The sequence below is a fragment of the Erwinia artemisiae genome (genome assembly GCF_051400835.1).
Classification (GTDB): Bacteria; Pseudomonadota; Gammaproteobacteria; order Enterobacterales; family Enterobacteriaceae; genus Erwinia; species Erwinia aeris.
The window spans coordinates 334,775-448,316 of sequence record NZ_JBLFFM010000003.1 but is presented as its reverse complement, the minus strand read 5'-3'; the positions used below and the strand labels follow the sequence as shown (position 1 = coordinate 448,316).

At 56.7% G+C, this 113,542-nt stretch carries 103 protein-coding genes, 3 pseudogenes and 1 riboswitch (2 of these 107 cut by a window edge); of the genes and pseudogenes, 60 read left to right on the top strand and 46 right to left on the bottom strand.

Annotated elements, in window-relative coordinates; translation table 11 throughout:
• Window positions 1-380, top strand: the 3' portion of a protein-coding gene (locus ACMGEE_RS09905; protein ID WP_436829979.1) for a hypothetical protein. It extends 112 nt beyond the left edge of the window; 380 of the gene's 492 nt are visible here — the last part of the coding sequence; its start codon lies beyond the left edge, outside the window; its stop codon occupies window positions 378-380.
• Window positions 377-1,588: a DNA phosphorothioation-associated DGQHR protein 1 gene (locus ACMGEE_RS09900; RefSeq protein WP_436829978.1), complete on the top strand. Its 1,212-nt coding sequence runs from the start codon at window positions 377-379 to the stop codon at window positions 1,586-1,588. The genes ACMGEE_RS09905 and ACMGEE_RS09900 overlap by 4 nt, the downstream gene beginning before the upstream one ends.
• 58 nt (window positions 1,589-1,646) lie before the next feature.
• Here ACMGEE_RS09900 and dndE read toward each other — a convergent pair whose 3' ends face one another.
• The 5 genes and pseudogenes from dndE to ACMGEE_RS09875 form a co-directional block, all read right to left on the bottom strand.
• The gene (gene dndE, locus ACMGEE_RS09895) at window positions 1,647-2,000 is read right to left on the bottom strand and encodes a DNA sulfur modification protein DndE (protein WP_436829977.1); all 354 of its coding nucleotides are present in this window, start codon (window positions 1,998-2,000) and stop codon (window positions 1,647-1,649) included.
• Window positions 2,000-4,000, bottom strand: coding sequence for a DNA sulfur modification protein DndD (gene dndD / locus ACMGEE_RS09890; protein ID WP_436829976.1), 2,001 nt, complete (start codon window positions 3,998-4,000; stop codon window positions 2,000-2,002). Before dndD ends, dndE begins: the two co-directional genes overlap by 1 nt.
• Complete coding sequence (gene dndC / locus ACMGEE_RS09885) at window positions 3,990-5,624, bottom strand: DNA phosphorothioation system sulfurtransferase DndC (protein WP_436829975.1); 1,635 nt, start codon at window positions 5,622-5,624, stop codon at window positions 3,990-3,992. Before dndC ends, dndD begins: the two co-directional genes overlap by 11 nt.
• Window positions 5,621-6,706 (bottom strand): DNA sulfur modification protein DndB, encoded by a 1,086-nt coding sequence (dndB, locus tag ACMGEE_RS09880; protein ID WP_436829974.1) that lies wholly within the window; start codon window positions 6,704-6,706, stop codon window positions 5,621-5,623. Before dndB ends, dndC begins: the two co-directional genes overlap by 4 nt.
• A gap of 349 nt (window positions 6,707-7,055) precedes the next feature.
• A pseudogene (locus tag ACMGEE_RS09875) lies at window positions 7,056-7,315 on the bottom strand (class II fructose-bisphosphate aldolase); the annotation flags it as partial.
• Window positions 7,316-7,577: 262 nt separating this feature from the next.
• Here ACMGEE_RS09875 and ACMGEE_RS09870 point away from each other — a divergent pair.
• The 4 genes and pseudogenes from ACMGEE_RS09870 to ACMGEE_RS09855 form a co-directional block, all read left to right on the top strand.
• A pseudogene (locus ACMGEE_RS09870) lies at window positions 7,578-8,042 on the top strand (DDE-type integrase/transposase/recombinase); the annotation flags it as partial.
• Window positions 8,043-8,050: 8 nt separating this feature from the next.
• Window positions 8,051-8,331 (top strand): annotated as a pseudogene (locus ACMGEE_RS09865) (helix-turn-helix domain-containing protein).
• A gap of 294 nt (window positions 8,332-8,625) precedes the next feature.
• On the top strand, window positions 8,626-8,958 hold the full coding sequence (symE, locus tag ACMGEE_RS09860) for an endoribonuclease SymE (RefSeq protein WP_436829973.1): 333 nt from the start codon (window positions 8,626-8,628) through the stop codon (window positions 8,956-8,958).
• A 316-nt stretch (window positions 8,959-9,274) separates the two neighbouring features.
• Window positions 9,275-10,996 (top strand): DUF4153 domain-containing protein, encoded by a 1,722-nt coding sequence (locus tag ACMGEE_RS09855; RefSeq protein WP_436829972.1) that lies wholly within the window; start codon window positions 9,275-9,277, stop codon window positions 10,994-10,996.
• Window positions 10,997-11,068: 72 nt separating this feature from the next.
• Here the strand turns inward: ACMGEE_RS09855 and rtcR are convergent, their stop codons facing one another.
• A complete protein-coding gene (gene rtcR / locus ACMGEE_RS09850; RefSeq protein WP_436829971.1) occupies window positions 11,069-12,649 on the bottom strand; it encodes an RNA repair transcriptional activator RtcR in 1,581 nt (526 codons plus the stop codon).
• A 182-nt stretch (window positions 12,650-12,831) separates the two neighbouring features.
• On the opposite strand from rtcR, the gene ACMGEE_RS09845 reads away from it, so the two are divergent.
• From ACMGEE_RS09845 to ACMGEE_RS09770, 16 genes are all read left to right on the top strand, one after another.
• Window positions 12,832-14,058, top strand: coding sequence for an RtcB family protein (locus tag ACMGEE_RS09845; protein ID WP_436830008.1), 1,227 nt, complete (start codon window positions 12,832-12,834; stop codon window positions 14,056-14,058).
• A 4-nt stretch (window positions 14,059-14,062) separates the two neighbouring features.
• The gene (locus ACMGEE_RS09840; RefSeq protein ID WP_436829970.1) at window positions 14,063-14,857 is read left to right on the top strand and encodes a nucleotidyltransferase domain-containing protein; all 795 of its coding nucleotides are present in this window, start codon (window positions 14,063-14,065) and stop codon (window positions 14,855-14,857) included.
• Between the two features lie 286 nt (window positions 14,858-15,143).
• Window positions 15,144-16,199, top strand: coding sequence for a DUF1176 domain-containing protein (locus ACMGEE_RS09835; protein ID WP_436829969.1), 1,056 nt, complete (start codon window positions 15,144-15,146; stop codon window positions 16,197-16,199).
• 11 nt (window positions 16,200-16,210) lie between these two features.
• Window positions 16,211-17,233 carry a DUF1176 domain-containing protein gene (locus tag ACMGEE_RS09830; RefSeq protein WP_436830007.1) on the top strand — a complete coding sequence of 341 codons (1,023 nt, stop codon included), beginning with the start codon at window positions 16,211-16,213 and terminating at the stop codon, window positions 17,231-17,233.
• Between the two features lie 211 nt (window positions 17,234-17,444).
• Window positions 17,445-18,530, top strand: a complete 1,086-nt coding sequence (locus tag ACMGEE_RS09825; protein WP_436829968.1) for a 1-propanol dehydrogenase PduQ — start codon at window positions 17,445-17,447, stop codon at window positions 18,528-18,530.
• Window positions 18,531-18,547: 17 nt separating this feature from the next.
• The gene (gene pduL / locus ACMGEE_RS09820; RefSeq protein WP_369896283.1) at window positions 18,548-19,216 is read left to right on the top strand and encodes a phosphate propanoyltransferase; all 669 of its coding nucleotides are present in this window, start codon (window positions 18,548-18,550) and stop codon (window positions 19,214-19,216) included.
• Window positions 19,217-19,218: 2 nt separating this feature from the next.
• Window positions 19,219-19,887 (top strand): HFCD family protein, encoded by a 669-nt coding sequence (locus ACMGEE_RS09815; protein ID WP_436829967.1) that lies wholly within the window; start codon window positions 19,219-19,221, stop codon window positions 19,885-19,887.
• A 2-nt stretch (window positions 19,888-19,889) separates the two neighbouring features.
• Window positions 19,890-20,156 carry a EutN/CcmL family microcompartment protein gene (locus ACMGEE_RS09810; RefSeq protein ID WP_301729986.1) on the top strand — a complete coding sequence of 89 codons (267 nt, stop codon included), beginning with the start codon at window positions 19,890-19,892 and terminating at the stop codon, window positions 20,154-20,156.
• Between the two features lie 17 nt (window positions 20,157-20,173).
• A complete protein-coding gene (locus ACMGEE_RS09805) occupies window positions 20,174-20,665 on the top strand; it encodes a GlcG/HbpS family heme-binding protein (protein WP_436829966.1) in 492 nt (163 codons plus the stop codon).
• A gap of 20 nt (window positions 20,666-20,685) precedes the next feature.
• Window positions 20,686-21,885, top strand: a complete 1,200-nt coding sequence (gene tdcD, locus ACMGEE_RS09800) for a propionate kinase (RefSeq protein ID WP_436829965.1) — start codon at window positions 20,686-20,688, stop codon at window positions 21,883-21,885.
• A 114-nt stretch (window positions 21,886-21,999) separates the two neighbouring features.
• Complete coding sequence (grpH, locus tag ACMGEE_RS09795) at window positions 22,000-22,281, top strand: propanediol utilization system shell hexameric protein GrpH (protein ID WP_253458125.1); 282 nt, start codon at window positions 22,000-22,002, stop codon at window positions 22,279-22,281.
• Between the two features lie 17 nt (window positions 22,282-22,298).
• Window positions 22,299-23,054: a propanediol utilization microcompartment protein PduB gene (gene pduB, locus ACMGEE_RS09790; RefSeq protein WP_436829964.1), complete on the top strand. Its 756-nt coding sequence runs from the start codon at window positions 22,299-22,301 to the stop codon at window positions 23,052-23,054.
• A 22-nt stretch (window positions 23,055-23,076) separates the two neighbouring features.
• On the top strand, window positions 23,077-24,570 hold the full coding sequence (locus ACMGEE_RS09785; RefSeq protein WP_436829963.1) for an aldehyde dehydrogenase family protein: 1,494 nt from the start codon (window positions 23,077-23,079) through the stop codon (window positions 24,568-24,570).
• Complete coding sequence (locus ACMGEE_RS09780) at window positions 24,570-24,866, top strand: hypothetical protein (protein WP_253458133.1); 297 nt, start codon at window positions 24,570-24,572, stop codon at window positions 24,864-24,866. The genes ACMGEE_RS09785 and ACMGEE_RS09780 overlap by 1 nt, the downstream gene beginning before the upstream one ends.
• Before the next feature lie 43 nt (window positions 24,867-24,909).
• Window positions 24,910-27,432: a glycyl radical diol dehydratase GrpM gene (gene grpM, locus ACMGEE_RS09775; RefSeq protein WP_436829962.1), complete on the top strand. Its 2,523-nt coding sequence runs from the start codon at window positions 24,910-24,912 to the stop codon at window positions 27,430-27,432.
• 36 nt (window positions 27,433-27,468) lie between these two features.
• Entirely contained in the window at window positions 27,469-28,377 is a 909-nt protein-coding gene (locus tag ACMGEE_RS09770; RefSeq protein WP_370734606.1) for a glycyl-radical enzyme activating protein, read from the top strand.
• 356 nt (window positions 28,378-28,733) lie between these two features.
• On the opposite strand, the gene ACMGEE_RS09765 is transcribed toward ACMGEE_RS09770, so the two are convergent.
• The 5 genes from ACMGEE_RS09765 to fucO all read right to left on the bottom strand — a co-directional run bounded on the left by ACMGEE_RS09765 (window position 28,734) and on the right by fucO (window position 34,809).
• On the bottom strand, window positions 28,734-29,300 hold the full coding sequence (locus tag ACMGEE_RS09765; protein WP_436829961.1) for a BMC domain-containing protein: 567 nt from the start codon (window positions 29,298-29,300) through the stop codon (window positions 28,734-28,736).
• 71 nt (window positions 29,301-29,371) lie between these two features.
• Window positions 29,372-30,424 (bottom strand): helix-turn-helix domain-containing protein, encoded by a 1,053-nt coding sequence (locus ACMGEE_RS09760; RefSeq protein ID WP_436829960.1) that lies wholly within the window; start codon window positions 30,422-30,424, stop codon window positions 29,372-29,374.
• A 14-nt stretch (window positions 30,425-30,438) separates the two neighbouring features.
• Window positions 30,439-31,668, bottom strand: coding sequence for a sensor histidine kinase (locus ACMGEE_RS09755; RefSeq protein ID WP_253458146.1), 1,230 nt, complete (start codon window positions 31,666-31,668; stop codon window positions 30,439-30,441).
• Between the two features lie 472 nt (window positions 31,669-32,140).
• Window positions 32,141-33,448 carry an NAD(P)/FAD-dependent oxidoreductase gene (locus ACMGEE_RS09750; protein WP_394148375.1) on the bottom strand — a complete coding sequence of 436 codons (1,308 nt, stop codon included), beginning with the start codon at window positions 33,446-33,448 and terminating at the stop codon, window positions 32,141-32,143.
• A gap of 209 nt (window positions 33,449-33,657) precedes the next feature.
• Complete coding sequence (gene fucO / locus ACMGEE_RS09745; protein ID WP_436830006.1) at window positions 33,658-34,809, bottom strand: lactaldehyde reductase; 1,152 nt, start codon at window positions 34,807-34,809, stop codon at window positions 33,658-33,660.
• Window positions 34,810-35,009: 200 nt separating this feature from the next.
• On the opposite strand from fucO, the gene ACMGEE_RS09740 reads away from it, so the two are divergent.
• Complete coding sequence (locus ACMGEE_RS09740; RefSeq protein WP_369896274.1) at window positions 35,010-35,705, top strand: tetratricopeptide repeat protein; 696 nt, start codon at window positions 35,010-35,012, stop codon at window positions 35,703-35,705.
• A gap of 740 nt (window positions 35,706-36,445) precedes the next feature.
• On the opposite strand, the gene ampH is transcribed toward ACMGEE_RS09740, so the two are convergent.
• The 3 genes from ampH to opgB all read right to left on the bottom strand — a co-directional run bounded on the left by ampH (window position 36,446) and on the right by opgB (window position 41,766).
• Window positions 36,446-37,633: a D-alanyl-D-alanine-carboxypeptidase/endopeptidase AmpH gene (gene ampH, locus ACMGEE_RS09735; RefSeq protein WP_253458157.1), complete on the bottom strand. Its 1,188-nt coding sequence runs from the start codon at window positions 37,631-37,633 to the stop codon at window positions 36,446-36,448.
• 89 nt (window positions 37,634-37,722) lie between these two features.
• Window positions 37,723-39,285, bottom strand: coding sequence for a methyl-accepting chemotaxis protein (locus tag ACMGEE_RS09730; protein ID WP_301250653.1), 1,563 nt, complete (start codon window positions 39,283-39,285; stop codon window positions 37,723-37,725).
• 183 nt (window positions 39,286-39,468) lie between these two features.
• Window positions 39,469-41,766, bottom strand: coding sequence for a phosphatidylglycerol--membrane-oligosaccharide glycerophosphotransferase (gene opgB / locus ACMGEE_RS09725; protein WP_253458163.1), 2,298 nt, complete (start codon window positions 41,764-41,766; stop codon window positions 39,469-39,471).
• Window positions 41,767-42,277: 511 nt separating this feature from the next.
• Here opgB and ACMGEE_RS09720 point away from each other — a divergent pair.
• Window positions 42,278-43,429 carry a porin gene (locus ACMGEE_RS09720; protein WP_253458166.1) on the top strand — a complete coding sequence of 384 codons (1,152 nt, stop codon included), beginning with the start codon at window positions 42,278-42,280 and terminating at the stop codon, window positions 43,427-43,429.
• 48 nt (window positions 43,430-43,477) lie between these two features.
• On the opposite strand, the gene ACMGEE_RS09715 is transcribed toward ACMGEE_RS09720, so the two are convergent.
• Window positions 43,478-43,867: a tautomerase family protein gene (locus ACMGEE_RS09715; RefSeq protein WP_253458169.1), complete on the bottom strand. Its 390-nt coding sequence runs from the start codon at window positions 43,865-43,867 to the stop codon at window positions 43,478-43,480.
• Window positions 43,868-43,987: 120 nt separating this feature from the next.
• On the opposite strand from ACMGEE_RS09715, the gene ACMGEE_RS09710 reads away from it, so the two are divergent.
• The 4 genes from ACMGEE_RS09710 (at window position 43,988) to ACMGEE_RS09695 (ending at window position 46,521) form a co-directional block, all read left to right on the top strand.
• Complete coding sequence (locus tag ACMGEE_RS09710) at window positions 43,988-44,926, top strand: LysR substrate-binding domain-containing protein (protein ID WP_253458172.1); 939 nt, start codon at window positions 43,988-43,990, stop codon at window positions 44,924-44,926.
• 138 nt (window positions 44,927-45,064) lie between these two features.
• Window positions 45,065-45,583 carry a G/U mismatch-specific DNA glycosylase gene (gene mug, locus ACMGEE_RS09705; RefSeq protein WP_253458175.1) on the top strand — a complete coding sequence of 173 codons (519 nt, stop codon included), beginning with the start codon at window positions 45,065-45,067 and terminating at the stop codon, window positions 45,581-45,583.
• Between the two features lie 244 nt (window positions 45,584-45,827).
• On the top strand, window positions 45,828-45,980 hold the full coding sequence (locus ACMGEE_RS09700; RefSeq protein ID WP_253458180.1) for a Hok/Gef family protein: 153 nt from the start codon (window positions 45,828-45,830) through the stop codon (window positions 45,978-45,980).
• Between the two features lie 388 nt (window positions 45,981-46,368).
• Window positions 46,369-46,521: a Hok/Gef family protein gene (locus tag ACMGEE_RS09695; RefSeq protein ID WP_253458180.1), complete on the top strand. Its 153-nt coding sequence runs from the start codon at window positions 46,369-46,371 to the stop codon at window positions 46,519-46,521.
• A gap of 119 nt (window positions 46,522-46,640) precedes the next feature.
• Here ACMGEE_RS09695 and rpoD read toward each other — a convergent pair whose 3' ends face one another.
• From rpoD to rpsU, 3 genes are all read right to left on the bottom strand, one after another.
• Window positions 46,641-48,485 carry an RNA polymerase sigma factor RpoD gene (rpoD, locus tag ACMGEE_RS09690; RefSeq protein ID WP_125287187.1) on the bottom strand — a complete coding sequence of 615 codons (1,845 nt, stop codon included), beginning with the start codon at window positions 48,483-48,485 and terminating at the stop codon, window positions 46,641-46,643.
• Window positions 48,486-48,746: 261 nt separating this feature from the next.
• Window positions 48,747-50,492, bottom strand: a complete 1,746-nt coding sequence (gene dnaG, locus ACMGEE_RS09685; protein WP_253458182.1) for a DNA primase — start codon at window positions 50,490-50,492, stop codon at window positions 48,747-48,749.
• Window positions 50,493-50,597: 105 nt separating this feature from the next.
• Window positions 50,598-50,813: a 30S ribosomal protein S21 gene (gene rpsU / locus ACMGEE_RS09680; protein ID WP_001144069.1), complete on the bottom strand. Its 216-nt coding sequence runs from the start codon at window positions 50,811-50,813 to the stop codon at window positions 50,598-50,600.
• Between the two features lie 303 nt (window positions 50,814-51,116).
• On the opposite strand from rpsU, the gene tsaD reads away from it, so the two are divergent.
• Entirely contained in the window at window positions 51,117-52,139 is a 1,023-nt protein-coding gene (tsaD, locus tag ACMGEE_RS09675) for a tRNA (adenosine(37)-N6)-threonylcarbamoyltransferase complex transferase subunit TsaD (RefSeq protein WP_301250647.1), read from the top strand.
• A gap of 45 nt (window positions 52,140-52,184) precedes the next feature.
• Here the strand turns inward: tsaD and ACMGEE_RS09670 are convergent, their stop codons facing one another.
• Together ACMGEE_RS09670 and plsY are read right to left on the bottom strand one after the other, a co-directional pair.
• Window positions 52,185-52,472, bottom strand: a complete 288-nt coding sequence (locus ACMGEE_RS09670) for a hypothetical protein (RefSeq protein ID WP_253458186.1) — start codon at window positions 52,470-52,472, stop codon at window positions 52,185-52,187.
• 117 nt (window positions 52,473-52,589) lie between these two features.
• A complete protein-coding gene (plsY, locus tag ACMGEE_RS09665; protein ID WP_253458189.1) occupies window positions 52,590-53,186 on the bottom strand; it encodes a glycerol-3-phosphate 1-O-acyltransferase PlsY in 597 nt (198 codons plus the stop codon).
• A gap of 107 nt (window positions 53,187-53,293) precedes the next feature.
• On the opposite strand from plsY, the gene folB reads away from it, so the two are divergent.
• Window positions 53,294-53,653 (top strand): bifunctional dihydroneopterin aldolase/7,8-dihydroneopterin epimerase, encoded by a 360-nt coding sequence (gene folB / locus ACMGEE_RS09660; RefSeq protein ID WP_253458192.1) that lies wholly within the window; start codon window positions 53,294-53,296, stop codon window positions 53,651-53,653.
• Between the two features lie 144 nt (window positions 53,654-53,797).
• Entirely contained in the window at window positions 53,798-54,616 is an 819-nt protein-coding gene (gene bacA, locus ACMGEE_RS09655; protein ID WP_125287192.1) for an undecaprenyl-diphosphate phosphatase, read from the top strand.
• A 33-nt stretch (window positions 54,617-54,649) separates the two neighbouring features.
• Here the strand turns inward: bacA and ACMGEE_RS09650 are convergent, their stop codons facing one another.
• A complete protein-coding gene (locus ACMGEE_RS09650; protein ID WP_253458195.1) occupies window positions 54,650-55,876 on the bottom strand; it encodes a multifunctional CCA addition/repair protein in 1,227 nt (408 codons plus the stop codon).
• A 125-nt stretch (window positions 55,877-56,001) separates the two neighbouring features.
• The gene (locus ACMGEE_RS09645; RefSeq protein ID WP_253458197.1) at window positions 56,002-56,622 is read right to left on the bottom strand and encodes a TIGR04211 family SH3 domain-containing protein; all 621 of its coding nucleotides are present in this window, start codon (window positions 56,620-56,622) and stop codon (window positions 56,002-56,004) included.
• A 268-nt stretch (window positions 56,623-56,890) separates the two neighbouring features.
• On the opposite strand from ACMGEE_RS09645, the gene ACMGEE_RS09640 reads away from it, so the two are divergent.
• The 3 genes from ACMGEE_RS09640 (at window position 56,891) to hldE (ending at window position 62,549) form a co-directional block, all read left to right on the top strand.
• The gene (locus tag ACMGEE_RS09640) at window positions 56,891-58,192 is read left to right on the top strand and encodes a CYTH domain-containing protein (RefSeq protein ID WP_369896270.1); all 1,302 of its coding nucleotides are present in this window, start codon (window positions 56,891-56,893) and stop codon (window positions 58,190-58,192) included.
• Window positions 58,193-58,220: 28 nt separating this feature from the next.
• Window positions 58,221-61,037 (top strand): bifunctional [glutamate--ammonia ligase]-adenylyl-L-tyrosine phosphorylase/[glutamate--ammonia-ligase] adenylyltransferase, encoded by a 2,817-nt coding sequence (gene glnE, locus ACMGEE_RS09635; protein ID WP_253458201.1) that lies wholly within the window; start codon window positions 58,221-58,223, stop codon window positions 61,035-61,037.
• Between the two features lie 84 nt (window positions 61,038-61,121).
• Entirely contained in the window at window positions 61,122-62,549 is a 1,428-nt protein-coding gene (gene hldE, locus ACMGEE_RS09630; protein WP_253458203.1) for a bifunctional D-glycero-beta-D-manno-heptose-7-phosphate kinase/D-glycero-beta-D-manno-heptose 1-phosphate adenylyltransferase HldE, read from the top strand.
• Window positions 62,550-62,639: 90 nt separating this feature from the next.
• Here the strand turns inward: hldE and ubiK are convergent, their stop codons facing one another.
• A complete protein-coding gene (ubiK, locus tag ACMGEE_RS09625; protein WP_253458205.1) occupies window positions 62,640-62,939 on the bottom strand; it encodes a ubiquinone biosynthesis accessory factor UbiK in 300 nt (99 codons plus the stop codon).
• Between the two features lie 147 nt (window positions 62,940-63,086).
• Window positions 63,087-63,239: riboswitch (FMN riboswitch) on the top strand.
• Window positions 63,240-63,346: 107 nt separating this feature from the next.
• Between ubiK and ribB the strand changes: the two genes are divergently transcribed.
• A complete protein-coding gene (gene ribB / locus ACMGEE_RS09620) occupies window positions 63,347-64,003 on the top strand; it encodes a 3,4-dihydroxy-2-butanone-4-phosphate synthase (protein WP_253458206.1) in 657 nt (218 codons plus the stop codon).
• Between the two features lie 205 nt (window positions 64,004-64,208).
• Here ribB and zupT read toward each other — a convergent pair whose 3' ends face one another.
• Entirely contained in the window at window positions 64,209-64,973 is a 765-nt protein-coding gene (zupT, locus tag ACMGEE_RS09615; RefSeq protein WP_253458209.1) for a zinc transporter ZupT, read from the bottom strand.
• Between the two features lie 191 nt (window positions 64,974-65,164).
• On the opposite strand from zupT, the gene ygiD reads away from it, so the two are divergent.
• Window positions 65,165-65,947 carry a 4,5-DOPA-extradiol-dioxygenase gene (ygiD, locus tag ACMGEE_RS09610; RefSeq protein ID WP_253458212.1) on the top strand — a complete coding sequence of 261 codons (783 nt, stop codon included), beginning with the start codon at window positions 65,165-65,167 and terminating at the stop codon, window positions 65,945-65,947.
• Between the two features lie 13 nt (window positions 65,948-65,960).
• Here the strand turns inward: ygiD and ACMGEE_RS09605 are convergent, their stop codons facing one another.
• The 3 genes from ACMGEE_RS09605 to tolC all read right to left on the bottom strand — a co-directional run bounded on the left by ACMGEE_RS09605 (window position 65,961) and on the right by tolC (window position 69,417).
• Complete coding sequence (locus ACMGEE_RS09605; RefSeq protein WP_436829959.1) at window positions 65,961-67,121, bottom strand: glutathionylspermidine synthase family protein; 1,161 nt, start codon at window positions 67,119-67,121, stop codon at window positions 65,961-65,963.
• Between the two features lie 2 nt (window positions 67,122-67,123).
• A complete protein-coding gene (locus ACMGEE_RS09600) occupies window positions 67,124-67,792 on the bottom strand; it encodes a DUF1190 family protein (protein ID WP_253458220.1) in 669 nt (222 codons plus the stop codon).
• Between the two features lie 143 nt (window positions 67,793-67,935).
• The gene (gene tolC, locus ACMGEE_RS09595) at window positions 67,936-69,417 is read right to left on the bottom strand and encodes an outer membrane channel protein TolC (protein WP_253458223.1); all 1,482 of its coding nucleotides are present in this window, start codon (window positions 69,415-69,417) and stop codon (window positions 67,936-67,938) included.
• A gap of 214 nt (window positions 69,418-69,631) precedes the next feature.
• Between tolC and nudF the strand changes: the two genes are divergently transcribed.
• From nudF to parE, 5 genes are read left to right on the top strand one after another with little or no spacing between them, the layout of a single operon-like run.
• A complete protein-coding gene (gene nudF, locus ACMGEE_RS09590; protein WP_253458226.1) occupies window positions 69,632-70,267 on the top strand; it encodes an ADP-ribose diphosphatase in 636 nt (211 codons plus the stop codon).
• Window positions 70,264-70,689 carry a DUF1249 family protein gene (locus tag ACMGEE_RS09585; protein WP_253458229.1) on the top strand — a complete coding sequence of 142 codons (426 nt, stop codon included), beginning with the start codon at window positions 70,264-70,266 and terminating at the stop codon, window positions 70,687-70,689. The genes nudF and ACMGEE_RS09585 overlap by 4 nt, the downstream gene beginning before the upstream one ends.
• 37 nt (window positions 70,690-70,726) lie before the next feature.
• Window positions 70,727-71,551 (top strand): 3',5'-cyclic-AMP phosphodiesterase, encoded by an 825-nt coding sequence (cpdA, locus tag ACMGEE_RS09580; RefSeq protein ID WP_253458233.1) that lies wholly within the window; start codon window positions 70,727-70,729, stop codon window positions 71,549-71,551.
• Window position 71,552: 1 nt separating this feature from the next.
• Window positions 71,553-72,131 carry an esterase YqiA gene (gene yqiA / locus ACMGEE_RS09575; RefSeq protein ID WP_125287208.1) on the top strand — a complete coding sequence of 193 codons (579 nt, stop codon included), beginning with the start codon at window positions 71,553-71,555 and terminating at the stop codon, window positions 72,129-72,131.
• Window positions 72,132-72,177: 46 nt separating this feature from the next.
• Window positions 72,178-74,073, top strand: a complete 1,896-nt coding sequence (parE, locus tag ACMGEE_RS09570; RefSeq protein ID WP_253458236.1) for a DNA topoisomerase IV subunit B — start codon at window positions 72,178-72,180, stop codon at window positions 74,071-74,073.
• A 46-nt stretch (window positions 74,074-74,119) separates the two neighbouring features.
• Here parE and ACMGEE_RS09565 read toward each other — a convergent pair whose 3' ends face one another.
• From ACMGEE_RS09565 to ACMGEE_RS09550, 4 genes are read right to left on the bottom strand one after another with little or no spacing between them, the layout of a single operon-like run.
• The gene (locus ACMGEE_RS09565; protein WP_253458239.1) at window positions 74,120-75,127 is read right to left on the bottom strand and encodes a transketolase family protein; all 1,008 of its coding nucleotides are present in this window, start codon (window positions 75,125-75,127) and stop codon (window positions 74,120-74,122) included.
• Between the two features lies 1 nt (window position 75,128).
• Window positions 75,129-75,962: a transketolase gene (locus ACMGEE_RS09560; protein WP_253458242.1), complete on the bottom strand. Its 834-nt coding sequence runs from the start codon at window positions 75,960-75,962 to the stop codon at window positions 75,129-75,131.
• A 12-nt stretch (window positions 75,963-75,974) separates the two neighbouring features.
• Entirely contained in the window at window positions 75,975-77,273 is a 1,299-nt protein-coding gene (locus ACMGEE_RS09555) for an MFS transporter (protein WP_253458245.1), read from the bottom strand.
• A gap of 44 nt (window positions 77,274-77,317) precedes the next feature.
• The gene (locus tag ACMGEE_RS09550) at window positions 77,318-78,067 is read right to left on the bottom strand and encodes an SDR family NAD(P)-dependent oxidoreductase (protein WP_253458248.1); all 750 of its coding nucleotides are present in this window, start codon (window positions 78,065-78,067) and stop codon (window positions 77,318-77,320) included.
• Between the two features lie 195 nt (window positions 78,068-78,262).
• Here ACMGEE_RS09550 and ACMGEE_RS09545 point away from each other — a divergent pair, with 195 nt between their 5' ends.
• Entirely contained in the window at window positions 78,263-79,171 is a 909-nt protein-coding gene (locus tag ACMGEE_RS09545) for a LysR substrate-binding domain-containing protein (protein WP_436829958.1), read from the top strand.
• A 368-nt stretch (window positions 79,172-79,539) separates the two neighbouring features.
• On the opposite strand, the gene ACMGEE_RS09540 is transcribed toward ACMGEE_RS09545, so the two are convergent.
• Window positions 79,540-79,845: a putative quinol monooxygenase gene (locus ACMGEE_RS09540; RefSeq protein WP_253458253.1), complete on the bottom strand. Its 306-nt coding sequence runs from the start codon at window positions 79,843-79,845 to the stop codon at window positions 79,540-79,542.
• Window positions 79,846-79,877: 32 nt separating this feature from the next.
• A complete protein-coding gene (locus tag ACMGEE_RS09535; protein WP_125287216.1) occupies window positions 79,878-80,456 on the bottom strand; it encodes an NAD(P)H-dependent oxidoreductase in 579 nt (192 codons plus the stop codon).
• A gap of 228 nt (window positions 80,457-80,684) precedes the next feature.
• Between ACMGEE_RS09535 and parC the strand changes: the two genes are divergently transcribed.
• The 3 genes from parC (at window position 80,685) to ftsP (ending at window position 85,335) form a co-directional block, all read left to right on the top strand.
• Window positions 80,685-82,958 (top strand): DNA topoisomerase IV subunit A, encoded by a 2,274-nt coding sequence (gene parC, locus ACMGEE_RS09530; RefSeq protein WP_253458256.1) that lies wholly within the window; start codon window positions 80,685-80,687, stop codon window positions 82,956-82,958.
• A 135-nt stretch (window positions 82,959-83,093) separates the two neighbouring features.
• The gene (locus ACMGEE_RS09525) at window positions 83,094-83,831 is read left to right on the top strand and encodes a 1-acylglycerol-3-phosphate O-acyltransferase (protein WP_253458259.1); all 738 of its coding nucleotides are present in this window, start codon (window positions 83,094-83,096) and stop codon (window positions 83,829-83,831) included.
• Between the two features lie 88 nt (window positions 83,832-83,919).
• Window positions 83,920-85,335: a cell division protein FtsP gene (gene ftsP / locus ACMGEE_RS09520; RefSeq protein ID WP_253458262.1), complete on the top strand. Its 1,416-nt coding sequence runs from the start codon at window positions 83,920-83,922 to the stop codon at window positions 85,333-85,335.
• A 123-nt stretch (window positions 85,336-85,458) separates the two neighbouring features.
• Here the strand turns inward: ftsP and ACMGEE_RS09515 are convergent, their stop codons facing one another.
• Both ACMGEE_RS09515 and dkgA read right to left on the bottom strand, forming a co-directional pair.
• Window positions 85,459-85,728 (bottom strand): YdgH/BhsA/McbA-like domain containing protein, encoded by a 270-nt coding sequence (locus ACMGEE_RS09515; protein ID WP_253458266.1) that lies wholly within the window; start codon window positions 85,726-85,728, stop codon window positions 85,459-85,461.
• 408 nt (window positions 85,729-86,136) lie between these two features.
• A complete protein-coding gene (gene dkgA, locus ACMGEE_RS09510; RefSeq protein WP_125287221.1) occupies window positions 86,137-86,961 on the bottom strand; it encodes a 2,5-didehydrogluconate reductase DkgA in 825 nt (274 codons plus the stop codon).
• A gap of 264 nt (window positions 86,962-87,225) precedes the next feature.
• Between dkgA and ACMGEE_RS09505 the strand changes: the two genes are divergently transcribed.
• Entirely contained in the window at window positions 87,226-88,119 is an 894-nt protein-coding gene (locus tag ACMGEE_RS09505) for an AraC family transcriptional regulator (protein ID WP_125287222.1), read from the top strand.
• Between the two features lie 35 nt (window positions 88,120-88,154).
• Here ACMGEE_RS09505 and ACMGEE_RS09500 read toward each other — a convergent pair whose 3' ends face one another.
• The gene (locus ACMGEE_RS09500) at window positions 88,155-88,811 is read right to left on the bottom strand and encodes a DedA family protein (RefSeq protein WP_253458269.1); all 657 of its coding nucleotides are present in this window, start codon (window positions 88,809-88,811) and stop codon (window positions 88,155-88,157) included.
• A 90-nt stretch (window positions 88,812-88,901) separates the two neighbouring features.
• The gene (metC, locus tag ACMGEE_RS09495) at window positions 88,902-90,104 is read right to left on the bottom strand and encodes a cystathionine beta-lyase (protein ID WP_436829957.1); all 1,203 of its coding nucleotides are present in this window, start codon (window positions 90,102-90,104) and stop codon (window positions 88,902-88,904) included.
• 243 nt (window positions 90,105-90,347) lie between these two features.
• Between metC and exbB the strand changes: the two genes are divergently transcribed.
• Window positions 90,348-91,073, top strand: a complete 726-nt coding sequence (gene exbB, locus ACMGEE_RS09490) for a tol-pal system-associated acyl-CoA thioesterase (RefSeq protein WP_253458276.1) — start codon at window positions 90,348-90,350, stop codon at window positions 91,071-91,073.
• 5 nt (window positions 91,074-91,078) lie between these two features.
• The gene (gene exbD, locus ACMGEE_RS09485) at window positions 91,079-91,501 is read left to right on the top strand and encodes a TonB system transport protein ExbD (protein WP_301250630.1); all 423 of its coding nucleotides are present in this window, start codon (window positions 91,079-91,081) and stop codon (window positions 91,499-91,501) included.
• An 87-nt stretch (window positions 91,502-91,588) separates the two neighbouring features.
• Here exbD and ACMGEE_RS09480 read toward each other — a convergent pair whose 3' ends face one another.
• The 8 genes from ACMGEE_RS09480 to ACMGEE_RS09445 form a co-directional block, all read right to left on the bottom strand.
• Window positions 91,589-92,101, bottom strand: a complete 513-nt coding sequence (locus ACMGEE_RS09480; RefSeq protein ID WP_369896263.1) for a hypothetical protein — start codon at window positions 92,099-92,101, stop codon at window positions 91,589-91,591.
• Entirely contained in the window at window positions 92,064-92,267 is a 204-nt protein-coding gene (locus ACMGEE_RS09475; RefSeq protein ID WP_369896262.1) for a hypothetical protein, read from the bottom strand. The genes ACMGEE_RS09480 and ACMGEE_RS09475 overlap by 38 nt, the downstream gene beginning before the upstream one ends.
• A gap of 145 nt (window positions 92,268-92,412) precedes the next feature.
• Window positions 92,413-93,732, bottom strand: coding sequence for an MFS transporter (locus tag ACMGEE_RS09470; protein ID WP_436829956.1), 1,320 nt, complete (start codon window positions 93,730-93,732; stop codon window positions 92,413-92,415).
• Window positions 93,733-93,871: 139 nt separating this feature from the next.
• Entirely contained in the window at window positions 93,872-94,870 is a 999-nt protein-coding gene (locus ACMGEE_RS09465) for a Csu type fimbrial protein (protein ID WP_301730006.1), read from the bottom strand.
• Entirely contained in the window at window positions 94,867-97,263 is a 2,397-nt protein-coding gene (locus ACMGEE_RS09460) for a fimbria/pilus outer membrane usher protein (protein WP_436829955.1), read from the bottom strand. The genes ACMGEE_RS09465 and ACMGEE_RS09460 overlap by 4 nt, the downstream gene beginning before the upstream one ends.
• A gap of 3 nt (window positions 97,264-97,266) precedes the next feature.
• On the bottom strand, window positions 97,267-97,983 hold the full coding sequence (locus ACMGEE_RS09455; RefSeq protein WP_436829954.1) for a fimbrial biogenesis chaperone: 717 nt from the start codon (window positions 97,981-97,983) through the stop codon (window positions 97,267-97,269).
• Window positions 97,984-98,001: 18 nt separating this feature from the next.
• The gene (locus ACMGEE_RS09450) at window positions 98,002-98,481 is read right to left on the bottom strand and encodes a Csu type fimbrial protein (protein WP_253461218.1); all 480 of its coding nucleotides are present in this window, start codon (window positions 98,479-98,481) and stop codon (window positions 98,002-98,004) included.
• A 74-nt stretch (window positions 98,482-98,555) separates the two neighbouring features.
• Complete coding sequence (locus ACMGEE_RS09445; RefSeq protein WP_125287232.1) at window positions 98,556-99,122, bottom strand: spore coat protein U domain-containing protein; 567 nt, start codon at window positions 99,120-99,122, stop codon at window positions 98,556-98,558.
• A 538-nt stretch (window positions 99,123-99,660) separates the two neighbouring features.
• Between ACMGEE_RS09445 and ACMGEE_RS09440 the strand changes: the two genes are divergently transcribed.
• Together ACMGEE_RS09440 and ACMGEE_RS09435 are read left to right on the top strand one after the other, a co-directional pair.
• Window positions 99,661-101,793: a putative bifunctional diguanylate cyclase/phosphodiesterase gene (locus ACMGEE_RS09440; protein WP_370734620.1), complete on the top strand. Its 2,133-nt coding sequence runs from the start codon at window positions 99,661-99,663 to the stop codon at window positions 101,791-101,793.
• A 57-nt stretch (window positions 101,794-101,850) separates the two neighbouring features.
• Window positions 101,851-103,278 carry an aminotransferase-like domain-containing protein gene (locus ACMGEE_RS09435; RefSeq protein WP_301250626.1) on the top strand — a complete coding sequence of 476 codons (1,428 nt, stop codon included), beginning with the start codon at window positions 101,851-101,853 and terminating at the stop codon, window positions 103,276-103,278.
• Window positions 103,279-103,282: 4 nt separating this feature from the next.
• On the opposite strand, the gene ACMGEE_RS09430 is transcribed toward ACMGEE_RS09435, so the two are convergent.
• Window positions 103,283-103,765, bottom strand: coding sequence for a YlaC family protein (locus tag ACMGEE_RS09430; protein ID WP_125287235.1), 483 nt, complete (start codon window positions 103,763-103,765; stop codon window positions 103,283-103,285).
• A gap of 644 nt (window positions 103,766-104,409) precedes the next feature.
• Between ACMGEE_RS09430 and ACMGEE_RS09425 the strand changes: the two genes are divergently transcribed.
• From ACMGEE_RS09425 to mdcH, 10 genes are all read left to right on the top strand, one after another.
• Entirely contained in the window at window positions 104,410-105,312 is a 903-nt protein-coding gene (locus tag ACMGEE_RS09425; RefSeq protein ID WP_301730009.1) for a hypothetical protein, read from the top strand.
• A 678-nt stretch (window positions 105,313-105,990) separates the two neighbouring features.
• Window positions 105,991-106,575: a cupin domain-containing protein gene (locus tag ACMGEE_RS09420; RefSeq protein WP_301250624.1), complete on the top strand. Its 585-nt coding sequence runs from the start codon at window positions 105,991-105,993 to the stop codon at window positions 106,573-106,575.
• A 353-nt stretch (window positions 106,576-106,928) separates the two neighbouring features.
• On the top strand, window positions 106,929-108,584 hold the full coding sequence (gene mdcA / locus ACMGEE_RS09415) for a malonate decarboxylase subunit alpha (RefSeq protein WP_253458301.1): 1,656 nt from the start codon (window positions 106,929-106,931) through the stop codon (window positions 108,582-108,584).
• Window positions 108,584-109,441: a triphosphoribosyl-dephospho-CoA synthase gene (locus tag ACMGEE_RS09410; protein WP_436829953.1), complete on the top strand. Its 858-nt coding sequence runs from the start codon at window positions 108,584-108,586 to the stop codon at window positions 109,439-109,441. Before mdcA ends, ACMGEE_RS09410 begins: the two co-directional genes overlap by 1 nt.
• A gap of 9 nt (window positions 109,442-109,450) precedes the next feature.
• A complete protein-coding gene (mdcC, locus tag ACMGEE_RS09405) occupies window positions 109,451-109,750 on the top strand; it encodes a malonate decarboxylase acyl carrier protein (protein ID WP_253458307.1) in 300 nt (99 codons plus the stop codon).
• On the top strand, window positions 109,743-110,579 hold the full coding sequence (locus ACMGEE_RS09400) for a biotin-independent malonate decarboxylase subunit beta (RefSeq protein WP_253458311.1): 837 nt from the start codon (window positions 109,743-109,745) through the stop codon (window positions 110,577-110,579). The genes mdcC and ACMGEE_RS09400 overlap by 8 nt, the downstream gene beginning before the upstream one ends.
• The gene (gene mdcE / locus ACMGEE_RS09395) at window positions 110,576-111,367 is read left to right on the top strand and encodes a biotin-independent malonate decarboxylase subunit gamma (RefSeq protein WP_253458315.1); all 792 of its coding nucleotides are present in this window, start codon (window positions 110,576-110,578) and stop codon (window positions 111,365-111,367) included. The genes ACMGEE_RS09400 and mdcE overlap by 4 nt, the downstream gene beginning before the upstream one ends.
• Before the next feature lie 57 nt (window positions 111,368-111,424).
• Complete coding sequence (locus ACMGEE_RS09390; protein WP_253458318.1) at window positions 111,425-112,381, top strand: AEC family transporter; 957 nt, start codon at window positions 111,425-111,427, stop codon at window positions 112,379-112,381.
• 2 nt (window positions 112,382-112,383) lie between these two features.
• Entirely contained in the window at window positions 112,384-112,986 is a 603-nt protein-coding gene (locus ACMGEE_RS09385) for a malonate decarboxylase holo-ACP synthase (protein WP_253458320.1), read from the top strand.
• Window positions 112,983-113,542, top strand: partial view of a malonate decarboxylase subunit epsilon gene (gene mdcH / locus ACMGEE_RS09380; protein ID WP_301250621.1) — the 5' portion only. The gene runs 346 nt beyond the window's last position; 560 of the gene's 906 nt are visible here — the first part of the coding sequence; it begins with the start codon at window positions 112,983-112,985; its stop codon lies off the right edge, out of view. The genes ACMGEE_RS09385 and mdcH overlap by 4 nt, the downstream gene beginning before the upstream one ends.

Sequence of the window (113,542 nt, the reverse complement as noted above, 5' to 3'; positions counted from 1 at the left end):
ATTTTATCCTGGGAAGTATGGGGCTATGGCTTCCTCCTTTTTTAGGGGCTTCTGGCGCGAATGCAGTTTTTGATCCAATGAATGTTTTAACATTTGGTCTTGTGACATTGTTTATAATATTAGAAGCAAGGCTTTTTATGGATAAAAATGATGATGCTAAATCTCCTGGAGTAACTAAATTAATAGTTTTGCTAGGTGTGATATTCTTGTGCATCGGATATGTTAAAGGTGTTGTTACAAATGGGACTCCATTATTCTGGGGGATGGGTTGGGTTCATATCTCTTTGTTTTTTACAATGTTAGTTTGGCTGCTTAACCATGTTAATACATCAAGATATGATCCAAAAGGCATTAATGAGATGCTTGGGGGGAGCGTATGAGTAATGAAATCAGACTTCCAGCAATTAAAATAGAGCAACCAATTGGATCATTTTATGCAGTTTCTATGCGTTCGGATCTATTATCAAAGGTTGCTTTTAGCTCTAGAGCTGAATATAAAAAATCCGATCTTCAAGAAGGTATCTTTTCGCTTTTAAAAGGTAACCAGCGTGAGTTGGATTTAAAACGTAGCAAACAAATAGGCCAATATATTGACAGTGTTGAGTCAACATTCCCAAATTCTATAATTCTTGGTGCCAATTTTGATAAGGACGGGAATTTGATCGAGGATTATGATATTAGATGGCGAGTGGAAAAGAATGGGGGTTTATATACCTTAGTTATACCTTCGGAAAAAAATGTTGTAGCAACAATAATTGATGGGCAACATCGATTATCAGGGTTTGGGTATTCAGAACGTGAAAATATGGAACTTTTATGTTCTGTATTTATTGATCTTCCTGCGCCATATCAGGCATATATTTTCGCTACCATCAATTTTAATCAAAAAAATGTTAATAAAAGCCTTGCATATGATTTATATGGATTTAGAGTTGAAGAAGAAGATAAGAAAGAATGGTCACCAGAGAAATTAGCTGTATTTATAGCTAGAAGATTAAATAAGTATTGTGAACCTTTGAAAGATAAAATAAAGCTAGGGGCGCCTTCCGACATTGATGATACTAATTCCTCTATGAAATTAATTTCTCTATCAACTATTGTTGATGGTGTGATGAAATTGATAACTAATAATCCCAAGAAGGATAGAGATGAACTTCTTAACTTCAAAAATAAAAATGGCCGAAGTGCTCTATCAAGAAAAATGATTTCCCAACCGTTAAGAGATTTATATATTGAATATAAAGACGATGAAATTGAAGGTACAATAAGAAAATTTTTTACTAAAATCAATGAAATATTATGGATTCATCAGTCAGATAACAGCTATTTATTAAAAACAATCGGTTTTCAAACGCAGTTTGAAATTCTTAGGCAATATTTACTGTCGACATCTGATTATGAGCTTAATGGTATTGATGAAAAATTAGAACTGCTTGTGGATATTGATTTTTCTGATATTTTCTTTACTGCATCAGGAATTGGTGCAACACGAATGAAGAACATATCATTGATTAGATTAAAATTGAAATCTCTTACTGATTTAGTTGAGCACAAAGATTATAACGACTATGTGAGGTTACTCAAATAGGATGATATATTTCGCAAGGCCTGATATGAAAAATAACATGCTCAGACCTTGCGAGTTTTTATAGTACTTGAACCAAATCCTTTAAACTCCGATAATTCCTCAACGCAGCTATCCCATCCTCAACATGCGCAGCCCATGCCTTAATCATCGCCTTGTGCTCCAATTGTGGATAAAGCATCTTTAACACCAGTTCTGTAGCTTGCAGTGTTTCCCCAAGCCACGTAATTTTATCCAGCACTAGAAACCCATCCAGTTTTTTATTATCCTGCTCCGGGGAAAAGCGAAACTCACTTTCCACCGAGCGGAAAAATGCCAGTCGAGCCGCGATATTGGGCGTAATTCCAGTAAACCCCTTTAACTTTTTAAGCTGTTCTTCAGTCTGGCGACTGAGCTGCATTCTGTTAGGGAGCATCAGATTGCCTCCTTAGTTAATTCCCAGAAATATCCCGGTTTTAAAGTTGATGACTTAGTGTTCGCATTAAAAACGATTTCATAAGCATGAGAGATGTCATCTCGCAATTGATCGACAAAATATCGCTCATCTACTTCTGTATCTGTTGATAGCAGCACTACCTGATGACTAGCAAACGGGAAGTAATGATTAATCAATTTATCTCTATGCTGAGAATCTAAACGGCCCAGTGGCGTATCTATAATCACTGGCAAATCGCGACCAGATGTTTTCGCCAGAGCTTCAAGTATTGCTATTGCATAGATTTGTTTTTCACCAGCGGAAAGAAGCTTACGATTTATTACTGTGCCTTTTTCATCGATCAATTCCACATCAAACGTTTCAGGATTGATATGTGCATTGAGCTGTAAATCCTCTTTACGAGCTAATTTACGATAAGCATCGCCAAAATTGACTGACAGCGTTTTCACCCTGGCTTTTGTTAAAAGTTCACTATATCGTTCAAGCAGGTTGATCGTTTCCTGCGCATTATTAAATGCACTATCGGAGTTATGCTGATTACGAGCCAGATCATGAGTTTTTTGTATCTGGCGAGCACATTCAAGCTGCTGTTGTTTAGTTTGCTTTGCTTCTTCCAGAAGCAGGCGATACTCCTGGCGTTTACTCTCGCGTTGCCGGTCAAGCTCTCGAAGTTTTTCAAATATATCTATGAGCTGATCATCTTCGGGTGCACGAGCGATGTTTGCTGCCGCTTGCTCAAGTTGCTCTTCAACTTCTGCTAATTGGGTACGATAGAGATCAAAACGTTCCCAGGATTTCTTACTGTCTTGCTCGATGGACTGTTCAATCATCCCAGCTTCCCGTTCCGAGATGTCAAACAATAATTCCCCTTTAGGTTTACCAGCCAGGAAATCTTTTAGATTATCTTCAATCGCTTCGGCAGCAATAAGACCTGTAGTACCTGAACGGAATGAGATATCATTTTTTAGCTGTACGAGGAATTGATTCAATTCTTTTTCAAAACTGCTCGCTTGCTTGATTTGCATCTCTTTATTAATTTGCTCCAGCAAACGGCCTAAAGTTTTAGGTGCTAAAGCATATGGCAATGAGCCATCGCACTCATGGCGCAAGGCTTTTTCAAGGCGCTCTTTTTCTTTTAAAAGCGTATCAACTTTCTGTTTTTCTTGTGTTTTAGTCTGGGCAAAAGCACCACCCTCTGCATTGAGAAGGGATTCATATCGCATGATTTCTTTCGTCAGCAAATCGATGCGCATTTTTGTAAAATCAGCTTTTTCTAAAATCTGCTCCGCCAGGAAAGAAAACTTTTTAGCCTGTTCTTCAAGATCAGAAAGCTTTTGCTGTTTTGAAACCTCTAACTGGCTTGATTGTTGACGCTTGACAAATATCATCAAATCATTTCGAAGTTTCGAAATGAGATCTAAACCTAACAAGCGTCTTACCGCTGTGCGTAGAATATTTCCTGAATCGTCTTCAGCAAGTTCTGCAATTTTTTCGCCGTCGAAGAAGAACAAATCTGCAATTCCATGTGGAATTAATTCATTCAGGAATCCCTGGCACTGATCATAATCCAGCTCATTCAGAGGTTGGCCATCTTGCTGAAGCGAGAGCTGATCTTTTTTACCTTTTTTCCAAGTACGTATAACGGTGAATTCAGCTTCATAACCACCTTTGTTATAAGTAAAGCTGAGCTCGATAGATGCTTCACTCGGATCTTCTCCAGAAGTGGAGCCGTTATGAATTAATGCACTAAGTTCTTCAACATATTCTTGCTGTTGGGTTGAGGAACCAAACGCAAGTCTGCCGTATAAGGCAATTCGGATAGCCGATAGAATGGATGTTTTCCCAGCCCCGTTTAGTCCACCAAATAAAACTATCGGACGCGGATTAGAATTGTTTTGGCGTTTCCTTGGCGCCAATTCAATAACGTGCTCTCCTCTGAAGACTCTAAAGTTTTGCAAAACCAGCTGTTTAATTAACATGTTCTTTTTCCTCACTGGTAAGCAGAGACGAGTCACTTACTTCGGCAATTCTGCGCTGCAATATCTGGAGTTCGGCTTCTAACTGAGCGACTTCGCCCTGATGTATATCCCGATCGTTTCGTTTCTGTAATGCTTCTTGTTGCAGCTTAATTTCTTCAAGACTGCCCCAGTCCTGTCTCAGGATGGTGCCTAACTTGTCAAAGATCCCCTGACGTCGGCTCAGGCCTTCCATCGATACTTCCAGTTCGATTAACTTCATGACCATCTCAGGTTCAACATCAAACCCTTGAGATATCTGCATTAGCAAGTCAGCATCACTGGCATCAAATCTTGACTGGTCGTCTACAACCCAATCCAAATCTTTTTGGTAGACCTCCCGATAGATACCCGGCAGGGCATCATACCAATCGGGCTCATTCGGATCTTTTAACCATTCCTGGCGAATAGCATGTAGTTCAGGTTCAGTGATAAGCGTGATGGTGTGGCCCTGAGCATTCATATCTCGCTCAATTTCCAGTAAATCTTTTAACCATTGCTGACGATACTTCATCCAGTAAGGTCCTGGAACATGCTTACGTTCAGCACTTATTTCCTCGCCATCTTTGGCGTATTGATAACTGACCTTGCCGCTACGGCGCTTATAGTTACGGTAAGTGTCTTTATTTGCTGGATCAGTGGTGAACGCCAGAAGATCGCGATACTTCAGTAATGGAGACATCCAGACTTCACCATTCTGGATCAGGCTTTCCATTGCTTTATCTTTTGTAACCACGGTACATGTCCAGCATCCAAAGCGTGAACTACCGCAAGATGGCGTACTGTCATCGATAACGAGTGGACATTCGCCTTGCGCTGAGGAGTCCATGTACAGTGTCCACAATGGACGGTTGTTACCACCCCATGGGTTTTCCCACTCATCAATATCATCTGGAGAATAACGGAATGCACCTCTGAGTAATTTCCAGACGTCTTCAGTGTCCCAGGTATCGATAGGGGTATAGATAAATGCATTTGCAAGAGTGGTATGCCTCGCCAGGCGGGTACCATCAATTTTATGTTTGGCTATGACCTGCGCGCGGGATGCGCTTTCGCTGCTACGTGATCCAAGTACAACGATGACTTCATCAAACTGGCTGACTTTATCTTTAATGAAATCGCTTACCGGGTTGATTTTCATGCGCTCAGTACACCAGCGAAAACTACGAGTAGGGGCCGGATAACCTTTACCTAGCAGATTGACCCAGAAGGTTTCGTGGGTCTTTGGCATGACAGCATGCTGAGTGATTGGAAGCCCAGCGCGTTTAGCACCGGCTTCGATTCGTTGCATGGTCTTCTTGATCAAATCCACTACGACTGGTGTCTCTACCAATGTGTCGGACGAAACAAGAAATACGTCTTTCTGCCGCATAGCGGGCGGTAGTCCCAATAGTGCAAGATATACCAAAGTAATGACAGCGCTGGAATCTTTACCCCCGCTGTAACCAATCACCCATGGACGCTTATCGGCACAATAGATACGTTGTACTTCAGATACGTATTCTGCCAGGGGCCGCCCGGCAAAATTTTCCTGGTTGATAAAATCTTTGTAATCGGCCAGATCGTGGGCCTGAATTAGTTTACTCATGAGATAACCATTTGAGCTTCGAGCTCTTGTTCTTCATTTGAAAGGGGGAGCGATAAGGCGATTTTAAGAGCATTGCAGGTAAGCTGGATAGATGCCGTCGTCTTACTGAGTTTACCATGTTGCATTGCACGTTTTGTAAGCTCTGGGCTGCTTTTACGCCAGTCAAACTCTTTAAGCTCACAAATTATTTTTTGCCATGAGTCAGGGTGCTCTGAGAGCAGGCAGTGACCCAGTAAACCCAGAGCCTGAAGACCTATGCCGTGTGCATGAACATACTCCTGGCGAAGTTGAGCAGGAGATACCTCTTTTTTTGCAGCTAATTGCCAGTCTGGCATGACCTGAAAGATCGCTTGCCAGTAGAGGGCCGCAAGGTCAGAACACTGCTCAACATCATTGGCTTTAGGTTCTTTTCCCAGCAGAGAACGCGTAGCTTGCTTGATGCTGCTTAAGGTGAAGAGTTTGTTTGAAAACTTACTGATGCTGGATTTTTCCATTTCAGTTAGTCCGATAAAAGGCTCGATATTCATAGCCAGATACCGTGATAAGTTCGAACTGATATCTCTATGGTCGTAAAGTGTAGCAAGAGAAGGGCTTGGCCTGATGGCATATTTGTTCAAATCAGCAAACATTTGCTGACTGCGTTTAAGTCCTTCATCTACAAAGAATAATACGGGAATATTATCTTGTCCCAACTCAGGCCTTGCATCCAGTGCGTCTTCTATCGCTTTCCTGCGATGCTGCCCATCATTGATTAAAATTTGTGCCTCCATGGGCACCCGCAAAGTCCCTAAGTTATTGGAACCCGAATACTCATCGAACTGCACATCTACTGCAATGGAAGCAGTTAGAGCTGAAAAAACATAATCACTTGGATTTTCAAGTAAGTAGCGCACCATTTCAGGTATGCGAGCTTTATTTAACGTTCTTTGTGCGCGCAGCTCAGGAGGCACTTCATTTTCGTCAAAACTAAAAATTTTGGGAATTATGCGCATTGGGCAGGTAGCGATATAAAATGGCCTGCCTGCCTGTATTCCTCTGACAGCGGGGAAAGAGTAGCAATAATCAGTGTCAAAGTTCGCCATACAGAGGTTACCTGGAAGTAATATTCATATTACGTAAAAATAAACGTTTTATGGGCTTGTGTCATCCTTTTTTACGTAGGTATTTCACTTTTTTTGGCGTTTTTCCCTGAATCTGGTACGAAATATAAATCTATTTAATTCAAGAGATTATCTGAATACCTAAATCGTAAGTCTAACGTTTTAGGAGCGTTTTACTCGCTCATTTAACCACCTCACCTAAACTTAACTCTAAACCTGTTTCCTCTTTTTCTGACGAGCCTTGCAAGCTCAAAATAGGCTCCCCCCAAACCCAAAAAAGACGCTCATCATCAGTGACTTTCCCCAGCCTCTCTGCCCCCACACAACCCCCTTACGGAAACAACGACGCTTTCCCCACTGAACTAAACCGCGCTATCTCCGCCACAACCACTTCACACGCAGCCTACATCGGTTTGATAAACAATAAATTAGGTTCGTGTCCGCCCTGTTTAAGTTCCTGTTTCAGCACTACAGAAAGGCCTTCTTCATGTCGCTGGAGATTTTGATTTTACCGACGCCATAACTGATCGACTCCGCGACCTCGCTATCTTTGTTGCCCGAGCCGCCATGCAGCACTAGCGGGATATTAATTAACTGGAGCAGCTCACTCACTGAAGCCATGCTGGATAAGGGGGCGCTTCAGATGGCCTTGGGCCGAAAGTTCTGACGACAGATCAGCAGCGGGAATCCGTGGAAGTTATGTGTGAGACAACGGGTCTGTCGCAACGCCGTGCCTGCAGGCTGGCAGACCTGTCCCTGTCAACCTGCGGTTATTCGGCCCGGCGACCAGCTGCTTATGCACTATTATCTGGACGCATCACTGAGCTGGCGCTTTTGTTATAGCCTTATCTGGCAGCTTCTGCGGCGTGAAGGGCTTTGCGTTAATCACAAGCTTCTACACCGTGTTTACTGCCCGCTGAAACTGAATTCTCGGCGTAAGTGTAAATAATGTCTGCCGGTGCGCTATTAGGCTCCGCTGGCCACGCCGGAAGCACTCAACCAGAGCTGGTCGATTGATTTAATGCACGACACGCTGACATGTGGCCGACATTTTCGGACTTTCAATGTCTTTAATGATTTTAACCGTGAAGTTCTGGCTATCGAAATTGACCTGAATATCCTGGCGCGGCAGGTCGTGCAGATGCTGGACAGGATTGTGGCACACCGTGAATATCCGCTGATAATGCGGATGGATAACGGACCGGAATTGGTCTCAATGTGTCTGGCGCAATGGGCCGAAGACCATGATGTTATGCTTGAATTTATCAAGCCGGATAAACCGACACAGAACGCCTTTATCGAATGGTTTAAACGGACGTAGCGGCCATCCACAGCGCGGCTTCTGGATTGTTCAGCGCCGATGCTATCCCACAGGAAACGATGCGCAACTTTGATAAACCGTGCCTCAACAATATGAATGAGCTTCAACCCGTTGAGATTAAGGCGTTGCGCGAGAAGCTGAACGTCAGCCAGCAGTTTTTGCCAGTTACCTGAATACCAGTGTGTCAACGGTGCAGAAATGGGAAAGCGGCGTAAAGCGTCCGAGTGGGTTATCGTTGAAACTGCTTACTGTGGTGCAGAAGCATGGGTTGAAGGTGTTGATTTAAGTTTTTTTTACTGGCTTATTTTCGCGCTGATTATTTCAGGAAAATAAGCCCCGTTTAAAAAATCCTGACTCTTATTTCTCTGCGCACCTTGCTGGTGCGCTTCTTATTATTTCCTGCCAGGTAAACCTTAAGTCTTATAATAAAATAGTTTTATAAGTGGCTTATTTTACTCAGTTTTAAGCTGGACTTATCTTCTCTTTCCTGATGATATATACAGGTATTTAGCGCGGCGCGGATGTGCGCCAACACACCCGCGCCGCTAATCACAACTACTATTGAAAAGGAATAGTAATCATGACTGACGCCCATTCTATTGCACAACGGTCTGAACCAGAAGTCTCGCCGGCAAATAACCGTCAATTAACTGTTAGCTATGCAAGCCGCTATCCGGATTACAGCCGGATACCCGCCATCACCATGAAAGGACAATGGCTGGAAGCTGCCGGTTTTGCCACGGGCACAGCAGTCGACGTAAAGGTAATGCAAGGCTGCATTGTACTTACCGCCCGGCACCAGGAGAGCGAACTGATGCAATCGCTGCGCCAGGTGTGCAGGCTGTCGGCGCGGAAACAAAAGCAGGTGCAGGCGTTTATTCAGGTCATTGCCGGTAAACAGAAAGTCGTCTGAATGAGTAACCGCTCCCGACATCGCATCGGGAGCGGTTAACTATCAGGACGCGATTACTTCAACCAGCACATCAGTTGCCCGGTTTTCTTCACTGTTGGCAATGCTACCTTCCTTGCAGCCCAGCGTTATATTGCCTGACCTAAAACAAACGTTATCGTTCAGGTAAAAGTTATACCACTTCGATGCAAAGTTAATGCGCCAGTAGCCCCTTCCCTGATCAAAAAAAACTCTCCTTGCAAACTTTCCGCTAAAAACGCTTTATCATGGCTAAGATTCACTCAATTATCTCCAGCCACCTCAACAGCAAGGAATAGCTATGTTGCAAAAGGACGTTTTCCCTCACCGTACTAAATGGGCCATTATCGTTATCGGGATGATAGCCGGGTTGCTCTGGGCTTTGCCGGATAGTTTTAACCTGCACGAACGTTATTCTCTGTATCTGCCGCCGCTCTCGTTAGCGATGGCCAGCATACTGGCCTTCACGCTTTATCGTCTCCGCGCCGTCAGGCCCTGGCTCTGCGCCTTGCTGATATTGCCGGTTATTGCCTTAATGACGGGGTGGTATCGCTGGAATTTTCCTACGCTGCCGTTGGGCGAATTTCACTTTAAAAATATCTGTGCCGTAATAGTTATGCTCAGCCTGGTTATGCCCATGCTGGTCGCCTTCTGCACTAAATCGCAGCAGGAAGAGGATGGGTCACAGTGGAGCAGAGCAGTCGCCGAAACGCTGTGGCGCAACACTTTTACCCTGGCGGCCACTGGCTTAATGACCGGGCTGTTCTGGCTGGTATTGATGCTGTGGAGCAATCTCTTCAGCATCATCGGCATCACGCTGTTTGAGCAGCTTTTCTTTGATAACCGTTTTTTCCCGCCGATAGCGACCGGCGCGGTCATCGCTGCGGGCATTGTGTTTTGTCGACGCCTGCCGGGCGCTGCCGGTCTGTACAGGCATCTGGTTACGCGGGCTGTAAGCGTGCTGCTGCCTTTGCACGCGGTCGCCTTGCTGCTGTTCCTGGCCTGTTTGCCGTTTACCGGGCTGGCTATCATTCCCAAAGCTTTTTCAGCCACCACGCTGTTATTGACCATGACGCTGCTGATGCTGGCGTTCAGCGCCATCACTGGCGAAAGCGCGCCTGACCTGTCGCGCTGGCAGCGTGTTATTGCGCGCGTGGTGCTGGTTGCGCAGGCTCTGACTCCGCTATTGGCCGGGCTGGCTGTCTGGGCACTGTGGCTGCGCGTCGCGGAGTATGGCTGGACGGTGGAGCGGATCTACGCCGCTATGATTGCACTGCTGGCGGTGGCTGGCTCGCTGCTGCTGTCAGGGTTCCAGCGCCGCGCCTGGTCACAGGGCGCGGGCAGCATGAACATTTTTATCGCGCTGATGCTGTCTCTGACGGCCTGCGGCTGGTTTTTACTGCATACGCCGGTAGCCGATCCGTGGCGCATTGTCGTGAAAAATCAGCTGGCGCGTTTTGCGCAGGGCAAAGCAAAAGTGGATGACATGGATCTCTATTTATTCAGTGATGCGGGACGCCGGGGGAAACAGGCGTTACAGAAGATAAGCCGTTATCCGCAGTGGCTCGACGAGACTGCCCGGCAAAAAGCCGTGCTGGTGCGGCTGCTGGCAGAACGCGACACTAATAATGCTAACCCAACCGTTAGCGACCTTCAGCGCAGCATCCCGCTGCGAGCAGGCAGCGAAGCGCCGCCGGAAAGCTGGTGGCAGATGCAGACGCAATATATTGAGCAGGAGGCGGGCATCTGCCTGGTGGATACCGGTTCCTGCCTGGTGTGGATGCAGGATGTGAATAACGACGGCACGCCGGAAGTGCTGCTCTATAACCGCAATCAGCAGAGCATTACTCTCTATGCCCACCAGGCCACAGGCTGGGATCAGATTGGCAGCGTGACGCTATCGGCAAGGCTGGAGCAGGCCCTGCGGGATAAAATACCTGAAACTGTAGTTAAGCCGTGGCGCGACCTGGAAGTGAACGGCCAGCGGCTTCCGGTGCAATACTACGGCTTCGAAGGACAATAGCGCATTACCCGCTTTTGCAGCCGCGCAGCATCGGGGCCGGCTGCAAAAGCGTTACGGCTGTCGTCGGCTGCGTTACCCTTTAACCTCCTCCCAGTTCAGCCCAAACCGCGCCAGATACTTACGCAGGCGATCGGCGTCATTGGGCTGTTTCTTCCCCTGGCGGGAGACGGCAAACAGGCGTCGGCCCGCTTCGGAAAGCGAATCCGCCGCGCGGCAGACGCTCAACACCGTCTGTAGCTGGCACTCGTCAAAGAGATCGTACTGCGCCCCGGAGCGCTCAGGCAGGGCAGCTGTCGATGCCGTAGTACGCCAGCTGGCGCGCAGCCGGGCGATCTCTTCTTCCGCCAGCTCCAGCGAAATTCTTCCCTGTTCCGCCAGCGTTGCCATCCGCGTGACGGCAGCGCCCAGTTCGCGGAAATTGCCTCGCCAGCTGGCTTCTGTCGAGCAGGCGAAGCGCAGAAAATGGCTTCTCGCTTCTTTATCAAAGCGCACCTGGGTCTGCTGTTCCCGGGCGTAACGTTCCAGCTCAAAATCCAGGTTGGGTTCGATATCCTCGCGGCGTTCGGCCAGGCCCGGCAGCCGAAACGTCCACATATTGATGCGGGCAAACAGATCTTCGCGAAAGCGGCCTTCGGCAACCCACTGCGGCATATCCCGGTGCGTGCCGGCAATCAGCTGGAAATCGCTGCTGACCTCTTTATCAGAGCCGTACGGGAAGAAGCGTTTCTCCTCGATGGCGCGCAGCAGCATCGCTTGCTCATCCAGCCCCAGCTCGGCTATCTCGTCCAGAAACAGCATGCCGCCGTCGGCTTCCCGCAGCAGCCCGCCGCGCGCCTGCTGTGCGCCGGTAAAAGCGCCCTTAACGTGACCGAACAGCGTGGACATCGCGTTGTCGCCGCGCAGCGTGGCGCAGTTAACCGCCACGAATTTACCGGCCAGCCGGTGGCGGGCATGGCGCAGCTGATAGATGCGCTCCGCAAGAAAAGATTTGCCCGCGCCGGTGGGGCCGGTCAGCAGCATCGGGGCGTCCGAGCGCAGCGCCACGCGTTCAATCTGCTCGATCAGGCTGTTAAAGGTGGGATTGCGCGTCTCGATGCCGGATTTTAAAAACGAGGTGGAGTGCTGCTGCTCGCGCTGAAAACGGCTGGTCAGCGTGGCGTATCGGTTCAGATCGAGATCGATAATGGAATAGTGGCCGAGCGCGGTTGGCGTCTCCGAGCCCTTGCTGGCCGGCGAGGTCTGCAAAATGCGCGCGGGCAGATAGCGGGCTTCGGTCAGCAAAAACCAGCAGATTTGCGCCACGTGCGTGCCGGTAGTGATATGCACCAGATACTCTTCGGCGTCGGTATTAAAAGGATAGCGGCTGACAAAATCCAGCAAGCTGCCGTAGACCTCTTCAAAGTCCCAGGGATCTTCCAGCTTCACGCTGTGCAGCACCACCTGGGTGGCGGGCGAGGCCTGAATGATATCTTCCGCCACCTGCTGCGCCATACTGATATCACGCGGCTGATGCAGCAGCTCCAGCCTGTCGATCTGTAAGCCTTCCTGCTGGCAGAGCGCGACGGTTGGCCGCCATTTGCTCCAGCGGTTTGCCCGCTTGCCGCGTTTATCCAGCACCGTGCCCAGCACGCCGATGACTACGTTAGCTTTCATGCTTATCTCACAGGATAAATAACTTATCTGCTAAGATAAATTGCTCTGTTGGTAATGGCAATGCGCAGGTGTGATGCAACAATAAATATGGTTAATAATCAAAAAGATAAATTTTATTATGCAGCGTGGCGGTCTTCTGGCACGGCATTCGCAATAGTCAGGTCACAGCAATGAGGAAAACGATTATGAAAAACAGCTATCAGACTCTGCAGCAGGCGAAAGGCGTGCCGGTAAAAATGTGGACCAACGGCGTGCCGGTAGAGCCGGAAGCGCGCGAGCAGCTGCTGAACACGGCGAAAATGCCGTTTATCTTTCGCCATCTGGCGGTGATGCCGGACGTGCATCTGGGCAAAGGCTCTACCATCGGCAGCGTGATCCCGACCAAAGGCGCGATTATCCCGGCGGCGGTCGGCGTGGATATCGGCTGCGGCATGATTGCGGTGCGCACCTCGCTGATGGCCCGCGATCTGCCGGACAATCTGTCGGGCGTGCGCAGCGCCATCGAACAGGCGGTGCCGCACGGCCGCACCAATACCCGTTCCGGTCGCGATAAGGGTGCCTGGCAAACGCCGCCGCAGGAGGTGGATCGCCACTGGGCCAAATTGGCGCCGCGCTTCAAGACGCTGACGCAAAAGCATCCGTCGCTGTTCAAAACCAACAACTATCAGCATCTGGGAACGTTGGGAACGGGCAACCACTTTATTGAAGTCTGCCTGGACGAAAGCCAACAGGTCTGGGTCATGCTGCACAGCGGGTCGCGTGGCGTAGGGAACGCCATCGGCAATCTGTTTATCGCGCTGGCGCAAAAGGATATGCAGCGGCATATCGCCAATCTGCCGGATCGCAACCTCGCTTATTTTGAAGAGGGCAGCAGGCATTTTAACGACTACGTGGAAGCGGTGAGCTGGGCGCAGGATTACGCTCGTCACAATCGCGAAGCCATGATGGAGCGGGTGCTGGCGGCGATGTCGCGCGTTATCAGCAAGCCTTTTACCACGCATCTGGAAGCGGTGAACTGCCACCACAACTACGTGGAGCGGGAAACGCACTTTGGCGAGTCGGTGCTGGTGACGCGCAAAGGCGCGGTCTCGGCGCAAAAAGGGCAGATGGGTATTATCCCCGGTTCGATGGGCGCGAAGAGCTTTATCGTGCGCGGCCTGGGTAACGAAGAGAGCTTCTGCTCCTGTAGCCACGGCGCGGGGCGCACCATGAGCCGCACGGCGGCGAAAGCCCGCTTTACCGTGGAGGATCAGCGACGCGCGACGGCGCACGTGGAGTGCCGAAAAGATAAAGAGGTCATCGACGAAATCCCGATGGCTTATAAAGATATTGATGCCGTCATGGCCGCCCAGTCTTCGCTGGTGGAAGTGGTGCATACGCTGTCGCAGGTTGTTTGCGTAAAAGGATAAAAAAATGAGAACAGGATTGCATGGTGTGGATAGCGCAATGCGCGAGCGCGTACGGGGCGTGCTGCGCCAGATAGAAGAAGAGCACTCGGTAAAAGTGCTGTATGCCTGCGAGTCGGGCAGCCGCGGCTGGGGTTTTGCCTCGCCGGACAGCGATTACGATGTGCGTTTTCTCTATGTACATCAACCTGAGTGGTATCTGCGTGTCGAGCCGCCGCGCGACGTTATCGAGCTGCCGATCGACGATACGCTGGACGTCTGCGGCTGGGAGTGGCGAAAAGCGTTGGGCCTGTTGAAGCGAGCCAATCCAACGCTGATTGAATGGCTGGATTCGCCGGTGATCTATCAGCAGGAAGCGGCCATCGTCGCCGATTTACGGGAAAGGATACCGGACTGGTTTTCGCCGCTGCGGGCGCGCTGGCACTATCTCTCAATGGCGAAAAAGAACTTTCGTGGTTATCTGCAGGGCGACAGCGTGCGGCTGAAAAAGTACTTCTACGTATTGCGCCCGCTGCTGGCGGTGCAGTGGATAGAGGCCGGAAAAGGCGTGCCGCCGATGCGTTTTGAAGAGCTGCTGGCAGGAACGGTAACGGATCCCTTGCTGCTGGCTGAAATCGAACAGCTGCTGGCGCGCAAGCAGCGCGCAGGCGAAGCGGAATACGGCGAGCGTCTGGAGCGCATCCATGCATTTATCCGCCAGCAGCTGGACGAGAACCGCGTCAGCGAAGATCTGCCGGATAGCGAGCGGCGCGACTGCCGCGATCTGGACGCGTTGTTGATGAAAACCGTGCTGAGTGTATAGCTTATTACTGGTCTGGCATTGTGCATAAGTAGCTCAGGGTGACAGCATTATTCAACAGAACGTTCAGACACATCGTCTGTTCGATACCAGGATTGGGAAGCCGGCGGCGGTTTAACAGCGTATCTATGCTTTATTTTAATGTTCCAGGTGAGGGGAATTAGTCGCGGACAGTGATTGCTATTAAAAGCCCGGGATATGCCGGGTTATAATTTTGTCTGGCCTGGATTAAGCCGCTGTATGCGTATCGACTGTTGCAATACGCTAAATTGGATTATGGAGCGACAGCTTGAATCATCTTTATAAATTGGTTTTTACCGCACTAACTATCTTTGCCGCCCCGGTTATCGCCCAGGAAAGCGGCGTATCCTTTTATCATAAGGCGTGGTCAGTGGCCTGCGATAACACTTTAACCTGCCGTATCGGCGGCCATAGCGTACAGGAGAATGTGGGCGGCGTGCTGCTGACGCGGGCGGCTGGCGAGCATACGGCTACCGCTGGCGAAATTATCCTGCCGGAAGACAGGAAAAACGAGGCGCCGGTAAAAAAACTGACGCTGTGGCTGAACGGCCAGCCTGCGGGCGAAGCGACGCAGAAGGCTAACCGCTGGTGGTTGTCAGAAGCGCAAACGCTGGCGCTGATCGATGCCGTTAAAGGCAGCGGCACGGTCGGGTTCAAAAGCGATCGCGAAAGCTTTCAGCTTTCCGGCGACGGCGCCTATGCGGCGCTGCTGAAAGTGGATGACGTGCAGGGCCGTATCGGTACGCCAGGCGCCTGGGTTAAAAAAGGCGACAGGCCCGAAAGCGGTGTCGCTAAGGCCGTGGCTATGCCGGTGATCCAGGCGGTAAAAGTCAGCCCCGCTCAATCCTCTGTATTAACCAAAAAAGAGGCTGAAGCGCTCAGGCCGCAGCTGCTTGCCGTCTTAACCAGCGAGCAGCAGTGCGATTATCTGACCTCGGTTGGGGAAAAGGACGTCAACGGCAATATTATCAGCGGCGATATTACCGCCACGCCGCTGGATGATACGCACACGCTGCTTTCCACGCAGTGCTGGGGCGCGGCCTATAACCAGGGATACGGTTACTGGGTCACCGACAGCCAGCTAAAAGCGAAGCCTGTTGCCGTGACCACTGACGCGCAAACCTGGCACGATGGCGTGATTACCAATGTCTTTATGGGAAGCAGCGCCGGCAGCTGCGCGTCTAAGGAAGAATGGATCTGGGATGGCGCAGCGTTTCGTCAAAGCCTCGCGACCATCAACGATGGCTGCTGGTTTCCCCGCACCCTGGGCAACAGAGAGATACCTGGGCTGCTATCAGAAATAAAACGTGAGGGAATAAAGTGAATCGTAAACTGATGTTTTTTGCGCTGGCGACGCTCTCCCTGTCGGCACTGGCCAGTCATAGCGGCGTAACCTTTGAACACAAAGACTGGGAAGTAGCCTGCGACAATACGCTGACCTGCCGCGTTGCGGGCTATGCCAAAGAAGACGATCCGTCCGGCTCCGTCTTGCTTACCCGTACCGCCGGCCCCGGAACGGTGCCGACGGGCGAAGTGACGCTGGGCGATATCGCAGAAGACAGCGCGCCGGTACAAAAGCTGACGCTGTGGATCGACGGGAAATCCGCGGGCGATCTCGTGGCGGCTGACGACAACTGGCGGCTGTCGGCTGGCCAGACGTCAGCGTTAATCAACGCCGTCAAAGGCAGCGGTAAAGTGGAATTTAAAGGCGGCGCGACGCCTTTTCTGCTTTCCGGCGAGGGCGCTTATGCCGCGCTGCTGAAAGCTGACGACGTGCAGGGCCGCATCGGCACGCCTGGGGCGCTCACCAAAAAGGGCGATAAGCCGGAAAGCAGCGTAGCTCAGGCGGTACCCGTGCCGGTTATTCACGCAGCAAAAACCCGCAGCGGCGAACCTCGTTCGCTGACCGCGTCAGAAATCGCCGCGCTGAAAACCCGACTGCTTGCAACGGTCAATCAAAATGACGATGACATGTGCGACAGCCTGGTTTCACCGGCAGAAAATGCTATTCCGGAAAATGACGGGCTGACCCTTACGCCACTGGATGACGGCCACGCTTTGCTTTCGGCGCTCTGCTGGCGCGCGGCTTATAACGAAGGGTATGGCTACTGGGTTATCGATAACCAACTAAAAGGTAAGCCGGTGCTGGTGACCATTTCCGGCTCGGATTATGAAAAAGGCGTGATTACCGATGTGCAGAAAGGCCGGGGTATCGCAGACTGCATGAGCCTGAAAAGCTGGGTGTGGGATGGCCAGGCTTTCCGCAAAAGCCGCGACGCCATGACCGGCATGTGTCGTTATATCCATGCGGGCGGCACCTGGGATCTGCCCACGCTGGTAACGGACGTGAAGCCCTGAAAGCGAACTCACTAAAAAACTGTCAATATCGTGCATACCCGGCCTGAAGCCGGGTTTTCTTTGCAGGCGGAAAGGTAAAGATTATTTTTAATTCCTTCCGCTTCTCCGCAAAAATTTCCCGTATCCGGACAAACTAATCCAGAGCCGCTCAGCCGCCGTCGTTGCTAATCTGTCGCCCTTAAATGGCGGACGTTTTGTTAAGGATAAGGGCGTGGCGAAGATTTTCTCTGTCCCGAATATTTACCATGGTGAAAATGCGCTGGCAGCGCTGAGTCAGCTTGGGCTGAAAAAAGTCGCCATCGTCACCGACGAATTTATGCTCTCATCCGGCAAAGTAAATCAGCTGATCGCCTTGATGCCCCAGGCTTCGATCATCATCTATAGCGAGGTCAAAGCCGATCCCACTACCGCGCTGCTACAGGCAGGCGCGGAAAAATGTAAAGCCTTCAGGCCGGATACGATTATCGCGCTTGGCGGCGGTTCCGCGTTGGATGCGGCCAAAGGCATTAAGGCCACCCTTGAAGAGTACGATCCTCTTTATCACATCAGGCTGATTGCCGTTCCCACGACCAGCGGCTCCGGGTCAGAGGCGACAACCTACGCCGTTTTTTCCGACCCACACAGCGGCAGCAAATATCCGCTGGTGTCTGCTGCGCTGCTGCCGGATATCACCCTTCTTGACGCCCGGCTGGTGGTCAGCGTCCCCGCGAGCGTCACGGCGGATACCGGTATGGACGTGCTGACCCACGCGGTTGAAGCGCTGGTCTCCACAGAAGCAAACGACTTCAGCGATGCGCTGGCGGAAAAAGCCATTGCGCTGACCGCCCGCTATTTACCCCAGGCTTACCGTGAACCGCACGACCTCAGCGCGCGGGCGCATATGCATCACGCTTCCTGCATGGCGGGCATGGCGTTCAACTCGGCGGGGCTGGGGCTGGTTCACGGCATGGCCCATGCCGTCGGCGGCAGGCTGCATCTTGCGCATGGCAGGATCAACGCCATGCTGCTGCCATTAGTGATTGAATTTAATAGCGAAATGCAAGGGGCGCAGGCTCGCTACCAGCAGTGCGCGCGGTTGATGGCTGCCGACAGCCTGGCGCAGGCCGTTCGCACGCTTAACCAGCAGTTCGCCATTCCGGCAACGCTAAAAGAGATGGGCGCAGATCTGGCCCGGTTTGCCACCTTGCGCGGCGAACTGATCCAGGCGGCGCTGGCCGATGGCTGTACTGCAACCAATCCACGCCGTGCCAGCAAGCAGGATATCGATCGCCTGCTGTCGCGCCTGGCGGGCGAATAAACAGCAAGGAAGAGAGGATGAAGACGGATACGCAACGGCAGGCCAGAAGCATCACGCAGCAGATTTTACAGGAGCTGGCGGCAGGAAGAAAAAACCAGCCGCTGACTATTGCCGTCGGCGTCTCCAACCGGCACGTGCACCTGAGCCGTAAAGAGATGGACATGCTGTTCGGCTACGGTTCGTCGCTGACCCGGATGAAAGCGTTAAAGCAGCCCGGTCAGTTCGCCGCACAGGAAACCGTCACGCTGCGCGGGCCGAAAGGCGAGCTACAGCGCGTGCGGGTGCTGGGGCCGCTGCGTAACGTCACGCAGGTTGAGATTTCAGTGGCGGACGGCTTTGTCCTTGGCATCGGCGCGCCGGTAAGAATGTCCGGCGAGCTGCAGGGATCCCCTGGCATCACGCTGGTAGGGCCGCATGGCGAAGTGGCGATACCGGAGGGCGTTATCGTCGCATGGCGGCATCTCCATATTTCGCCTGAGGAAGCGGCGCGGCACGGCCTGACGGACGGCGCGGAAATAGCGGTAGAAACCCAGGGGCCGCGTGCGGGCGTATTGCGCCATGTGAAGGTGCGCGTCAGTGCAGAAGCGCTGGCGGAGATCCACCTGGATCAGGAAGAGGCCAACGCGCTTGGGCTGCGTAATGGCGATCGGGTGCAGATCAAAAGCAACGGGCCTAAGGTGGCGTGATCGTGCAGCCGGATCTTTCCAACCGGCTCGATCGCATAATCGATCTTCTGCTGGTGCGGCAAAGGCAGGGCATGGTCAGAGTGGTGATCACGGGAACGGATCCACGCGTCCTGCCGGAAACGCTGGCTGCGCTGGAGGCGCTGAGCCAGGCCGGATACGGCCTGCGGGTCACGCTTTCCCACAGCGCCAGCCTGTCTGCCGTTTACGGGGCATTTCAATGCTGGCGGGAAGGGTTCGCGCCTGAACTGCTTTACGACACGCGAATGCCGCAGGCGGAAGAAGAGTACGGCGAGCTGTTTCTCCCGGCGATCTCAGGCAACAGCCTGGCAAAAATCGCGTTATGCCTTAGCGACAACGTTGCCAGCGCCTGGGCTTTTCATGCGCTGTGCCACGGCCGGAAAATCATCGTCACGCTGGGCGACGAGTTTACCCGCGCGGCGCTGCCGGAGGCGATGCGGGAACAGCTGCATCACTATATCGCTACGCTGAAAAGCTGGGGGATCGTTTTTCCCGGTGTAACAACACAGAGCAAGGGTAAGCAACTTATTTCACTGGCGGATATCCGTCAGCAGCCCGCAGGCACGGCGCTGCGGCCAGGCCGAAACGTGCTGATCACGCCAGCCGCTCAGGACGAGATACGGCGGCGGCACATCATTTTATACAAGGACTGACTATGTATCTGGCTAAAGTCACGGGCGCGCTGGTATCGACCAGCAAGCATCCTTCGCTGAACGGCGCCAAGCTGCTGATCGTGGCCCGCCTGAACGAGCATCATCAGCCGACGGGCAGCGCCCAGGTTGCGGTTGACTGCGTGGGGGCCGGAAACGGGGAAACGGTTATCGTCAGCTCGGGAAGCTCGGCACGCATGAGCAACGGCGAGCATTCGGTGATCGATGCGGCAGTGGTTGGCATTGTCGATGCGCTGGATCTCAATGGATAGCAAAAGGAAGCGCACTTATGTCGGTAAGGGAGAGTCTGGACAGCCTGATCCAGCAGGCCATTAATTCGCATCCGTCGCGGCATCACTCGCTGAGCCTCTCTGCGGCAGCGGCGCTGGCGGCGATAGCCTGTGAGGTCGCGCAGGAATATGAAGTGCCAATCGTATTCAGCCTGGTAGATACGGCCGGGCAGCCGCGCTGGTTTTTCAGCATGGATGATGCGCTGCTGGTCAGCCACCGCCTGGCGACGGAAAAGGCCTGGACCGCCGTGGCGCTGAGAATGGCGACGCATGAGCTGGCGCAGCAGGTACGGCCGGGCGCGAGCCTGGAGGGCTTACCGCAGCAGGGGATCTGCTGTCTTGGCGGCGGTTTACCCTGCTGGTCGCAGACGCGGCTGCTGGGCGGAATAGGCATCAGCGGCGGCAGCGTCGCGCAGGATATCGCCATCGCCCGCGAGTCGCTTGCCCGCTTCAGTCAGGCGCACTTTTTACTCACGCCTTCCCGACCCTAAAACGGATTTCAGAGGTCATTATGTCTACAACAACGGTTTTGGTTATCAACTGCGGCTCTTCTTCGCTGAAATTTTCTGTGCTGCCGCTGGAGGGTGAAACGCCGCTGCTTTCCGGGCTGGCGGAAAGGCTGGGGTTGGATAACGCCGCTATCACCTTTAAGGATGAGGCGGGAAAAACCACCCGGCTTCTGGCGCAGCCAACGCACCATTGCGCGCTGCAAACGCTGTTTGCCGTGCTGGCAGAGCAGGCGCTGCTCTCGTCGCTATGCGCCATCGGGCATCGCGTCGCGCACGGCGGCAGCGAGTTTCAACGCTCGGTGCTGCTGACGCCAGCGGTTATCGACCAGATCCGTCAGCTGGCACCGCTGGCGCCTCTGCACAATCCCGCCAACCTTATCGGCATCGACACTGCGCTGGCTTTGCTGCCCGCGCTGCCGCAGGTGGCGGTGTTTGACACGGCTTTTCACCAGACGCTGCCGCCGGAAGCCTTTACCTATGCCATTCCGCTGGAATACCGCGAGCGCTACAAGATCCGACGCTACGGTTTTCACGGCACGTCGCACCGCTTTGTCGCCGCCGAAGCGGTCAGGCTGCTGGATCTCGATCCGCAGGATCACGGCCTGGTGATTGCCCATCTGGGCAACGGATCTTCGCTCTGCGCGGTACGCAATGGGCAAAGCGTGGATACCACAATGGGCATGACGCCGCTGGAAGGGCTGGTGATGGGCACGCGCTGCGGCGACGTCGATTTTGGTGCAATGGCTTACCTGGCGACATGCAGCGGGCAATCTGTCGAGGCGCTGAGCGAGATGGCGAATAACCGTTCAGGCCTGCTGGGGCTTTCCGGGCTGTCCAGCGACTGTCGCACCTTGCAGGAAGCACGCGCCAAAGGCGATGCGCGGGCGACGCTGGCGATTGACGTCATGGTGCACCGGCTGGCGCGGCATCTGGGCGGCCAGTTTGCCGCGCTGCACCGGCTGGACGCGCTGATCTTTACTGGCGGCATTGGCGAAAACTCGGCGCTGGTGCGCGAGCTGACGCTGGCCAGGCTGGAGATCTTCGGCTTCCGCCTGGATCGTAACAGGAATCAGGCGATAGCGGGCGGCGCCGCGGGCACGATTTCCGCCGACGATTCGCCGACCGTGATGGTCATTCCCACCAATGAAGAAAAAATGATCGCGCAGGATGCGGCCAGGCTTGCCGCCGCGCCCGAACGATAACGCGCAAAATAATCTTACTGGCGGACAAAATATTTTTTCGCGTCCGCCTTAACATCGCAATCGGGCGTGGCCTCAGAGGCGCGTCTTTTTATCAGTCAAACAAACGAGGTCATTATGCAGCAGGAAGCGCTGGGCATGGTTGAAACAAAGGGGCTGGTTTCCGCCATTGAAGCGGCAGATACCATGGTGAAATCGGCCAATGTGACGCTGGTCGGCTACGAGAAAATCGGTTCCGGGCTGGTCACGGTGATGGTACGCGGCGACGTGGGCGCGGTAAAAGCGGCAACCGATGCCGGTTCCGTGGCAGCGGCCAAGGTCGGCGAGCTGGTCTCGGTTCACGTGATCCCCCGCCCGCATGTTGAAGTAGAAAAAATATTAAAAACGGCCACGGAGTAACGGCCTGAGGACAAGCCATGCAGGACAATCTTGTCGAACAGATTATTTCCAGGGCTATCGGCCAGCCAGAGAAGCGCAGCGGCTGCGGCCTGACCGAGTTTGTCGGTACCGCGCTCGGCCATACCATCGGCCTGGTGATCGCCAATGTCGATAGCCAGCTTCATGAGGTGATGGCTATCGACGGCCGGTTCCGCTCGCTGGGCATTATCGGCGCCAGAACCGGCGCGGGCCCGCATATTTTCGCTGCGGATGAAGCCGTTAAGGCCACCAACAGCGAGATCGTCGCCATTGAGCTGGCGCGTGATACGGAAGGCGGCGGCGGACACGGCTGCCTGATCCTGTTCGGCGCGGCAGACGTCTCGGATGTGCGCCGGGCGGTGGAGGTCACGCTGGATGAAATCGAACGGACGATGGGCGACGTTTACGGCTCGCCGGCCGGGCATCTGGAATTTCAGTACACCGCCCGCGCCAGCCACGCGCTGAATAAAGCCTTCGGCGCGCCGGTTGGCAAAGCGTTCGGTATGACCTGCGCTTCGCCAGCGGCGATAGGCATCGTTATCGCCGACGTGGCGGCCAAGGCGGCGGTTATTGAACCTGTTGGCTACGCCAGCCCGGCCAAAGGCACCAGCTTCAGCAACGAGGCGATCTTTACTTTCGCTGGCGATTCCGGCGCGGTGCGCCAGGCGGTCACGGCCGCGCGCGAAGTGGGATTACAGCTGTTGGCCACGCTCGATCCGGCGCCCATCCACTCAACTACCACACCCTATATCTGATCGCGCGGTAAGGAAGGGAAGCATGAATGACAGCGAGATCGCTCAGGCGGTGGAAAACGTCCTGAGCAAATTTACCCGCACCACGCCCGCTGCCGATGCCGAAAATCCGGCGCTGGCGGCCATGGTCGCCCGGGCGCTGGCGCAGAGCAGCGCAAACCCGGAAGACGTGAAAAGATCCGCCGTCACGGAGACGGAGGAAGCAGGCGTTTTCGCCACGATGGACGAGGCGATCGGCGCGGCCGTGCTGGCCCAGGTGCAGTATCGCCATTGCTCTATGCAGGATCGCACGACCTTTATCAACGGCATCCGCGAGGCGTTTTTACAGGAGGAGGTGCTGCAAACGCTCTCCCGCATGGCGGTTGAAGAAACCGGCATGGGCAACGTGGCGGATAAGGTGATTAAAAACCGCCTTGCCGCGCTGAAAACGCCCGGCCCGGAAGACCTGCCGACCTGCGCGCAAAGCGGCGATGGCGGCCTGACGCTGACGGAATATTCGGCCTATGGCGTTATCGGCGCTATCACGCCGACTACCAATCCGACCGAGACGCTAATCAATAACAGCATCAGTATGCTGGCCGCCGGCAATGCGGTGGTCTTCAGTCCGCATCCTCGCTCCCGCAGAGTGTCGCTGTATACGGTGGCGCTTATCAATAACAAACTCGCCGCGCTGGGCGCGCCGGATAATCTGGTAGTGACGGTTGCGCAGCCCTCTGTAGAAAATACCAACGCGCTGATTAAGGATCCGCGCATCGCTATGCTGGTGGCGACCGGCGGCCCGGCCATTGTGAAAACGGTGATGTCCTCCGGTAAAAAAGCCGTTGGCGCAGGCGCGGGCAATCCGCCTGCCGTCGTGGATGAAACGGCCGATATCGAACAGGCCGCCCGCGATATCATCAACGGCTGTAGCTTTGACAACAACCTGCCGTGCACGGCGGAAAAAGAGGTGATTGTAGTCAGCCAGGCGGCGGATTATCTGATCCACTGCATGAAGAAAAGCGGCGCTTACCTGCTGAGCGACAAAAAGCTTATTCAGCAGCTGCAAACGCTGGTGCTGAACGACAAAGGCAGCGGCCCGAATACGGCGTTTGTCGGCAAAGACGCGCGCTATATCCTGCAACAGCTGGGCATTGATGCGCCGGCGGAAACCAGAGTCATCCTGATTGAAACCGAAGCGACGCATCCTTTTGTCGTGCATGAATTGATGATGCCGGTGCTGCCGCTGGTGCGCGTGGATAACGTTGACGAAGCCATCGAGCTGGCCGTTTGCGTGGAGCAGGGCAACCGTCATACGGCGGTGATGCACTCTACCAACGTAGAGAAGCTGACCCGCATGGCGCGGCAGATCCAAACCACCATCTTTGTGAAAAACGGGCCGTCTTACGCCGGGCTGGGCGTCGGCGGCGAAGGCCACACCACCTTTACTATCGCCGGGCCAACGGGCGAAGGGCTGACCTCGGCGCGCACCTTCGCCAGAAGGCGCCGCTGCGTCATGGTCGAGGCGCTGAATATCCGCTGATGAAAACGCGCATTATCAACGCCCCCACGCCGGAAACGCTGGCGATGCTCAGGCGCCGGATGCCGTCGGAATTCAGAACGCGGCTGGATCTGCTGCGTGTGGACGCCGTCGCGCTGTTAATGCTGCCGGTGCCCGATCTCTATTTCTGTGCCGACCTGGCCAGTAAAGGCGCCGACGTCATGGTTTCGGAGATTTTCGGCAGCTGCCCGCAGCATATCACTTCGCTGGCGATCTTCGGCGAGGTGGCGGCGGTGGCGGAGGCGATGCGGCTGATTGAACAGCACCTCGGCGCTTAAGCCCCAGGGCCATAAACAAAACGCTTTTTCGGGAGTTATCACTATGTTGGAAAAAGGCTTTTCCAGTCCGACCGATCGTATCCTCAGGCTTAAAAACACGCTCCTGCAGGCGAAGCCGTACGTGGAATCGGAGCGCGCCACGCTGGCGACGCTGGCTTATCAGCAGTATGAGCATCTGCCCGCCATCATGCGGCGCGCCAGAGTTATTGAAAAAATCTTTCACGAGCTGCCGATCACCATCCGCGCGGATGAGCTGATTGTCGGCGCAGTCACCATCCATCCGCGCTCTACCGAAATCTGTCCGGAATTTTCCTTTGAATGGGTGGAAAAAGAGTTCGAAACGATGGAGCACCGTCTGGCCGATCCCTTTATTATCGAAAAGGAAACCGCCCAGGCGCTGAGCGAAGCCTTTAAATACTGGCCGGGCAAAACCACTAGCTCGCTGGCCGCGTCCTATATGTCTGACGCCACCAAAGAGAGCATGGCGGGCGGCGTCTTTACCGTCGGCAACTACTTTTATGGCGGCGTGGGGCACGTCAGCGTGGATTACGGCAAGGTGTTAAAAATCGGTTTTCGCGGCATTATCGCAGAGGTAAACGAAGCGCTGGCGAAGCTGGATCGCAGCCGCCCCGACTACCTGAAAAAAGAGCAGTTTTATCAGGCGGTGATTATCAGCTATCAGGCCGCTATCGCTTTTGCCCATCGCTATGCGCAGGAAGCGGCGCGGCTGGCGCAGGCGGAAAACAATCCGCAGCGCAAACGCGAGCTGGAGCAGATTGCGCAAAATTGCCGACAGGTGCCGGAGCAGGGCGCGACCACTTTCTGGCAGGCCTGTCAGACCTTCTGGTTTATTCAGAGCATGTTGCAGATTGAATCCAGCGGCCACTCGATTTCGCCAGGCCGTTTCGATCAGTATATGTATCCTTATCTGGCGGCGGGCAGCAGCATTACGCCGGAGTTTGCTCAGGAGCTGGTGGACTGCTGCTGGATCAAGCTTAACGACATCAATAAAACCCGCGACGAAGTCTCCGCGCAGGCTTTCGCCGGTTATGCCGTGTTCCAGAACCTTTGCGTTGGCGGCCAGACGGAAGAGGGGCGCGACGCTACGAATCCGCTGAGCTATATGTGCATGGAGGCAACCGCGCACGTTCGCCTGCCGCAGCCTTCTTTCTCCATTCGCGTCTGGCAGGGTACGCCCGACGAGTTTTTATTCCGCGCCTGCGAGGTGGTGCGTCTGGGGCTGGGCGTTCCGGCCATTTATAACGACGAGGTGATTATCCCGGCGCTGCAAAATCGCGGCGTTTCGCTGCAGGATGCCAGAGATTACTGCATTATCGGCTGCGTGGAGCCGCAGGCGCCGCACCGTACCGAAGGCTGGCACGACGCGGCCTTCTTTAACGTGGCTAAGGTGCTGGAAATCACGCTGAACAACGGACGGGCAGGCGGCAAGCAGCTGGGGCCGATAACCGGCGAGATGACCAGCTGGCGCGGCATGGACGACTTTTACCAGGCTTTTCAGCAGCAGATGACGCATTTCGTCCATCAGCTGGTAGAGGCCTGCAACAGCGTCGATCTCGCGCACGGCGAACGTTGCCCGCTGCCGTTTCTCTCTGCGCTGGTGGATGACTGTATCGGGCGGGGCAAATCCTTGCAGGAAGGCGGCGCTATCTATAACTTTACCGGCCCGCAGGCGTTTGGCGTGGCCGATACCGGCGACTCCGTTTACGCCATCCAGAAGCAGGTGTTTGAAGAGGGCAAGCTGACGCTTGCTGAACTGAAAAGCGCGCTGGAAAGCAATTTTGGTCACGCAGCCGACAGCTCGCCTCAGGCATCGCTGAGCGAAAACGACCTCTGCGCCATGGTACAGCAAATTATCGATCGGGACGGATCGCTGGACGCGGCGGCGATCAAAGAAGAAGTTTATCGTCGGCTCTCCTCCACGGCGGCCCCGCAAGGCAGCCAGCGTTTTGCTGAGATCCGCCGCATTCTGGAAAATACGCCCTGCTTCGGCAATGACATTGACGAGGTAGACCTGGTGGCCCGGCGCTGCGCGCTGATCTACTGTCGCGAAGTGGAAAAATACCGCAATCCGCGCGGCGGCCAGTTTCAGGCCGGCATCTATCCCGTCTCGGCCAACGTGCTGTTTGGCAAGGACGTGGGCGCGCTGCCCGACGGTCGCCTGGCAAAAGCGCCGCTGGCAGACGGCGTGTCGCCACGGCAGGGCAAAGACGGCTCAGGGCCGACCGCCGCCGCCAGCTCGGTAGCCAAGCTGGATCACTTTATCGCCTCTAACGGCACCCTCTACAATCAGAAGTTTTTGCCTTCCGCGCTGGCGGGGGAGAAAGGGCTGCGCAACTTCGGCAGCCTGGTACGCAACTATTTTGATAAAAAAGGGATGCACGTGCAGTTCAACGTGGTGGATCGCGACACGCTGCTGCGTGCGCAAAAAGATCCGCAGCAGCATCAGGATCTGGTGGTGCGCGTGGCAGGCTACAGCGCGCAGTTTGTGGTGCTGGCCAAAGAGGTTCAGGACGACATTATCAGCCGTACCGAACAGCACTTTTGATGCGGCCGGCGTGGTTGCCAGCCAGCAGGACACAGGATGAAAGTCGACTACGAAACGGAAGGCGTGCTGTTTAATATTCAGCGCTATTCGCTGCATGACGGGCCGGGCATTCGCACTATCCCGTTTTTTAAAGGCTGCCCGCTGGCCTGTAAATGGTGCTGCAACCCGGAGTCGCAGCGCCCCGGGCCAGAGCTGCTTTTTAAAAACCGTGACTGCATCCGCTGCGGGAAGTGCCTGAGCGTGTGTCCCACGCAGGCGCTGTCGCCGGACAATCCTTTCTTTGTGGATCGCACGCGCTGCACGCAGTGCGGCGACTGTACGCAGGTTTGTCCGACCGGCGCGCTGGAGATGAAAGGAAAGCGCATGACGGTCGGCCAGGTAATGCGCGAGCTACAGAAAGAGGAAAATTTGTTCCGACGATCCGGCGGCGGCATCACGCTCTCGGGCGGCGAGCCGCTGGCGCAGCCTGAGTTCGCTCGCGAATTGCTGAAAGCCTGCAAGGCGAAGGGCTGGCATACCGCAATAGAAACCACCGGTTTAACCAGTAAAGAGGTGATTGATGAGGTATTTCCGTGGGTCGATCTGGCGCTGACGGATATCAAAGCTATTCATCCGACGGTGCACCGGGAAAATACCGGCGTGGATAACCGACGTATTCTGGAAAATCTGCTGCGCATCTCTTTTATTACCAAAACGGTGGTGCGTGTGCCGGTGATCCCCGGCGTTAACGACAGCCCCGAAGAGGTTCGGCGCATCGCGGAATTCGCCCGACTGATGATGAACGTCACCGAGATCCATTTGCTGCCCTACCATAATTTTGGCGAAAACAAATATGCTCTGCTGGGCCGCAACTATCCGCTGCGGGAAAGCGCCGTAAAAGTCGACATCGGGCCGCTGAAAGCGGTAGTGGAAGGGCTGGGATTTACCTGCCATACCGGCGGCTAGCGATGGTGATTGGGCGATCGCAACAAACGGACAGCGTTGGCCGACGGCCAGGGCACGTGGTCGCCTGGTGATCAAAGCAGAGGGGCAATCGGGGTAAAGGAGATGACACGGTTGGCCGGAGGTAAAAGCACGTTGAGTGGGGTAAAGGAAAGGTACACGGTCGGCTGGTGATAAAGAGACGGGATCGACTGCGGTAAAGGAAAGGTATACGGTTTGGCTGGTGATAAAGACACGGGAGCGACCGCGGTAAAGGAAAGGTATACGGTTTGGCTGGTGGTAAAGATATGAGATCGGCTGCGGTAAAGGAAAGACGCACGGTTGGCTGGTGATAAGGAAAAGCGCGGCGCCACCACCGCCTATTTTTTGCGTTGACCGGAACGACGTGCCGACTTATTACCTTTAGTTACAGCATCCTGAACAGGGGATATCGCATCGGAAGACGGCTCGTTGGCGTTGATATCCGCTCCGTTATTGACCGGATCTGTCTCTGCTTCGGACCTGGGTTGTACTGGTGCATCACCAGGCGAAACCAGCTGCGTTAAGGTGACGTCAGGCACAACAGCTTTCGCCGTTACGTCGTCATGCAAAGCAGTCTTCGCGCCTGTGTCGGCAGGCAAAGCAGGCCGCGTTGGGGCTACCGATTTACAGGTAATTTGCGTCATCGCCTCAATGCCCTCTGCCGCTCTGGCTATGACCCGACGGGCGTAAAGCTTGCCCATGCGGCTGGCTGCCACCGCGCCTGCTTCGACGGCAGCATTCACCGCCGACACCTCTCCCGTTAATCTCACCAGTATCAGGCCGTTTCCTTTGGTCTGCTCGCAGCCTGCCAGCGTCACGTTGGCCGATTTCAGGGCCGCATCGGCGGCTTCCACCGCGGCGGCCAGCCCCACGGTTTCAATCAGCCCAAGGCTTTTTCCGGGCATAGCGTTCTCCTTAATGTTATCCCGCTATTTTACCGGCCTCCCTGACGGAGCCAGGGAAACTATTTTGCCCGTTACAGAGACTTTTTTGTCTGGTCTTTATTGTTTCCGGTCGCCGTCATCTGACGACAGTAGTCTGACGGCGCCATGCCCGTTTCCTTTTTAAAAATGCGGCAGAAATAGTTGGCATCCTGCCAGCCAAGCTCCAGTGCAACGGTATGAATATTCAGATCGCTGAACTGTAACAGGGCGCAGGCAAACTGCATTTTGCGATGGCTAACGTAAGCGGAAAAACCTGTGCCCGTCTCTTTTTTAAACTTTCGGCTCAGGTAGCAGGCGCTGATAAAAGATTTGGCGGCAATACCATCCAGCGTGACATTTTCCGTTATGCCTCGTTCAATATGAAATTTTGCCCGGGCGACAAAGGACTGCGTGCTTGTTTTCAGGGCTGCATCAAATATTTCCCGGCTTGCCTGCAACAGCAGCAGAACCAGACGCCGATAACGCGCCTGGCTTACGCCGTCCTGCTCGACCTGTAGCGCCAGCATGCCGATTTTCTCCCGCATCGGCGGCCTTAATGACGCCTGCCGACATATCAGTTCCAGCAGCAGAACCAGCTCGCGGCTTGCCTGGTTGTCCCCAAGAAAGGCGCGTTTGTGTACGTCCAACAGCAGGTCATGCCATTGTGGATAGTCACACCGGGCGATAAGCGTCTGAAGCCGCCGCTTCAGCGCTTCGCCACGGGCCATTCCGTGCGCATCAGCGCTCAGGCTACCGTTAACCTTATCAATGATGGCCTGCTTTTTTATCGGTTTCAGCAGATAATCTTCAATCTGCAAAGGCAGCATACTACGCAGAAGATCAAAGTCGTCGCTGGCGCTGGTGACGATAACGCGGGTAGCGCTGCTTTTGGTGCGCAGATACTGAATAACCTGCCTGCCGTCGGGGCGGGGAATGGTCAGGTCGACAAAAATCAGGTCGATATGCGGCAGTTCATCAATCAGCTGCATGGCTTTTCTACCGGTCGGAGCGTCATAAATCAGCACGCCTTGCTGACTGGCCGCTACGATGCGGCGCAGGCTTTCCGCTTCCATCGGTTCATCTTCAACTATCACCACGGTGGACATAACCGGCTCCTGTGTTACGACTGAGGCCGAAGAGGAAAACGAAGTTTGATGGTGGTGCCCATCATGGGACGGTGGGCGCTAAAGATCTCCAGCCCGTAAGCGTCGCCAAACAGCAGCTGCAGGCGCTGCATAATATTCCTGATGCCTATTCCCTGTTTATTGTCCGGTGGCCCGCTTAAAATTTGGGTTATCGTCTGTTGTGCGATGCCATCGCCGTTATCGCTGACCTCAATAATAAGATCGCGACCATCGTCGGTTGCGCGAATATGGAGTACGGCAGGTATTTCCCGCGGTTCAACAACGTAATTAAAGAAATTTTCCGCCAGCGGTTGCAGCGTTAAAAAAGGGCAGGCGACGCCATAATATTTTTCCGGAATAGCGCAAAGATAAGTGAAACGGTCCGGCATTCTGACTTTCTGCACTGCCATATAGCTGTTGACGTAGTGGATCTCTTGTTCAAGCGTGATAACGGCATGATTATTTTTGCGTAGCAGATAGCGCATCATATCGGAGAAATCATGCACCATGGCTTCCGTCCGCGGCGCTTCTTCCAGAAAGGCCAGTCGGCCAATGGTATTCAGCACGTTAAATAAAAAATGCGGATTAAGCTGGTAGCTCAGCGCTTTAAATTCCGCCTCGTGCAGCAGTTTTTCCGTTTCCACTCGCCTGCGCAATTCACGGGTCAGCTGCCGTTCTTTTTTATGCAGTTCGCGCTGTATGGTGGTGGCCCAGGCCTGTTCCACCAGGCAGGAAGCCATATGCAGCAGGGTTTCAGCCAGTAGCTCAAAGCGGCGATAGGGGGTAATCGGTATTGCCTGATGAAAGCGCTTCAGAGAGGGGGTGATTTTTCGACGCGGGCGATTGGGCAGAATGCAGGGGATCGTTTTTGCCTTTTCCGCTTCAACTCTGGCCTGACCCGCAATAAAAGCGCCCAGATAATGCTCGTTAATAACCACAGGTACGGCAAACTCAACCATGCCGCAGCAGCAGCGGTAGATGACCGGTTTCCGCGCCTGCATGGCCGCCCGACCGCCGGCATTGTCGCAGGCGTGGCAGCGTTCCGCCTGGTCCGGGTTTTGGCGGTAGCGGGCGCAAAAGTCAGAAAAGCCGCTTGGCCTGGTGACGGGGAGACCAGTGGCGTCCACCACTACCAGCGCAATCCTCATTGTCTGGCTGAAGTTGTCCTGTAGCTTTTGCAGCCTGTGCGTATCCAGAAAATCCGCGATCTTATATTCAGCTTCCATGCTAAATACCTTATGCAAGTCGATATCAGGGTAATGTAACGTAAGCAATACGCTTTAATAGTGCACGGCTTCACAGCTGACAAATATTTTTTATACAGATGGAATGCCGCCGCGCTGCCTGAGCCTGCTTTGGTCGTGCGGCGATATTCAGATCGGCGATCGTCTCCTTTTTGGCGCTTCCTGACCCTGGCCGATGTTTGATAAATAGCAAAAGCTGCTGCCGGTAGAAGATAATTACAGTGTGCTGGCAGAGATGACGAGATTTGGCTGAGCGGAGAGGCCGACGGAATAATAAAGCCCGGTTTTAATTTTTTTAGTCTGCAGCGTATATGTCTGTCTGATATTTACGCTGCAAAATTGCCTGTAGCTACAGTCAGAGCTGTCCGGCTTGCTATTCAAAGGCATTACTACCTAAAACCTTACGCCGCCGCTAATGGCTGAGTAAATAAAGCGATTCGCGGCGGTGCCCGCCTTACGCTTCCTTTCTCCCCAGCCAGCGCTCTTTCAGCAGCGAGCCAGCAATGGCCGCATCCAGCAGCGGGGAGGGCGGCAGGTAATTTGCTTCGCCCAGCGCCAGCATCGTGGCCGTCAGCGGATTATCATAGCCCAGCGCATAATCGGCCAGCAGCGATCCCGCGATAGTCTGCTTAGAGATCCCCGCCCCGTTGCAGCCGCTGGCGGTGTAAACAGCGCCGCTCAGCGCGCCCCAGACCGGCGCGCCGTTGCGGGTTACGCTGATGGTGCCCGACCAGCTGTGGGTCAGGCTGACGTCCGTGAGCTGGGGGAAAATTTTGTTGAACGTGGCTCTGTGCAGCCGCGTGGCGGCATAAGTTTGCGTAGCAGTTACGCGGCCGTGCAGGGCCGGCACCACGTGTTGACGAATTAAAATGCGGCGATCGGCGGTGTAGCGCAGCGTGGCGCCCGCGATGGCGTTAACCGGCGTCAGGCCCCAGCTCTTCATGATCGGCAGCCGCTGGCGCTGTTCATCGGTTAGCGGCGCGGTCAGGCTGGCGAAAGTCGCCATGGCCGCCTGCTTGCTGATGCCCGGTGCCAGTTCGCGGGAAAGGGCAGCGGTTGCCAGCATCACTTTCGGCGCACAAAGCGTGCCGAAAGGCGTGACAAGGCGATTTATTTTGCCGTAGTGAATGGCCATCACCGGCGTCATATCATAAAGAGTGACGTTTTCCGGCAGCGTTGCGGCCAGCCCGATCGCCAGGCTTGCCGGGTTGAGCAGCACCGCGCCCGGCGTATAGATGCCCTTGTGATAAAAATGCGTGCCCAGCTTTTGCGACAGCGTCTCGCGGTCTAGCACCTCATAAGCCTCGTCCATCAGCTCAAGGTTATCGCGATACTCCTGCAACACGCTTTCGCTGCGTGCATCGGCCTGGCAGTGATACTTCCCGGCCTTCTCCCATTCGCAATCGATCCCTCGATCCGTCACGATCGTTTTTAATTCGTCGATCCCGGCCTGTAATAAGGATCGATAATCCTGCGCCTTTTTCAGCTCCGCCGTCGAGCTGCCAATATTATGCGGCAGGCCGATCGCAAAGCCGGAGTTTCTGGCTGAAGAGCTTTCCGCCGCGCTGGCGGCATCAACCACCACAATTTTCAGGTTCGGATTGTGACTGGCCAGCCGACGAGCGAAAGCCAGACCGGCAAAGCCTGCGCCGACGATCGCCCAGTCCGCTTCGCAGTCGCCGCGCAGCGCAGGACGGCTTGCAGGCGTCTCGCGCAGCCAGCCATTGTGATTCTGGTTAAAAGGTATTGAGGCGTATTTCACTGTAACCATCCCTGAACGAGCCGTTCGTTAGCAAAGCAGCAAGGGCCACACCGCATCTGCTTACTCTTTTTTGTCATGTATCAAGCCATGACGCCGCCATCAGCTATCTTGTGCCTGGCCGATTGCGGCATCAATCATTCAGCAGCGTTCCGGCAGGCGGCTTCACTGCCTGCGCAACATGCAGGCGCAGCGGCCTGCATAGCGTGCGATCAATAGATTTTGCGGTAGAGGCTGGCGATATCGTCCAGCGTTGCTTCTCGTGGATTGCCGCCGGTGCAAACATCGTCCAGGGCGGCCTGCGCCAGCGCCGGAATATCTTCTTCTTTCATGCCCACATCGCGCAGGCGGGCAGGAATGCCGACGTCGACAGAAAGCTGTCGGACGGCTTCCACGGCGGCTTCTCTTGCCTCGCCCAGACTCATGCTGCACACCCTGGTGACGCCCATCGCACGGGCGATATCACGGTACTTCTCGCCGGTGAAATCGGCGTTCCACGCCATAACGTGCGGCAGGATAATGGCGTTGGCGACGCCGTGCGGCACGTTGTAGAACGCGCCCAGCGGGTGAGCCATACCGTGCACCAGGCCCAGCCCGACGTTGGAAAAGCCCATGCCTGCCACGTACTGGCCCAGCGCCATATCCTCTACGCCCTGCTTGTCGCCAGCTACGGAAGCGCGCAGCGAACGGTTGATAATTTGAATCGCCTTCAGATGCAGTGCGTCGGTCAGCTCCCAGGCGCCCTTAGTGGTGAAGCCTTCGATAGCGTGGGTCAGCGCATCGATCCCCGTGGCGGCCTTGAGCGAAGGCGGCATACTCGCCATCATGTCCGCATCGATAATAGCGACGACCGGAATGTCGTGCGGATCGATGCAGACAAATTTACGGCGATTTTCCTCATCCGTAATCACGTAGTTAATGGTGACTTCCGCCGCCGTGCCTGCCGTGGTCGGGATGGCGATAATCGGTACGCAGGGATTTTTGGTTTTGGCAAAGCCTTCCAGACTGCGAACATCGGCGAATTCAGGGTTGTTGATAATGATGCCGATAGCTTTTGCCGTATCCTGCGGCGAGCCGCCGCCGATGGCGATCAGATAGTCCGCCTGTGCGGCTTTAAATGCCGCCACGCCTTGGGTAACGACGGCGATAGTCGGGTTCGGCACCACCTCGTCATAAATGACGTAAGGAAGATGATGCCGATCCAGCAGCGAGGTGACCTTTTCAATTACGCCCGCTTTAAGCAGCGTTTTATCCGTGACCAGCAGCGCTTTTTTAAGGCTGCGCTGGCTGACTTCATGGACGATTTGCGAGATAGCGCCGGGACCGAACCAGGAGGTCTCGTTCAGAATCATTCTTTGTAGCATCATCTTCTCCACTCGTTTCAAATTTTTTAAAATCACAAACGTTATTATCACTGGCTGGAAATATGCGGAGGAATGCCCGGACGAGTATTGATTAAGATCAGGTCACGGCGAGTCTTCAGGATGGAGTAATGACTATCAGGGCTTATCTTTACGGTAGGGTTTGTTAAGCTGCGGGTCCGTTAATTTTATAAGGTAGAGCTATGTTACGTGCAATCACGGCCGGAGTTTTGATGGTTTCCCCAATGATGGCCTTTGCCGATGCGGATCACCCTGAAATCGACTGTATGAAAATTAAGAACTATGCCGCAGCAGGCGATAAAGCTTATAAAGCAAAGCAGTATGAAAAGGCACGCGACAGCTATACAGAACAGGTAGCCTGGAGTGAAAGTTGCCAGCTTCCAGATAGCGCTATTGCGGTAGCTTATAATAATGTGGCGCTCACCTGGATACGTCAGGGAGACTATCGTAAGGCAAAAGCCTGGCTGCTGATTGATGAGAAAGACGCCAAATCGCAATATAATCTGGGGTTAATAAAAGAGAAACTTGCTGCCTTACCGCAGCCTGCTTCGCCCGCTGGTGAGTACTGGGAATACGCAGGAAAAGGGATGTGGAATAGCTACAGCATCTCGGCAGAACAGGACCATTACAAAATTAACTTTGATGGCGTCTCGCCAGGGCTGATGGCGATGTACTACGGCCCGAATATCGGCAGCCTTGAAGGAAAGGCCACCATCCAGAACGGCAGAGGCGTACTGCAACAACGTGAGGAAGGTGACTGGGGCAACTGCGATGTCACGCTGCTCTTTACCCCAATGGATTTAACGACTCAGGTTAACGGTGACTGCGGGTTTGGTCATAACGTTTCTGCGGCTGGCCATTACATTCGCGTTGAATAGCATCGTTGGGCTGAACGCTCGGCAGCCCGGCCGAAATAAAGGAAAAGGCGTCCTGGCGGCCGATGTTTTATAAGCCCAGCCGCGACGATATTCTCTGCCTGATTTTATTTATGCCTGACGTAATCCGCTTTTTTGCGCCGGTCCATCCGCTTTTTTCAGAGCAAGGCGTGGCGTCAGCTTTGGTCTGACGGGGCTCGTGCGGTTCTTCTGATGGGCGAGGTTCTCGCGGTGTACAGGACTTTTCTGGCATGCGAGGCTCTTCTGATTCGCACAGCTCCTGTAGTGCACGAGACTCTTTTGGCGTGCAAGCCTCTGCTGATGGGCACAGCTCCCATAGTACGCTAGTGTCTCCTGGTGTATGCGACTCTCCTGACGTGTGCCGTTCTTCTGGCAAGCGTGACTGCCGTGGTGCGCGCGGTTCTCGGGGTTTACGCGGTTCTCGCGGCGTTCGCGGTTCCCGTGGCTCTCTTGGTTCACGCGGTTCCAGCGTTTCTCTGGGCGTGCGCGGCTGTCGCGGTGTACGAGGTTCGCGCGGTTTTTTCCCTGCCGGTTCTGTTTTTTCCTGCACGCTGGCTCCTGATAAATGAACTTTAAAGCCCAGCTTAACAAACGCCGGGGCGCTCAGGAAATGTCGGTGGAAAAGAGCGGGTTTCCCCGCTCAGACGAATACCGCCGCCACGTTTTCAATACGCTTATGCGGCAGGGCGGCGATAACCCAGCAAGACCATCGCCGTCGACAGCTACTCGCTTTCCATTATGGAGGCGGCCAGCTGCGCGCTGTCCGGCGTGTTGCCGATTAGTTCCGTCAGCAGATTATTTACGCCGTCGCTCATCGGCGTGAAGCGGGTCTGCGGCGAGCGCGTCACCACGATAAACACGCCGACGCTATAGCGCGGCACCATCGCCATATAGGTAATAAAGCCGCCGCCGCCGCCGGTTTTCTGGATAATGCCCGGGCGGCCGCCCTGCGGCGCCATATAAACCCAGCCCATACCCAGCGCGGAGGCTTTGCCCGGCACGTCCATTCCCTCGACGTTGGTCAGCTGGCCTCGCTGATAAATCATGGTCTGAATGCGATCGGCCTGCGGCGAACGCGCCTGCAGATCGGAAGACAGGAACTGCTGCATCCAGCGTCCCATATCGTCAGGCGTCGAATAGACGCCGCCGCTGCCGATAGCGGCCAGCGTATTGGTGCAGGGGCTGGCGCCTTTTTCCGCGATCATCAGACGCGAACACTGCTCGGGCGAGGGGGTAAAAGTCGTATCCTTCATGCCTAAAGGGCGCGTAATTTCACGCTGTAGCAACGCCGGATAGGAGGTGCCTGCGGCGCGAGCCAGCGCATCGCCCAGCAGATCGAAAGCCAGATTGGAATAGGCGGCGCGGGTGCCCGGCGCGGCTTTCAGCTGCGCATGTTTCAGCCAGTTCCAGCGCTGGCTGGCGGTTGGCCAGACGAAAACAGGCCGGTTCGGCTTGCCGCCGGGCTGCTCGCGGGGCAAACCGCTGGTATGCGTAGCCAGATTAATCAGGCGGATCGTCTGGCCTGCATAGGCCGGTACCGCGCTGCCCGGCGGCGCATATTTGCTTAGCGGATCGTCAAGCCGCACCACGCCTTTCTCCGCGAGCTTAACCAGCAGCTCGCTGGTCATCAGCTTGGTCAGCGAAGCAATACGGATAACGGACGTTTTCTGCGGCCTGACGCTGCTGCCGGGACGCACCGAGCCAAGACTGGTAAAGACGCGCTGGTTGGCGTCAATCGCCACCATCGCCATGCCGGTCGCTTTGGTGTTATAGAAGATATTCTGCGCGTAGCGATCGACAATCTGCGAGGCCAGTAAAGGATCGGGAGAGGTTCTTGCGGCCAGCGCGCCGAGCGGAAAAAGGACGCAGAGCGCCAGCAGGTGGAGTGGTTTCAACGTGCGTATATCCATCGGGAGCGGAAAAGTGCCCTTATACTAATCTTTTTCCTGGAGAGGAAAAAAGAGCGGCGGCCCTCTTTTTTACGGGCCGCCGTTAGCCGTCAGGCCGCGTTGTGGCTTACTTTGAAGATGCCGATGGCGCGGGAAAGCTGTTCAGCCTGTTCCTGCAGCGATTGCGCGGCGGCGGCGGATTCATTCACCAGCGAGGCGTTCTGCTGCGTAACCTGATCCATCTGGGTAATCGCCATATTGATCTCATCAATGCCGGTGCTCTGCTCGTGGCTGGCGATAGAGATTTCGCCCATGATTTCCGTCACGCTTTTCACGCTGGCCAGCACTTCTTCCATCGTGGTGCCCGCTTTGGCGACCTGCTTGCCGCCTTCGTCCACTTTATTCACGGAATCCTGGATCAGCTGCGCAATTTCTTTAGCGGCGGAGGCCGAACGCTGCGCCAGGTTGCGGACTTCCGAGGCGACAACGGCGAAGCCGCGACCCTGCTCGCCCGCGCGAGCGGCTTCCACGGCGGCGTTAAGCGCCAGGATATTGGTCTGGAAGGCGATGCCGTCAATCACGCTGATAATGTCGACAATTTTCTTCGACGAGGTGTTGATCATTTCCATGGTGCTGACGACCTGATTCACCGCCGAGCCGCTCTGCACGGCTACTTTCGAGGCCAGCGCGGCCAGCTCGTTAGCCTGACGAGCATTGTCTGCGTTTTGCTTCACGGTAGAGGTCATCTGCTCCATTGCGGAGGCGGTCTCCTCCAGCGAGCTGGCCTGCTGCTCGGTACGGGAAGAAAGATCCATATTGCCCAGTGAAATTTCGCCGGAGGCGGTAGCGATTAGCTCGGTGCCGGAGCGAACTTCGGTCACGATACGCAGCAGGTTTTCATTCATGGTTTTCAACGCCTGCATCAGCTGACCGGTTTCATCAGTTGAATTTACACGGATCTGCGTACGCAGATCGCCCGCCGCCACGTTTTCAGCAATACGTACTGCTTCGCGCAGCGGGGCAACGATAGAGCGGGTCAGGAAATAGCCCAGCACGACCGCCAGCAACGCCGCCAGCGTGGAGAAAATCAGCGTAATGCGGATTGCGGTAGCGCCATCGGCAACGGCGTTAGCGCCTTCCGCCTGCAGCTGTCCGGACTGTGAGTCGGCAAAACGCTTTACGATATCCAGATAGGCGGTTTGGGCAGGCGTCATTTTCATCAGCGCATAGTCGGCGGCGGCATCCTGATTACCGGCGCGCACTAAAGTAAGCAGCTCACTTTTGGCCGCTTCAAACTGCTGCGCCGCCTCTTTTACTGCCTGGATTTTCTTGATGCCGACTTCGGTTGTTTGCAGTTTGGCAATCTTGTCTATCGTCTGGTTGGTTTGCTGCGTCACGCTGTCCAGCTGGCCGTAACGCTTCTGGTTTTTCTCCGGATGCGAAGTCTCAATAACCATCCCGCGCAGATATTTAATCTGATCGTTAACCCCGTCGCGCGCGTCAAAAGCCAGCCTCACCTTGATATAGCGATCGTTAACAATGCGATCCACCGCGCCGTTAATGCTGCCGATTTTTACAATAGCCGTTACGCTGACCACGATTAATAACAGTATTACCAGGGCAAACGCCGCGCCGAGGCGCACGCCGACTTTCAAGTTTTTTACAGAAATCATCCGGATTGTTCCTTGCTGTTTAAAAAAGAGTCACTGAGGAAACCTTTAGCATTACAGGGGCATTAAATCGGCAGCAGGCGTGAAAACTTGATGGCATTGTGAGCGAAATCGCGCATAAGGTATGGACGGAAAAGAAAAAATGCGGCGGGCTTCCCCGGCCAGGGCGGCCGGGGAGAGGACAATTTACTGAACAGGCACGACTTTTAAACTTACCAGCCCGATGCCAAGCTGACGGGCGGTGAAACCGGCTACCGCGCCTTCGGCAGTGGTTTCCGGCACCGGCGCTCTGATAACCAGCGTGCGTTCCCGTGTCGGGTTGGACAGGCGAATGCTGACCGTACTGTCGCTATGGCTCAGGCGGAACGTCTGCTCGCTATCGCCAATTTTAACAACGAAAGGCCGCTGGCTGTTGGCGCCAAACGCGCGGGCCGTCAGCAGCAGATCGAAGGTTTCCGGCAGCGGCTCCAGCCAGGTAAGGGTGACTTCAGGCAGCAGTCCGGCATCCGACCAACGTCCGCCCCAGGGTTCGATATAGGAAAGGCCGGTGACCTTCTGCACCTGTTTTGGCAGGCCAGGCAGGGCAAACAGCAGCGTGTCGGAGGCATAGCGTAAATCCTCATCGGCAATGCGCAGCCGGGTCACGGTTTGCTGATAGCGTTCCTCGCTTTGATCACCAATCTGGCGGAAGCCCACGCGGCCCTGAGTCACGCCGGGGTTGATCTCGCGGATAGTTGGCGGTGAATTCAGCGTGCCGTCGGCAATGCACAGCTGCCTGTTAAGCGCCAGTTTCTCATCCCAGACATCGCCCATTTTAAAGCAGCTATCGATCCAGACGAACTTCTCATCCGGCGCAAAATTAGCCAGCTGCTGTTTTAACGGCGGCGCCAGATAGACGTCGAACTTCGGCTCGATTTTGCCCGGTTTAACGGAGAGCAGCAGCGGCAGTTTGAAATGCACGCCGGCAAAGCTGAAGGTGTTATTCACCGTGTCCGTTTTATAATCGGCAATCGCCTTCGGAAAATTCCACAGTTTAATCACGTCCGGCTTCCACTCGTTGATCTTCTCTTTGATATTCAGGTAAGTCGCGGCAAGAGAAGAGGACGAAAGGCTGCTGCGCCCCAGGCCGATAAAGTTATCGCCGCCCAGCGCGTCCAGCACCGTCGCGCCGTTGTCCAGCGTGCTGCGCTTAACCGCAATGACTTTACCGTCGTCGTTATCGCCACGCAGCATAAAGAAGAGATTGCTGCGGTCGTGCTGGTTAAGGAATTTCCAGGCGGTATTGTTCATTGCCAGATGATCGGAGCTGACCACGATAATCGTATTTTTAAACCACGGCGTGGCGCGGATCCGCTCTATCAGATGCGCAATATGCTGCTGGCTGCAGGCGACAGCGGCGAAAGATTTGTTTTGTTTGCCTTCCCACAGATAGCTGTTGCGCTGGCAGCTGCGCGAAATAAAACCGTCAGGGTGGTGCGTATCCACCGTCAGAGCAAACAGCGAGAAAGGCTGACCCTGCTGCGCCAGCTCGACATATTTATCGTAAACGCTATCCAGCACCGTATCGTCATACCAGCCCCAGTCGTTACGGTAGCTCGGATCTTTCACCACGCTTTTCAGTTCGTTAAATCCATACAGATGGTCGAACCCGTGCGAGGAGAGGAACAGATCTTTACCGGCAAAGCTCAGGCTGGCGCCCTGGTAGAAGTAGTTTTGATAACCCGCCGCTTTCAGAATGTCGCCCAGGCAGACATTCTGCGGATAGAAAGTTGAAAGCGAGCTGGAGGCGTTGCCGTCGAAAGGCGCGAACAGCGGGATACCGCACTGCGAGGCGACCATTCCCGCAATCGTATATTCGGTGCCGGGCAGCTGCTGAGTGTTGCTGAAATCCAGCGAACCCGCTTTGACGGCGTTAAGTTCCGGCGCAAGATGGGGAAAGGCTGCTTCGTCAAAGTAGGTGCGTTCCAGGCTCTCGGCATAGATATAAACCAGATTCGGTTTATCGCCGCGTATCTGCGTGCCGGGCACCTTATAGTGCGCGTAAAAATCGGAGTCGCCTTTGCCCAGCTGCGATTTCAGCAGATCGGCCACCTGCTGATAAGCGGGCGTGGTTTTGATCGAGGCCAGCGCCAGCACAATCGCCAGCAGGCCGCAAAGCTTGCTGCCGCCACGCTTTCGGCCGCGTCGTAAGATCCAGGCAAGCAGGGCAAACAGTACCAGCAGCGCCAGCACCATGCCTGCGGCCGGCAGCAAATATTTACCGATGCCCGCGCCGCTCAGGCTGTTGGTGAGGGTATAGATAACCGCGTCATTAATGCCTTCGCCCGTAAAGTAGTTGCTGGCAAGCAGCGAGGCATTCAGCACGATATAAATGCCCAGAAGTAAAACAATCGCGGAAAAGCCCAGCCTGTTTTTTCCAGCTTTCCAGCTGTACAGCGCGGCCGAGGCGATAAAAAGAAGCAGTGAAAGTGATTCAGATCCCATTATTTTTTTATATTCCCCGAAAAAGGCAGTCCCTGCCGGTATTCATCACCAACTTGTAGCGAATCTTCCAATCTAACGCAGCCGGTTAAGGCTGGCAATAAGCGGCCAGGCGAGAAAAATGACCGCCGTCACGGGGATAAACTTTCGTTGAGGTTCTGTTTAACTTCGCGTTTAACGAGGCTCAGGGACGCGGGCAAATCGTCAGAGCTAAAAATAAATTAATTAAAGATTAAGGCCTTCGCTGCCGAAAACCTGGTCAGGCTCTCCAGCGTTATCGGGAAACAGGGGCACAACGTGGACAGGGAATGAGAAACGTGTCGCCTCGGGCGTTTATTGGCAGGCGCTTTTAGCAATTCTAAAACAAAAATAGATAAGAGATTTTACAAAAGCCTTTTTTATCCGCTGTACTGCCGCGCTTAATCCCTATAATCGCGCGCAAAATCGGCTTTATGTGACGTTTTTTTGCTTTTTCGTTCTCTCTTTTTTTAGCAATGCTTTACAGGGCTACATAATGTTAACAAAAATGCGCGTGTTAAGTCAGGCTGTCGGCCTGGCGCTGGTGATGGGCGGAGCGTCTTTTGCCGCAAACGCTGAAGTAACGTTGATCAAACAGGATCCGCAGGCGGGCGATCCGCTGAGCCGTCTGAATTTCACCGTTGGCGGCAGTATCCGTCCCCAGTTCAATAACCTGACCGGCGACGACGGTAAAAATGCCTATAAGCGTAACGGCTTTGATGGCGGCACTCGTTTCCGTTTCCTGGCCGATTACTACCTGTTTGACGATGTCAGCTGGGTGGGGTATTACGAGCTGGGCGTAAATATTCCGGCGCTGTTCGACTGGGACAACCATTATGCGGCCAAAGCGCATGACACCAGCCGCCGTATGCTTTACACCGGTTTCCAGAGCAAGACCTGGGGTAAACTGACCTTCGGTCAGCAGAACAGCGTGTATTACGATGTGGTCGGCGCGAAAACCGATATCTGGGACTACGACATGCTGGCGCAGGCGCCGGGCAACGGCATCAACGGCGACTACGACGGTTCTTACCGTTCACGCAAAATGCTGAAGTATAAAAACACCTTCGGTAATGCGGACGTGCTGGCTTCTTATCTGTTTGCCGATAACGAATATTTGCCGGGTGATGGCCTGCGCTACAAGCGTCAGGGCGGCGGCTCGCTGGGCGTGGATTACCATCTGAGCAAAGAGCTGACCTGGGGCGCGGCGTGGAACTATACCCGTGCTGATATGCGTAATCCGGGCACCGGCGACGATAAAACCTGGAACCAGAACATTTACGGGACTTCCCTTAGCTGGAAGCCAGACAGCTGGACCTTCTCGCTTGGCGGCGGCTATTACCAGAACTATCTGCTGAGCAAGAAAAAAGGCGTGGATAACTACTTTGCTGGCGATGCGTGGGGTATTGAGTACCTCGCGGGCTACACCATCCCGGTTGGCAACTACGGCCTGAAAACCTTTATGCCGTATGTGATGGGCGACCGTCTGGAATACGTTAACGATCGCGACTATCAGCGTATCGATAACGGCGTGGGGATCACCTTCCAGCTCGACTACGGTTTCCGCGTGGATTATGAACACGTCTTCACCTCAAGCAGCGATAACCTGGGCGATATGAACCTGGTGCGTCTGCGTTACGACTTCTGATGCTCGCTTTCCCCGGCTTCGGCCGGGGATTGTTTCACTGCCCATGCCTTAAAGCTCGCCTGTCATATACTGCGCCACGCCGTTACCGAAGCTCCAGTCGCCCTTGCTGTTAGTGATAAAGCTGATCATCACGTCGGCCGGTGAAATACCGCAGCTCTCTTGTAGTTCACGACACAGTTCCGCCATAAAAAATTGCTTCTGCTCATCGCTGCGTGGACTGGTAAACACCCGTACCATCACCAGGTTATCGGTGCGCGTCAGCCCCAGGCCGGTATCCTCAAACACCATCTGATAAGGCTTGTTTTCGTGAACAATCTGGTAGCGATCGCGCGCCGGTACTTTAAAAGCGGCCAGCACGGCGCGGTGCGCGGCATCCAGCAGCGTTTTCAGTTCCGATTCCGAGCGACCCTGAATGACGTCAAATTGCAGTAATGGCATGGTTTTCCCCTTAAAATATAGTGTAATGGCACCTGAGCGGCAGAAGTTACTTTAGGGACATTAGCGCGCGGGAAAAAGCGCTATAGTTGAAATGATTATTTATTATAGTGAACAATGACGATGGCTATAAAAACCGATGCGTTATGGCTACATCTTCACTGGCTGACCGTGCTGGCTGAGCAGGGCAGCTTTACCCGCGCGGCCGAAAGGCTGGAAGTCAGCAAGGCCGCCATGAGCCAGAAAATCAAAGAGCTGGAGCAGCAGGCGGGCGTGCCATTGGTAACCAGAACCACCCGTACCCTGCGGCTGACCAGCGCGGGCGAAAAACTGGTTGAGGAGCTGCGTGCGCCTTTCGCTCAGATAGAACAGAGTTTTTTCAGTGTGCGCGATTCGGCCGGGCCGCTGCGGGGATTGATCCGCGTAACCGCGCCGGTCGCTTTTGCCCGGCAGCAGCTGGTGCCGCATATCACCGCTTTCCTGAAAGAACATCCCCAGGTTCGTGTACAGCTGGAAGTGTCCGATCGGCTGGTTTCTCTGGCCAGTGAAGGGTTCGATCTTGCCATTCGCCACAGCGATACGCTGCCCGATACGCATGTAGCGCTACCGCTATGCGCCACGCGCGCGCTGGTTGTGGCATCACCGGTTTATCTGCGCCAGTACGGCCAGCCGCAAACGCCGCAGGCGCTAAGCGAACATCAGTGCCTCTACTATCCGCGCGGCACGGAAACGCCGCAGTGGACTTTTTGCCGGGAAAACAGCAGCGAAAAAGTCGTGGTTAATGTCAGCGGCCCCTTCGCGACCAATAATAGCGAATCGATAAGGGATGCCGCGCTGGAAGGATTGGGCATCGCGCTGCTGCCTGATTTCAGCGCGCAGGGTGCCCTTGCCGACGGAAGACTGGTCGAGGTTTTGCCGCAGTGGCGAACGCCGGGCGCTTTTGCCGAACATCTTTACGTCGTCCGTCCCTGGGCTGCTCAGGTCCCACGGGCCGTAAGCGGATTCGTACACTGGCTGCGCGATGCTTTCGAGCGCCAAAGCAAAAGCGCCATGGCGCCGTAAGCTACCTTTAAAGCTATTGATCACGAAGATGAAGATACGCAGGGCGGCCGCCCTGAAAGTGATTGCCGCTTTGTCAGCAGGAAGAGGCTGTGAAGCGCTGAGCTATTTTACTCTTCCCTGAACGACAGGAGAAAACGTATGGAAGCCGAGATACATGGCATCAACGATATTCTTGCGCCCGACCTTAGCGTGATTTTTTGCGGCATTAACCCGGGGAAATCTTCTGCGCATACCGGGTTTCATTTTGCGCATCCCGGAAACCGCTTCTGGAAAACCATCTGGCAGGCGGGTTTCACCAAGCGTCAGCTAAAGCCGGAAGAGGAAAAGCTGCTGCTGACCACGCGCTGCGGTATCACCATGCTGGTGGAAAGGCCCACCCGTGAGGCTACGGAGCTTTCTGCTACGGAGCTACGCGAAGGCGGCAAACTGTTAGTCGATAAGATCATGCGCTATCAGCCCGAGGCGCTGGCGGTATTAGGCAAGCAGGCCTATAAGCAGGCTTTCGGTGTCGGTAAGGTGGCATGGGGCAGGCAGCCGCATAAGCTGGGTGAAACGGAAGTCTGGGTGCTACCCAATCCCAGCGGGCTGAACCGTGCTTCGCAAGAGGAGCTGGTGGCGGCCTATAAAGAATTGGTAATGGCTTTAGCTGCTCGTTGAGACGATTTACATCGGCGTTGCAGGAAAATCAGAGCCAGCGTCAGCTTTAGTAAATTGCATCAGCGCGGGGAGAGGAAGGGCGTTACACTGCGCGACGGGTGCTCAGGATCTTTTTGTTCCGGGCAGCCGGGACAGAAAGAGAAAAGCCCCACCCGACGTCAGTCAAAGTGAGGCTACTTTCTACATCCAACAGTGTAAAGGTAGCCTTTTACCCGCTGTAAAGCAATGGAAAAGGAGGCCTGGGATGGCGCAAAAATTGTTCGCGCTCTGTTTAATAGTGGTTTGTGTAACGGTAATAGCCGTTATCTGGATCACGCGCGGCTCGCTCTGCGAGCTGCACGTTAAGCAGGGAGGTACAGAGGTTGTGGCCAGCTTAGCCTGCAACACCGCAGGGTAGGGCAAATCGCCTGTGGACAGGACGTCTGCCGGCGCATTGTTGGGAGGATCCTTGAGCACCCTTCTTAAGGCACCTTAAAAACGCCTTCATTCAATCCGCTACATATTCCCTGGTACGATCACCACGGTAGACGGCCTTAGGCCCTGCCGTTTTCACGCTTGTTGCAGGAAAATCAGATCCAGTATCAGGTTTAGTAAATTGCGCCAGCGGAGGGAGATAAAGCGCGCTACACTGCGCGACGGGTGCTCAGGATCTTTTTGTTCCGGGCAGCCGGGACGGAAAGAGAAAAGCCCCACCCGACGTCAGTCAAAGTGAGGCTACTTTCTACATCCCACAATGTAAAGGTAGCCTTTTACCCGCTGTAAAGCAATGGAAAAGGAGGCCTGGGATGGCGCAAAAATTGTTCGCGCTCTGTTTAATAGTGGTTTGTGTAACGGTAATAGCCGTTATCTGGATCACGCGCGGCTCGCTCTGCGAGCTGCACGTTAAGCAGGGAGGTACAGAGGTTGTGGCCAGCTTAGCCTGCAACACCGCAGGGTAGGGCAAATCGCCGGTGGACAGGACGTCTGCCGGCGCATTGTTGGGAGGATCCTTGAGCACCCTTCTTCAGATAGAAAAAAGCCCCGGCCTGGGCCGGGGCTTCTTGTCACACAGGCTGGATTAATCGTCCAGGAAGCTGCGCAGTACTTCGGAGCGGCTTGGATGACGCAGCTTACGCAGCGCCTTGGCTTCAATCTGACGAATACGCTCACGGGTAACGTCAAACTGCTTGCCGACTTCTTCCAGCGTATGGTCGGTGTTCATATCGATACCAAAACGCATACGCAGCACTTTCGCTTCACGCGCCGTCAGGCCGGCCAGCACGTCGTGAGTCGCTGAACGCAGGCTCTCGGAGGTGGCGGAGTCCAGCGGCAGCTCCAGCGTAGTGTCTTCGATAAAATCGCCCAGATGCGAATCTTCATCATCACCGATCGGCGTCTCCATGGAGATTGGCTCTTTGGCGATCTTCAGCACCTTGCGGATTTTATCTTCCGGCATCAGCATCCGCTCGGCCAGCTCTTCCGGCGTAGGTTCGCGGCCCATTTCCTGCAGCATCTGGCGGGAGATACGGTTGAGCTTGTTGATAGTCTCAATCATATGCACCGGGATACGGATGGTGCGCGCCTGGTCAGCGATAGAGCGGGTGATAGCCTGACGGATCCACCAGGTAGCATAGGTCGAAAACTTATAGCCACGGCGATATTCAAACTTATCTACGGCCTTCATCAGGCCGATGTTGCCTTCCTGGATCAAATCCAGGAACTGCAGGCCGCGGTTGGTGTACTTTTTAGCAATAGAGATAACCAGACGCAGGTTAGCCTCAACCATCTCTTTTTTCGCACGACGCGCTTTCGCTTCGCCGATGGACATCCGGCGGTTGATATCTTTTACCTGTTCAATCGTCAGGCCGGTCTCTTCTTCAATCTGCGCCAGCTTCATCAGGCTGCGCTGAACGTCTTCCGACACGTCCTTGAGCTTCTCGGACCACGGTTTGTTCATTGCCAGCGCGGCGTTGAACCAGGTTTCGCTGGTTTCATTGCCGGTGAACAGCGTGATGAAGTTCTTTTTCGGCATCTTACAGATTTCAACACACAGTTTCATGATGAGGCGTTCCTGAGTACGGACGCGATCCATCATGGTACGCATGTTGTTCACCAGGTAGTCAAACTGCTTCGGCACCAGGCGGAACTGTTTAAAGACGTCGGACAGGTTTTGGATCTCGCTGACGGCGTCGGCATGGCTGCGGCCTTTGGCCTTGATCACCGTACGCGTTTTCTCGTACTGCGTGCGCAGCTCGGTGAATTTCTCACGCGCCAGTTCCGGGTCGATGCTGTTGTCATCGTCAGCGGTGTCGTCGTCGGACTCTTCGTCTTCGTCTTCGTCGTCGTCGCGCTCTTCTTCAGAGAGTTCAGAACCTACATGCGTTGCCGTAGGCGCAATCTCTTCTGCCGCGTTCGGATCGACAAAGCCGGTGATCATATCGGAAAGACGAGCTTCGCCAGCCTCGACGCGATCGTACTGCTCCAGCAGGTAGGTGATAGCCTCCGGGTATTCGGCAACGGAACACTGCACCTGGTTGATGCCGTCTTCGATACGCTTGGCGATGTCGATTTCGCCTTCGCGCGTCAGCAGTTCGACGGTGCCCATTTCGCGCATGTACATACGGACCGGATCGGTAGTCCGCCCGATTTCAGATTCAACGCTGGAGAGTACCTGAGCAGCCGCTTCGGCAGCATCTTCGTCCGTATCGCTGCTGTTTTCATTCAGCATCAGATCGTCGGCATCAGGCGCTTCTTCCACAACCTGTATGCCCATGTCGTTGATCATCTGGATGATGTCTTCGATCTGATCGGAGTCGACGATATCTTCCGGCAGATGGTCATTGACCTCGGCATAGGTCAGATAGCCTTGCTCCTTACCACGGGTGACAAGCAGCTTCAGCTGTGACTGCGGGTTTTGCTCCATAAGACGGTATCCACACTTCTGTTAAATTAGATTGGTGTTGGTCGGCTAAGTTTAAGCAGCCAACAATAACAGTGAGGGCGTTGGTTTATTGCCGCTGCCCATCGTGGCGGCTGCCAGGCTCAACCTGGCGGATAGTCGGCACTTAAGCCGCGGATATGCTGACAGAAGCTTTTTTCCTGCCGGTCTATTGCTGATAGCGTTTAAACCGGCTGCGACGATATGCGCTTCATCATGTTTCCATCGCCGCTGTTAATTCGTTTGTTACTGTTTTTTCAGGGCCTGGCTGAGCGTCCAAAATTCACGACGCTCTTCGGCATTCAGGCCGTGCGTGCGGTCGCGCGCAATTAACTCTTCCAGCCTGCGCTCCAGCGCCGCATCATACATGCTGGCCAGCGAGTCCTTGAACATGGTTTCCACTTCATCCTCAACTATCATGTGGTTCCATGTTGCCAGCGTTTCAAGGCTTTGGCTAAATTTTGTGCCGCGATAAAGTTCCAGTAACTGGCCCGTCGTCAGGCCAGGATGCGCTACGCAAGTACTCACTAACTCTACGAATAGCGGGAACCCGGGAAGCTCCGAATTATTCAGCCCTTCCAACGAAGGAACCATCGTCGCCAGCGCCGGATTCTGGATCAGCAATCCAATCAGTATACGCATGGTTGTGCGTTTTAGCTGGGGCTGCTGGGGCAACTTCGCGCCTTCGCTTTGTTTTGGCAGCAGTTTTTCCAGCTGGCTATCGTCCAGAATGCCCAACTTGTTGCCCAGTTCCTGACGCAGATAGATACGCAGCGTTTCCCCTGGTACCTGGCTAATCAGCGGCAGCGCCAGCGTACTCAGCTGGGCTCTGCCGTCCGGGGAACGCAGATCAACCTGCGGCATCAGCGTATCGAACAGGAAAGCGGAGAGCGGCATCGCCTGCTCCATCCGCGCCTCGAACGCGTCTTTTCCCTCTTTCCGCACCAGCGTATCGGGATCTTCGCCGTCCGGCAGAAACATAAAGCGTAGCTGACGTCCGTCATTCATGTAAGGCAATGCGGTTTCCAGCGCACGCCATGCTGCTTCCCGACCCGCTCTGTCGCCGTCGTAGCAGCAAATTACCGTATCGGTCGTGCGAAAAAGCAGTTGGATATGCTCGGGCGTAGTGGAAGTGCCGAGCGATGCAACGGCATAATCAATGCCGAACTGCGCCAGCGCCACCACGTCCATGTAGCCTTCCACCACCAGAAGCTTAGCGGGTTCTGGATGTTTCTTTTGCGCTTCATACAGGCCGTACAGCTGGCGGCCTTTATGGAATATTTCGGTTTCCGGCGAGTTAAGGTATTTAGGGAGTGCATCGCCGACAACGCGGCCGCCAAACCCGATAACACGTCCACGCTTATCGTGGATAGGAAACATAATGCGTTCACGAAAACGATCGTAGCTGCGTCCCTGATCGTTGGTGACCAGCATACCGGCATCGCTCAGAGACTGGCGGTCTTCCTGGCTGCGACCAAAACGTTTTAGCGCGTTATCCCAACCCGCAGGCGCAAAGCCAATCGAAAAATGCCGGATAACATCGTCGCTAAGACCGCGTTTGGTAAGATAATCGCGCGCGCCAGCCGCCTGGTTCTGCGTAAGCGACTGCTGGTAGAAATCATTCAGGCTGCCCATCAGCTGATAAAGACTCTGGCGCTGATGACGCTCTAACTGACTGGGGCCGGAACCGCTCTCATACGGCACTTCGAGGCCGTAAAGCGTTGCCAGTTCTTCAATGCTTTCGACGAACTCCAGCCGATCGTAATTCATTAAGAAATCGATCGCGTTGCCGTGCGCGCCGCAGCCGAAGCAGTGGTAAAACTGTTTTTCACCGTTGACGGTAAAAGAGGGCGTCTTTTCGTTATGAAAGGGACAGCACGCGTGATAGTTCTTGCCCTGCTTCTTTAGCTTTACGCGCGCATCGATAAGATCCACGATGTCCGTGCGAGCCAGCAAGTCATTGATAAATACGCGTGGAATTCGTCCAGCCATAGGCCTATCAGCTCATAAACGAGAACAAGCCGCGCATTCCTTTCGGAAAGCACGGCCTTGTATACTACTACTGGTCTGTGAAGCCTGAGGGCAAGCCCTCAATAATTAGTACAGACGAGTGCGGCGTGCGTTTTCGCGAGCCAGTTTCTTCGCGTGGCGTTTCACAGCAGAAGCTTTAGCGCGCTTACGTTCGGTAGTAGGTTTTTCATAAAACTCACGACGACGAACTTCAGCCAGAACGCCTGCTTTCTCGCAAGAACGCTTGAAGCGACGCAGTGCTACGTCAAATGGCTCGTTTTCACGTACTTTAATTACCGGCATGTAACTCTCACCTCGATAAATTCGGTTTTGTTGCTGACGTCAGTGCCAGCTTGTTTCAAAATGGTGCGGAATTTTACTCCAACACAGGCTGCGTTGTAAAGCACCATAGCATAATGTCTCACCAACAGATGCGCCTGTGCGGCTGCCGGTTTTTTCAGGGCAAGGATTATACCGCACTCGAAGAGGCGAGGCGATGAAATTTTCCTCTTATCGATCATGGCGATCGGTGGATAACGCGGAAATTTGCCGCAGCGCGAAGCGGCTTCATGTTACACTGCGCGCCGCAAGAATGAGGTAAATGCCATGCGTGTGCTCGGAATAGAAACTTCCTGCGATGAAACCGGTATCGCGATTTACGACGATAATGCCGGATTGCTCGCTAACCAACTTTACAGCCAGGTCAAACTGCACGCCGACTACGGCGGCGTGGTGCCGGAACTGGCTTCGCGCGATCACGTGCGTAAAACCGTGCCTTTAATTCAGGCTGCCCTAAAAGAGGCGGGCCTGCAGGCGCAAGATATAGATGCCGTAGCCTATACCGCAGGGCCTGGCCTTGTTGGCGCGCTGCTGGTCGGGGCCACCATCGGTCGTTCGCTGGCTTTTGCCTGGAACGTGCCGGCGGTGCCGGTACACCACATGGAAGGGCATTTGCTGGCGCCGATGCTGGAAGACAATCCGCCTGCGTTTCCCTTTGTCGCGCTGCTGGTTTCCGGCGGTCATACGCAGCTGATTAGCGTCACCGGCATCGGTGAATACCAGCTGCTTGGCGAATCCGTGGATGATGCGGCCGGCGAAGCCTTCGATAAAACGGCCAAGCTGCTGGGTCTGGACTATCCGGGCGGGCCGATGCTGTCGAAAATGGCGCAGCAGGGCGTGGAAAAGCGCTTTATCTTTCCGCGTCCTATGACCGACAGGCCTGGGCTGGATTTCAGCTTTTCCGGTTTGAAAACATTCGCAGCGAATACCATTCGTGAAAACGCCGGTGACGATCAGACGCGCGCGGACGTGGCTCGTGCCTTTGAAGATGCCGTTGTCGATACGCTGATCATCAAATGCAAACGCGCGCTGGAGCAAACCGGCTTTACGCGGCTGGTGATTGCAGGCGGCGTCAGCGCTAACCGTACGCTGCGGGCAAGAATGGCCGACGTGATGCGAGCGCGGGGCGGAGAGGTGTTTTACGCCAGGCCGGAGTTCTGCACCGATAACGGCGCGATGATCGCCTACGCGGGTATGGTCAGGCTCAAAGGCGGGACAAGCAGCGACCTGAGCGTTAGCGTCCGTCCGCGCTGGCCGCTGTCGGAGCTTTCACCGCTGGAAAGCCGCTGACATAAAAGCGCCATTGCTCATGGCAATGGCGCGGTCTGTTAGAGACTAGTTGCCCAGCAGGCCATTCAGCCAGCCGCCGATCAGCGGAATACCGGCGATAAGGCTTTCGATCATACCGCCAGCCTGACTACCCAACGTTGAACCGATATCTTTGCCCAAATCGGGATAGAAAGAGCCTATGCTGACCTTACCGATTAGCGGCAGCTCCACGCCTGTATTAGCGACCAGACCGTACAGGCCGTTGCCGACATAGCTACCTATGCTGCTCAGCGCTTCCTGAATATAGCCAGCGCCGCTGACCTGCATCACTTCATGCTGTGTTAATTCTTTCATCACGTTTCCTTGTAATAAAAAATAAACCCGCATCTTATGTGCGGGTTAATAATTTTATTAGATTAACGCGAAGGCCGTAAACCTGTTTTTTTAGAATTAACAGGATATTACATGAATTTATTTGCGCTTTTTCTTCCAGATTTTAGTTTCCTGGCCGCGCCAAAGGCGCTGGATATTGTCGTGATGGCGCAACAGCACCAGACAGGAAAGCATCGCTACCGGAAAAGTCAGCTGCGGTTTAAACCACCAGACATAAAACGGCGCGATCAGCGCGCTGATAATGGCGCCTAACGACGAATAGCCGCTCAGCAGAACGGTCAGCAGCCAGGTGCCGGTCATCAGGCCGGTGAGATCCCAGCCGATCGGCGCGATGGCGCCAAACGCCGTCGCCACGCCTTTACCGCCTTTAAACTGGAAAAAGATCGGATAGATATGACCCAGACAGGCCGCGATAGCGATCAGGCCAAGCCAGAAGGGCGAGAGCCCGAAATGATAAGCCAGCCAGACCGGCAGCATACCTTTCAGTATATCAAACAGCAGGACGAGCAGCGCAGGCGCTTTACCGCCGAGACGCAACACGTTAGTGGCACCGGGATTGCCGGATCCATTCTGTCGCGGGTCGGGTAATCTGAACAGTCGGCATACCAGGATTGCGCTGGAAATAGAACCGCACAGATACGCGAAAATAATCATACCGGGCGCGAATATGCTCATAACACCGTTCCGTCTTCAGGGGGTCGTTTTGTTCTCGTCATCCGTGGATAATACGCATAATCCGTCGGAAGTGGTATCCGGCAACCGCAAAAACAGAGACTCGCATCATGGATATTGTATTTATTGAACAGCTGTCGGTTATCACGACTATTGGCGTTTACGACTGGGAACAGACGATTTCGCAGAAGCTGGTGTTCGATGTCGAAATGGCCTGGGATAACCGCGTCGCGGCGGCCAGCGACGACGTCAACGACTGCCTGAGCTATGCGGACGTTTCCGAAGCGATTATTAACCATGTCGCAGGCGGCCGCTTCGCGCTGGTCGAGCGCGTGGCAGAAGAGGTTGCCACCCTGCTGCTGACGCGTTTCGGGTCGCCGTGGGTGCGGATCAAACTGAGCAAGCCGGGCGCGGTAGCGCAGGCGCTTCAGGTTGGCGTAATCATCGAACGAGGGACTATTCCGAAATAAGCGCAATGTGATTGCCATCACGATGAAACCAAACCACATTATGGGCTGTCTGAGGATTGGCCCGCCTTTCTGCGGGCACAATTTTGGCGGTGGCGTACAGCGACCGCCTTTTTAATGGCTTTGATACGGATAGGGGTAGATTTGATGGCAGATATTCATCAGCTATGGGTGGCAGCAATCCTTGGGATTGTTGAGGGGTTAACGGAGTTTCTCCCCGTCTCTTCCACCGGGCACATGATCATTGTCGGTCATCTGTTGGGCTTTGAAGGTGATAAAGCCGATACGTTTGAAGTAGTTATTCAGCTGGGATCGATCCTGGCGGTGGTAGTGATGTTCTGGCGTCGTCTGTTTGGCCTGATTGGCATCCACTTTGGCAAAGTGCCGCACGAAGGCACAGGCAAAGGGCATCTGACGCTGATCCACATCCTGCTGGGTATGGTGCCGGCCGTGGTGATTGGCCTGATTTTTCACGATAAAATTAAAACGCTTTTCAATCCCATTAACGTGATGTACGCGCTGGTTGTCGGCGGCGTTCTGCTGCTGGCGGCGGAATATCTCAAACCCAAACAGCCTAAAGCCGTAGGGATTGACGATATGACTTACCGTCAGGCCTTTATGATTGGCTGTTTCCAGTGTCTGGCGCTGTGGCCGGGCTTTTCTCGCTCCGGCGCGACCATTTCCGGCGGCATGCTGATGGGCGTGAGTCGTTATGCGGCCTCCGAGTTCTCATTCCTTCTGGCTGTGCCGATGATGATGGGCGCGACGGTGCTGGATCTGTATAAGAGCCTGGGCTTCCTGACGATGGCCGATATGCCGATGTTCGCCGTAGGTTTCCTCACGGCCTTCGTGGTGGCGCTGATTGCTATCAAGGTCTTCCTGAAGCTGATCCAGCGTATCTCCTTCGTTCCTTTCGCTATCTACCGCTTTATTGTGGCCGCTGCGGTCTACATGATTTTCGTCTAGTCAAAAAAAGCCGGACGTTTGTCCGGCTTCTTTTTAAAGCGGCTCTGCCCGCCAGGCTGCCAGTGCGGCAATACGCCTTCGCGTTAGCTCTTCCCTGACCTCCACGCCTTTGTAACCCGCCGCGACCACGTCTTTGGTCGACACGTTCTGCACAATCTCAAACGCCTTGCGCAGATAGTCGCCCTGCGGGTAAGCATTGTTCTCAAATCCGGTGCGGCCGCGCGCGTCCGCTTCGCTGGTCAGCGCAATTTGCTCCACGCGATGGGGCTTGCGCCAGGCGTCAATGCGATCGAAGAGGGCGACCAGCGTTTCCGGACTTTGCCGCTCGACGGTATGCACTAAATCGTGAAATTCCGTCACCAGCAGCGCCAGATCGCGAATGGCGTTCGGCACGCGCAGGCGCTGGCAAAGCTGCTCCACCAGCGGCACGCCCGCCGGGCCGTGACCATGATGGCTCGGCCATTTTTCCGGCGGCGTCAGCGCTTTGCCGACGTCATGAAACAGCGTGGCGAAACGCACGTCTACTTCATCGCTCAGCTCAGCGGCAATCGCCAGCGTCATCAGCGTATGCACGCCGGTATCGATTTCCGGATGCCATTTGGCCGGTGCCGGCACGCCGTAAAGATTGTCCAGCTCGGGAAAAAGCACGGCGAGGGCGCCGCAGTCGCGCAGCACCTGAAAATAGACCTGAGGCGTGCGGGTTTCCAGCGCCTTTTCGGTCTCTTTCCAGACGCGCTCGGGCGTCAGCGCGCTCAGTTCGCCGCTTTCCGCCATCGAGCGCATCAACGCCAGCGTTTCCCCGGCAATCACGAAACCAAGGTGAGCAAAACGCGCGGCAAAGCGCGCCACGCGCAGCACGCGCAGCGGATCTTCGTTAAAGGCGGCGGAAACATGGCGTAGCTGACGCTGTTCGATATCGGCACGGCCATTGTAGGGATCGTAATAGCGGCCCTCGTCATCCTGAGCGATGGCGTTAATAGTCAGATCGCGGCGCTGCAAATCCTGCTCCAGCGTCACGTCTGGCGCGGCATAGCAGACAAAACCGGTATAGCCGCTGCCGTTTTTGCGCTCGGTGCGCGCCAGCGCGTATTCCTGCTGCGTGTCAGGATGCAGGAACACGGGAAAATCACGGCCGACCTGCTGAAAGCCGAGCGCCAGCATCTCGGCAGGCGAAGCGCCTACCACCACCCAATCTTTGTCTTTGACCGGCAAATTTAACAGGGCATCGCGTACCGCGCCACCGACAAGATAACTCTTCACTACAGGCTCCCGAACTAAATTTTTCTGGCATCATACGTGAAGTGTAGAAGCTCTCCTACCGTTGTGAAGCGCCTGGCCGGTGGACAAAAAGAGGAGAAGGGCACCGAAAGATGCCCGAAAAAGCGTCAGCTCATCCAGCGATCTTTTTTCTTGCGGCTGGGGATCATATGCGGCAAAAGCAGGCCCAGCAGGAGACCGACACCGGCTACGCCGCCGCCATACATAAACCACTGCATAATGATGGTGCGCTGCTTGTCATCAAGCTGCACGTTAGCGGCGCTGACTTTTTTCTGCGCCACGATTAGCTCGTTTTTCAGTTTCTGATTTTCCGCTTTCAGGCCGTTGATCACGTCATCACTGCCCGCGACTTTCTTCTGCATTTCCGCCGTGCGCTGATTCCAGCTGCCGTCGATATTGGCCAGCTTATCGGTCAAATCCTTTACCTGCTGTTCCAGCTGTGGAACGCGAGTGCGTAGGCTTGGCTGCTGACTCAGCTGCGCCAGCGGGATCCATGACGTCCGGCCGTTAGCATCCCGGATCTGGGCATAATGCGTATCATTGTTGGTCTGTACCAGCGCTACTTCTTCCCCCGCGTTCAGCGTGCCCGTCAGGCGGTAGCTGTCGCTGGGGCCGCTGCGTACCCAGGTGGAAAGTTCGTCTGAAATATAGCGCTTCTCTTCGGCATGAAGCGAGGCGGCAACGCTGAAAGTCAGTAAAGTGAGGCCAAGTAAATGCGTTTTTTTCATTCGGTATCTTTTTTGTGAGTGCGGAAAAAAAAGTAATGGCACAGTCTGGAGATGGCTCGCATAAAGCTGAATGAGAACTATCCTGGACTCGACCTGACGCGCAAAGCGCCAGGAAAAGCGGGACAACCAGGGCGCTTGTGCATTACTCTTTTCGTCATCTCTGGCTTGCCCGTTACCCGCGGTTTTCGACTTCGCACTGCATAAAAGCCGAGGCCGCAAGGTATAATCTGGCCTTTGTTGACCGTGCCGCTAATCTGATTAAGAAAATATGACCATAGAAATTGAATTAAAGTTCATTACCACGCCTGAAGGCGCCGAAAAGCTGCCGGCTCGTCTCGCTGCCTGGCCAAACGTGCACAGCGCGCCGCAGAAACTGACCAACATCTATTTTGAAACGCCGGATCGCCAGCTGCGCCGCTGGGATATGGGGCTGCGTATTCGCGGCTTCGGCGACAGCTATGAAATGACGCTGAAAACGGCGGGGAAAACCGTCGGCGGTCTGCATCAGCGCCCGGAATACAATGTAGCGTTGGAAAAGCCCGAGCTGGCCATCGCGCAGCTGCCGGCGGAAATCTGGCCGCAGGACTGTGATGTAGCGGCGTTACAGGCGCAGCTGCAGCCGCTGTTCAGCACCCACTTCGTGCGGGAAAAGTGGGTGGTTACTTACCTGAACAGCGAGATTGAAGTGGCTTTTGACCACGGCGAAGTGCAGGCGGGCGAGCTAAGCGAGCCGCTGAACGAAATCGAGCTGGAGCTGAAAACCGGCGAGCGTGCCGACCTGATGGCTTTTGCGGCTGAACTGGCGGACATGGGCGGACTGCGTTTGGGCAGCCTGAGCAAAGCCGCGCGCGGTTACGGCCTGGCGCAGCGTCAGAGCCAGCGCGAGCTGCGCCCGTTGCCGATCCTGAAAGTGAAGCCGAAAGCCACGGTTGAAGAGGGGATGCTGGGCGCTTTTACGCTGGCGCTAAGTCAGTGGCAGTATCATGAAGAGCTGTGGCTGCGCGGCACCCCGTCTGCGCTGCGTGGCATCAACGAAGCGCTGGAAACGCTGCGTCAGGCTTTTGCTCTGTTCGGCACGCTGGTGCCGCGTAAGGCCAGCAGCGAACTGCGCCAAAAGCTGAACGAGCTGGAAGAGGCGCTGGCGGAGCAAAAGCCGCAGCCGTCGCTCTGCTTTACGCCGCTCTGGCTACAAACCCAGTTGGCGCTTACTAACTGGATAGCCAGCGAAGGCTGGCGTCCGTTTATCGACAGCAAAACCGACAGCAAGCTGCAAGGCTCCTTCAAGCGCTTCTGCGACATCATGCTGGGCCGCGTCTCGGCCGATCTGAAAGAGACGTTTGCCCACGTGCGTCAGACCAATGAATATCAGGACAAGCTGACCCGTTTGCAGCGTCAACTGCTCGCCGCGCGTCTGCTGGCCGGCGCCTATGACGAAACCGCCGTGGCGGCCTGGCTGGGCGCATGGGAACAGCTGGCCCACGCGATTAAAACGCATCAGGAAGCCTGGCTGGAGTCGTATCGCCATCAGGCGCTGAAGCAGTCGGTTTTCTGGAAAAACGGCGGCGCCTGATTTCGACCGCCCTCACAGGGAGTTACCTATGTCGCCTTTAACTTTACCGCCTCTGCCGCCGCTGCTTGCCGCGCTACCGGTTACCGCTGACGATCCCGCGCTGCGTGCCGCTATGGCCTTCAGCGATTTCATCAGCGAAAACCTGACGCGCTATCCTGAATGGCAGCAGGAACTGCAGCAAAGGGCGCCGGAGCCGGAAGAGTGGCGACATTATGCCGACTGGCTGGCGGAAGAAATGGCGCAGGTCGCGGACGAAGCCGCGCTTATGCGCGAGCTACGCCTGTTTCGTCGCCATATGCTGACGCGTATCGCCTGGATGCAGGCGCTGTCGCTCAGCAGCACGCAGGCAACGTTACGGCAGCTGAGCGTGCTGGCGGAAACGCTGATCGTGGCGGCGCGCGACTGGCTGTGGCAGGCCTGCTGCCGCGAGCTGGGCACGCCGGTTAACGCGCAGGGCGAACCGCAGCCGCTGCTGATCCTGGGGATGGGCAAGCTCGGCGGTGGCGAGCTGAACTTCTCTTCGGATATCGATTTAATCTTTACCTGGCCGGAAAACGGCGTCACCCAGGGCGGGCGCCGCGAGCTGGATAACGCGCAGTTTTTTACTCGTCTGGGCCAGCGGCTGATCAAAGTGCTCGATCAGCCGACCATCGACGGCTTCGTTTATCGGGTAGATATGCGCCTGCGTCCTTTTGGCGACAGCGGCCCGCTGGTGCTGAGCTTTGCCGCGCTGGAGGATTACTATCAGGAGCAGGGACGCGACTGGGAGCGCTACGCGATGGTGAAAGCGCGGCTGATGGGCGGCGCGGACGATCGCTGGAGCCAGGAGCTGGAGCAGATGCTGCGGCCCTTTGTCTATCGCCGCTATATCGATTTCAGCGTGATCCAGTCGCTGCGCAATATGAAAAGCATGATTGCCAGAGAAGTGCGTCGGCGCGGGCTGAAAGACAATATCAAGCTGGGCGCGGGCGGCATCCGCGAAACGGAATTTATCGTGCAGGTTTTTCAGCTGATCCGTGGCGGACGTGAGCGCTCGCTACAGCTGCGGGCCTTTTTACCCACGCTTCAGGCCATCAGCGATCTGCATCTGCTGCCCGCAGAGCAGGCGCTACGGCTACAGGAAGCGTACCTGTTTTTACGCCGCCTGGAGAATCTGCTGCAAAGCATCAATGACGAACAGACGCAAACGCTGCCCTCGGACGATCTTAATCGTGCACGGCTGGCGTGGGCGATGGGCACCACGGGCTGGGCGGAGATGTACGGCCAGCTGGAACAGCATATGGCCGCCGTACGCGCTATTTTCGACGAGCTAATCGGCGATGACGCGCCGGAGGCGGGCGACAGCAAAGACACGGACGACTATGGCATCCTGTGGCAGGATCGCCTGGAGGAACCGGAGCTGGCGGCGCTGGTGCCTCATCTTACCGCCGAAGCGCAGCAGCGGCTGCTGCGCGCGATCGGCGATTTTCGCCAGGACGTGGATAAACGCACCATTGGCCCGCGTGGTCGCCAGGCGCTGGATCTGCTGATGCCGGGCCTGCTGGCCGAGGTTTGCCCGCGTGAAGATGCCGACGTCACGCTCGGTCGTCTGACGCCGCTGCTGCTGGGCATAGTGACGCGCACTACCTACCTGGAGCTGCTGACGGAATATCCGGGCGCGCTTAAGCATCTGATCCGGCTCTGTGCGGCCTCGCCGATGGTGGCCGATCAGCTGGCGCGTTATCCGCTGCTGCTGGACGAGCTGCTGGATCCCGCCACGCTTTACCAGCCCACGGCCACGGATGCCTATCGCGACGAGCTGCGGCAGTATCTGTTGCGCATCCCGGAAGAGGACGAAGAGCAGCAGCTGGAAGCGCTGCGTCAGTTCAAGCAGGCGCAGCATTTGCGCATTGCCGCGGCCGATATTGCGGGCACGCTGCCGGTTATGAAGGTCAGCGATCATCTTACCTGGCTGGCGGAGGCCATTGTGGAGCAGGTGGTGCAGCAGGCCTGGCAGATGATGGTGCAGCGCTACGGGCGGCCTTCGCACCTTAACGAGCCGCAGGCGCGCGGCTTCGCGGTCATCGGCTACGGCAAGCTGGGCGGCTGGGAGCTGGGCTACAGTTCGGATCTTGACCTGGTGTTCCTGCACGACTGTCCGGCAGAAGCGGTGACGGACGGCGAGCGCAGCATTGATGGCCGCCAGTTTTATCTGCGGCTTGCGCAGCGCATCATGCACCTGTTCAGCACCCGCACGTCGTCCGGCATTTTATACGAGGTGGACGCCAGGCTGCGTCCTTCCGGCGCGGCGGGCATGCTGGTCAGCACCTTCGCGGCTTTTGATGATTATCAGCGTCATGAAGCCTGGACCTGGGAACATCAGGCGCTGGTACGGGCGCGCATCGTTTTTGGCGACGCGGCGTTAAGCCAGCGCTTTACCGGGATCCGCCGGGGCATTCTGTGTTTACCGCGCGAGCCGGAAAAGCTGAAAACGGAAGTCCGGGAAATGCGCGAGAAGATGCGCGCGCATCTGGGCAACCGACAAAAAGGGCGTTGGGATATCAAAGCGGATCGCGGCGGCATTACCGATATTGAATTCATTACGCAATATCTGGTCTTACGCTATGCCGCGACGGAGCCAGAGCTGACGAGCTGGTCGGATAACGTACGCATCCTGGCGCTGTTGGCGCGCCACGACAGAATGAGCGAGGAAGAGGCGCATTCGCTGACCCACGCTTACGTTACGCTGCGTAACGAGCTGCACAGGCTGGCGCTCCAGGCTTTACCGGGCCAGCTTGCGCCGGAGGCGTTCAGCGCGGAGCAATCCGTGGTCAACGCCAGCTGGCAGCGCTGGCTGGAGGCGTGATCGTGGCGCAATGGGCGCAATTGACGGCATGTGCTATCATCGCGCGCACTATTTTTTGACTGACTGCAGCCTGGAGTATCTGGAATGAAAATGACGCTGCCCGATTTTAACCGTGCGGGTGTTCTGGTTGTTGGCGACGTGATGCTGGATCGCTACTGGTATGGCCCAACCAGCCGTATTTCCCCTGAAGCGCCGGTGCCGGTGGTTAAGGTGGACAACGTGGAGGAGCGTCCCGGCGGGGCGGCCAACGTGGCGATGAATATCGCTTCGCTCGGCGCCAGTTCCCGTCTGGTCGGCCTGACTGGCGTGGATGATGCGGCGCGCGCGCTGAACGACGCGCTCACCGGCGTTAACGTGCAGTGTGATTTTGTTACCGTCGCCACGCATCCTACCATCACCAAGCTGCGCGTGCTGTCGCGCAACCAGCAGCTGATCCGTCTGGATTTTGAAGAAGGTTTTGGGGGGATCGACGTTGAGCCGCTGCATCAGCGGATCCGCGAGGCGCTGCCGTCCGCAGGCGCGCTGGTGCTTTCCGATTACGCCAAAGGCGCGCTGGACAGCGTGGAAAGCATTATTGCCATCGCCCGCGAGGCGAAGGTACCGGTGCTGGTCGATCCGAAAGGGACCGATTTCGAGCGCTATCGCGGTGCGACCATCCTGACGCCAAACCTTTCCGAATTTGAAGCCGTCGTCGGCAAGTGCAAAGACGAAGCGGAGATTGTCGAGCGCGGCATGGCGCTGATGCAGCAGTTCGAGCTGTCGGCGCTGCTGGTGACGCGTTCTGAAAACGGCATGACGCTGTTGCAGCCGGGCAAAGAGCCGGTGCATCTGCCAACCCAGGCGCAGGAAGTCTATGACGTGACCGGCGCGGGCGATACGGTGATCGGCGTACTGGCCGCCGCGCTGGCCGCAGGCAATACGCTGGAAGAGAGCTGCTTCCTGGCTAACGCCGCCGCAGGCGTGGTGGTGGGCAAGCTGGGAACGTCAACGGTTTCGCCAGTCGAGCTGGAAAACGCCATTCGCGCACGGCCCGAGGCCGGTTTCGGCGTGATGAGCGAGGCGCAGCTGAAAGAGGCGGTGGCGCTGGCGCGTCGTCGCGGCGAGAAAGTGGTGATGACCAACGGCTGCTTCGATATTCTTCATGCCGGCCACGTCTCCTATCTGGCCAACGCGCGCAAGCTTGGCGATCGCCTGATTGTCGCGGTCAACAGCGATGCATCCACCAAACGGCTGAAAGGCGAGAGTCGTCCGGTCAATCCGCTGGAAAACCGGATGATCGTGCTGGGCGCGCTGGAAGCGGTCGACTGGGTGGTGGCCTTTGAAGAAGATACGCCGCAGCGGGTTATTGCCGATATCCTGCCTGATCTGCTGGTAAAAGGCGGCGATTACAAGCCGGAAGAGATCGCGGGCAGCAAAGAGGTGTGGGCAAACGGCGGCGAAGTGCGCGTGCTGAACTTTGAAGATGGGATCTCCACCAGCAATATCATCAAGGCCATTCAGGCGAAAAGCTGATGAGGACGCGGGCAAAAAAGGCCCGCCCTTAAACGACAAAAGGCGCCGGTTGAACACGGCGCCTTTTTTTAAACGGTTTCGCCTTCGGCGTTACTGCATATCTTCCGTTTTCAGCACTTCTTTCGGCATATCCGCTTTCGGCGCATCCACGCCACGGCTTTCCAGCTCGGCGATACGGGCTTCCAGCGCGGCCAGCTTTTCACGGGTACGCAGCAGCACCTGCGTCTGCACGTCAAATTCTTCGCGGTTAACCAGGTCCAGCCGGGTCAGCTGTGACTGCAGGGTCTGGCGGATTTTCTTTTCGACATCATCGCCAAACTCACGGATCCCTTTTGGCATAGAGTCATGAACCTGACGAGCAAGTTGTTCAATTTTTTTCGGGTCAATCATGGCGGCTTCCTGATAGCGGCAAAGTTTCGTTAAGTGTAATGCCATAACCACAAAGGTTAAACCCAAAAACGTGAAAGCGGCAAAATGGCTAACGATTTGCTTATTTTGTTCGTTGCCCTGCTTTTTTTTCGGCGCTATAGTAATCAGGCTTATTCTCAGGGCGGGGCGAAATTCCCCACCGGCGGTAAATCGGCTACGGCTGAAAGCCCGCGAGCGCTTCAGATCTTCCTGGTCTGAAGGTCAGCAGATCCGGTGTAATTCCGGGGCCGACGGTTAAAGTCCGGATGGGAGAGAGTAACGTATCCTGTCGGGTCTACGCCCGCCACGCCGTTATTTTTTGTCGCTGCAAGACACTCCTAAGCTCGCCCTGGTTCTGGTAACCCATATTACACAAAGGATTATTTACCATGAATCAGACGCTTCTTTCTGAATTTGGCACGCCTGAACAGCGTGTGGAACGCGCTATCGACGCGCTGCGCAATGGCCGTGGCGTCATGGTGCTGGATGATGAAGATCGTGAAAACGAAGGCGATATGATTTTCGCCGCAGAAACCATGACCGTCGAACAAATGGCGCTGACCATTCGTCACGGCAGCGGCATTGTCTGCCTGTGCCTGAACGAAGAACGTCTCCGCCAGCTGGAACTGCCGATGATGGTAGAGAACAACACCAGCTCTTTTGGCACCGGCTTTACCGTTACCATTGAGGCGGCGAAAGGCGTGACCACCGGTGTTTCCGCTGCGGATCGCATCACCACCATTCGTGCGGCCGTGGCCGATAATGCTAAACCAAGCGATCTGCACCGCCCGGGCCACGTGTTTCCTCTCCGCGCTCGTGAAGGCGGCGTGCTGACGCGCGGCGGCCATACCGAAGCCTCTATTGATTTAGTGACGCTGGCCGGTTTCAAACCTGCAGGCGTACTGTGCGAGCTGACCAACGACGACGGCACGATGGCCCATGCGCCTGAAGCCATCGCCTTTGCGAAACAGCACGCGATGCCGGTGGTGACCATTGAAGATCTGGTCGCTTACCGCCGCAGCCGTGAAACGCGTCAGGCAAGCTAAGCGCATTGCCGCGCTTCTGTACGCATAGCTAACGTCGTGCAGGCGCGCGGCGCGAGAGTTTTCGCGCTGCGGTTTTTTGCGCATCCGCTTCTCCGTTCCACTGGCCTGACAGCGCCCGCCTGGCCCGCTAGCGACTGCTTTTGGCATAACTGGCCCAATGGGCGCTGGTTTCCACGTGAGGCAAAATTTGCCTCACCGTTCATCTTTAGCTCAGGCCGGCGCTTTCCAACAGCGTCAGGCTCAGCCCCATTACCGTCATACCGCAGAGTACGCCATAGCTGGGATTCACATCCGGCGCGATATCGCGCGCCAGCGGCATCAGTTCGTCAACGGACAGCGCCACCATGATCCCGGCGACGGCGGCCATAACCGCGCCCATTACCAGCGGTGACAGCCATGGCCCCATCAGCATGAAAGCTATAAGGCCGCCGGCGATCTCCGCCATGCCGGAAATCCCTGCCCAGAACAGCGCCTTCTTTTTCGATCCTGTTGCGGCGTACATCGGCCCGGCGACGGCCAGCCCTTCGGGAATATTATGAATGGCTACCGCCAGCGCAATGCCCATCCCCAGCTCCAGATCGCTGCTGGCGGTCACAAAGGTTGCGATACCTTCCGGGAAATTGTGCAGGCTGATGCCAAGCGTCAGCAGCAGCGCGGTACGACGTAGATTCTGCGGCGATTTACCGCCCATCAGATCCTGGGGATGGTGGTGCGGCAACAGCTTGTCCAGCGCAAAATAACCGAGCAGGCCGACGATAAACATGCCATAGCCCAACAGCGGCGACATCCCCTCCGCCTTCAGCGCGGCGGGCAGCATCTCCATCAGCGAAATCAACAGCATAATACCGGCGGCAAAGCCCAGCGCAAAAGCCAGCGCTCGCGCCGACGGCTTTTGGCCGATAACGCCCAGGAAGGCCCCGATAAAAGTGGCGCCGCCGGCCAGCAGAGTCAGCAGTAAAGGTATGGACATGAACGTCTCTCCTGTTCCCGAAAAAGTATAGCCTTTGCTATACATTAGCAGAGAAAAAGTACGCGTAACGTCAGGAAATGTCATTTCCGATCCATCAAAATTCCTGACGATCTTCATCATGCTTATCCGGCTTTCCCGGCGCTAAAAAGAGCGTAACGTATTCGGTATCGCTTTAATGTCCGGAGAGAGTTATGAAATCACTGATGCCCGCGCTTTTTCTGGGCCACGGCAGCCCGATGAACGTGCTGGAAGAAAATGCCTATACGCAAAGCTGGCGCGAGCTGGGGCAGAACTTGCCGCGTCCGAAGGGAATTATTGCTGTCTCCGCCCATTGGTATACGCGCGGAACGGCGGTGACCGCGATGGAAAAGCCGCGCACCATCCACGATTTTGGCGGTTTCCCGCAGGCGCTGTTTGATACGCGTTACCCTGCGCCCGGTTCGCCTGCGCTGGCGAAAGAAATAGCGGACGCGCTTGCGCCGGTTGAAGTAGTGCAGGATCAGGCGTGGGGGCTGGATCACGGCGCCTGGGGCGTGCTGATAAAAATGTATCCGCAGGCCGATATCCCGGTGGTGCAGCTTAGCGTGGACGGCACCAAACCCGCCGCTTACCACTTTGCGCTGGGCCGCAGGCTGACCGCGCTGCGCGAACGCGGCTATATGATTGTCGCCAGCGGCAACGTGGTGCATAACCTGCGGATGGCAAGCCGGGACGACAGTGCGAAACCGCACGGCTGGGCTGTCTCATTTAATCACTACGTGCGTGAGCATCTGGCGTGGGAAGGGCCAGTGGAAGATCATCCACTGGTTAATTTTATGCAGCATGAGGGTGCGGCGCTTGCTAACCCAACGCCGGAGCATTATCTGCCGCTGCTTTACGTTCTGGGCGCGCGGGAGCCGGGCGAAACCATTTCCGTGCCCGCAGACGGGCTGGAAATGGCAGCAATCAGTATGCTTTCGGTACGGGTAGGATAAGATCCGCCAGAACCTATTCGATAAAGGTATGCGGGTAGAATCGGGAGAGATCCTGGGTGATCAGGTCGCGATCTTCGCGCAGGCCAATACCGGCTGGCCGATCGTCAATCAGCCAGCTGCCGATCAGCGTATAGCTGTCGCCAAACTTCGGCAGCGGATGGAACTGCTGCACGATCATGCCTTCTTCGCCATAAGGGCCGTCCACGCGGGCAATCTCTTTGCCGTTTTCCACGATGCGGATGTTAGCGCCCTCGCGTGAAAACAGCGGTTTGACCACATATTTATCCATCGCCGGCACGTTATCTTCTGCAAAATAAGCGGGCAGCAGATTAGGATGATTGGGAAACATTTTCCACAGCATCGGCAGCAGCGCCTTATTGGAAATAATGCTTTTCCACGCCGGCTCCAGCCAGCGCACGCCGGCATCGGCCAGCTTGGTGGAAAACGTCTCGCGCAGCATGAACTCCCAGGGATAAAGCTTGAAAAGGTTGCCGATTACCTGGTCATGCACGTCGGTAAACTGGCCTTTTTCGCCCAGGCCGATTTCGTCGATATAGAGGAACTCGCTTGGTAGCCCTGCCTCCGTCGCGCAATCCTGAAGATACTGCACGGTGCCGCGATCTTCATCCGTATCGCGGCAGCAGGCAAAGTGCAGCCAGCTAAAGCCGTGCTGCTGATGCAGCGCCGCAAAGCGGTCGATCAGCTTCTCCTGCAGGCTGTTGAACTGATCGCTACCGGCCGGCAGATTGCCAGCGCTAAGCTGATCTTCCAGCCAGATCCACTGAAAGAAAGCGGCTTCGTACAAGGAGGTCGGCGTGTCGGCGTTGTTTTCCAGCAGTTTGGCATCCGTCTGCCCATCCCAGGCCAGATCCAGCCGGGAGTAGAGCGAAGGCTGGCTGGTCTTCCACGAGGAGCGAACAAAATCCCAGGTATGTTTCGGGATGCGGAATTTCGCCAGCAGCTCCTCGCTGTTGACCACTTTGTCCACCACCTGCAGGCACATCTGATGCAGCTCGCCGGTTACCGCCTCCAGCTTCTCGATTTGCGCCAGCGTAAACTGATAATAAGCGTCCTCGCACCAGTAAGGCTCGCCGTGCATGGTGTGGAAGCGAAAGCCATATTCGGTGGCTTTTTCACGCCAGTTGGGACGTTCTGCAATCGCCAGACGCTGCACGCTTAACCTCCGAAAGACCGGCTGGAGCCGGACGTTGCGCTGCTGCGCTGCATAGTGGACTGCTTCGCCACGCTTTCGCCAAAGCCGCCGCGCGTCACGGTGCTGGTGGTGGCCGGTTTCGGCGCCAGCGCGGTTTTCGGCACGGTCATGGTGCGGCCCGGCGTCGCGGTGCCAAAGCTTTTTCCGCTGGCGTCAACAAACTGGCCTCTGGCCGGGCTGTTTGGCGAGCGCGAGGTAAACAGCGGCTGCTGGGCAAAGCCTGCGCCCCCGCCCATCAGGCGACCCATCATATAACCGGCCATCAGCGGCATCCAGAAGCTGCCGCTCTGCTGGGATTCGGCGTTGGTGGTGCCGACGCCGGCCTGCGCGGGCGCCTGCTGGCACTGGCCTTCGCCGAACTCCGCCACGCAGTCTTCACGAGTCGCGTATTTCGGCGCGGTTTTTTCCGCCTCTTTTTTGGCGTTGTTGTAGGCCGTGGTGCACTGTTCGCTTTTGCCAGGATTGGCGCTGGAGCAGTCGTCCGCATTTTGATAAAGCGAGACGGTTTCGTCCGATTGTTCGCAACCGGCCAGCATAAATACGGCGGTTACCGCCAGCGCTACCGGAGTGAGGTGGCGTGCGCTCCAGCTTTTGCGAAAGGAGGCATGATTAATTTTTTTTGTCCGTTTCATGACATTCTGTCCTGAGCCCAAAGGTAATGCTTAGAATAGGGGAACGGCGGTGGAAATTGAAGCAACGAGCGGCAATGTGAAGGGGATCTTTACTTAGCTATACGTTTGAAAGTAAAAGGGGCAGCCAGGCTGCCCCAAAATGCTTAATGGCGGAACGGATTACCGCTGGCCGGCGCGGAAGCCTGAGCCGCCGCCGGTGCCGCAGCACGCTGCACGGCAGGCGAGGCCGCCGTTTGCGCGCCGTTTGCCGCTGCATCCTGCTGGGTGTTTTCCGGCGCTACCGCTTCTGGTGAAGTTGGGACTTCTTTACCCAGGCGGCTGTTCAGCATCTGCAGATCCTGCTCGTTCAGCGTACCCAGAGCCGATTTAATATTCAGCTCGTTGATCATGTAGCTGTAGCGCGCGTTGGAAAGCTGCTGCTTGGCGTTATATAATGTGGTGGTCGCATCCAGCACGTCAACGATGGTGCGCGTACCTACCTGATAACCCGCTTCCATTGCATCCAGCGAGCTTTGCGCCGAAACCACGGCCTGCTTGTAAGCATTGATGCTGCTGATGGACGCATTCACGTTGTTAAAGGATGAACGCACGGTCTGTACCGCGGTACGGTGTGCGCTTTCGAGCTGCTCGCTGGCGGAAACAAAAGCGTACTGCGACTGTTTCACCTGTGAGGTGACCGAGCCGCCGCTATACAACGGCAGCGTGAAGCTCAGGCCCACCTGGTTGTTGCCGCTGATGCTGTCCTGATAGGCTGCGCTGTTGGCGCGGCTGCCGCCATATTTGTTGTTCGACAGGCCGCTTTGCGCAGTCAGATCCAGCGTTGGCATATGGCCGGTTTCCGACAGGCGGATCTGCTCGCGCGCCAGATCCTGGTTCAGACGAGCGGAAAGCAGGCTAAGGTTGCGGCTTTCGGCTTCCTTCAGCAGCGCGTTGACCGGCTGCGGTTTTTCCGTCTGGAAGCTGTCGACGTTCAGCGAAGCCAGGCTCAGATAGTAGTTGCCCGTGACCTGACGCAGCGTTTCCAGATTATTATCCAGATTGTTGCGGGCCGTCACTTCGTTGGCCAGCACGCTGTCGTACTGCGCACGGGCGTTTTGCACATCCGTAATCGCCACCAGGCCGACGTTAAAACGCTGCGTGGTTTGATCCAGCTGACGGTAGATCGACTGTTTCTGCGCTTCGGTATAAGAAAGCGTGTCGATGGCGTTTAATACGTTAAAATAAGCGGTAGCGGTGTTGAGGATCAGATTCTGCTGTGCGACCTGGTAGGTAACATCCTGTACGCCTGCCGTTTTTTCCTGCAGCGTCAGCGCGCGCCATTTCGACATATCGAAAATGGTTTGCGTCAGCTGCAGCGTGCCGCTGGTCGTGGTGCTGTGCAGACCGCTGCTGTCGCGATAGCCGTTGCTGTAGGTATAATCCGCACCCAAACCTAACTGAGGCAGTAAAGGGCTGCGCGCTTCGTTGATTTTCTCAAACGCGGCATCGCGATCGGCTGCAGAACTGCGAAGATCGGGGTTAGACAACCGGGCCTGCTGGTAGATCTGCAACAGGTTTTCCGCCTGGCTGGCGACGCTGAAGCCGCCCAGGCCCAGGCCGATAAGTAAAGGGAGCAGTTTCTTCATTTGCATTCCTTGTTATGCAGCAATATTGCTATGGTAGCGCTGTCGTAAGCCAAAAAAATTATCGCCGATTCTACCAGAGTAAATGAAAGAGATAAGTTGGCTGAAAGTGCCATGTTGCCACAATTTACTCAATTTAATCATTAAGAACTACACTCTGGGCGGATTTCAGCACTCTTTTCCCGCTTTCGCCACCACCCTTACAGGAGCGTAAACCGTGAGCAGCGACAAAAAATACCCGGTGACTTTCACAAAAAACGATGTAGAAATTATTGCACGTGAGCCGTGTTATAAAGGTTTTTTTTCACTCACTCGTTATCGCTTTCGCCATCGGCTGTTTAACGGCGGCATGAGTAAAGAAGTCACCAGAGAGGTTTTTGAGCGCGGCCATGCCGCCGTCCTGCTGCCTTACGATCCGGTGAGCGATCGGGTGGTATTGATTGAACAAATCCGCATTCCCGCTTTTGACAGCAGCCCGACGCCCTGGCTGTTAGAATTGGTGGCCGGTATTATAGAGCCGGGCGAAACGCCGGAAGACGTTGTCCGGCGCGAAGCGGTAGAAGAAGCCGGGATCAAACCCGCCCGCGTGAAGCCGGTGCTCAGCTACTTAGCCAGCCCCGGCGGCACCAGCGAGCGGCTGGAGATTCTGGTAGGCGAAGTGGATGCCAGCGTGGCGCAGGGAAACCACGGTCTGGAGGAAGAGAATGAGGATATTCTTGTGCATGTGGTCAGCCGCGAACAGGCTTACCGCTGGGTGGAAGAGGGGAAAATAGACAACGCGGCCTCCGTCATCGCTTTGCAATGGCTGGAGCTGCATCATAAAAAACTAAGAGACGAGTGGAAAAACGAATGATAAAGCGCTACGTGCCTGATTTCCCTGAAATGATGCGGCTGTGCGAGACCAATTTCGCGCAGCTGCGTCGGCTGCTGCCGAAAGAAGATCGGGCGGGCGAGTCAGTCACCTGGCAGGTCAACGATGCAAGTTATACGGTGACTATCCAGGAATCGACGCGTTACACTACGCTGGTGGAAATCAAACAGACCGCGCCCGCCGTCAGCTACTGGAGCCTGCCCGCCATGTCCGTGCGGCTCTACCATGACGCAATGGTGGCGGAAGTGTGTTCGACACAGCAGATCTATCGCTTCAAAGCGCGCTATGATTATCCGAATAAAAAGCTGCATCAGCGTGACGAAAAGCATCAGATAAACCAGTTTCTTGCAGACTGGCTGCGCTACTGTTTAGCGCATGGCGCAATGGCCGTTCCGGTGTGGTGAGCCTCTGCCGCGACGGCATTAACCCTAAGGATTGTGATTGGATAGCCTGTTAAAACTTCCTGTGGCGAATGGTCGGGCAAGGGTATTACAGATAACGGACACCCATCTTTTCGCCGGTAAACATGAAACGCTGCTGGGCGTGAACACCTGGGCCAGTTTCGATGCGGTGCTGCAGGCGATTTCCGCCTGTGAAGAGCCGTTCGATCTGATCGTCGCGACCGGCGATCTGGCGCAGGATCACAGCGTGGAAGCCTATCAGCATTTCGCTGAGGGCATCGCGCGTCTGCCCGCGCCGTGCGTCTGGCTGCCGGGCAACCACGATTTTCAGCCTGCGATGTTCAACACGCTGGCCGAAGCGAAAATCGCTGACGAAAAGCATGTACTGCTGGGCGAGGAGTGGCAGATCGTGTTGCTGGACAGCCAGGTTTTCGGCGTGCCGCACGGCGAGCTGAGCGACTATCAGCTGGAATGGCTGGACAAAGCGCTGGCGAAGGCGCCGGAGCGCCATACGCTGGTGCTGCTGCATCACCATCCGCTGCCGTCGGGCTGCACCTGGCTCGATCAGCACAGCCTGCGCAATTCGCATATGCTGGAGGCCGTGCTGCAGCGCTATCCACTGGCGTCGACGCTGCTCTGCGGGCATATTCATCAGGATCTGGATTTGAACTGGAACGGACGCCGCCTGCTGGCGACGCCGTCGACCTGCGTGCAGTTCCGACCGCACTGCACCAACTTTACTATCGATTCCGAAGCGCCGGGCTGGCGCTGGCTGGATCTGTATGCGGATGGCCGGGTGGAAACCCGCGTTGAGCGCCTGACGACGCGCGCCTTCAGCCCCGATCCCGACTCCGAAGGATACTGAGATGGCCACGCTGATCTACCTGCACGGTTTCAACAGCTCGCCGCAGTCGGCTAAAGCGACGCAGTTCCGGCAGTGGCTGGCCACGCGGCATCCGGAAATCCAGGTTATTGTGCCGCAGCTGCCGCCTTACCCGGCGGACGCGGCGCTGATGCTGGAAAGCCTGATCATGGGATTATCGGGCGAAGCCGTGGGGATCGTCGGCTCGTCGCTGGGCGGCTACTATGCGACGTGGCTCTCGCAATGCTTCATGCTGCCAGCGGTGGTGGTCAATCCTGCGGTGCGGCCTTTTGAGCTGTTGGTGGATTATTTGGGTCTGAATCAGAACCCGTACACCGGGCAGCAATATGTGTTAGAGTCACGCCACATTTACGATCTGAAAGTGATGCAGATTGACCCGTTAGAGTCGCCGGATTTGCTCTGGCTGCTGCAGCAAACGGGCGATGAAGTGCTCGATTACCGCCAGGCTGTAGGCTACTACAGCGCCTGCCGTCAGACGGTTGAAGAGGGCGGAAATCATGCTTTTATCGGATTCGAACGCCATTTCTCCCCGATCCTGGACTTTTTAGGCCTCGCTGCCTGAAGCGGGACGTGGGGCTCACTCATTTACAGCCATCAAGATTGATACAATGACTCAGTCCAGCTATAACGCTGATTCCATTGAGGTACTCAGCGGCCTTGAACCCGTTCGCCGCCGTCCGGGCATGTATACCGATACGTCGCGTCCTAACCATTTAGGTCAGGAAGTGATCGACAACAGCGTGGATGAAGCGCTGGCGGGCCATGCCAAACGCGTCGAAGTGATCCTGCACGCCGATCAGTCGCTGGAAGTGATTGACGACGGTCGCGGTATGCCGGTCGATATCCATCCCGAAGAAGGCGTACCGGCCGTTGAACTGATCTTCTGTCGCCTGCATGCGGGCGGCAAATTTTCTAACAAGAACTACCAGTTTTCCGGCGGCCTGCACGGCGTGGGCATCTCGGTGGTAAACGCGCTGTCGACGCGCGTGGAAGTCACCGTGCGCCGTAATGCCGAAGTGTATGAAATGGCGTTTGAAAACGGCGACAAAGTGCAGGATCTGCACGTCACCGGCACGGTCGGCAAACGCAACACCGGTACGCGCGTACGCTTCTGGCCGGACCCGTCGTTCTTCGACAGCCCGCGCTTTTCGGTATCGCGCCTCAGCCATCTGCTGAAGGCGAAAGCGGTGCTTTGTCCGGGCGTGGAAATCGTCTTTAAAGACAAAGTGAACAATACCGAGCAAAGTTGGTGCTACGCCGACGGCCTGACGGACTATCTGGCGGAAGCGGTTAACGGCCTGCCGACGCTGCCGGAAAAACCTTTTGTCGGCTCTTTTGCCGGCGATATCGAAGCGGTGGACTGGGCGCTGCTGTGGCTGCCGGAAGGCGGCGAGCTGCTGACGGAAAGCTACGTCAACCTGATCCCGACCATGCAGGGCGGCACGCACGTCAACGGCCTGCGTCAGGGCCTGCTGGATGCGATGCGCGAGTTCTGCGAATACCGCAATATTCTGCCGCGCGGCGTGAAGCTGTCGGCGGAAGATATCTGGGATCGCTGCGCCTACGTGCTGTCGGTGAAAATGCAGGATCCGCAGTTTGCCGGTCAGACCAAAGAGCGACTCTCTTCCCGCCAGTGCGCGGCCTTCGTCTCTGGCGTGGTGAAAGATGCCTTCAGCCTGTGGCTGAACCAGAACGTGCAGGCGGCGGAAATGCTGGCCGAGCTGGCGATTTCCAGCGCCCAGCGCCGGATGCGTGCGGCGAAAAAGGTGGTGCGTAAAAAGCTCACCAGCGGCCCGGCGCTGCCCGGCAAGCTGGCGGACTGTAGCGCGCAGGATCTGAACCGCACGGAACTCTTCCTGGTGGAAGGGGACTCCGCAGGCGGATCGGCCAAGCAGGCGCGCGATCGTGAATACCAGGCGATCATGCCGCTGAAAGGCAAGATCCTCAACACCTGGGAAGTCTCTTCGGACGAGGTGCTGGCATCGCAGGAAGTACATGATATTTCCGTCGCTATCGGTATCGATCCCGACAGCGAAGATATGAGCCAGCTGCGCTACGGCAAAGTCTGTATCCTGGCCGATGCGGACTCCGACGGTCTGCATATCGCTACGCTGCTTTGTGCGCTTTTCGTGAAGCACTTCCGCACGCTGGTGAAAAACGGGCACGTCTACGTGGCGATGCCGCCGCTTTACCGCATCGATTTGGGTAAAGAGGTTTACTACGCGCTGGATGAGGAAGAGAAAGCGGGCATTCTGGATCAGCTGAAGCGTAAAAAGGGCAAGCCGGGCGTGCAGCGCTTTAAAGGCCTGGGCGAGATGAACCCGCTACAGCTGCGTGAAACCACGCTGGATCCCAATACCCGTCGCCTGGTGCAGCTGACCATTGACGACGACGACGTGGAACAGACGCTGGCGGTGATGGATATGCTGCTGGCGAAGAAACGCTCGGAAGATCGCCGCAACTGGCTGCAGGAAAAAGGCCATATGGCGGAAATCGAGGTTTAATCCTGCCTGAACTCGGCCCCGAAGCGCAACGCTTCGGGGCTTTCCGTTACCCTTCCAGCCAGCTTGTAATCTGCGTAACCATCGCCGCCGTCGAAATACCGTAGCGATCGTGCAGCGTCGGCAGCGCGCCCGCCGCCAGAAAAGCGTCCGGCAGGGCAATCTGTCTGAATTGCGGCGTCACGCCGTGCCGCATCAGCGTCGCCGCTATCGCTTCGCCCAGCCCGCCGGTAATGGAGTGGTTTTCCGCCGTGATCACCAGCCGGTTCTCGTTCACCGCTTCGCCCGCCTCGCGCAGGATGGTGGCCTCGTCCAGCGGCTTGATCATCGGCGAATGCACCACGCCAACCTCGATGCCTCTTTTCTCCAGCGCTTCTGCGGCTTCCAGCGCGCGCATGGTCATCAGCCCGCTGCTGATAATCACCGCATGTTTGCCGCTGCGCAGCCGTTGCGCCTTGCCGTGGCGATACTGATAGCCATATTTATCCAGCACCAGCGGCACTTTGCCGCGCAGCAGGCGCATATAGACCGGGCCGCTATGCTCGGCTATGGCGGGCACCGCCTGGCTGATTTCCAGCGCGTCGCAGGGATCGATAATGGTCAGATTCGGCATCCCGCGAAAAATAGCCAAATCCTCGGTCGCCTGATGGCTCGGCCCGTAGCCGGTGGTCAGGCCAGGCAGCGCGCAGGCGATTTTGACGTTCAGGTTCTCTTCCGCTATCGCCATACAGATAAAATCGTAGGCGCGGCGCGAGGCAAACACCGCATAGGTGGTGACAAAAGGCGTAAAGCCTTCCCGCGCCATGCCCGCTGCGGCGCTCATCAACAGCTGCTCCGCCATGCCCATCTGAAAAAAGCGTTCCGGGAAGGCTTCGGCAAACAGATGCAGATCGGTGTATTTGCTCAGATCGGCCGTTAAGCCAACGATATCGGTGCGCTGGCGCGCCAGCTCTACCAGCGCATGGCCGAAAGGGGCCGACTGCACGGGCTGACCTTCTGCGGCGATGGAGGCGATCATGGCTGACGTGGTCAGACGTTTCTTTGTTGCGGTAGTCATGTTATTCCCCTTGCTCAAGCGCGGTGAGGGCTTTGTCCCATTCGTCGGCATCCACGCGGATAAAGTGCGTTTTCTCGCGCGTTTCCAGGAAAGGCACGCCTTTACCCATTTTGGTATCGCAGATAATTACGCGCGGCTGCGGTTCAGCCCAGGCGCGCGCGGCGTCAAAGGCGGCGGTCAGCGCGGCGATATCGTTGCCGTCCACGCGCTGCACGTGCCAGCCAAAGGCCCGCCAGCGATCGACAATCGGCTCGAACGCCAGAATTTCCGAACTGTGGCCGTCGGCCTGTTGATTGTTGACGTCGATCAGGGCGATCAGGTTATCCAGCCGCCAGTGCGAGGCCGACATCGCCGCTTCCCAGGTCGAGCCTTCATTCAGCTCGCCGTCGGAAAGCAGGTTATAAACAAAGGAAGCGGAGCCTTTGCTTTTCAGCCCCAGGCACGCGCCAACCGCAATGCCTAAGCCGTGCCCAAGCGAGCCGCCGGTGATCTCCATACCGGGCGTATAAGCGGCCATGCCGGACATCGGCAGGCGGCTCTCGTCGCTGCCATAGGTTTCGCGCTCGGCCTCGGGCAGCACGCCCGCTTCCAGCAGCGCGGCGTACAGCGCAATAGCGTAGTGGCCGATAGAAAGGTAAAAACGGTCGCGCGCTTCCCATTCCGGCTCCTCAGGACGAAAATTGAGCGCGTGAAAATAGCTGACGGCCAGCAAATCGGCAGCGCCTAACGCCTGGCCGATATAGCCCTGACCCTGAACCTGTCCCATTAACAGCGCATGACGACGGATATTGTTTGCGCGCTGTTTGAGCGTAAGTGTGGCAGAAACGCTGTTCATCTTATCTCCTGATTAACGGTTAACGTCTGCTGCGCGAATACGCAGCACGCAGAGCGCGCCGAGCAGCAAAACAGCAGCAATAAAGTAGATGCCCGAAGCGGGCGAACCGGTGGCGGTGGTGATAGAACCGATCAGCCACGGTGAAAAGAAGCCCGCCAGATTCGCGATACAGTTCACCGCGGCAATGCCTGCCGCCGCCGAGACGCCGCCGAGCAGGTTGGTCGGCAGCATCCAGAACAGGGAAGAGGCGGAAAGGATGCCGGCGGCGGCCACGCAGAGGAAAAACAGCGAGGCCGGTACGCTGTGACCCAGCGACGTCGCCAGCGTCAGCCCGACCACGCCGATCGCCATGGGCACGATCAGATGCCAGCGCCGCTCGCGATGCCGGTCGCCGCTGCGGCCCGCCATCAGCATAAAAACGATGGCGCAGAGATAGGGCAGGCTGGTCAGCAGGCCAATATGCAGCGGCTCGCGGATGCCGGAGTTTCTGACCAGCGTCGGCAGCCAGAAGGTCAGCGCATACTGGCCCATCACCACGCAAAAGTAGATCAGCGCCAGCAGCCACAGCCGCCTGTCGGCCACAAAAGCTTTCACCGTGCCGTGATGCGCTTTTTGCTGATTATCCTCATCCAAATCGGCACGCACCATGCGCTTTTCGCTCTCGTCCAGCCAGGGCGCCTGCTCAACGCGATCCTTGAGCACCATCAGCACCACAAAGCCCATCAGCATGGTCGGAATCGCTTCCAGTACGAACATCCACTGCCAGCCTGCCCAGCCGTGAAAACCGGCGAAGGCTTCCATAATCCAGCCGGAAAGCGGGCCGCCGATCATGCCGGAAAGCGGGATCGCCACAAACCACAGCACCGTCATGCGGGCGCGGCGATGCGAGGGGAACCAGTAGGTGAGATAAAGCAGCAGGCCGGGCGCCAGACCGGCTTCGGCCACGCCGAGAAAAAAGCGCAGCAGATAAAACTGCCAGGCCGTTTCCACAAAGGCGAACAGGCCGGAAATCAGCCCCCAGGTAATCATGATGCGGGCAATCCAGCGGCGTGCGCCGACGCGATGCAGGATGAGATTGCTGGGCACTTCAAAAAAGAAGTAGCCGATAAAGAAAATACCCGCCCCCAGGCCGTACACCGTTTCGCTCAGGGCCAGATCGTCCATCATTTGCAGCTTGGCGAAGCCGACGTTAACCCGGTCGAGATAGGCGCAAAGATAGCAAAGCATTAAAAACGGCATCAGCCGCCAGGCGATTTTGCGATAGGTCGCATCGCGCGCGACGGTCGTCGCGCTGAGATTAAGCGTTGTCATACTCTTCACTCCCGGAGTGAAAGAAGCCTGCTGGAAGGAGCCGATCAGTGGATCAACATGCCGCCGTTAACGTCCAGCGTGATGCCGGTCAGGTAGCTGGCGAGATCGCTGGCAAGGAACAGCGCGGCGTTAGCCACGTCGTCTGCCGCGCCCAGGCGGCCAAGCGGGATGCCGTCGATAATGGCGTGACGCCGCTCGTCCTGCAGCAGGCCGCCGGTAATATCGGTCTGGATCAGGCCCGGCGTCAGCGCGTTGACGCGGATCTGGTCCGGGCCAAACTCGCGCGCCATCGCTTTGGTTAAGCCCAGCACGCCCGCTTTCGCCGCGCTGTAGTGCGGGCCGCCGAAAATGCCGCCGCCGCGCTGGGCGGAAACGGAAGAGAGGCAAACAATACTGCCGCCGCCTTGCTGCTGCATGGTTGGGATCACCGCCTGTGACATCAGCAGCGTGCCGCGCAGATTAACGTCCAGGATACGGTTATAGTCTTCGATGCTGATTTCCAGCGTTTTTACCGGCTGCGTAATGCCTGCGTTATTTACCAGCACGTCGATGCGGCCAAACTCGCTGACCACGCGGGAAACGGCCTGGCGCACCGCAGCGGGATCGGTGACGTTGGCCGCCAGGCCCAGATGACCGGCACCCAGCTCTTCAGCCGCATGTCGCGCCGCGTTTTCATCCAGATCCAGAATCACCACCTGCGCGCCGTGACGGGCGAAACAGGCGGCGGTGGCACGGCCAATCCCGCGTTGAGAGGCGGCGCCCGTAATAATCGCAACTTTATTTTTCAGCAACATAATCCACTCCGTAATAATCTTTTTTAGTGGTTCGGTATCGCTACCGGCAGGGTCACATTCAGAATTGGAAATTACGGCTAAACTGGCAATGCAAAAAAATTCATTCGATGCTGAATAGAAAGATGGATTTGATGCAGTTAACATTTCTCGCGGAAAAAAGCGGGCATATATCACAAAATTCATTTAAGGAGCCGCATGGAAAAACACGCAGATTTTTGCCCTTCGATAAAATCGCTCAGGATTTTTGAAGAAGTTGCGCATTACGGCAATGTGGCGCGTGCGGCAGAAGAAGTGAATATTACCGCCTCTGCTGCCAGCCATCAGCTGGCAAAACTGGAAAAAGAGCTGGGCTGCCTGCTGTTTAACCGCTCGCCCAAAGGCATGACGTTAACGCTGGCCGGTGAAAAATATCTGAAAGAAATCAGCCCGTTGCTGCTGGGGCTGACCCAGGCCAGCACCCGTCTCGGTAATGAGAAAGCGCGCAGCGCGCTGCGCATTCACTGCGCGCCCAGTTTTGGTTTGCTCTGGCTGCTGCCGCGCCTGCATAAATTCCGCGAGCGCTATCCTGCAATACAGGTCACGCTTTCCTGTTCCTACGAAAATTTATCTTTCAGCCGTGACAATATTGATATTGCGGTGCGCCACGGCTTTCCCGACTGGAAATCACTGGAAGTTAAAACCATCCGCCATGAAAAAATGTCGGTATTAGCATCGCCCGATTATTTGATAAAGCATCCGGTCGCGACGCCGGCGGAATTAATTAATCATGCGCTAATCCTTTCCGAGTCGCCTTTAATTCAGTGGCCGCAGTGGTTTGCCGCGATGCAATTAGCGCAGCCGACCAAAGACTGGCTGTTTCGCTTCGATCGTTCTTATATGAGCCTGGAGGCGGCAAGGCTGGGGCATGGGGTGGTGTTTGAAAGCGAGCTGCTGGCGGCAGAATATTTGCGTAGCGGCACGCTGGTCAGGGTGTTTGGCGACGAATGCAGCCTGCCGGTGAACGCGCATCATCTGGTTTGGCCGCGCGGCTTTGCCCGCTTTCCCCGCGTAAGCCATTTCCTGCAGTGGAGCAGCGAGCAGCTGGAAGCATCGCCACCGGCGTGACCTTGCCGGGCAGCCCCCGAACGGTATCGATAATAGAGCGGACGGCGCGGCTATCGCTATGACGGCAAGCCACAAAAAAAGGGGGCGAACCCGGTTCGTCCCTTCAGACTGCTGACAAAGCCAGCAGGTTCGTGCGGACTGAATTTTTTTACAGCGAAACGGCAGCTTCGCAGCAGCAGTGGCTGAGCGGATAAGCGGACCGTTTTCGCGCATGGACGCGCGAAACGAGCCCCCACGGATGGGTTTACGGCGTGTCCGTGTTCCGATCTGCCTCTGCTGCTTTCCACCGACCCGCACGCGACTTGATGACAGTGGATGAGTTTGTCAGCAACCTCAAGGGACGAACCCGGTTCGTCCCTTCTTACTCTTTACGCCGGTTCCAGCACGAAAATCCTCACGTCCAGCACGTCATCTTTAATGCGGCCGCGGTGCTGCTCCATATGCGCGGCCTGCTGATGCCGTTCCAGATGCCGTAAGGAATCCCACTGCTCGACCATAAACACCGAGTCGGGCGAGTTCTGTTTCCACGGCACCTGCGCCTGGTGATCCACCAGCATCCGGTAGCTGCCGCAGCCTTCTTCCTCTAACACCGTCGGGATTACTTGTTCAATCGCCTGCATGACCGCACGACGGCGGCCGGGCCTGACACAAATTTCAGCAATCACGGTGAGCATGGTCTTTCCTTTTAAGAGAACGGTCTTAACAGTTAAGCAAAGATCTGGCCCAGATGTGTCCGATAACGCTCGATATCGCGTGGGACATCCGGCTGCTTGATCACATCGTTGCAGATAAAGGTCGGCAGCGCTTCCATTCCCAGGAACTGATTCGCCTTGTGGAAGTGCAGGTAAAGCCCGTCCACGCCCACGCCTTCAAAAAACTGGTCGGGATCGGTAAAGGCTTCCAGCGGCGCGTTCCACGTCAGGGAAAGCATATATTTTTTACCCTGAACCAGCCCGCCGGAACCATACTTCTTCGAGGCGTCGGAGCGCGTGCGGCCGTCGCTGGCGTACAGGGTGCCGTGGCCTTCGGTAAAGACCTCATCGATATATTTTTTCAGGATCCACGGTTCGCCCATCCACCAGCCCGGCATCTGATAGATAACCGTGTCGGCGGCCAGATATTTTTGGATCTCGTCGGCCACCACGTAGCCGTTGTCCACCACGGTAACGTCAACCTGATGACCGGCTTCGCGCAGGTAAGTCGCGGCCACGTCGGTCAGCGTATGGTTCAGCTCGCCTTTGGAATGGGCAAAGGTTTTTCCGGCGTCAATAATAAAAATGCGCATCTTCTTCTCCAGTATTCAAAACTGGTCTCAGTGTACGCGCGAAGGCAGGGGTTAAAAATGAGTTTTTGATCACAATACTTTTGCGCTGAGAGCAATAATCACGCCACGCAGGAAAGCGTATGCCGTCACGGTTATCTGTGACAGAAGCGGCCCGGATAAGGTACTATTCCCGCCAAACGGCCCCGATGTGGCGTGCCCGTGACGCCATGATGTGAGGAACAAAAAGTAATGAGCGATTTGACTCAGGATGGGGCAGAGCGTCGCGCTCTGCATAAGTTTACGGAAGAGGCCTATCTCAACTATTCCATGTACGTCATCATGGATCGTGCGCTTCCGTATATCGGCGATGGCCTGAAGCCGGTGCAGCGCCGTATCGTCTACGCGATGTCGGAGCTGGGCCTGAACAACAGCGCCAAGTTTAAAAAATCGGCCCGTACCGTGGGCGACGTGCTGGGTAAATATCATCCGCACGGCGACAGCGCCTGTTATGAGGCGATGGTGCTGATGGCGCAGCCTTTCTCTTACCGCTATCCGCTGGTGGACGGTCAGGGAAACTGGGGCGCGCCGGACGATCCGAAATCCTTTGCGGCGATGCGTTACACCGAGTCACGCCTGTCAAAATATGCCGAGCTGCTGTTAGGCGAGCTGGGCCAGGGCACCGTGGATTACGTGCCGAACTTTGACGGCACCATGCAGGAGCCGGCAATGCTGCCCGCGCGCCTGCCGAATATCCTGCTTAACGGCACCACGGGGATTGCGGTGGGGATGGCGACGGATATTCCGCCGCACAACCTGCGCGAAGTCGCCAACGCGGCCATCAAGCTAATCGATGCGCCGAAAACCACGCTCGATGAGCTGCTGGATATCGTGCAGGGGCCGGACTATCCGACCGAAGCGGAAATCATCACGCCGCGCGCCGAGATCCGCAAAATCTATCAGAACGGCCGTGGCTCCGTGCGTATGCGCGCGGTTTGGAAGAAAGAAGAGGGCGACGTGGTTATTACCGCGCTGCCGCACCAGGTTTCCGGCGCGCGCGTGCTGGAGCAGATAGCCGCGCAGATGCGCAATAAAAAGCTGCCGATGGTGGAAGACTTGCGCGATGAGTCCGATCACGAAAGCCCGACGCGTCTGGTGATTGTGCCGCGCTCCAACCGGGTGGATATGGAACAGGTAATGAACCATCTGTTCGCCACCACCGATTTGGAAAAAAGCTATCGCATCAACCTGAATATGATCGGGCTGGATAACCGTCCGGCGGTAAAAAACCTGCTTGAAATCATCAGCGAATGGCTGGTTTATCGCCGCGACACCGTGCGTCGCCGCCTGAATTTCCGGCTGGAAAAAGTGCTGAAGCGCCTGCATATTCTGGAAGGCCTGCTGGTCGCCTTCCTCAATATCGATGAGGTGATCCACATTATCCGCAGCGAAGACGAGCCGAAGCAGGTGCTGGTTTCGCGCTTCGGCATCAGCGAAACCCAGGCGGAAGCGATCCTGGAACTGAAGCTGCGTCATCTTGCCAAACTGGAAGAGATGAAGATCCGCGGCGAGCAGGACGAGCTGGGCAAAGAGCGCGACCGTTTACAGGGCATTCTGGCTTCAGAACGTAAAATGAATACGCTGCTGAAAAAAGAGCTACAGGCCGACAGCGAAGCCTATGGCGACGATCGTCGTTCGCCGCTGCGCGAGCGCGAAGAGGCCAAAGCGATCAGCGAAAACGAGCTGGTGCCGTCCGAGCCGGTGACTATTGTGCTGTCGCAGATGGGCTGGGTGCGCAGCGCCAAGGGACACGATATCGATCCGGGCGGCCTGAGCTATAAGGCGGGCGACAGCTATCGCGCGGCGGCGCGCGGCAAGAGCAACCAGCCGGTGGCCTTTATCGACTCCACCGGTCGTAGCTATACGCTCGATCCGGTGACGCTGCCTTCCGCGCGCGGGCAGGGCGAGCCGTTGACCGGCAAGCTGACGCCGCCGCCGGGCGCGGTGGTGGAGCAGGTACTGATGGAGGCGGACGATCAGAAGCTGCTGCTGGCGTCGGATGCGGGCTACGGCTTCGTCTGCACCTTCAGCGATCTGGTGTCGCGCAACCGTGCCGGTAAAGCGCTGCTGACGCTACCGCAGAATGCCAAAGTGATGACGCCGCAGGCGATCCATCACGAGGACGACCTGCTGCTGGCGATCACCGCCGCAGGCAGGATGCTGATGTTCCCGGTGGCTGATCTGCCGCAGCTGTCCAAAGGCAAGGGCAACAAGATTGTCTCAATCCCGGCGGCGGAAGCGGCGGCGGGCGACGACAAGCTGGCCTGGCTGCTGCTGCTGACGCCGCAAACCGCCATCACGCTGCACGTCGGCAAACGCAAGCTGACGCTGCGACCGGAAGACCTGCAGAAGTTCCGTGCCGAGCGCGGCCGTCGCGGCACGCTGCTGCCGCGTGGCCTGCAGCGTATCGATCGGGTAGAGGTGGACGGGCCTGCACGGCCTGAGGCCAGTGAAAGCGAAGAGTGATCCGGGCCGCGCCGCGCGGTGAAAAGCAGCATAGCCTGCTGATTTCAGGATATACTTCACCCGGCGCGCCCGATAAGGCGTAATGCCGGAGCGCCTGCCTTAAGGCGTCTCCGGCCCGGCAATAATGAGGATGTGATGCTGTCAATTTTTCGGATCGTCGTGACGATCGTTTATTCAATCCTGGTGTGCATTTTCGGCTGCATCTGGTGTTTGTTCAGTCCCCGTAATCCCCGCCACGTGGCGACGTTTGGCCATCTGTTCGGTCGCCTGTCGCCGCTGTTTGGTCTGAAGGTGGAAATCCGCAAGCCGGCAGGGGCGGAAAACTATCCTAATGCGATCTACATCGCCAACCATCAGAACAACTACGATATGATCACGGCGGCAAAAGTCGTACAGCCAACCACGGTGACGGTAGGCAAAAAAACGCTGCTGTGGGTGCCGTTCTTTGGCCTGCTTTACTGGCTGACCGGCAACCTGTTGATCGACCGTGACAACCGCAACAAAGCGCACGGCACCATTAACCAGCTGATCGACCAGTTTAAAAAGAAGAAGATCTCCTTCTGGATGTTCCCGGAAGGGACGCGCAGCCGCGGACGCGGGCTGTTGCCGTTTAAAACCGGCGCGTTTCACGCCGCTATGGCCGCAGGCGTACCTATTATTCCTATCGTGGTCAGCAATACGCACGATAAAATCAAGCTGAACCGGCTGCATAACGGTCTGGTGATCATTGAGATGCTGCCGCCGATCGATACCGCCGCCTTCGCCGACCAATCCGTGCGCAAGCTGGCGACCCATTGCCGCGAGCTGATGATGGAGAAGCTGGCTGAACTCAACGCGGAAGTCGCCGCGCGGGAAGCCGCAGGCGAAAAGTAAACCGATCGCCTCGCGGTCGGCACACGGCAAACAATCATAAAAAATGGATAGCGGCCCGCCGGGCCGCATTTTGGGTTACGGAGTTTTTATGTCCTTCAGTCGACGTCAGTTTATTCAGGCATCGGGCATAGCGCTGTGCGCCAGTGCGCTGCCTGCACGCGTACACGCCGCAGGGCCGGGTAATCCTTTGCCGGTGCCGCCGCTTATCGAATCCCGCCGTGGACAGCCTATCTTTTTGACGCTGCAACGCAGCCACTGGTCGTTTACCAGCGGCAGCAAGGCGCAGGTGTGGGGCTTTAACGGGCTCTACCTGGGGCCGACGGTCAGGGTCTGGAGCGGCGATGACGTCAAGCTTATCTACAGCAACCGGCTGAACGAAGCGGTGGCGATGACCGTTGGCGGGCTTCAGGTGCCGGGCGCGCTCGCCGGCGGCGCGGCGCGCATGATGTCGCCTGGCGTCGACTGGGCGCCGGTGATCCCGGTGCGTCAGGCCGCCGCGACCTGCTGGTATCACGCCAACACGCCTGGTCATATGGCGGAGCACGTCTATAACGGCCTGGCGGGTATGTGGCTGGTAGAAGACGAGGTCAGCAAAACGCTGCCGCTGCCGAACCACTACGGCGTGGATGATTTTCCGCTGATTATTCAGGACAAGCGTATCGATAACTTCGGTTCGCCGGACTACAGCCCGCCAGCTAACGGCGGTTTTGTGGGCGATACCCTGCTGGTGAACGGCACGCAGAATCCCTATGTGGAAGTCTCTCGCGGCTGGGTACGCCTGCGGTTGCTTAACGCTTCAAACTCGCGTCGCTACCAGCTCGCCATGAGCGACAAGCGGCCTTTTAACGTTATCGCCAGCGATCAGGGATTTTTGCCCGCGCCCGTGGCGGTGCAGCAGCTTTCTCTGGCGCCGGGCGAGCGCCGGGAAATCCTGGTGGATATGAGCCAGGGCGACGAGGTGTCGATCACGGCGGGTCAGGCGGCAGGCATTGTCGACAGGCTGCGCGGGCTGTTCGAGCCGTCGAGCATTCTGACCTCGACGCTGGTGCTGACGCTGCGTCCGACCGGCCTGCTGCCGCTGGTGACCGACACGCTGCCGATGCGTCTGCTGGCCGATCAGGTCATCGAAGGCGGCGTCAGCCGTACGCGCGAATTCCGTCTGGGGGACTCGGAGCCGGGCATCAACGGCGCGTTGTGGGATTTGGGCCGCATCGACGTCCAGGCGCAGCAGGGCAGCTTTGAACGCTGGATTATTCATGCCGACCTGCCGCAGGCGTTTCATATTCAGGGCGTGATGTTTTTGATTAAGAACGTCAACGGCGCACAGCCGATGGCGGAAGATCGCGGCTGGAAGGATACCGTCTGGGTTGACGGCAGCGTGGAGCTGTTTGTCTCCTTTACGCAGTCCTCTTCCGATCACTTCCCGTTTGTCTACTATAGCCAGACGCTGGAAATGGCCGATCGCGGAACGGCGGGCCAGCTGCAGGTACAGCCGGCGCCGTAGCGTAAAGCGCTGGTTGACCAGAGCGGCCAGCCAGCGAGGTTTTGCAAGGATCAAGTCAGTCGGCGCGCCCGACGGGAACCAAAGAAAGCGGGGCGAATTAAGGCAGGGAGGGCTGAGGAACGATTATTTCTTTTCCAGTACGATAGCCGTACCGCGCCAGTGGCTGGAATTGCCAGGACGATCCAGCGAGGTAATATACATATATTCGCCGCCTTTTTTATCCACTTCCGTGCGCAGTGCCTCAAGCGCTTTTGATTTTCCACCCATCACGTTAGAAATGGATACGCGTTCTTTTTTAACGTAATTATCCAGTTCGTTACGCGGCACGATCTGTGCGGCAAAAGCGGAACCCGTCATCAGCAACAGCAGGGCAGCCGAAATAATCTTTTTCATTAAATTTCTCCAGTAAATTAATCAGAAATATTTTCGGTTTCAGTATACTGATTTTGTGCGCAATATAATTCGGTTATTAATAACAAGAAATACCGGTTTGATTAGCTAAACCTATTATAAATATGACCAATGCATTATTTTTTAAATTTGGCGCAAACATTTATTAGCAAATTAAATTTACCTTGCTGTATTTGTTCGCTTTTCAGAGGAGGGTAAAGTCTTTGCCGCTGCCGGTGCTTAATAATTATATTAACATTATTCAGAAACAATAATGAAGGTGGTTTATCTGAGGTTTAAATTAACAGGGCATTACGTAAACAGTTCTTGTTTCTTAATGCATGATAAAGGCAGGTCGCGCGTCAAAAAGGCGGCCGCCCGTCTGTTTTCTGTCAACGGGCGGCCGGGCGCTTAGTTCAGCTCGTCAGGGTTGGGGCCAAGCCGGTTGCCGGCATCCAGCGAGGCGATTTCACTGATTTCCGGTTTTTCCAGGCGGAAATCGAACACTTTAAAGTTTTCTTCAATGCGGGAAGGCGTGACCGATTTCGGGATCACCACCAGGCCGCTGTCCAGATGCCAGCGAATAACAATCTGCGCAGGCGTCTTGCCATATTTTTTCGCCAGCGTTTTGATCACGGCCTGATCGAACACGCCTTTACCACCCTGCGCCAGCGGGCTCCAGGATTCGGTCTGGATCTGATGCATGGCGTTCCAGGCGTGCAGCGTGCGCTGTTGCAGCATAGGGTGCAGCTCGATCTGGTTGATCACCGGACGCACGCCCGTTTCATCTATCAGCCGTTTCAGGTGCGCTTCCTGGAAGTTACAGACGCCGATGCTTTTAGTCAGCCCCTGTTTTTGCAGCTCGATCATCGCTTTCCAGGCGTCAACGTAGTTGTCCTTCGCCGGGCAAGGCCAGTGCATCAGATAGAGATCGACGCTTTCCAGCTGCAATTTTTTCAGGCTGGTTTCCAGCGCCTGCGGCGCGTTCAGCTGATCGTCATTCCACAGCTTGGTGGTCACGAAGATATCGTCGCGCGCGACCGACGTTTCCTGTAGCGCCTGACCGATGCCCTCTTCGTTTTTATAGATGGCGGCGGTATCGATCGAGCGATAGCCCACATCGAGCGCTTTCAGCGCAGCCTGACGCGCTTCGTCAATGCTTGCCTGCCAGACGCCCAGGCCGAGCTGGGGCATCATATTGCCATCGTGAAGCTTGATTACGGGTTGCTCTGCCATTGTTCTCTCCTTTGCAGCCAGGGGGGCCGACGCCTCTGCGCCGGCAAGTAACGCTAAGTCTGGTTAAGACTGCTGGTCTTAGTTTAGTTGAAATTATTAACCCTTTGCGCAATTCGGATTATTGAGCCGATAGCCAGCGTAGCGGCCAGTCCCGGTATATATCCTGCCCGTTTCTGCTTTCTTCTTGCCTGTTTCTCCAGGAGGCTGGACGATTACGCCAGGCTTCGGCATGATGCCAGCTCTGCTTTTTTTCAGGTGAACATCATGGATCGCACTATGCTGTGCGCCCGGCTTGCCCGCCAGGTCGTGCAACTGATCGACGCAAAACCGGATGTGCAGACGCTGCTGCCCGATATCCGGCTTTTCCACGCCAGCCAGCCCAGCGGGCGCACGCCGGTGCTCTATTCCTCCGGTATCGTGATCCTGTTTCAGGGCAGAAAAACCGGCTATCTGGGCAACCACGTTTTCCATTACGACGCCACGGAATACCTGATGCTGACCGTGCCGCTGGCGGTAGAGTGCGAGACGTTCGCCACGCCGGAAGCGCCGCTGGCGGGCATGTTGCTGAATGTCGATCCGGTTAAGCTTCAGGATCTGCTGATTGATATCGGCGATGACGACAGCTTTCAGCCGCAGCCGCAGACGCGCGGCATTCACTCGTCGCCGCTGACCGAGCCGATGCTTTGTGCGGCGGAACGTCTGCTGGATGCGATGGCGGATCCGCGCGACGCGCGCGTGCTTGGCCCGCAAATCGTGCGGGAAATTCTCTATCACGTGCTGCTGGGGCCGTGCGGCGGCGCGCTGATGGCGCTGGTCAGTCGGCACACGCAGTTCAGCCAGATAGCGCGGGCGCTGCGGCGCATCGAGCATCACTATACCGACAACCTGAGCGTGGAGCGGCTGGCGGCTGAGGTGAATATGAGCGTCTCCGCCTTTCATCACAACTTTAAAGCCGTCACCAGCACCTCGCCGTTGCAGTATCTGAAAAGCTATCGACTGCATCAGGCGCGAATGCTGATGCTGCATGAAGGCCTGAAGGCCAGCGCGGCGGCGATGCGGGTCGGCTATGAAAGTGCCTCGCAGTTTTCCCGCGAGTTTAAGCGCTATTTTGGCGTCACGCCGGGGGAAGAGATCGGCAGAATGCGTCAGATGGAATAAGAGGGCCGCCGGGCGACCCTCGGAAGGCGGGTGCGCTAAGCGACTTTTTTCCGCTTAAAGAACAGCGCGAGGCTGCCAATCAGGCCGATGCAAAGCAGCGCCAGCGGCAGGATCATCAGAATGGACATCACCTGATCCTCATGGCGCTTGATAAAGGGCACCTGGCTTATCGCATAACCCAGCGAGACCAGGATGCCGACCCACAGCAGGCCGCTGAGCCAGTTAAAAAACTGGAAGCGCGTCTGCGTCAGGCCGGAAATGCCCGCCATGGTCGGCAGCAGCGTCCGCACGAAGGCCAGAAAGCGGCCAATCAGCAGCGCCATCAGCCCGTGCCGGTGAAACAGGCTCCAGGCGCGCTGGTGATACTGCGCAGGCAGGTGCATCAGCCAGCCTTTGACCAGGCGGGTATTGCCCAGCCAGCGGCCCTGCAGGTAGCTCAGCCAGCAGCCCAGGCTGGCCGCCAGCGTCAGGATGGCAACGGTAGGAATAAAGCCCATCACGCCCTTGGCGATCATCGCGCCAGCCAGCAGCAGTAAACTGTCGCCGGGCAGAAAGGCGGCGGGCAGCAAACCATTTTCCAGCAGCAGCGTGAGAAACATAATTCCGTAAACGATCCAGATTACATCGGGATTGGCGAGGGCAGCAAAATCCTGATGCCAAAGCGCCTGCACAATCTCATGGAGTACCGCCATTTTTTATCCTGTTTACCGCATCAATAGCACTAGTGTACTCGTAAATGGCCTGTCACAACGTGGTACAGGCCAGAGCTGTTGCCTTTTTGTTTAATTTTTTGACGATCCCGCGACGCGCGCGAAACCGGCGGCCAAATCCGCCAGCAAATCGTCAACATTTTCCAGCCCTATATGCAGCCGGATCAGCGTGCCGCTGAAGTCAACGCCGCCTGCCGGACGGATGGCGGCCAGCTCGTCGGGCTGGTTCGCCAGAATAAGCGATTCAAAACCGCCCCAGGAGTAGGCCATGCTGAAATGTTCAAAGTGGTCAAGGAAATCGGCCAGCTGCCGATCGCTCAGCCGCGCCTTCAGTACAAAGGAGAACAGGCCGCTGCTGCCGGTAAAATCCCGCCGCCAGAACTCGTGGCCCTTGCACTGCGGCAGCGCCGGATGGTTAACCACGGCCACTTCCGGGCGCTCGGCCAGCCAGCGCGCGACCCGCAGCCCGCTTTCTTCGTGCTGGCGCAGACGTACTGCCAGCGTGCGCAGGCCGCGGCTGGCCATATAGGCGGTGTCCGCGTCCACCATTTGCCCCATCAGATAAGAGTTTTCACGCAGCTGCGCCCAGCAGCGTTCGTTGGCGACGGCGGTGCCGATCATCGCGTCGGAATGACCAATCAGATATTTAGTCCCGGCCTGAATGGAAATATCGATACCAAAATCCAGCGCGCGGAACAGAATGCCCGCCGCCCAGGTGTTATCGATCATAATGACCGCTTCCGGCGCTTTGGCCCGCACGGCCGCCACGATGGCTGGAATGTCCTGCACTTCCATCGTAATGGAAGCCGGCGATTCCAGAAAAACGACCCGCGTTTTCGGCTTCACCAGGTCGCCGATTTCCGCGCCGGCGGTATGGCTGAACCAGGTGGTGGTCACGTTCATTTTACTGAGGATTTTGCTACAGAAATCCTGGGTCGGTTCATAGACGGAACCGGCCATCAGCACGTTATCCCCGGCGGAAACAAAAGCGAGAATGGCATTGGCGACCGCCGCCGCACCGCAGGGATAAAGCACGCAGCCCGCGCCGCCCTCCAGCTCGGTCATGGCTTCCTGCAGCGAGAAATGGGTCAAGGTGCCGCGACGACCATAAAACAGTTCGCCTTCCGCTCGCCCGGCCGTGGCGCGTTTCTTCTCGGCCACGCTGTCGAACACCAGCGAGGAGGCGCGCTGAATAACGCTGTTAACGGAACCCTGGGTATAGCGTTTGCGGCGGCCGGCGCTGATTAACGCCGTTTCAATATGTTTACTGGTCATCGGTCTGCTCGGTTTAAGGATCTCGCTTAACGTTAACACGGCTGGCGGCGGGGCGAAATTCGTCATCCCGCTACGTGACAAAGTTTCAGGAAAAACCCTGGCGATAAAAAGGAGATGGCGGGAAAAGTGTAAAAAGTATTGCGTTAAGGGTAAATAGTAATGATAACTACTATCAATTCGGGTTCGATTTGGTATGATCCGACCTGTATTTTCGCTATCGGTAACTGACGTTGGAGAGACAGCGTGACGAATGATTTGATGCAGACGGACCTCTCCGTCTGGGGCATGTATCACCATGCGGACATCGTGGTAAAAGTGGTAATGATCGGTCTGCTGCTGGCTTCGGTCGTTACCTGGGCTATCTTCTTCAGCAAGAGCGCGGAGCTCAGCTCGGCGAAACGCCGCCTGAAGCGCGAGCAGCAGGCGCTGGCGGGCGTTCGTTCCCTGCAGGAAGCGAGCGATATCAGCGCCACGTTTAACGCTAACAGCCTGACCACGCAGCTGTTGAAAGAAGCCGAAAACGAACTGGAGCTGTCGCAGCAGTCCGCCGACAACGACGGCATTAAAGAGCGTACCTCGTTCCGTCTGGAGCGCCGCGTCGCCTTCTTCAGCCGCCACGCCGGTCGCGGCAATGGTTTTCTGGCTACTATCGGTGCTATCGCGCCGTTTGTTGGCCTGTTCGGCACCGTTTGGGGCATCATGAACAGCTTTATCGGTATCGCCCAGACGCAGACCACGAACCTGGCGGTAGTTGCGCCCGGCATCGCAGAAGCGCTGCTGGCCACGGCTGTCGGCCTGTTCGCTGCGATTCCGGCCGTAGTGATCTACAACGTCTTTGCCCGTACGATCGCCAGCTATAAAGCCTCGCTGGGCGACGTCGCCGCGCAGATTATGCTGCTGCAAAGCCGCGATCTGGATCTGGCCGCCAGCGCGCCGCAGCATCCAACGCAGAAGCTGCGGGTAGGGTAAGCGTCATGGCCATGCGATTAAATGAAGATCTCGATAGCAACGGCGAAATGCATGAAATCAACGTTACGCCGTTTATCGACGTGATGCTGGTGCTGCTGATTATCTTTATGGTCGCTGCGCCGCTGGCTACCGTTGACGTTCGCGTCAATCTGCCAGCCTCTACCAGCAAGCCTCAGCCGCGCCCGGAAAAACCGGTCTACCTCTCAATCAAAGCGGATAAACAGCTGTTTATCGGCAATGAGGCGGTGACGCAGGAAACGCTGCTGTCGGCGCTGGAAAGCCAGACGCAGGGCAATAAAGACGCCACTATCTTCTTCCAGGCGGATAAATCGGTGGATTACGAAACGCTGATGGGCGTGATGGACAAGCTGCGTCAGGCGGGCTATCTGAAGATTGGGCTGATGGGCATGGAAACCGTCGCGAAATAATCGGCATCAGAAAATAAAAAATCCGTAACGATCGTTGCGGATTTTTTTTGCCTGGTTCTTAAGAAGGCCTGAACCAAAGGTAATTTATTATAAAAACTTACCCTTAGCTAACTTAATACGCCCGATCACACCGGAGCGTATCCGATCAAGATTTACCGGCCCCTTACCTTTTCCGGTACGGCCAATATACTGATCATGATTCAGCACAAATTCAATGACGGCCACGTCATGCGGATTAGCTGCCGGAAAACTACCTGGCTGAAAAGTAACGATAACCAGAGGATCCTGCATTGCTCTCTTTGCTTCGTTAGTCGTCGCGGTGGCATCGTTCTGAACACGCCCATGATAAAGATGAGCATAAGCCTCAATAAATCTGCCCTGACCATCGTATGCAGAAGACTTTAGTCTTCCCCACGCCTGGTCCTGGTCGTTTTGATAAATTTCGATATAGCCCTGGCATCCCCATAAGACGGCAAGGTCGTACAGGTGTCGGGCGAAGGGAGAAATTCTCGCAGGACTGAAGCCAAAGTAATTACTGTTCTGGGTGAACAGGTTGGATTGACTAACGCGCGAAATGAATTTTTTGGGAAGTGTGCTCACGTTCTTCCTTTAACGGTTCTCCGTTTTCATCCAGGCCCATATTACGGAAAAAGTTAGCACGTCGTTCAGCCTGAGTAGCGCCATGGAGTGGCGTGTGACCGGCATCGCGTGAGCGTTTAATGAGTCCGGTAATAACCTTTGCGTTGTCAGGTACGTAAGTTTTCATGGTACCTCCATCAATAGATATCTGACAGATTAACCAAAAATGGGGAAGAGATCGAGCAAATCCTGACCGATTTCAACGGGGGAAGCTTAACTCAGGCAACAGAAACAGGCGGCCGCAGCCTTGCGCTACGGCCGCACCTGCGGCGCTACATTTGCGCCACAGGCTCGCTGGTCTGGCGGGTTTGATACTGCTGTACCAGGCGTTTGATCAGCAGCGTGCCGAGCAGGCCGCAAACGGCAGCGAAGGTCAGCCAGACGCCGGGCATCGCCTTGTCGCCGGTGGCGTGGATCAGATAGCTGGACATCGCTGGCGTAAAACCGCCGAACAGCGCCGTCGCCAGGCTGTAGGCCAGCGAAAAGCCGGTCGCGCGCACCTCTGCGGGCATCACTTCCGCCAGATAGACCACCATCGCGCCGTTATAGCTGGCGTAGAGAAACGACAGCCACAGCTCGGCCTCCAGCAGATGAGAGAAGGCTGGCGAGCCGACCAGCCAGTGCAGCACCGGCCAGGCGGTGGCGATCATCAGTACGGTAAACAGGATCAGCAGCGGACGACGGCCGTAGCGATCGGAGACGGCGCCCATAATCGGCAGCCAGATCAGGTTTGACAGGCCAACGCACAGCGTCACCAAAAAGCTCTGCTTATCGCTCATCATCAGCACCGTTTTCCCAAAGGTCGGGGTAAACGCGGTGATCATATAAAACATCACGGTGGTGGTGACCACCATCAGCATCCCTGCCAGCACCAGCGCCCAGTTGCTGGCGACGCCGCGCACGATCTGACGCATGGAAGGGTGCACCTTACGCTGGCTGAAGGCTTCGGTCTCTTCCAGCATTCTCCTGACCCAGAACAGGAAAGGCACAATCAGGCAGCCGATGAAAAAGGGAATACGCCAGCCCCAGTCGGTCACCTGATCTTTCGCCAGCAGATGGTTCAGCCCCAGGCCCAGCAGCGCGGCGAAAATCACGGCGACCTGCTGGCTGCCGGACTGCCAGCTGACAAAAAAGCCCTTGCGGTTTTTCGGCGCGATCTCGCTGAGATAGACCGAAACGCCGCCCAGCTCCACGCCCGCCGAGAAGCCCTGCAACAGACGGCCCAGCAGGATCAGGATTGGCGCCGCCGCGCCCAGCGTGTTGTAGCCCGGCACGATAGCAATGGTTAAGGTGCCGATCGCCATCAGGCCCAGCGTCAGCAGCAGCCCTTTACGCCGTCCGTGATGGTCAATATAGGAGCCGAGGATAATCGCGCCCAGTGGCCTCATCAGGAAACCTGCGCCGAACGTCATCAGCGTTAACATTAGCGAGGCGAAAGGATCGTCACCCGGAAAAAAGGTTTTGGCAATCGCCGTGGCGTAGTAACCAAACACCATAAAGTCGTACATTTCCAGGAAGTTGCCGCTGGTCACATTGAAGATGGTGCGGGCGCTGCCCTGCGGCTTTTTCGCCGAAGAAGAAAAAGATGTCATAGCCTGTCCTTTCAGTTTTTCTTATCTTTTATCGCGCCAGCGCGGACATTAATGTGACAGGCATCACCGTTAAGGCGCCGGATGTATACGTATTGGTAACAAATAATTAACAATGCACTATCCGGGGGCAAACCGGGCCCTAAAAAGAAAGATCCACCACCACGCTGTCGCTGTAGTTGCCCGCAGGCGGCGTGGCCTGCGAAGTCAGTATGCGCGCCGTATAATTAAAAGTGCGGGTCAGGCCGTCGGTGGTAATGCTGTTGGCCGCCGAGCTGGCGACGCGCTCCGTACCTGTCGGCCCCCAGCGCGAGGTCGTGGCATTTTTATAAATTTCATAGGCGAGCCGGTTGTTGCCGCTGGCCATATAGCGCTGCGCGCCAACCGCATAGCCGCCGTTGCTCAGGCCAACCGTGTAGGTGCTGCCTTTAGTGCAGATCACATTAATGGACTGCGAAACCGCGTTAAAACTGCCGACCAGCGGCGCGCTGCCAAAGCTGACGTTAGGCGCGGTAATAGTGGTGCAGTCGTTGGTGACCACCAGCGTGGTGGTGATGGGCACCGTGCCGGAACCGGTCTGCTGACTGCCCAACAAACAGGCGCCCAGCGCGCCAATGCCGGTACAGATGTTATAGCTGACCAGAATATTCAGCGTCACCGTGTAGGTACCGGCGGCCACCACCTGGCCGGTCAGCGTCCTCAGATAAAGCGGGATAGCGAAGTTCTGTCCGCCGCCTGTTCCCAGCAAATTAAGCAGCTGCGCCTGGCTGAAGTTGACCGTAGTGCCGCCGATCAGCATCTCGGTGGCGCAGGCCGTGTCGCTGCATACGCGCAGCGGAATAAGATCCGTCCCGGCGCTGGAGGTTTTCAGCGCGCCGCGCGTGCTGCTGGTGTAGGTGGCGCTGGCCAGCTGAAACCGGATGTAATCGCTGGACAGCAGCGACAGCACGCTGCCCGAACCGCAGTTGACGTTAACGGTGGCGGTGGTGTTGCTCACCGTGGTGTTTACCGTAAAAGAGCTGACGCTGCCAAAGGTAGCCGTAGAGGTCGGCAGCGTGCAGGCCGCCCAGCCGGATAGCGAGCAGAGCATCAGCAGCGAAAACAGCGCCAGGTGGAAGATCGATCTTATTGGCAAAGTCATGGTGAGGTTCCTGAGGCAGCGGAAAGGGCGCAGGTCAGCGGCCCGTAAGTTTGTAGCGACGTCGGGCGACCGCCCGGCACGTCGAGCTTCGCTTCGCAATGGCGTCCGTCCGGCGTTTCCGCGCGGAAAGGGTTAACGGCAGCCAGGTTTTCCATCCAGACGATACCGTCCCAGCCGACATAGGTCGTCGCGGCGCCCGCGCGAATAATTTGGGTGGAAACGGGCAGCGGTTCGCCGTTCTGGTCGTGCAGGATCACGCTGGCCGCGCGCAGCGGTTCAATCGGGAAATGCAGCAGATAGCCGCTGTTGCGCTTGACGGCAAAACGCTGCTCGACGCTGGAGGTGGTCATATCGGCCGGCAGATCCAGCGTGTCGATATCATATTTGGCCGGATAATAGGAGCTGATGCCCGGCACCAGCAGATGGCCGCCGGCGTCCGTTTTGCCCATCAGCTGGTTTTCGTAGCGCACGTTGATATTGGGATAGTCGGTTTTCACCACCACAAAGGCATCGTTAACCTCATTGGCAGCAAAGTAGCTGCCGTCCATCAGCACCAGCGAGCCGCTCACGTCGGCCCATTCGGTGGTGTAATCGCCATCGCCGTAGAAGCCCGCTGAAGTCTCAATCTTCTGGTTGCGCCAGCTCAGGCTGGCCTGCTTATAGTCGCCGCCGCTGCTCTGGTTGGCCCAGGAGGCGTCGTAAGCCAGCCCGCCGTCGGTAGGCATGGAGCGCGAAACCGTTACGCGCTGCGAAGTGGTGCCCTGCTGGTCGCGATCCAGACTCAGGCTGGCGTTGCCGCGCTCGCTGAACGGGATCACCAGCGAAATGGTGCCCGTCCAGTCGCCCTGTCGCTGGTCGCGGCTGGCGGAAACGTAAAGGCTGCTGTTGCCCCAGATATTTTTGCTCCAGGAAAGGTTCCACAGCTGGGTGCGGTCGCCGCTGCCGCTGACGATGTCGATAAAGGCCGCGCCAAGGCTGCCGAAGCGATCGAGCGAGACGCTGGCGCTGTACTGGGCGCTGCGGCGGCTAAGGGTGTATTCCGTGCCCGCCAGGCCGCTGTTGCGATCGCCGTACAGCGCCAGGTTGCTGAAGCCCGCCGAGCGGATAATATGCTGCGTGCCGATGTTGAAGCGGCTGTTGCTGTACTGATAGCCCCAGCTGTATTGATTGCCATGTTCGCCGCTCATCTGGCTTTGCGCCAGCGCCGCATTGACCACGCCGAGCGACCCCAGCCTGACCTGGCCGCCCGCGCCGCCCAGCGCCAGCGCGTCCGCACCTTCGGCATGGCTTTCCAGCGTCAGCCAGTCGGTCAGGCCGTAGCGCCAGGAGCCGCTGGCGGCGGCGGAGCCATAGTCAAAGCTTTTGATGCCGTAATTATTGCGCAGCGCCCCGGCGGAAAAAGAGAAGTCAGAGAGGCCGGGCTTCAGCAGGCTGCTGGAGACGTAAAAGGGCATGGTGGTAGAGACGCGTCGCCCTGCGGCGTCGGTCGTTACCACTACCGCTTCGCCCGCGCCGTTAACAAACGGCATATTGGTCATCGACCAGGGGCCGGGCTGTACGTCATTGCTGCTGTTCTTATAGCCGTTGACGAAGAGATCGACCGTGGAAGGTACCGCCGCCTGGCCGGAGAAAGAGGGCAGCGGATAGGTCACCAGATCCGGGCGCACGGAGAAGTCGCGCGCGATCTGAATACCGCCCAGCCGCACGCTGCTGCTCCACGCCAGTGAATCGGTGATCAGATCGCCCATGCGCCAGCTCAGCGAACGGGTTTCATCCTGATTGCTCCAGTAAGTGTCATAGCGCAGATAGCCCTCGTTCTGCGAGCCTGCCGTCTGGCCGGAAAGCTGCTGCTGCCAGACGCCGTTGCTGGAAAACTGCCCCAGCGTGCCAAACAGGCGAAACTCGTTAAAGGCGGAAAGGCGGCTGCCGCTGGCAGAGGTACGGCTGGTGTAGAGATCGTAGTTAAACAGCGCGCCGGTAGAGGTTCTGCCAGGAAAGCGCGGGCCGTTCCGCTCCTCGTTATTCAGTTTCTGGCGCGGCAGCCAGCCGGGCGGCACCGTCAGCAAGAGGCGCTGGCGGGCCTGATCGTAGTCGGCTTTTACCTGCGGCATGGCGGAAACATCCATCATCGACGAGGTGATCAGCGCTGAAGGGATGCCGGCCCGCTGCAAATCGCCCGCGCGCAGATAGTAATGGTTATCACGGAATTCCACCGGCACGACCTGGCCGTTGTCCTGCTCGTTGATCACCAGCCCCAGCATATATTGCTGGCTGGCGCCCGGCGCGTTTGGCGACGGAGGCGGCGGCAAAGTGGAAAAGGTTTCCGCGCGACCGGCTGAAGAGAGCAGGTAGCTTAACAGGCAGAGGGCCAGGGAGCAGCGGCGCCCGTTCATCAGCTAGCGCGCAGAGCTGCCGCTGCGCCAGGTCTGGTTATTATCCAGTTCCGCGCTGAGCTGCGAGCGGTCAGACGCCGGGAAATTAAGCGGAAACGTATTGCTCGATCGCGCCAGCACGTAGCCGAACAGGCTGTTTGACAGCGTCCGGCCGCCCAGCGAAACGTTGCTTAGCCGCGCGTGGCCGCTGCCGTTATTGGTAATAAGCAGCGCTGACTTACCGTTCTGATTAACGAGGCGCCAGCTAAGGTCGGGGCGGGCCGTGTCGTCTGAAAGGCCTTCGCCATAGGTAAACAGCGGCACGGAATAGCGCATCTGGAAATTAAGGCCCGCCTGATTTTCGCCAGGCTGCTGCGGCGTGGGGATCTCATCCAGCAGCACCCGGTAAGCCCGCTCCTCGCCTTTGGGCGGCGGGGTCTGGTTAATCAGCCTGACCAGCTGCTTCTGGCCCGGCTCTATCCTTACCAGCGGCGGGCTGGCGACCACCGTTTGCTGCGTCTGATACTGTTCGTGTCCGTCCTGCTGCTGCCAGGTGAAAACCCTGACCTGCATCAGCGTGGTCGCTGCGCCGCGATTCTCCAGCCACAGCTCGGTGGCTTTATCGCCGCTGTGGATTTTCGGATCGATGGGCCAGATCAGCACCGAATTTCCTGCCCACGCGGGCAGCAGTGAGCTAACCGTCAGTCCGGCCAGCAGTGTGAAAATACGTAGCGTCTTCATGAAATACTTTCTCCCTGTTTACCAACTCAGCGTCACCGTCAGCGTGTCGCTGTAAGTCCCGGCCCGCCGAACGCCGCTCATCTGCAGCCGACCATATATCGGCAGCGTGATGTTGTTGGCGTTACTGTAGGTCAGCGCCACGTTCTGATTGACCGGGATCGCACTTGCCGCACTGGCGGTGGCGCTGGTGTAAAGCGCATAGGCCACTAAATCGGTGTTATTAGCAATTTTAAGATTACGCGTGCTGGAATAATTACTGCCGCCGTTAATGCTCATGCTTAGCGCAGTGCCCGGCGTACAGGCCAGCGTAATCGTGGAGCTTTGAACAAAGCTGGCGCTGGCGGAAGCCGAACCGACGCCGGGGCGGGTGCCGAAGTTCAGCGTGCCGAACACGCCGGTATTGGTGCCGGAAATCACGCAGCCGTTCACTACCGACGCCGTCACCTGAAAAGTCTGCGTCGGCAGCGCTCCGGCCGGAAAGCTGATACAGCAAACCACGACACAAAGCGGGCTAAGCCAGCCCGCCGATGTTCTTTCCTGCCCCGACACGACGTGCTCCCTGCCGCCGTCAATCAGTAGTTCACGGCAACGTTAATCGTATCGGTATAGGTACCTGCCGGGATCGCTGCGTTAAAACCGCCGCCGGTAATACGACCGTAAATCGGGTAGTTGTCGCCATTGGTCGGATCCGTGGTGCCCGTGCTGGTCAGGTTAGTGTTGTTAGCGATGGGCGTGGTATAGGAAGTGGAGTTATAGAGCGTATAGGCAATGCCCTGCGTGGCGTTGCTGCCCAGCACCAGATAGCGAGGCTGCGCGGTTACTTCGCCAAACACGGTAGCGGGCGCGGCGTTGCTGCTGGTGAGCTGCACGTTATAGGTTTGACCAGTGGTGCAGCGCACAAAGATGCCGTTGCCCAGCGCGCCAACTAAGGTGGCGTTCAGGGTATCAAAGGTCGCGGCGCTGCTACCAAAGTCTAAGGTACCGAAGTTAACACCGGTGGTGGCGGTCTGGCCATTGACCAGGCAACCCGTGGTCAGGACCAGCGTGGCGTTGATAGTTCCCGTCGTGGTGGCGGCAAAGCCGGAAGAGGCCACGCCGAGACCCAAGCCGCAGCCCAGCAAAAAAAGCTTCATTTTCATAATCATTCCTTACCGATCAGACCAATGGAAGTGCTTTTTCGCCCGGTGTAAAAGCGTAAAAAATGGCCGCGATGCAGGTAAAACGCAGAGCCGGAAAGACCTGTGTTGGTCGCTATCCACGATAAAAGCCAGATTGACCAATTTCTGTTATGTTTAAAACTATAGAACAGCCTTGAACGCTGAGCTAAGCGAAACGCAAAATTTTGTTAATGAGTTGAAACAAAAGCAGACCTGCTTGCTGTAGCATGAAAAAAGACGCCTGACAAAAAATAATCAGCGCTGGCCCTGGGTTTTGCTGGGCAAAAAAAAGAGCGGATGCTAAGGTCGTTAAGCAAAAAAAACAGATAATAAACCCGTTTAATTATAAGGAGATAGATGGGTTAAGCCCGAGTCCGCAGCCGGGCATGGCCGCTTTATGCCACCAGGGGTAAAGTTGACTACTCTTTAGCCGATACCGTAATTGTTGAAATCGATTTATCAGCTTTATTATTCCCTTACCCGGTGCCAGTAATCTGGCTTTTGCTTCAGAGATTTGCATATGCTTATGAGCTCCTACGACCAGCTACTGGTTATCGTCTCCATCTTTGTTGCCTTCCTGGCATCCTATACCGCGCTGGATATGGCGGGCAGGGTGGCAACCTCTACGGGGAAAGCGGCCCGCGTCTGGCTGGTTGGCGGTGGCTTTGCGATGGGCATCGGCATCTGGTCTATGCATTTTATCGGCATGCTGGCGATGAACCTGGCGATGGTGATGAGCTACGATCCGCTGCTCACGCTGATTTCCATGTTTGTAGCCGTAGTCGCCTCGATTTTTGCGCTGTGGATTGTCTGCTACGGTGAACTGGTCTTTGCCCGTCTGATGGTCGGCGCGCTGGCGATGGCCACCGGCGTGGTGGCGATGCACTATATCGGCATGGCCGCGCTGATGTTTGAACCGGGTATCGTCTGGGACTGGCGCTGGATTGCGGTGTCGATAGCGATCGCGCTGGGCGCCTCAACGGCCGCGCTGTGGCTGGCGTTTAAGCTACGTCAGGGCGAAGGGCATTTAGCGCTGCTGCGCGCCGGCGCGGCGCTGATTATGGGCGCCGCCATCGCCGGGATGCACTACAGCGGCATGGCGGCGGCCAGCTTCCCGATGGGCAGCCACGCCACGCAGATGGGCGTGAACAGCAGTTGGCTGGCGATGCTGGTCGTGGTGGTGACGCTCTCTATTTTGGGTATTACGCTGGTGGTTTCCACGCTCGACGCGCGCCTGCAGGCCAGAACGTCGGTACTGGCTTCTTCGCTGGCGGAAGCCAACCGCGAGCTGGCCCAGCTGGCGCTGCACGACAACTTAACCCGCCTGCCTAACCGTATTCTGCTGGAAGATCGCCTCGATCAGGCGCTGAGCAAGGCCGTGCGGGAAGAGACCGCTTTCGCGCTGATGTTTATGGATCTGGACGGTTTTAAGGCCGTTAACGACGCGTTTGGTCACCACGTTGGCGATAACCTGCTGGTCGCGGTCACCGAGCGGATGAAAAATTTACTGATCGGGCACCATACGCTGGCGCGGCTGGGCGGCGACGAGTTTGTGCTGCTGGTGGAAATCAGCGAGCCGAACGATGCCGCCGCCGTGGCCGATATGCTGGTCAAGGCTATCGACGAGCCGTTTTTGATTTCGCGTTACGAGCTGGTGGTGTCGCTGAGCATCGGTATTGCGGTCTATCCGGGCGACGGCAACGACGAGCGGGAACTGATGTTCAACGCCGATGCCGCTATGTACCACACCAAAAACAACGGCCGTAACGGCTATAACTTCTTCCAGCCGTCGATGAACACCATCGCGCAAAACCAGCTACAGCTGATCAACGATCTCTGGCTGGCGCAGGAGCACGACGAGCTGCGCCTGTTCTACCAGCCGAAATTTTGCGCGCCGCAGGGCCCTATCGTCGGGTTTGAAGCGCTAATCCGCTGGCAGCATCCGCAGCGCGGGCTGCTGTCGCCCGACATTTTTCTGCCGCTGGCGGAAAAAACCGGGCTGATCGTCAGCATCGGCAACTGGGTGATTAACGAAGCCTGTCGCCAGCTGAGCGTCTGGCATCGAATGGGCAATACGCAATGGTCGATAGCGGTCAACCTGTCGTCGCTCCAGTTTGAGCAGGCCGGACTGGTGGAAACGGTGGTCGCCGCGCTGAAGAAACATCAGATTTCGCCAGAGCTGCTGACGCTGGAAGTGACCGAGACTACCGCCATGCGCGATCCCGACGAAAGCGTGCGTATCTTAACCGAGCTGACCGAGCTGGGCGTGAAAGCCTCGATTGACGATTTCGGTACCGGCTATTCCAGCCTGCTTTATCTGAAACGTCTGCCCGCCAGCGAGCTGAAAATCGATCGCGCCTTCGTTAACGAGCTGCATACGCAGAGCGAAGACGCCACTATCGTTACCGCTATCGTGGCGCTGGCGCAGACGCTGAATCTGAAAGTGGTGGCGGAAGGCGTAGAGACGGAGGAGCAGCAGGCCTTTCTCACCGGCCTGGGCTGCAACTCGCTACAGGGCTATCTGCTGGGCAAACCGGTTCCCCCCGAGCAGGTGCCGCACCTGAAGCTGTATGCGGGCAACCACGAGTCCAACCGCACGCCGGAACAGAAAAAAGCGGCGGAGGAGAAGATCCCGGTGTCAAAAGCTGTTTAATCGCGGCCCGGCTAACTATAATAGTTGCTCATTCCTGAGCACGGGCCTGTAACAGTTTTGGCAAAATATCTGCAGTTAATCGACCAAATCCAGCAGCAGATCGCCAGTGAGATCTGGCTGCCGGGCGAAAAACTCCCCTCGCTGCGCGAGCAGGTGGCGCAGAGCGGGATGAGCCTGATGACCGTTATGCACGCCTATCAGGTGCTGGAGAGCCAGGGCTGGATCGTCTCCCGGCCGCAGTCCGGCTACTACGTAGCGCCACGGGCGGAATTTCTCAGCCAGCCCGCCAGCCACCAGAAGGTGCAGCTCACGGAATCGGTCGATATCAACGACTTTATTTTTGAGGTGCTGCAGGCGTGTCGCGACCCGGACATCATGCCTTTCGGCTCCGCCTTTCCCGATCCTGAACTCTTTCCGCAGCGCCAGCTGATGCGCTCGCTTTCCGCCGTTTCGCACTCGTTAAAACCGGCGGACGCCTTAAACAATCTGCCGCCGGGCAATGAGGCGCTGCGCAAAACGCTATCCAAGCGCTATGCGTTACAGGGCATACAGGTTTCGCCAGAAGAGATCGTGATCACCAACGGCGCGATGGAGGCGTTGAACCTGAGCCTTCAGGCGGTCACCGCGCCCGGCGACTGGGTGGTGGTGGAAAACCCCTGTTTTTACGGCGCGCTACAGGCTATCGAGCGGCTTCAGCTCAAGGCTGTCGCTATCGCCTCGCATCCGCAGCACGGTATCGATCTGACGGAGCTGGCCGCCACGCTGGCGAAGCTGCCGGTCAAAGCGTGCTGGATGATGTCGAATCAGCAGAACCCGCTAGGCTGCACGCTAAGCCGCGAGAAAAAGCAGGCGCTGGTGGCGCTGCTGGAGGCGCATCAGGTGACGCTGATCGAGGACGATGTGTATAGCGAACTCTGGTTCGGCAGCGAAAAACCGCTGCCGGCAAAGGCGTTTGAGAAACAGGACAGCGTGCTGCACTGCTCTTCTTTTTCTAAAAATCTGGTGGCGGGGTTTCGCGTGGGCTGGGTGGCGGCGGGCAGACACGCGCAGCGCATCCAGCGACTGCAATTAATGAGCACTATCTCAACCAGCGCGCCGATGCAGCTGGCGCTGGTCGACTACCTGGGCAGCCGCAGCTACGACGTGCATTTACGCCGGCTGCGCCAGCGGCTGGAGCAGCGCAAAAGCCTGGCGCGGCAGTCGCTGCGGCGGCATCTGCCCGCCAGCGCCAAAATCAACGACTCCCAGGGCGGCTACTTTTTATGGATCGAGCTGCCGGAAGCGGTTAACACCACCGAGCTGTACTATCGGGCGCTGCGCGAGAAAATCAGTATCGCGCCCGGTAAAATGTTTTCTACCAGCGAGCAGTATGCCAACTATTTTCGTTTTAATACGGCCTGGGAATGGAATGACTCGCGGGAGGCGGCGGTAGCGACGCTGGGCAGGTTGATTGCGGAAATGCTTCAGGGCCAGCGCTGGCCCTGACATATCAGACGGCAGAGGCGCGTTTTTGGCCCCAGGTCAGATGATAAACGTCGTAAAAATCGACTTCGCCTTTCAGCTGCAGCAGCTTTTGAATGCCTTGCTTAACGTTGTCCGGCACCTGGCTGCTGGCAAGGATATCCTGGATCGCCTTGTCGGACAGGGTACGCACATAATACCATTCGCCGTTATAGCACACGCGCAGATCGAGCGTATCGATATCCTCAAAGCGGTAGCGCGGATTGACATCCAGCAGCATCAGGCCGCTCATCAGCAGCACGAAAAAAGTGGCGCCCCAGAACGCAGGCCAGCCCAGAAACTCCGTGGTAAAAATCAGCGCCACGGTCAGGGCGTAGCAGACATACATCGACGCCCATAAGCCGGGATGACTTTTCAGAAAATTGAAGCTGAAACGCGGTCGGTTATCGCGCTGTTCTTCACGATTAAGGGTGTCGATTTCGCGCAGCAGGATCTGTTTAACGTCTTCCACTCTGAACCTCCTCTTGGTACAGGCATCAGTAGACCACACCTGGCGCAAGAAGGGCAGACACAGTTAATGCGAATAAAGCTATAACAGTTGCCCATATAACAAAATTAACGTTCTTGTTACCAGAACGCGTCAGAACGGCCGCCGACTGCCGCAGGCGGAGCGCGCGGGGTGAAATGCCGACGGGATCGCCGCCGCAGCCGGAACAACAGCCTCTTTCAATTTATATACCTCTTTTTTTTCGGCATAAATAAGTTAATCGATAACGGGATCTATTATCACCAGGGGAAATAAATTGCCTGAAAGTGCAAGAAACATAATGAAAAAAGCGAGTGGCGCCTTGAAAAAGGCGGGCGACAGAAATCTGTCCGCGCCAGGTGCTAATACGCTTTTGTTTAATTTAATTACAGGTTTCGGCAATTAAAATGCGTGACGTGCCGATTTGTTATGGCCGCTGGCTTGTTATATGTTTGTACTCTCTTAATAACGGATGAAGCACCAGGTTAATTCTGTTTTTAAATATTAAGCTGCCTTCAAATAAACAGATAACAAGTTAAATCAGGTAAGGATTGCCAGGATGAAAATAGGGAAATATTGTTTTTTTGTTAATTATTTTGCTCAATCCAACCCGGGGCGGCGTGACAACGATGAAAAATAATTTTGCCAGCATCCATAGCAGAAAAGAAAATGGTACGGATAGCGCACGATCATTATTAACGGAAGGCGTGACGGCCAGCGTCTGGACGCCCGATTACGTTCTGCGCCTGCGGCAAAACATTCATCTCTGCGGCTGCTCTGGCTGCGACGGCGCCTCGCCGCTGCTGCAGTTTCGCTGGAATAACCACGTGCGCCACAGCGCGGATATCAGCTGCAACCGGGCGGCGGCGGAAATCCTGAGCCTGACGGCGTCCTGTACCCTGAGCGTCAGCGAAGACCTGGCCGAACATTTACCCGAACTCTCCGCAGAGCGTTTACAGATGAATCAGCACTGCCTGCGGCTGTTTGCCGCTTTCCGGACTGAGCCTGTGCTGTTGCTCTATGCGCTGTACGGTTTTATTCGCCAGTCTGGCCCGCTTGACCCGGAGCGGCGGGCCGCGCTGCTGGAGACGTGGCTACAGCCCGCTGGCCGCCAGCGGCTGGTGCAGGATTTTTGCCTGCAGCAGGATGAACACGGCTTTCCGCCGGTCGCCGGGCAACGTCTGGAGGCGCTGCCGATATGGTTACTGGTGGATAGCGACGCCAGACTGCACAAGCTGAAAGCGATGCGGAAAAAGGGTGAGGAGACGCTACGGCAGACGTGGCGCGGCCTGCAAAAAGCGAGCAGCGCGCGACGAAAGATCCTCGGTAATTTTCTGTTTTATGAACTCTGCCATAACTTTTTTCCCGGTCATCTCGTTACCGACTGGGAGAATAATTTTGCCGACCTTTGCCGGCGTGCCCTTAGCCTGCTCCTGCTGCTGACGGCGGTTTCACCTGAACTGGATAAAGAAAGCTTGAGCGCGCTTTTTGCCGCCAGCCATCGGGCTGCGCGCAGGGAAGCTTTTTCATAACAGGCGGCGGGCGGCCGTGAACAGGCGCCCGCTTCGGGCAGCTATAAACCGAGCCAGGCAATCAGGGTAAGCAGCATTATGTTCTGCATCAGGCACGGCGAGCGCCAGAGGCGGGCAATCGGTGGCTTCTGCGGTGGGTTTCCGCTTCTCTTTGCGGGAGCGCACAGGAGCAGTGGCCGTCACCGGCGCGTGCGTTTCCGGCAGCAGGATAGTATGCCAGAGTCATCGGCAGCTTTAACCGACATTGCCCAGCTTTCGCTGCTCGGCCGTTTCACAATGCAGCAGCGATGCTGAATCCGGATCAACCAGCCCGTGATGAATCAGATAGCGAGCAACCATGAACTAACCTCCTGGTTAGCCAGGGGCATTAGCGCGGTTTTCCCATTTTTCCGGTGATCAATCCCTTATGTTTATTAAGTGATTAAGCCGCCGTTTAATTTTATTTTCTTCTTTTTAAAACCAGCCTATTTTTACTAAATCGTTTTTTTTTGGCAGGCGCGTGGGCTATTTTCGGAATGCAAAATGGCCTTACATTTTGCCTCCGAGGCAGGCGGGTGAATAATTTGAGTTAAGTCGAGAAAAATTAAGAAGTTATGTGATCAAAAACCGATCGTAATGATTGCATCTTTGCCGCCAGGTGCCACAATTAATTAACACCGAAATTACAGGAGGCATCTTATGCTAACCCATGCTGGTAACCTGCTTGCGATGATGTCTTTTGCAGCCGGCACCTTTTCTGCGGGTATGTCGAACAATCCGCAATATATGACCTTTCAGCCAGCCAGCGGCGTGCCGAACAATCCGCTGCCGCTGATTATCTATCCGCGCGCGGTGCCGGGTGAGGTGGAAGATGTGGCGGCCTGGTTTGAAGAAACGTTCGCCAGCCATCGCTGGACGCCGCGCTGGCGCTATCCGATTTATTCCTATACCCACTATCATCCCAACACCCATGAGCTGCTGGGTATCGGCGCTGGCTGGGCGCAAATCCTTTTCGGCGGCGAAACGGGCAGGGCGGTCACCGTTCACGCGGGCGATGCGATCCTGATCCCGGCAGGCGTTGGCCATCAGCAGCTGGCGGCCAGCGAAGATTTTTTTGCCGTCGGCGCCTATCCGCAGGGCATGGAGCCGGTGACGCGACGCAGCGATCTGGAAGATGTGGAAGCCTCGCTACTGGCTATTAAGCGCGTACCTGTACCGCAGCACGATCCCCTCACCGGCGGTGAAGGCGCGGTGACTGAAATCTGGCATCCTTTACAGAACTGATCCATTCCCTTCTTCTCAGCGCGTCTGCCCCGTCAGGCGCGCTTTGCCAAATATTTTTTTAATAATGTCTCTTTTTTAGACGGGTACTGGCGTACGCGTCTCTTTGCCGAAGCGGGCCGCATCCACAGCGCAGCACTGGCCCGGCGCCACAGGTTCTGCCGCTAAAACAGCGCCACGCCCGGCAGGGCCAGCGGCAAGCTGTGAAAAAAATATTTTGTCATCGCTGGTTACCCAATTGTTTTTTCATCGGTTTGCGCAATCTTTCACCGGCGGCTACCTTCAAATTCATCCGCCGGATCGGCGCTGTCGTCTGCATAAGCCGATCCCCCGCCTACTGCGTTACGGAGGTTTACATGCTGCCGGGACAAACGTCCAACCGCGTATGGGATACACGTCGAAGTGAAAAAAAACGCCGCATCGAGCAGCTCGGTATCAACGGCAAGGTGCTGCCGACCGACGATCTGGTCGATTTGCTACAGAGGCTGATCGCGCCGGGCGATCGCGTGGTGCTGGAAGGTAACAACCAGAAACAGGCGGACTTTTTGTCACGTAGCCTGGCCGAAGTTAATCCGGAGATCGTGCACGATCTGCATATGATCATGCCCAGCGTCGGACGCAGCGAGCATCTGGATCTGTTTGAAAAGGGGATCGCGCGCAAGCTGGATTTCTCTTTCTCCGGGCCGCAGAGCCTGCGTATTTCTCAGCTGCTGGAAGATGGCCAGCTGGAAATCGGCGCCATCCATACCTATGTCGAACTCTATGCGCGGCTTTATGTCGATCTCGCACCTAACGTGGCGCTGATTGCCGGCTATAAAGCCGATCGCAAGGGCAATCTCTACACCGGGCCGAGTACGGAAGACACGCCCGCGCTGGTGGAGGCCGCCGCTTTTCACGACGGCATCGTTATCGCTCAGGTCAACGAACTGGTCGATGACGAGTGCGATCTGCCGCGCGTCGATATTCCGGGATCCTGGATCGATTATGTCGTCGTCGCCGACAAACCCTTCTTTATCGAACCGCTGTTTACCCGCGATCCGCGCCTGATCAAACAGGAGCATATCCTGATGGCAATGCTGGCGATCAAGGGGATCTATGCCGAGCATCAGGTGCAGTCGCTGAACCACGGCATCGGGTTCAACACCGCCGCCATCGAGCTGCTGCTGCCGACCTATGGCGAAAAGCTGGGGCTGAAAGGCAAAATCTGCCGCCACTGGACGCTGAACCCGCATCCCACGCTGATCCCGGCAATAGAGAGCGGCTGGGTTGAAAGCGTGCACTGCTTTGGCGGCGAGCTGGGCATGGAAAACTATGTCGCGGCGCGTCCCGACGTTTTCTTTACCGGCGCCGACGGCTCAATGCGATCCAACCGCGCGTTTTGCCAGCTGGCGGGGCAGTACGCGGTCGATATGTTTATCGGCTCCACGCTCCAGGTCGACGGCCTGGCTAACTCCTCGACCGTGACGCGCAGTCGGCTTTCCGGCTTCGGCGGCGCGCCGAATATGGGGCACGATCCGCACGGCCGTCGCCACGCCACGCCTGCCTGGCTGGCGATGATTGACGAGCCGGATCCGCTGGCGCGCGGCCGCAAGCTGGTAGTGCAGATGGTGGAAACCTTCCAGGGCGGCGGCAAGCCGACCTTTGTTGAAAAGCTGGATGCGGTCGACGTGGCGAAAGCCTCAGGGATGCCGCTGGCGCCGGTGATGATTTACGGCGATGACGTCACCCACGTGTTGACCGAAGAGGGCATCGCCTATCTCTATCGCGCCAAATCGCTGGAGGAGCGCCGCGCAATGGTGGCGGCGGTGGCGGGCATTACCGATATCGGCCTGGGCGTGGACGCGAAAAGAGTGGCCGATCTACGCCGCGAGGGCAAAGTCGCCTTCCCGGAAGATTTAGGCATTCGCCGTACCGAAGCCACCCGTTCGCTGCTGGCGGCGGGCAGCGTGGCGGAGCTGGTCGAATGGTCGGACGGGCTTTATCAGCCGCCGGCTAAGTTCCGGAGCTGGTAATGAAACCTTCTTCATGTTCGCTGAGCGATATTGAGCGGCAGGCCGCGCGGCTGGCGGAGCTGGCCACGTGCTGCCTGATCGACGAAGCCCGGCTGACGCCCAAGCCCGGCCTGGTCGATGGCAGAGGCAGCGGCGCGCATCGGGATCTGACGCTGGCGCTGATGGAGGCCTCGGCGCGCAGCCTGACGCCCGCGTTTTATGCTCTGGCGCTGCACTGCTGGCAGCGTCCGGCGGATATCGCGCTGCGGCAGCAGGTAGGCAGGCTGGGGCGTGAAGGCGAACGGCAGATGATGCAGGCGACGCGCGGCGTCAACACCCATCGCGGCGCGCTCTGGGCAACCGGCCTGCTGGTCAGCGCCAGCGCCATGCTGGCAGGTGAGGGCAGCGAGCGTCAGGTCGCGCAGGCGGCGGCCAGTCTGGCACAGCTGCCGGATGACGAGGCACCGAAACTCTTCAGCAAAGGGCTGCGCGCGACGCGCCGTTATCAGGTGCCCGGCGCGCGCGAAGAGGCGCAGCAGGGCTTTCCCCACATTATGCAACTTGGGCTGCCGCAGCTAAGGCACAGCAGGCACGACGGGGCGACGGAAGCGCAGGCACAGCTGAACGCGCTGATGGCGATCATGAGTTCGCTCAGCGATACCTGCGTACTTTCCCGCGCCGGGCTTTACGGGCTGGTGGCGATGCAGAACGGCGCGCGCGCCGTGCTGGATGCCGGAGGGGCGCAAACGCCGCACGGGCAGCGCGCGCTGGCCAGGCTGGACGCACACATGCTGTCGCTGAACGCCTCGCCCGGCGGCGCCGCCGATTTACTTGCCGCCACGCTGTTTGTAGACAGGCTGGGCGACACCACTTTCTGAGAGGATTTTATGGAACAGATCACGTTTACCCTGTCGGCCACGCGACAGCTCAGCGGTAAAGCGCTGGCGGGCGTGGTGGGCTCGGGCGATATGGAAGTGCTGTTTGTGGCCGGAGCGGGCCAGCAGCTGACGGTCAACCTGACCACCTCCGTCGACAACAGCGGAACACGCTGGCGGGCGCTTTTCGATCGCCTGAGCGCGTTTTCCGGGCTGCCGGCGGGCGAGATGACCATTCACGATTTCGGTGCGACGCCTGGCGTGGCGCGTATTCGTATTGAGCAGGTTTTTGAGGAGGCCGCAGATGCGTGATGACAGCAGCTTTATCGAACTTAAGGCCCGCCAGCGCGCGCGGCTGCTGCTGGACGAAGGCAGCGGACGCGAGCTGCTCGATCCTTTTGACGGCATTATGTCGCCCTGGCTGCCTGCGCAGGGCATCGTGCCGCAGGCCGATGACGGCATGGTGGTGATGAAAGGTACCATCGACGGTCAGCCAGCGGTGGTCGTCGCCATTGAAGGATCGTTTCAGGGCGGCAGCATGGGCGAAGTTTCCGGCGCGAAAATGGCGACTGCGCTGGAGCTGGCTGCCGAAGATAACCGCAAAGGTATTCCGACGCGGGCGGTGCTTTGCCTGGAAACCGGCGGCGTGCGCCTTCAGGAAGCCAACCTCGGCCTGGCGGCCATTGCGGATATCCACGCCGCTATCGTCGATCTGCGTCGCTATACGCCGGTGATCGGCATCATCGCCGGTACGGTAGGCTGCTTTGGCGGAATGTCTATTGCCGCCGGGCTGTGCAGCTCGCTGATCGTCACCCGTGAAGCGAGGCTCGGCCTCAACGGCCCGCAGGTTATCGAACAGGAGGCGGGTATTGCGGAATACGATTCCCGCGACCGGCCTTTTATCTGGAGCATGACCGGCGGCGAAGCGCGCTATCGCAGCGGGCTGGCCGACGTGCTGGTGCCCGACGGCGCCAATGCGGTGAAAAAAGCGATGAACGAAGCGATCGCGCGCGGCGTGCCCGCACAGCATCGTTCGGACGAGTACAGCTACTATCTGCCGCGCCTGAGCGAAATGAACACCGAGCGACAGGCCGATGCGCAGCAGGTTAACGAAGTCTATGCAAGGGAGGATCGCGGATGAGCGTCAGTCGTGGTGAAAAATGGCTCAGCCTGTTAACCAACGGGGCTGAAAGGCTGGGCGGACTTTGCCCTTCGGTGCAGGCGGCCGATGCGGCGCTGGGCGAAGAAACCGCGCGTTATATTGCGGTGGTGCCGGACGAGCAAAACCACTTTCCGCGCGCCGCTAAAGGCGAGGTCGGCCTGCTGGAAGGCTGGACGCTGGCCAAAGTCATCGATGAAGCGATCGTGGCGGATGCGGATAAAGCGCAGAAGCGGGCGATTGTGGCGGTGATTGACGTACCAAGCCAGGCCTATGGCCGTCGCGAAGAGGCGTTCGGCATCCACCAGGCGCTGGCGGCGGCGGTAGGCGCCTATGCCAAAGCGAGGCTGGCCGGACACCCGGTGATCGGGCTGATCGTCGGTAAAGCGATGTCCGGCGCGTTTCTGGCGCACGGCTACCAGGCAAACCGGCTGATCGCCTTTAACGATCCGGGCGTGATGGTGCACGCAATGGGCAAAGCGGCGGCGGCGCGCATCACCTTGCGCAGCATCGAGGCGCTGGAACAGCTGGCACAGACCATTGCGCCAATGGCTTACGACATCGGCAACTACCAGACGCTGGGTCTGCTGGAAGAGCTGCTGGATATCGCCTCGCCGGATGCGCCTGAAGATGACGATGTTCAGCGGGTTCGCGCATCGCTGGAGCAGGCGGTCAGCTCGGCGCGTAAAGATCCCGCTCTTCATCGCCTTAAGGGCGAAAACCGCCGCAGCTCCGCGCTGGTGCGCGAAAAAATGCGCGCGGCCTGGTAATCCAGCAAGACAGCGGGCAATCCTGCCCTGACGCGTTCAGCCTGCGAGGCGCAAGTTATGACTTACGTGATCGTTCATGCTCTGGCTCCAATTTTCGTCATTATGCTGTTGGGTTTTTACGCCGGTAAGGCAAAGAAGGTCGATAACCACAACGTTGCCCTGCTGAACGTTTTCGTCATGGACTTCGCCCTGCCGGCGGCGCTGTTTACCGCCACGGTGCAAACGCCCTGGGCAGGTATCGTCGGGCAGGCGCCGCTGGTAGTGGTGCTGGTGCTGGCGATGTGGATAGCCTACGCCGCCATCTATTTTCTCTGCACCCGCGTGTTTCACAAAGCGCCGCAGGATGCCGCCGTGCTGACTCTGACCGTCGCGCTGCCCAACTACGCCGCGCTGGGGTTGCCGATCCTCGGCAGCGTGCTCGGCTCAACGCCCGAAACCTCGCTGTCGGTCGCCGTGTCGATAGCCTGTGGCTCGGTGCTGATGACGCCGTTTTGCCTGCTGATCCTCGAGCGTGAAAAAGCGAAAACCGAGGGCACGCAGCACTCCAGCGCCGCGATGCTGCCAATACTGATGTGGCGATCCGTGATTAAGCCTATCGTCTGGTGTCCGCTGCTGGGCGTGGTGCTTTCCGCTTTTGGCTTTCATATGCCGGAGCTGCTGCTCTCTACCATCCGGCCGCTGGGACTGGCCGCTACCGCGACGGCGCTGTTTCTGACCGGGCTGATCCTCTCCGCACGTCAGATCAGGATCAATCAGGCGGTGATCGTCGCCAGCGTGACTAAACTGCTTATTCAGCCCTTTATCGCCTGGGGCATTGTGCTGGCGCTGGGGCTGCACGGCCCGCTGGCGATCACCTCGATCCTGATGATCGCGCTGGCGGCGGGCTTCTTTGGCGTGGTGTTCGGCAATCGCTTCGGCGTGGAGTCGCCGGATGCGGAAGCCACTCTGCTGATCACCTCCGTGCTGAGCATAGTGACGCTGCCGCTGTTTATTTCATTAACCGCAGGAATGTAGCAATGGATGTTCGGCCGCACGATCTGCTCTGGCTGAGCGATCGTGAAGCATTGCAGGGCGATTTGCCTGAATGGGTCGCCTACTGGCAGCCGGCTTTGCCGCTGGTGGTGCGACGCGACAGGGATGCGCAGGGACGTATTCCCGTCGGCATACGCGGCCCGGCCCGCCATCAGCGCGCGGCGGGCTGGGTTGACGCTGCGGCTGTAGTGCGCGTGCTGTCGCCGGAAGCGCTTATCGATCGGCTGCCGCACACCCCTTTTTATACTTTGCCGCCCGTTCAGGCGGCGCTGCGGCTTGCGCAGGCGGACTGGCCGTGGGCATGGGGCGTCACCGGCAGCCTGGGCTATGCGCTGGCGACCGGCGAAGCCGTAATGCACGCGGGCAGCGATCTGGATTTACTGATCCGCGCGCCTGAGCCGCCCGCCGCATCGGCGTTGCAGCGCTGGCAAAGCCTTTGCGCCAGCCTGCCTTGCCGTGCCGATACGCAGCTGGAAACCAGGCTGGGCGGTTTTGCGCTGGCGGAGTGGCTGCGCGACGGCAAAGTGCTGTTGAAAACCGATGGCGGCCCTTTCCTGACCGCCGCGCCATGGGAGACGCCGCGATGAAAATCTTACTGACCTTTCCCGGACAGGGGCCGCAGCAGCCCGGCATGCTGCAAAATTTGCCTCAGGGCGAGGCAATCCTGAAAGAGGCCAGCGAAGCGCTGAATGAAGACGCCTCGGCGCTGGATTCGGCAGAGGCGCTGCGGCATACGCGCGCGGTACAGCTGTGCCTGCTGATTGCGGGCGTGGCGCATGCGCGGGAGCTGGAGCGACAGGGCCTGGCGTTTGCGATGACCAGCGGTTTATCCATTGGCGCCTATCCTGCGGCGGTAGTCGCGGGCGCGCTGGCCTTCGACGACGCGTTACGGCTGGTGGCGCTGCGTGGGCAGCTGATGGAGCAGGCTTATCCGGCAGGCTACGGCCTGACCGCGATTATCGGCCTGACCCAGAGCGAGCTGGAGCCGCTGCTGGGAGAAGAGAGCTGGCTGGCCAATATCAACGCGGAACGGCAGCTGGTGATTGCGGGCAGCGAGGCGGCGATGCAGGCGACGGCGGAAAGGGCGAAAGCCGCAGGCGCGCAGAAAACACACCGGCTGGCGGTCAGCGTGCCTTCACACTG

What these genes read in the sequence shown, in the direction of transcription:
- ACMGEE_RS09540 (WP_253458253.1), bottom strand. Translation starts at nt 79,845, where the DNA reads ATGCTCACCGTGATTGCTGAAATTTGTGTCAGGCCCGGCCGCCGTCGT.
- ACMGEE_RS09420 (WP_301250624.1), top strand. Translation starts at nt 105,991, where the DNA reads ATGCTAACCCATGCTGGTAACCTGCTTGCGATGATGTCTTTTGCAGCC.
- ACMGEE_RS09640 (WP_369896270.1), top strand. Translation starts at nt 56,891, where the DNA reads ATGACCATAGAAATTGAATTAAAGTTCATTACCACGCCTGAAGGCGCC.
- ACMGEE_RS09740 (WP_369896274.1), top strand. Translation starts at nt 35,010, where the DNA reads ATGTTACGTGCAATCACGGCCGGAGTTTTGATGGTTTCCCCAATGATG.
- ACMGEE_RS09695 (WP_253458180.1), top strand. Translation starts at nt 46,369, where the DNA reads ATGGCGCAAAAATTGTTCGCGCTCTGTTTAATAGTGGTTTGTGTAACG.
- rtcR (WP_436829971.1), bottom strand. Translation starts at nt 12,649, where the DNA reads ATGAAAGCTAACGTAGTCATCGGCGTGCTGGGCACGGTGCTGGATAAA.
- ACMGEE_RS09840 (WP_436829970.1), top strand. Translation starts at nt 14,063, where the DNA reads ATGAGAACAGGATTGCATGGTGTGGATAGCGCAATGCGCGAGCGCGTA.
- symE (WP_436829973.1), top strand. Translation starts at nt 8,626, where the DNA reads ATGACTGACGCCCATTCTATTGCACAACGGTCTGAACCAGAAGTCTCG.
- dndD (WP_436829976.1), bottom strand. Translation starts at nt 4,000, where the DNA reads ATGTTAATTAAACAGCTGGTTTTGCAAAACTTTAGAGTCTTCAGAGGA.
- ACMGEE_RS09445 (WP_125287232.1), bottom strand. Translation starts at nt 99,122, where the DNA reads ATGAAAATGAAGCTTTTTTTGCTGGGCTGCGGCTTGGGTCTCGGCGTG.
- folB (WP_253458192.1), top strand. Translation starts at nt 53,294, where the DNA reads ATGGATATTGTATTTATTGAACAGCTGTCGGTTATCACGACTATTGGC.
- ACMGEE_RS09810 (WP_301729986.1), top strand. Translation starts at nt 19,890, where the DNA reads ATGTATCTGGCTAAAGTCACGGGCGCGCTGGTATCGACCAGCAAGCAT.
- ACMGEE_RS09780 (WP_253458133.1), top strand. Translation starts at nt 24,570, where the DNA reads ATGAAAACGCGCATTATCAACGCCCCCACGCCGGAAACGCTGGCGATG.
- glnE (WP_253458201.1), top strand. Translation starts at nt 58,221, where the DNA reads ATGTCGCCTTTAACTTTACCGCCTCTGCCGCCGCTGCTTGCCGCGCTA.
- metC (WP_436829957.1), bottom strand. Translation starts at nt 90,104, where the DNA reads ATGACCAGTAAACATATTGAAACGGCGTTAATCAGCGCCGGCCGCCGC.
- ACMGEE_RS09565 (WP_253458239.1), bottom strand. Translation starts at nt 75,127, where the DNA reads ATGACTACCGCAACAAAGAAACGTCTGACCACGTCAGCCATGATCGCC.
- mug (WP_253458175.1), top strand. Translation starts at nt 45,065, where the DNA reads ATGGAAGCCGAGATACATGGCATCAACGATATTCTTGCGCCCGACCTT.
- ACMGEE_RS09600 (WP_253458220.1), bottom strand. Translation starts at nt 67,792, where the DNA reads ATGAAACGGACAAAAAAAATTAATCATGCCTCCTTTCGCAAAAGCTGG.
- ampH (WP_253458157.1), bottom strand. Translation starts at nt 37,633, where the DNA reads ATGGATATACGCACGTTGAAACCACTCCACCTGCTGGCGCTCTGCGTC.
- ACMGEE_RS09855 (WP_436829972.1), top strand. Translation starts at nt 9,275, where the DNA reads ATGTTGCAAAAGGACGTTTTCCCTCACCGTACTAAATGGGCCATTATC.
- ACMGEE_RS09730 (WP_301250653.1), bottom strand. Translation starts at nt 39,285, where the DNA reads ATGATTTCTGTAAAAAACTTGAAAGTCGGCGTGCGCCTCGGCGCGGCG.
- ACMGEE_RS09755 (WP_253458146.1), bottom strand. Translation starts at nt 31,668, where the DNA reads ATGGAAGCTGAATATAAGATCGCGGATTTTCTGGATACGCACAGGCTG.
- opgB (WP_253458163.1), bottom strand. Translation starts at nt 41,766, where the DNA reads ATGGGATCTGAATCACTTTCACTGCTTCTTTTTATCGCCTCGGCCGCG.
- mdcE (WP_253458315.1), top strand. Translation starts at nt 110,576, where the DNA reads ATGAGCGTCAGTCGTGGTGAAAAATGGCTCAGCCTGTTAACCAACGGG.
- ACMGEE_RS09645 (WP_253458197.1), bottom strand. Translation starts at nt 56,622, where the DNA reads ATGAAAAAAACGCATTTACTTGGCCTCACTTTACTGACTTTCAGCGTT.
- ACMGEE_RS09560 (WP_253458242.1), bottom strand. Translation starts at nt 75,962, where the DNA reads ATGAACAGCGTTTCTGCCACACTTACGCTCAAACAGCGCGCAAACAAT.
- ACMGEE_RS09720 (WP_253458166.1), top strand. Translation starts at nt 42,278, where the DNA reads ATGTTAACAAAAATGCGCGTGTTAAGTCAGGCTGTCGGCCTGGCGCTG.
- ACMGEE_RS09700 (WP_253458180.1), top strand. Translation starts at nt 45,828, where the DNA reads ATGGCGCAAAAATTGTTCGCGCTCTGTTTAATAGTGGTTTGTGTAACG.
- ACMGEE_RS09515 (WP_253458266.1), bottom strand. Translation starts at nt 85,728, where the DNA reads ATGAAAAAGATTATTTCGGCTGCCCTGCTGTTGCTGATGACGGGTTCC.
- grpH (WP_253458125.1), top strand. Translation starts at nt 22,000, where the DNA reads ATGCAGCAGGAAGCGCTGGGCATGGTTGAAACAAAGGGGCTGGTTTCC.
- tolC (WP_253458223.1), bottom strand. Translation starts at nt 69,417, where the DNA reads ATGAAGAAACTGCTCCCTTTACTTATCGGCCTGGGCCTGGGCGGCTTC.
- ACMGEE_RS09460 (WP_436829955.1), bottom strand. Translation starts at nt 97,263, where the DNA reads ATGAACGGGCGCCGCTGCTCCCTGGCCCTCTGCCTGTTAAGCTACCTG.
- grpM (WP_436829962.1), top strand. Translation starts at nt 24,910, where the DNA reads ATGTTGGAAAAAGGCTTTTCCAGTCCGACCGATCGTATCCTCAGGCTT.
- ACMGEE_RS09425 (WP_301730009.1), top strand. Translation starts at nt 104,410, where the DNA reads ATGAAAAATAATTTTGCCAGCATCCATAGCAGAAAAGAAAATGGTACG.
- ACMGEE_RS09830 (WP_436830007.1), top strand. Translation starts at nt 16,211, where the DNA reads ATGTTTTTTGCGCTGGCGACGCTCTCCCTGTCGGCACTGGCCAGTCAT.
- ACMGEE_RS09410 (WP_436829953.1), top strand. Translation starts at nt 108,584, where the DNA reads ATGAAACCTTCTTCATGTTCGCTGAGCGATATTGAGCGGCAGGCCGCG.
- mdcA (WP_253458301.1), top strand. Translation starts at nt 106,929, where the DNA reads ATGCTGCCGGGACAAACGTCCAACCGCGTATGGGATACACGTCGAAGT.
- ACMGEE_RS09710 (WP_253458172.1), top strand. Translation starts at nt 43,988, where the DNA reads ATGGCTATAAAAACCGATGCGTTATGGCTACATCTTCACTGGCTGACC.
- ACMGEE_RS09585 (WP_253458229.1), top strand. Translation starts at nt 70,264, where the DNA reads ATGATAAAGCGCTACGTGCCTGATTTCCCTGAAATGATGCGGCTGTGC.
- dkgA (WP_125287221.1), bottom strand. Translation starts at nt 86,961, where the DNA reads ATGGCAGAGCAACCCGTAATCAAGCTTCACGATGGCAATATGATGCCC.
- ACMGEE_RS09805 (WP_436829966.1), top strand. Translation starts at nt 20,174, where the DNA reads ATGTCGGTAAGGGAGAGTCTGGACAGCCTGATCCAGCAGGCCATTAAT.
- ribB (WP_253458206.1), top strand. Translation starts at nt 63,347, where the DNA reads ATGAATCAGACGCTTCTTTCTGAATTTGGCACGCCTGAACAGCGTGTG.
- dndE (WP_436829977.1), bottom strand. Translation starts at nt 2,000, where the DNA reads ATGCTCCCTAACAGAATGCAGCTCAGTCGCCAGACTGAAGAACAGCTT.
- ACMGEE_RS09535 (WP_125287216.1), bottom strand. Translation starts at nt 80,456, where the DNA reads ATGCGCATTTTTATTATTGACGCCGGAAAAACCTTTGCCCATTCCAAA.
- pduL (WP_369896283.1), top strand. Translation starts at nt 18,548, where the DNA reads ATGAAGACGGATACGCAACGGCAGGCCAGAAGCATCACGCAGCAGATT.
- ACMGEE_RS09670 (WP_253458186.1), bottom strand. Translation starts at nt 52,472, where the DNA reads ATGAAAGAATTAACACAGCATGAAGTGATGCAGGTCAGCGGCGCTGGC.
- mdcC (WP_253458307.1), top strand. Translation starts at nt 109,451, where the DNA reads ATGGAACAGATCACGTTTACCCTGTCGGCCACGCGACAGCTCAGCGGT.
- tsaD (WP_301250647.1), top strand. Translation starts at nt 51,117, where the DNA reads ATGCGTGTGCTCGGAATAGAAACTTCCTGCGATGAAACCGGTATCGCG.
- zupT (WP_253458209.1), bottom strand. Translation starts at nt 64,973, where the DNA reads ATGTCCATACCTTTACTGCTGACTCTGCTGGCCGGCGGCGCCACTTTT.
- parE (WP_253458236.1), top strand. Translation starts at nt 72,178, where the DNA reads ATGACTCAGTCCAGCTATAACGCTGATTCCATTGAGGTACTCAGCGGC.
- plsY (WP_253458189.1), bottom strand. Translation starts at nt 53,186, where the DNA reads ATGAGCATATTCGCGCCCGGTATGATTATTTTCGCGTATCTGTGCGGT.
- ACMGEE_RS09390 (WP_253458318.1), top strand. Translation starts at nt 111,425, where the DNA reads ATGACTTACGTGATCGTTCATGCTCTGGCTCCAATTTTCGTCATTATG.
- pduB (WP_436829964.1), top strand. Translation starts at nt 22,299, where the DNA reads ATGCAGGACAATCTTGTCGAACAGATTATTTCCAGGGCTATCGGCCAG.
- fucO (WP_436830006.1), bottom strand. Translation starts at nt 34,809, where the DNA reads ATGCTACAAAGAATGATTCTGAACGAGACCTCCTGGTTCGGTCCCGGC.
- ACMGEE_RS09545 (WP_436829958.1), top strand. Translation starts at nt 78,263, where the DNA reads ATGGAAAAACACGCAGATTTTTGCCCTTCGATAAAATCGCTCAGGATT.
- ACMGEE_RS09470 (WP_436829956.1), bottom strand. Translation starts at nt 93,732, where the DNA reads ATGACATCTTTTTCTTCTTCGGCGAAAAAGCCGCAGGGCAGCGCCCGC.
- bacA (WP_125287192.1), top strand. Translation starts at nt 53,798, where the DNA reads ATGGCAGATATTCATCAGCTATGGGTGGCAGCAATCCTTGGGATTGTT.
- ubiK (WP_253458205.1), bottom strand. Translation starts at nt 62,939, where the DNA reads ATGATTGACCCGAAAAAAATTGAACAACTTGCTCGTCAGGTTCATGAC.
- dndB (WP_436829974.1), bottom strand. Translation starts at nt 6,706, where the DNA reads ATGGCGAACTTTGACACTGATTATTGCTACTCTTTCCCCGCTGTCAGA.
- ACMGEE_RS09900 (WP_436829978.1), top strand. Translation starts at nt 377, where the DNA reads ATGAGTAATGAAATCAGACTTCCAGCAATTAAAATAGAGCAACCAATT.
- ACMGEE_RS09385 (WP_253458320.1), top strand. Translation starts at nt 112,384, where the DNA reads ATGGATGTTCGGCCGCACGATCTGCTCTGGCTGAGCGATCGTGAAGCA.
- ACMGEE_RS09400 (WP_253458311.1), top strand. Translation starts at nt 109,743, where the DNA reads ATGCGTGATGACAGCAGCTTTATCGAACTTAAGGCCCGCCAGCGCGCG.
- hldE (WP_253458203.1), top strand. Translation starts at nt 61,122, where the DNA reads ATGAAAATGACGCTGCCCGATTTTAACCGTGCGGGTGTTCTGGTTGTT.
- yqiA (WP_125287208.1), top strand. Translation starts at nt 71,553, where the DNA reads ATGGCCACGCTGATCTACCTGCACGGTTTCAACAGCTCGCCGCAGTCG.
- ACMGEE_RS09505 (WP_125287222.1), top strand. Translation starts at nt 87,226, where the DNA reads ATGGATCGCACTATGCTGTGCGCCCGGCTTGCCCGCCAGGTCGTGCAA.
- tdcD (WP_436829965.1), top strand. Translation starts at nt 20,686, where the DNA reads ATGTCTACAACAACGGTTTTGGTTATCAACTGCGGCTCTTCTTCGCTG.
- ACMGEE_RS09525 (WP_253458259.1), top strand. Translation starts at nt 83,094, where the DNA reads ATGCTGTCAATTTTTCGGATCGTCGTGACGATCGTTTATTCAATCCTG.
- ACMGEE_RS09715 (WP_253458169.1), bottom strand. Translation starts at nt 43,867, where the DNA reads ATGCCATTACTGCAATTTGACGTCATTCAGGGTCGCTCGGAATCGGAA.
- ygiD (WP_253458212.1), top strand. Translation starts at nt 65,165, where the DNA reads ATGAAATCACTGATGCCCGCGCTTTTTCTGGGCCACGGCAGCCCGATG.
- ACMGEE_RS09440 (WP_370734620.1), top strand. Translation starts at nt 99,661, where the DNA reads ATGCTTATGAGCTCCTACGACCAGCTACTGGTTATCGTCTCCATCTTT.
- ACMGEE_RS09555 (WP_253458245.1), bottom strand. Translation starts at nt 77,273, where the DNA reads ATGACAACGCTTAATCTCAGCGCGACGACCGTCGCGCGCGATGCGACC.
- ACMGEE_RS09465 (WP_301730006.1), bottom strand. Translation starts at nt 94,870, where the DNA reads ATGACTTTGCCAATAAGATCGATCTTCCACCTGGCGCTGTTTTCGCTG.
- ACMGEE_RS09455 (WP_436829954.1), bottom strand. Translation starts at nt 97,983, where the DNA reads ATGAAGACGCTACGTATTTTCACACTGCTGGCCGGACTGACGGTTAGC.
- ACMGEE_RS09760 (WP_436829960.1), bottom strand. Translation starts at nt 30,424, where the DNA reads ATGTCCACCGTGGTGATAGTTGAAGATGAACCGATGGAAGCGGAAAGC.
- exbD (WP_301250630.1), top strand. Translation starts at nt 91,079, where the DNA reads ATGGCCATGCGATTAAATGAAGATCTCGATAGCAACGGCGAAATGCAT.
- ACMGEE_RS09475 (WP_369896262.1), bottom strand. Translation starts at nt 92,267, where the DNA reads ATGAAAACTTACGTACCTGACAACGCAAAGGTTATTACCGGACTCATT.
- ACMGEE_RS09550 (WP_253458248.1), bottom strand. Translation starts at nt 78,067, where the DNA reads ATGTTGCTGAAAAATAAAGTTGCGATTATTACGGGCGCCGCCTCTCAA.
- rpsU (WP_001144069.1), bottom strand. Translation starts at nt 50,813, where the DNA reads ATGCCGGTAATTAAAGTACGTGAAAACGAGCCATTTGACGTAGCACTG.
- parC (WP_253458256.1), top strand. Translation starts at nt 80,685, where the DNA reads ATGAGCGATTTGACTCAGGATGGGGCAGAGCGTCGCGCTCTGCATAAG.
- ftsP (WP_253458262.1), top strand. Translation starts at nt 83,920, where the DNA reads ATGTCCTTCAGTCGACGTCAGTTTATTCAGGCATCGGGCATAGCGCTG.
- rpoD (WP_125287187.1), bottom strand. Translation starts at nt 48,485, where the DNA reads ATGGAGCAAAACCCGCAGTCACAGCTGAAGCTGCTTGTCACCCGTGGT.
- ACMGEE_RS09765 (WP_436829961.1), bottom strand. Translation starts at nt 29,300, where the DNA reads ATGCCCGGAAAAAGCCTTGGGCTGATTGAAACCGTGGGGCTGGCCGCC.
- dnaG (WP_253458182.1), bottom strand. Translation starts at nt 50,492, where the DNA reads ATGGCTGGACGAATTCCACGCGTATTTATCAATGACTTGCTGGCTCGC.
- ACMGEE_RS09500 (WP_253458269.1), bottom strand. Translation starts at nt 88,811, where the DNA reads ATGGCGGTACTCCATGAGATTGTGCAGGCGCTTTGGCATCAGGATTTT.
- ACMGEE_RS09770 (WP_370734606.1), top strand. Translation starts at nt 27,469, where the DNA reads ATGAAAGTCGACTACGAAACGGAAGGCGTGCTGTTTAATATTCAGCGC.
- ACMGEE_RS09785 (WP_436829963.1), top strand. Translation starts at nt 23,077, where the DNA reads ATGAATGACAGCGAGATCGCTCAGGCGGTGGAAAACGTCCTGAGCAAA.
- dndC (WP_436829975.1), bottom strand. Translation starts at nt 5,624, where the DNA reads ATGAGTAAACTAATTCAGGCCCACGATCTGGCCGATTACAAAGATTTT.